The sequence below is a fragment of the Sulfitobacter sp. S190 genome (genome assembly GCF_025141935.1).
Lineage (GTDB): Bacteria > Pseudomonadota > Alphaproteobacteria > Rhodobacterales > Rhodobacteraceae > Sulfitobacter.
Map to the genome: position 1 here is coordinate 2,647,378 of NZ_CP081120.1, position 113,665 is coordinate 2,761,042.

117 protein-coding genes (2 of these 117 running past the window's edge) are annotated in these 113,665 nt (G+C 63.0%); 55 read left to right on the forward strand and 62 right to left on the reverse strand.

The window, feature by feature from the left end:
• The 4 genes in view from K3756_RS13250 to mdoH are tightly spaced (at most 35 nt apart) and all read left to right on the forward strand, a layout consistent with a single transcriptional unit that may run on beyond the window.
• Positions 1-78: the final stretch of a tetratricopeptide repeat protein gene (locus tag K3756_RS13250; RefSeq protein WP_259988119.1), read on the forward strand. The gene continues 1,275 nt to the left of window position 1, outside the view; only the last 78 of its 1,353 coding nucleotides appear in the window; its start codon lies off the left edge, out of view; the stop codon is at positions 76-78.
• Between the two features lie 35 nt (positions 79-113).
• Positions 114-1,367: an OpgC family protein gene (locus tag K3756_RS13255; RefSeq protein WP_259988121.1), complete on the forward strand. Its 1,254-nt coding sequence runs from the start codon at positions 114-116 to the stop codon at positions 1,365-1,367.
• A complete protein-coding gene (locus K3756_RS13260) occupies positions 1,367-2,902 on the forward strand; it encodes a glucan biosynthesis protein (RefSeq protein ID WP_409202443.1) in 1,536 nt (511 codons plus the stop codon). Before K3756_RS13255 ends, K3756_RS13260 begins: the two co-directional genes overlap by 1 nt.
• Complete coding sequence (gene mdoH, locus K3756_RS13265) at positions 2,899-4,794, forward strand: glucans biosynthesis glucosyltransferase MdoH (RefSeq protein WP_259988125.1); 1,896 nt, start codon at positions 2,899-2,901, stop codon at positions 4,792-4,794. Before K3756_RS13260 ends, mdoH begins: the two co-directional genes overlap by 4 nt.
• 53 nt (positions 4,795-4,847) lie before the next feature.
• Here the strand turns inward: mdoH and K3756_RS13270 are convergent, their stop codons facing one another.
• Complete coding sequence (locus K3756_RS13270) at positions 4,848-6,521, reverse strand: capsule biosynthesis protein (protein WP_259988127.1); 1,674 nt, start codon at positions 6,519-6,521, stop codon at positions 4,848-4,850.
• A complete protein-coding gene (locus K3756_RS13275) occupies positions 6,499-7,158 on the reverse strand; it encodes an ABC transporter ATP-binding protein (RefSeq protein WP_259988129.1) in 660 nt (219 codons plus the stop codon). Before K3756_RS13275 ends, K3756_RS13270 begins: the two co-directional genes overlap by 23 nt.
• 226 nt (positions 7,159-7,384) lie before the next feature.
• On the opposite strand from K3756_RS13275, the gene K3756_RS13280 reads away from it, so the two are divergent.
• The 8 genes from K3756_RS13280 (at position 7,385) to trhA (ending at position 12,870) form a co-directional block, all read left to right on the forward strand.
• Positions 7,385-7,969: a uracil-DNA glycosylase family protein gene (locus K3756_RS13280; protein ID WP_259993561.1), complete on the forward strand. Its 585-nt coding sequence runs from the start codon at positions 7,385-7,387 to the stop codon at positions 7,967-7,969.
• Positions 7,966-8,751: an SseB family protein gene (locus tag K3756_RS13285; protein WP_259988131.1), complete on the forward strand. Its 786-nt coding sequence runs from the start codon at positions 7,966-7,968 to the stop codon at positions 8,749-8,751. Before K3756_RS13280 ends, K3756_RS13285 begins: the two co-directional genes overlap by 4 nt.
• 140 nt (positions 8,752-8,891) lie before the next feature.
• On the forward strand, positions 8,892-9,416 hold the full coding sequence (locus K3756_RS13290; protein ID WP_259988133.1) for a YHS domain-containing (seleno)protein: 525 nt from the start codon (positions 8,892-8,894) through the stop codon (positions 9,414-9,416).
• A 4-nt stretch (positions 9,417-9,420) separates the two neighbouring features.
• Positions 9,421-9,903 carry a rhodanese-like domain-containing protein gene (locus K3756_RS13295; RefSeq protein ID WP_259988135.1) on the forward strand — a complete coding sequence of 161 codons (483 nt, stop codon included), beginning with the start codon at positions 9,421-9,423 and terminating at the stop codon, positions 9,901-9,903.
• A gap of 44 nt (positions 9,904-9,947) precedes the next feature.
• Positions 9,948-11,318, forward strand: coding sequence for a 30S ribosomal protein S12 methylthiotransferase RimO (gene rimO / locus K3756_RS13300; protein WP_259988137.1), 1,371 nt, complete (start codon positions 9,948-9,950; stop codon positions 11,316-11,318).
• Between the two features lie 146 nt (positions 11,319-11,464).
• Positions 11,465-11,791 carry a hypothetical protein gene (locus tag K3756_RS13305; protein ID WP_259988139.1) on the forward strand — a complete coding sequence of 109 codons (327 nt, stop codon included), beginning with the start codon at positions 11,465-11,467 and terminating at the stop codon, positions 11,789-11,791.
• A 38-nt stretch (positions 11,792-11,829) separates the two neighbouring features.
• Positions 11,830-12,201 (forward strand): thiol-disulfide oxidoreductase DCC family protein, encoded by a 372-nt coding sequence (locus tag K3756_RS13310; RefSeq protein ID WP_259988141.1) that lies wholly within the window; start codon positions 11,830-11,832, stop codon positions 12,199-12,201.
• Between the two features lie 48 nt (positions 12,202-12,249).
• On the forward strand, positions 12,250-12,870 hold the full coding sequence (gene trhA, locus K3756_RS13315) for a PAQR family membrane homeostasis protein TrhA (protein ID WP_259988142.1): 621 nt from the start codon (positions 12,250-12,252) through the stop codon (positions 12,868-12,870).
• Here the strand turns inward: trhA and K3756_RS13320 are convergent.
• Positions 12,857-13,222 (reverse strand): YigZ family protein, encoded by a 366-nt coding sequence (locus K3756_RS13320; protein WP_259988144.1) that lies wholly within the window; start codon positions 13,220-13,222, stop codon positions 12,857-12,859. The two genes, trhA and K3756_RS13320, sit on opposite strands and share 14 nt — an antisense overlap.
• Before the next feature lie 129 nt (positions 13,223-13,351).
• Here K3756_RS13320 and K3756_RS13325 point away from each other — a divergent pair, with 129 nt between their 5' ends.
• Positions 13,352-13,624 (forward strand): CBU_0592 family membrane protein, encoded by a 273-nt coding sequence (locus K3756_RS13325; protein WP_259988146.1) that lies wholly within the window; start codon positions 13,352-13,354, stop codon positions 13,622-13,624.
• Positions 13,625-13,647: 23 nt separating this feature from the next.
• Here K3756_RS13325 and K3756_RS13330 read toward each other — a convergent pair whose 3' ends face one another.
• Entirely contained in the window at positions 13,648-14,367 is a 720-nt protein-coding gene (locus K3756_RS13330; RefSeq protein WP_259993563.1) for a M48 family metallopeptidase, read from the reverse strand.
• A 127-nt stretch (positions 14,368-14,494) separates the two neighbouring features.
• On the opposite strand from K3756_RS13330, the gene K3756_RS13335 reads away from it, so the two are divergent.
• The 12 genes from K3756_RS13335 to K3756_RS13390 all read left to right on the forward strand — a co-directional run bounded on the left by K3756_RS13335 (position 14,495) and on the right by K3756_RS13390 (position 24,613).
• Complete coding sequence (locus K3756_RS13335; RefSeq protein ID WP_259988148.1) at positions 14,495-14,725, forward strand: hypothetical protein; 231 nt, start codon at positions 14,495-14,497, stop codon at positions 14,723-14,725.
• A 27-nt stretch (positions 14,726-14,752) separates the two neighbouring features.
• A complete protein-coding gene (locus tag K3756_RS13340; RefSeq protein ID WP_259988150.1) occupies positions 14,753-15,631 on the forward strand; it encodes a branched-chain amino acid aminotransferase in 879 nt (292 codons plus the stop codon).
• A gap of 92 nt (positions 15,632-15,723) precedes the next feature.
• Complete coding sequence (locus K3756_RS13345; RefSeq protein ID WP_259988152.1) at positions 15,724-16,179, forward strand: universal stress protein; 456 nt, start codon at positions 15,724-15,726, stop codon at positions 16,177-16,179.
• A 96-nt stretch (positions 16,180-16,275) separates the two neighbouring features.
• Positions 16,276-16,836 (forward strand): NifU family protein, encoded by a 561-nt coding sequence (locus tag K3756_RS13350; RefSeq protein WP_259988154.1) that lies wholly within the window; start codon positions 16,276-16,278, stop codon positions 16,834-16,836.
• Complete coding sequence (gene tsaB / locus K3756_RS13355) at positions 16,829-17,443, forward strand: tRNA (adenosine(37)-N6)-threonylcarbamoyltransferase complex dimerization subunit type 1 TsaB (RefSeq protein ID WP_259988156.1); 615 nt, start codon at positions 16,829-16,831, stop codon at positions 17,441-17,443. The genes K3756_RS13350 and tsaB overlap by 8 nt, the downstream gene beginning before the upstream one ends.
• Positions 17,440-17,856: a GNAT family N-acetyltransferase gene (locus K3756_RS13360; protein WP_259988158.1), complete on the forward strand. Its 417-nt coding sequence runs from the start codon at positions 17,440-17,442 to the stop codon at positions 17,854-17,856. Before tsaB ends, K3756_RS13360 begins: the two co-directional genes overlap by 4 nt.
• A gap of 153 nt (positions 17,857-18,009) precedes the next feature.
• The gene (locus K3756_RS13365; protein WP_259988160.1) at positions 18,010-19,005 is read left to right on the forward strand and encodes a BMP family protein; all 996 of its coding nucleotides are present in this window, start codon (positions 18,010-18,012) and stop codon (positions 19,003-19,005) included.
• A gap of 155 nt (positions 19,006-19,160) precedes the next feature.
• A complete protein-coding gene (locus tag K3756_RS13370) occupies positions 19,161-20,756 on the forward strand; it encodes an ABC transporter ATP-binding protein (protein ID WP_259988162.1) in 1,596 nt (531 codons plus the stop codon).
• A 3-nt stretch (positions 20,757-20,759) separates the two neighbouring features.
• Positions 20,760-21,866: an ABC transporter permease gene (locus tag K3756_RS13375; protein WP_259988164.1), complete on the forward strand. Its 1,107-nt coding sequence runs from the start codon at positions 20,760-20,762 to the stop codon at positions 21,864-21,866.
• Positions 21,867-21,869: 3 nt separating this feature from the next.
• On the forward strand, positions 21,870-22,841 hold the full coding sequence (locus tag K3756_RS13380) for an ABC transporter permease (protein WP_259988166.1): 972 nt from the start codon (positions 21,870-21,872) through the stop codon (positions 22,839-22,841).
• Positions 22,842-22,934: 93 nt separating this feature from the next.
• Positions 22,935-23,849 carry a sulfite exporter TauE/SafE family protein gene (locus K3756_RS13385; protein ID WP_259988168.1) on the forward strand — a complete coding sequence of 305 codons (915 nt, stop codon included), beginning with the start codon at positions 22,935-22,937 and terminating at the stop codon, positions 23,847-23,849.
• Positions 23,849-24,613 (forward strand): TIGR02186 family protein, encoded by a 765-nt coding sequence (locus K3756_RS13390; protein WP_259988170.1) that lies wholly within the window; start codon positions 23,849-23,851, stop codon positions 24,611-24,613. The genes K3756_RS13385 and K3756_RS13390 overlap by 1 nt, the downstream gene beginning before the upstream one ends.
• On the opposite strand, the gene K3756_RS13395 is transcribed toward K3756_RS13390, so the two are convergent.
• The 7 genes from K3756_RS13395 to K3756_RS13425 all read right to left on the reverse strand — a co-directional run bounded on the left by K3756_RS13395 (position 24,610) and on the right by K3756_RS13425 (position 31,537).
• Positions 24,610-25,308 (reverse strand): SDR family oxidoreductase, encoded by a 699-nt coding sequence (locus K3756_RS13395; RefSeq protein WP_259988172.1) that lies wholly within the window; start codon positions 25,306-25,308, stop codon positions 24,610-24,612. The two genes, K3756_RS13390 and K3756_RS13395, sit on opposite strands and share 4 nt — an antisense overlap.
• A complete protein-coding gene (locus K3756_RS13400; RefSeq protein ID WP_259988174.1) occupies positions 25,308-26,843 on the reverse strand; it encodes an ATP-dependent RecD-like DNA helicase in 1,536 nt (511 codons plus the stop codon). Before K3756_RS13400 ends, K3756_RS13395 begins: the two co-directional genes overlap by 1 nt.
• 42 nt (positions 26,844-26,885) lie before the next feature.
• Entirely contained in the window at positions 26,886-27,521 is a 636-nt protein-coding gene (locus K3756_RS13405; protein WP_259988176.1) for an acyl-homoserine-lactone synthase, read from the reverse strand.
• 106 nt (positions 27,522-27,627) lie between these two features.
• Positions 27,628-28,347, reverse strand: coding sequence for an autoinducer binding domain-containing protein (locus tag K3756_RS13410; RefSeq protein ID WP_259988179.1), 720 nt, complete (start codon positions 28,345-28,347; stop codon positions 27,628-27,630).
• On the reverse strand, positions 28,286-28,501 hold the full coding sequence (locus K3756_RS13415; protein ID WP_259988181.1) for a hypothetical protein: 216 nt from the start codon (positions 28,499-28,501) through the stop codon (positions 28,286-28,288). The genes K3756_RS13410 and K3756_RS13415 overlap by 62 nt, the downstream gene beginning before the upstream one ends.
• A 229-nt stretch (positions 28,502-28,730) precedes the next feature.
• On the reverse strand, positions 28,731-30,011 hold the full coding sequence (ccrA, locus tag K3756_RS13420) for a crotonyl-CoA carboxylase/reductase (protein ID WP_259988183.1): 1,281 nt from the start codon (positions 30,009-30,011) through the stop codon (positions 28,731-28,733).
• 113 nt (positions 30,012-30,124) lie between these two features.
• Entirely contained in the window at positions 30,125-31,537 is a 1,413-nt protein-coding gene (locus K3756_RS13425) for a 1-acyl-sn-glycerol-3-phosphate acyltransferase (RefSeq protein WP_259988185.1), read from the reverse strand.
• A 152-nt stretch (positions 31,538-31,689) separates the two neighbouring features.
• Between K3756_RS13425 and K3756_RS13430 the strand changes: the two genes are divergently transcribed.
• Positions 31,690-33,660: a protein meaA gene (locus tag K3756_RS13430; RefSeq protein WP_259988187.1), complete on the forward strand. Its 1,971-nt coding sequence runs from the start codon at positions 31,690-31,692 to the stop codon at positions 33,658-33,660.
• A 73-nt stretch (positions 33,661-33,733) separates the two neighbouring features.
• Positions 33,734-34,075: an H-NS histone family protein gene (locus tag K3756_RS13435; protein WP_259988189.1), complete on the forward strand. Its 342-nt coding sequence runs from the start codon at positions 33,734-33,736 to the stop codon at positions 34,073-34,075.
• A 59-nt stretch (positions 34,076-34,134) separates the two neighbouring features.
• Here K3756_RS13435 and K3756_RS13440 read toward each other — a convergent pair whose 3' ends face one another.
• Positions 34,135-34,488, reverse strand: coding sequence for a hypothetical protein (locus tag K3756_RS13440; protein ID WP_259988191.1), 354 nt, complete (start codon positions 34,486-34,488; stop codon positions 34,135-34,137).
• A gap of 139 nt (positions 34,489-34,627) precedes the next feature.
• Between K3756_RS13440 and deoD the strand changes: the two genes are divergently transcribed.
• Positions 34,628-35,332, forward strand: coding sequence for a purine-nucleoside phosphorylase (gene deoD / locus K3756_RS13445; protein WP_259988192.1), 705 nt, complete (start codon positions 34,628-34,630; stop codon positions 35,330-35,332).
• 66 nt (positions 35,333-35,398) lie between these two features.
• On the opposite strand, the gene K3756_RS13450 is transcribed toward deoD, so the two are convergent.
• From K3756_RS13450 to K3756_RS13505, 12 genes are all read right to left on the reverse strand, one after another.
• Entirely contained in the window at positions 35,399-36,241 is an 843-nt protein-coding gene (locus tag K3756_RS13450; protein WP_259988193.1) for a DUF1989 domain-containing protein, read from the reverse strand.
• Positions 36,238-37,884, reverse strand: a complete 1,647-nt coding sequence (locus K3756_RS13455) for an FAD-binding dehydrogenase (RefSeq protein WP_259988195.1) — start codon at positions 37,882-37,884, stop codon at positions 36,238-36,240. Before K3756_RS13455 ends, K3756_RS13450 begins: the two co-directional genes overlap by 4 nt.
• A 69-nt stretch (positions 37,885-37,953) precedes the next feature.
• Positions 37,954-38,172 (reverse strand): hypothetical protein, encoded by a 219-nt coding sequence (locus K3756_RS13460; protein WP_259988197.1) that lies wholly within the window; start codon positions 38,170-38,172, stop codon positions 37,954-37,956.
• Positions 38,173-38,238: 66 nt separating this feature from the next.
• Positions 38,239-39,018 (reverse strand): succinate dehydrogenase iron-sulfur subunit, encoded by a 780-nt coding sequence (locus K3756_RS13465; RefSeq protein ID WP_259988200.1) that lies wholly within the window; start codon positions 39,016-39,018, stop codon positions 38,239-38,241.
• Between the two features lie 42 nt (positions 39,019-39,060).
• Complete coding sequence (locus K3756_RS13470; RefSeq protein WP_259988202.1) at positions 39,061-39,384, reverse strand: hypothetical protein; 324 nt, start codon at positions 39,382-39,384, stop codon at positions 39,061-39,063.
• Entirely contained in the window at positions 39,381-40,277 is an 897-nt protein-coding gene (locus K3756_RS13475) for a hypothetical protein (protein WP_259988204.1), read from the reverse strand. The genes K3756_RS13470 and K3756_RS13475 overlap by 4 nt, the downstream gene beginning before the upstream one ends.
• A gap of 2 nt (positions 40,278-40,279) precedes the next feature.
• Positions 40,280-42,085, reverse strand: a complete 1,806-nt coding sequence (gene sdhA / locus K3756_RS13480; protein ID WP_259988206.1) for a succinate dehydrogenase flavoprotein subunit — start codon at positions 42,083-42,085, stop codon at positions 40,280-40,282.
• A gap of 206 nt (positions 42,086-42,291) precedes the next feature.
• The gene (gene sdhD / locus K3756_RS13485; RefSeq protein ID WP_259988208.1) at positions 42,292-42,663 is read right to left on the reverse strand and encodes a succinate dehydrogenase, hydrophobic membrane anchor protein; all 372 of its coding nucleotides are present in this window, start codon (positions 42,661-42,663) and stop codon (positions 42,292-42,294) included.
• A 13-nt stretch (positions 42,664-42,676) separates the two neighbouring features.
• Positions 42,677-43,060: a succinate dehydrogenase, cytochrome b556 subunit gene (gene sdhC / locus K3756_RS13490; RefSeq protein WP_259988210.1), complete on the reverse strand. Its 384-nt coding sequence runs from the start codon at positions 43,058-43,060 to the stop codon at positions 42,677-42,679.
• A 163-nt stretch (positions 43,061-43,223) separates the two neighbouring features.
• Positions 43,224-43,886 (reverse strand): DUF1194 domain-containing protein, encoded by a 663-nt coding sequence (locus tag K3756_RS13495; RefSeq protein WP_259988213.1) that lies wholly within the window; start codon positions 43,884-43,886, stop codon positions 43,224-43,226.
• A gap of 113 nt (positions 43,887-43,999) precedes the next feature.
• Entirely contained in the window at positions 44,000-44,962 is a 963-nt protein-coding gene (gene mdh / locus K3756_RS13500) for a malate dehydrogenase (protein ID WP_259988214.1), read from the reverse strand.
• A gap of 94 nt (positions 44,963-45,056) precedes the next feature.
• Positions 45,057-45,794, reverse strand: coding sequence for a PRC-barrel domain-containing protein (locus tag K3756_RS13505; RefSeq protein ID WP_259988216.1), 738 nt, complete (start codon positions 45,792-45,794; stop codon positions 45,057-45,059).
• 107 nt (positions 45,795-45,901) lie between these two features.
• On the opposite strand from K3756_RS13505, the gene K3756_RS13510 reads away from it, so the two are divergent.
• The gene (locus K3756_RS13510) at positions 45,902-46,657 is read left to right on the forward strand and encodes a sulfite exporter TauE/SafE family protein (RefSeq protein ID WP_259988218.1); all 756 of its coding nucleotides are present in this window, start codon (positions 45,902-45,904) and stop codon (positions 46,655-46,657) included.
• A gap of 119 nt (positions 46,658-46,776) precedes the next feature.
• Here K3756_RS13510 and K3756_RS13515 read toward each other — a convergent pair whose 3' ends face one another.
• Positions 46,777-47,097, reverse strand: a complete 321-nt coding sequence (locus tag K3756_RS13515; protein WP_259988220.1) for a hypothetical protein — start codon at positions 47,095-47,097, stop codon at positions 46,777-46,779.
• 323 nt (positions 47,098-47,420) lie between these two features.
• On the opposite strand from K3756_RS13515, the gene K3756_RS13520 reads away from it, so the two are divergent.
• The 16 genes from K3756_RS13520 (at position 47,421) to lpdA (ending at position 62,212) form a co-directional block, all read left to right on the forward strand.
• Positions 47,421-48,278 carry a CoA ester lyase gene (locus K3756_RS13520; RefSeq protein WP_259988222.1) on the forward strand — a complete coding sequence of 286 codons (858 nt, stop codon included), beginning with the start codon at positions 47,421-47,423 and terminating at the stop codon, positions 48,276-48,278.
• Between the two features lie 16 nt (positions 48,279-48,294).
• Complete coding sequence (locus K3756_RS13525; protein WP_259988224.1) at positions 48,295-48,849, forward strand: NnrU family protein; 555 nt, start codon at positions 48,295-48,297, stop codon at positions 48,847-48,849.
• 15 nt (positions 48,850-48,864) lie between these two features.
• Complete coding sequence (locus K3756_RS13530) at positions 48,865-49,068, forward strand: DUF1737 domain-containing protein (protein WP_259988226.1); 204 nt, start codon at positions 48,865-48,867, stop codon at positions 49,066-49,068.
• A gap of 1 nt (position 49,069) precedes the next feature.
• Entirely contained in the window at positions 49,070-50,104 is a 1,035-nt protein-coding gene (locus tag K3756_RS13535) for a MaoC family dehydratase (RefSeq protein ID WP_259988228.1), read from the forward strand.
• Complete coding sequence (locus K3756_RS13540; RefSeq protein ID WP_259988229.1) at positions 50,101-50,814, forward strand: DUF4344 domain-containing metallopeptidase; 714 nt, start codon at positions 50,101-50,103, stop codon at positions 50,812-50,814. Before K3756_RS13535 ends, K3756_RS13540 begins: the two co-directional genes overlap by 4 nt.
• 194 nt (positions 50,815-51,008) lie before the next feature.
• Positions 51,009-52,202, forward strand: coding sequence for an ADP-forming succinate--CoA ligase subunit beta (gene sucC / locus K3756_RS13545; protein WP_259988231.1), 1,194 nt, complete (start codon positions 51,009-51,011; stop codon positions 52,200-52,202).
• 107 nt (positions 52,203-52,309) lie between these two features.
• The gene (locus K3756_RS13550) at positions 52,310-52,795 is read left to right on the forward strand and encodes a succinyl-CoA synthetase subunit beta (protein ID WP_259988232.1); all 486 of its coding nucleotides are present in this window, start codon (positions 52,310-52,312) and stop codon (positions 52,793-52,795) included.
• Positions 52,792-53,457 carry a hypothetical protein gene (locus K3756_RS13555; protein ID WP_259988234.1) on the forward strand — a complete coding sequence of 222 codons (666 nt, stop codon included), beginning with the start codon at positions 52,792-52,794 and terminating at the stop codon, positions 53,455-53,457. Before K3756_RS13550 ends, K3756_RS13555 begins: the two co-directional genes overlap by 4 nt.
• 1 nt (position 53,458) lies before the next feature.
• Entirely contained in the window at positions 53,459-53,887 is a 429-nt protein-coding gene (locus K3756_RS13560) for a hypothetical protein (protein WP_259988236.1), read from the forward strand.
• Positions 53,888-53,954: 67 nt separating this feature from the next.
• On the forward strand, positions 53,955-54,842 hold the full coding sequence (gene sucD, locus K3756_RS13565; protein WP_259988239.1) for a succinate--CoA ligase subunit alpha: 888 nt from the start codon (positions 53,955-53,957) through the stop codon (positions 54,840-54,842).
• Positions 54,843-55,136: 294 nt separating this feature from the next.
• Entirely contained in the window at positions 55,137-58,091 is a 2,955-nt protein-coding gene (locus K3756_RS13570) for a 2-oxoglutarate dehydrogenase E1 component (protein ID WP_259988240.1), read from the forward strand.
• Between the two features lie 4 nt (positions 58,092-58,095).
• Complete coding sequence (odhB, locus tag K3756_RS13575; RefSeq protein WP_259988242.1) at positions 58,096-59,643, forward strand: 2-oxoglutarate dehydrogenase complex dihydrolipoyllysine-residue succinyltransferase; 1,548 nt, start codon at positions 58,096-58,098, stop codon at positions 59,641-59,643.
• Positions 59,644-59,697: 54 nt separating this feature from the next.
• Entirely contained in the window at positions 59,698-60,081 is a 384-nt protein-coding gene (locus K3756_RS13580) for an MAPEG family protein (RefSeq protein ID WP_259988244.1), read from the forward strand.
• A gap of 12 nt (positions 60,082-60,093) precedes the next feature.
• The gene (locus tag K3756_RS13585; RefSeq protein WP_259988246.1) at positions 60,094-60,357 is read left to right on the forward strand and encodes a hypothetical protein; all 264 of its coding nucleotides are present in this window, start codon (positions 60,094-60,096) and stop codon (positions 60,355-60,357) included.
• Positions 60,357-60,752 (forward strand): MAPEG family protein, encoded by a 396-nt coding sequence (locus K3756_RS13590; RefSeq protein ID WP_259988248.1) that lies wholly within the window; start codon positions 60,357-60,359, stop codon positions 60,750-60,752. The genes K3756_RS13585 and K3756_RS13590 overlap by 1 nt, the downstream gene beginning before the upstream one ends.
• Positions 60,753-60,823: 71 nt before the next feature.
• Positions 60,824-62,212 carry a dihydrolipoyl dehydrogenase gene (lpdA, locus tag K3756_RS13595; RefSeq protein ID WP_259988250.1) on the forward strand — a complete coding sequence of 463 codons (1,389 nt, stop codon included), beginning with the start codon at positions 60,824-60,826 and terminating at the stop codon, positions 62,210-62,212.
• A 55-nt stretch (positions 62,213-62,267) separates the two neighbouring features.
• On the opposite strand, the gene K3756_RS13600 is transcribed toward lpdA, so the two are convergent.
• The 5 genes from K3756_RS13600 to K3756_RS13620 form a co-directional block, all read right to left on the reverse strand.
• On the reverse strand, positions 62,268-63,332 hold the full coding sequence (locus K3756_RS13600) for a sterol desaturase family protein (protein WP_259988252.1): 1,065 nt from the start codon (positions 63,330-63,332) through the stop codon (positions 62,268-62,270).
• A gap of 69 nt (positions 63,333-63,401) precedes the next feature.
• Positions 63,402-64,007, reverse strand: a complete 606-nt coding sequence (locus K3756_RS13605) for a pyridoxamine 5'-phosphate oxidase family protein (RefSeq protein WP_259993564.1) — start codon at positions 64,005-64,007, stop codon at positions 63,402-63,404.
• Positions 63,994-64,734 (reverse strand): 1-acyl-sn-glycerol-3-phosphate acyltransferase, encoded by a 741-nt coding sequence (locus tag K3756_RS13610; protein ID WP_259988254.1) that lies wholly within the window; start codon positions 64,732-64,734, stop codon positions 63,994-63,996. Before K3756_RS13610 ends, K3756_RS13605 begins: the two co-directional genes overlap by 14 nt.
• Entirely contained in the window at positions 64,731-65,639 is a 909-nt protein-coding gene (locus K3756_RS13615; RefSeq protein ID WP_259988256.1) for an ABC transporter permease, read from the reverse strand. Before K3756_RS13615 ends, K3756_RS13610 begins: the two co-directional genes overlap by 4 nt.
• Entirely contained in the window at positions 65,636-66,313 is a 678-nt protein-coding gene (locus tag K3756_RS13620) for a cell division ATP-binding protein FtsE (RefSeq protein WP_259988258.1), read from the reverse strand. The genes K3756_RS13615 and K3756_RS13620 overlap by 4 nt, the downstream gene beginning before the upstream one ends.
• 168 nt (positions 66,314-66,481) lie before the next feature.
• Between K3756_RS13620 and K3756_RS13625 the strand changes: the two genes are divergently transcribed.
• Positions 66,482-67,342, forward strand: a complete 861-nt coding sequence (locus K3756_RS13625; protein ID WP_259988261.1) for a zinc-ribbon domain-containing protein — start codon at positions 66,482-66,484, stop codon at positions 67,340-67,342.
• Positions 67,343-67,366: 24 nt separating this feature from the next.
• Here the strand turns inward: K3756_RS13625 and K3756_RS13630 are convergent, their stop codons facing one another.
• From K3756_RS13630 to argH, 5 genes are all read right to left on the reverse strand, one after another.
• Positions 67,367-69,997, reverse strand: a complete 2,631-nt coding sequence (locus tag K3756_RS13630) for a TIGR02302 family protein (RefSeq protein ID WP_259988263.1) — start codon at positions 69,995-69,997, stop codon at positions 67,367-67,369.
• 42 nt (positions 69,998-70,039) lie between these two features.
• Entirely contained in the window at positions 70,040-71,305 is a 1,266-nt protein-coding gene (gene lysA / locus K3756_RS13635; protein WP_259988265.1) for a diaminopimelate decarboxylase, read from the reverse strand.
• Between the two features lie 31 nt (positions 71,306-71,336).
• Entirely contained in the window at positions 71,337-71,654 is a 318-nt protein-coding gene (locus tag K3756_RS13640) for a DUF2834 domain-containing protein (protein WP_259988267.1), read from the reverse strand.
• Positions 71,655-71,798: 144 nt separating this feature from the next.
• Positions 71,799-71,972 carry a hypothetical protein gene (locus tag K3756_RS13645; RefSeq protein ID WP_259988269.1) on the reverse strand — a complete coding sequence of 58 codons (174 nt, stop codon included), beginning with the start codon at positions 71,970-71,972 and terminating at the stop codon, positions 71,799-71,801.
• Positions 71,969-73,360: an argininosuccinate lyase gene (argH, locus tag K3756_RS13650; RefSeq protein WP_259988271.1), complete on the reverse strand. Its 1,392-nt coding sequence runs from the start codon at positions 73,358-73,360 to the stop codon at positions 71,969-71,971. The genes K3756_RS13645 and argH overlap by 4 nt, the downstream gene beginning before the upstream one ends.
• Before the next feature lie 23 nt (positions 73,361-73,383).
• Between argH and K3756_RS13655 the strand changes: the two genes are divergently transcribed.
• The gene (locus K3756_RS13655) at positions 73,384-73,959 is read left to right on the forward strand and encodes a TlpA disulfide reductase family protein (protein ID WP_259988273.1); all 576 of its coding nucleotides are present in this window, start codon (positions 73,384-73,386) and stop codon (positions 73,957-73,959) included.
• Positions 73,960-73,985: 26 nt separating this feature from the next.
• Here K3756_RS13655 and K3756_RS13660 read toward each other — a convergent pair whose 3' ends face one another.
• Positions 73,986-75,059 carry a Hint domain-containing protein gene (locus K3756_RS13660; RefSeq protein WP_259988275.1) on the reverse strand — a complete coding sequence of 358 codons (1,074 nt, stop codon included), beginning with the start codon at positions 75,057-75,059 and terminating at the stop codon, positions 73,986-73,988.
• A gap of 130 nt (positions 75,060-75,189) precedes the next feature.
• Positions 75,190-76,119, reverse strand: coding sequence for a lipid A deacylase LpxR family protein (locus K3756_RS13665; RefSeq protein WP_259988277.1), 930 nt, complete (start codon positions 76,117-76,119; stop codon positions 75,190-75,192).
• 191 nt (positions 76,120-76,310) lie between these two features.
• On the opposite strand from K3756_RS13665, the gene K3756_RS13670 reads away from it, so the two are divergent.
• On the forward strand, positions 76,311-77,951 hold the full coding sequence (locus tag K3756_RS13670; RefSeq protein WP_259988279.1) for a sulfatase-like hydrolase/transferase: 1,641 nt from the start codon (positions 76,311-76,313) through the stop codon (positions 77,949-77,951).
• A gap of 141 nt (positions 77,952-78,092) precedes the next feature.
• Positions 78,093-79,043 (forward strand): pirin family protein, encoded by a 951-nt coding sequence (locus K3756_RS13675; RefSeq protein WP_259988281.1) that lies wholly within the window; start codon positions 78,093-78,095, stop codon positions 79,041-79,043.
• On the opposite strand, the gene K3756_RS13680 is transcribed toward K3756_RS13675, so the two are convergent.
• Complete coding sequence (locus K3756_RS13680) at positions 79,040-79,939, reverse strand: LysR family transcriptional regulator (protein ID WP_259988283.1); 900 nt, start codon at positions 79,937-79,939, stop codon at positions 79,040-79,042. The two genes, K3756_RS13675 and K3756_RS13680, sit on opposite strands and share 4 nt — an antisense overlap.
• A 124-nt stretch (positions 79,940-80,063) precedes the next feature.
• Here K3756_RS13680 and K3756_RS13685 point away from each other — a divergent pair, with 124 nt between their 5' ends.
• Both K3756_RS13685 and K3756_RS13690 read left to right on the forward strand, forming a co-directional pair.
• Positions 80,064-80,696, forward strand: a complete 633-nt coding sequence (locus tag K3756_RS13685; protein WP_259988286.1) for a glutathione S-transferase family protein — start codon at positions 80,064-80,066, stop codon at positions 80,694-80,696.
• Positions 80,697-80,755: 59 nt separating this feature from the next.
• On the forward strand, positions 80,756-82,378 hold the full coding sequence (locus tag K3756_RS13690; RefSeq protein ID WP_259988288.1) for a pyridoxamine 5'-phosphate oxidase family protein: 1,623 nt from the start codon (positions 80,756-80,758) through the stop codon (positions 82,376-82,378).
• On the opposite strand, the gene K3756_RS13695 is transcribed toward K3756_RS13690, so the two are convergent.
• On the reverse strand, positions 82,375-83,304 hold the full coding sequence (locus K3756_RS13695) for a LysR family transcriptional regulator (protein ID WP_259988290.1): 930 nt from the start codon (positions 83,302-83,304) through the stop codon (positions 82,375-82,377). The two genes, K3756_RS13690 and K3756_RS13695, sit on opposite strands and share 4 nt — an antisense overlap.
• Before the next feature lie 102 nt (positions 83,305-83,406).
• Here K3756_RS13695 and K3756_RS13700 point away from each other — a divergent pair, with 102 nt between their 5' ends.
• Positions 83,407-84,390, forward strand: coding sequence for a sterol desaturase family protein (locus tag K3756_RS13700; protein ID WP_259988292.1), 984 nt, complete (start codon positions 83,407-83,409; stop codon positions 84,388-84,390).
• Between the two features lie 204 nt (positions 84,391-84,594).
• Positions 84,595-85,830 (forward strand): aminopeptidase P family protein, encoded by a 1,236-nt coding sequence (locus K3756_RS13705; protein WP_259988294.1) that lies wholly within the window; start codon positions 84,595-84,597, stop codon positions 85,828-85,830.
• A 37-nt stretch (positions 85,831-85,867) separates the two neighbouring features.
• Here K3756_RS13705 and K3756_RS13710 read toward each other — a convergent pair whose 3' ends face one another.
• From K3756_RS13710 to K3756_RS13735, 6 genes are all read right to left on the reverse strand, one after another.
• A complete protein-coding gene (locus K3756_RS13710; RefSeq protein WP_259988296.1) occupies positions 85,868-89,443 on the reverse strand; it encodes a hydantoinase B/oxoprolinase family protein in 3,576 nt (1,191 codons plus the stop codon).
• A gap of 66 nt (positions 89,444-89,509) precedes the next feature.
• On the reverse strand, positions 89,510-90,793 hold the full coding sequence (locus K3756_RS13715) for a TRAP transporter large permease (RefSeq protein ID WP_259988298.1): 1,284 nt from the start codon (positions 90,791-90,793) through the stop codon (positions 89,510-89,512).
• A gap of 1 nt (position 90,794) precedes the next feature.
• The gene (locus tag K3756_RS13720) at positions 90,795-91,358 is read right to left on the reverse strand and encodes a TRAP transporter small permease subunit (protein ID WP_259988300.1); all 564 of its coding nucleotides are present in this window, start codon (positions 91,356-91,358) and stop codon (positions 90,795-90,797) included.
• Between the two features lie 67 nt (positions 91,359-91,425).
• Positions 91,426-92,463 carry a TRAP transporter substrate-binding protein gene (locus K3756_RS13725; RefSeq protein ID WP_259988303.1) on the reverse strand — a complete coding sequence of 346 codons (1,038 nt, stop codon included), beginning with the start codon at positions 92,461-92,463 and terminating at the stop codon, positions 91,426-91,428.
• Between the two features lie 22 nt (positions 92,464-92,485).
• On the reverse strand, positions 92,486-93,298 hold the full coding sequence (locus tag K3756_RS13730) for a putative hydro-lyase (protein ID WP_259988305.1): 813 nt from the start codon (positions 93,296-93,298) through the stop codon (positions 92,486-92,488).
• An 89-nt stretch (positions 93,299-93,387) separates the two neighbouring features.
• Positions 93,388-94,269 carry a LysR family transcriptional regulator gene (locus tag K3756_RS13735; protein ID WP_259988307.1) on the reverse strand — a complete coding sequence of 294 codons (882 nt, stop codon included), beginning with the start codon at positions 94,267-94,269 and terminating at the stop codon, positions 93,388-93,390.
• Positions 94,270-94,384: 115 nt separating this feature from the next.
• Between K3756_RS13735 and K3756_RS13740 the strand changes: the two genes are divergently transcribed.
• A complete protein-coding gene (locus K3756_RS13740; RefSeq protein WP_259988309.1) occupies positions 94,385-94,993 on the forward strand; it encodes a TetR/AcrR family transcriptional regulator in 609 nt (202 codons plus the stop codon).
• Here the strand turns inward: K3756_RS13740 and urtE are convergent.
• The 16 genes from urtE to K3756_RS13820 form a co-directional block, all read right to left on the reverse strand.
• Positions 94,990-95,685 carry an urea ABC transporter ATP-binding subunit UrtE gene (gene urtE / locus K3756_RS13745; protein ID WP_259988311.1) on the reverse strand — a complete coding sequence of 232 codons (696 nt, stop codon included), beginning with the start codon at positions 95,683-95,685 and terminating at the stop codon, positions 94,990-94,992. The two genes, K3756_RS13740 and urtE, sit on opposite strands and share 4 nt — an antisense overlap.
• Positions 95,678-96,427, reverse strand: coding sequence for an urea ABC transporter ATP-binding protein UrtD (gene urtD, locus K3756_RS13750; RefSeq protein WP_259988313.1), 750 nt, complete (start codon positions 96,425-96,427; stop codon positions 95,678-95,680). Before urtD ends, urtE begins: the two co-directional genes overlap by 8 nt.
• Positions 96,424-97,590 (reverse strand): urea ABC transporter permease subunit UrtC, encoded by a 1,167-nt coding sequence (urtC, locus tag K3756_RS13755; RefSeq protein WP_259988315.1) that lies wholly within the window; start codon positions 97,588-97,590, stop codon positions 96,424-96,426. Before urtC ends, urtD begins: the two co-directional genes overlap by 4 nt.
• Before the next feature lie 3 nt (positions 97,591-97,593).
• Positions 97,594-99,534, reverse strand: a complete 1,941-nt coding sequence (gene urtB, locus K3756_RS13760) for an urea ABC transporter permease subunit UrtB (protein ID WP_259988317.1) — start codon at positions 99,532-99,534, stop codon at positions 97,594-97,596.
• A gap of 76 nt (positions 99,535-99,610) precedes the next feature.
• Positions 99,611-100,891: an urea ABC transporter substrate-binding protein gene (urtA, locus tag K3756_RS13765; RefSeq protein WP_259988319.1), complete on the reverse strand. Its 1,281-nt coding sequence runs from the start codon at positions 100,889-100,891 to the stop codon at positions 99,611-99,613.
• Between the two features lie 389 nt (positions 100,892-101,280).
• On the reverse strand, positions 101,281-103,488 hold the full coding sequence (locus K3756_RS13770) for a xanthine dehydrogenase family protein molybdopterin-binding subunit (RefSeq protein ID WP_259988321.1): 2,208 nt from the start codon (positions 103,486-103,488) through the stop codon (positions 101,281-101,283).
• Complete coding sequence (locus tag K3756_RS13775; protein WP_259988323.1) at positions 103,485-104,468, reverse strand: xanthine dehydrogenase family protein subunit M; 984 nt, start codon at positions 104,466-104,468, stop codon at positions 103,485-103,487. The genes K3756_RS13770 and K3756_RS13775 overlap by 4 nt, the downstream gene beginning before the upstream one ends.
• Positions 104,465-104,980 carry a 2Fe-2S iron-sulfur cluster-binding protein gene (locus K3756_RS13780; protein ID WP_259988325.1) on the reverse strand — a complete coding sequence of 172 codons (516 nt, stop codon included), beginning with the start codon at positions 104,978-104,980 and terminating at the stop codon, positions 104,465-104,467. The genes K3756_RS13775 and K3756_RS13780 overlap by 4 nt, the downstream gene beginning before the upstream one ends.
• 140 nt (positions 104,981-105,120) lie before the next feature.
• Positions 105,121-106,065, reverse strand: a complete 945-nt coding sequence (locus tag K3756_RS13785) for a YihY/virulence factor BrkB family protein (RefSeq protein WP_259988328.1) — start codon at positions 106,063-106,065, stop codon at positions 105,121-105,123.
• A gap of 66 nt (positions 106,066-106,131) precedes the next feature.
• On the reverse strand, positions 106,132-107,442 hold the full coding sequence (locus tag K3756_RS13790) for a DUF3618 domain-containing protein (RefSeq protein WP_259988330.1): 1,311 nt from the start codon (positions 107,440-107,442) through the stop codon (positions 106,132-106,134).
• Positions 107,435-107,830, reverse strand: a complete 396-nt coding sequence (locus tag K3756_RS13795; protein WP_259988332.1) for a phage holin family protein — start codon at positions 107,828-107,830, stop codon at positions 107,435-107,437. The genes K3756_RS13790 and K3756_RS13795 overlap by 8 nt, the downstream gene beginning before the upstream one ends.
• Positions 107,823-108,335, reverse strand: coding sequence for a hypothetical protein (locus K3756_RS13800; RefSeq protein ID WP_259988334.1), 513 nt, complete (start codon positions 108,333-108,335; stop codon positions 107,823-107,825). Before K3756_RS13800 ends, K3756_RS13795 begins: the two co-directional genes overlap by 8 nt.
• Positions 108,336-108,748: 413 nt before the next feature.
• A complete protein-coding gene (locus K3756_RS13805; RefSeq protein ID WP_259988336.1) occupies positions 108,749-109,294 on the reverse strand; it encodes an SRPBCC family protein in 546 nt (181 codons plus the stop codon).
• Positions 109,295-109,549: 255 nt separating this feature from the next.
• The gene (locus K3756_RS13810; RefSeq protein ID WP_259988338.1) at positions 109,550-111,103 is read right to left on the reverse strand and encodes a GTPase family protein; all 1,554 of its coding nucleotides are present in this window, start codon (positions 111,101-111,103) and stop codon (positions 109,550-109,552) included.
• Positions 111,090-112,160, reverse strand: a complete 1,071-nt coding sequence (locus tag K3756_RS13815) for a YcjF family protein (RefSeq protein ID WP_259988340.1) — start codon at positions 112,158-112,160, stop codon at positions 111,090-111,092. The genes K3756_RS13810 and K3756_RS13815 overlap by 14 nt, the downstream gene beginning before the upstream one ends.
• Before the next feature lie 89 nt (positions 112,161-112,249).
• Positions 112,250-113,077, reverse strand: coding sequence for an alpha/beta fold hydrolase (locus K3756_RS13820; protein ID WP_259988342.1), 828 nt, complete (start codon positions 113,075-113,077; stop codon positions 112,250-112,252).
• A 48-nt stretch (positions 113,078-113,125) separates the two neighbouring features.
• Between K3756_RS13820 and K3756_RS13825 the strand changes: the two genes are divergently transcribed.
• Positions 113,126-113,437 (forward strand): helix-turn-helix transcriptional regulator, encoded by a 312-nt coding sequence (locus K3756_RS13825; RefSeq protein WP_259988344.1) that lies wholly within the window; start codon positions 113,126-113,128, stop codon positions 113,435-113,437.
• 29 nt (positions 113,438-113,466) lie between these two features.
• Here K3756_RS13825 and K3756_RS13830 read toward each other — a convergent pair whose 3' ends face one another.
• Positions 113,467-113,665, reverse strand: the final stretch of a protein-coding gene (locus K3756_RS13830) for a hypothetical protein (RefSeq protein ID WP_259988346.1). It continues 1,538 nt past the right edge of the window; only the last 199 of its 1,737 coding nucleotides appear in the window; its start codon lies beyond the right edge, outside the window; its stop codon occupies positions 113,467-113,469.

A 113,665-nucleotide genomic window follows, 5' to 3' on the forward strand; every position in this document is an offset into this window, starting at 1 on the left:
CGCGGCGGCAACTACGACCGTTTCGCAACGACACGGTTCGATCAGCTTCACCGCGCGCGCCGTATTCCCGCCCAATAAGCTTTCCCTGACACAGACGAAGATCCACAATACCCATGACGCTCGCCGCCACCGATACGCCCCCGTTGTCCGCTGCCGCCTCCGCCTCTGCGGCGGCCACCCCGAAGGCGCGCGTGCGCGACCTGCGGCTCGATTTCTTTCGCGGCATCGCGATGTTCATCATCCTGATGGCCCACACTCCCGGCAATTTCCTGACGTCGTGGATACCCGCCCGCTGGGGCTTTTCCGACGCGACGGAGATTTTTGTCTTCTGCTCCGGCATGGCCTCGGCCATCGCCTTCGGCGGCGCATTCCAGCGGTCAGGCTGGCTGCTTGGCACCTCGCGGGTCGCCTTTCGGATCTGGCAGGTCTACTGGGCTCATATCGGCCTGTTCATTGCCGTCGCGGCCCTGCTTGCGGGCATCGATTTTTACGGAAATTTCGACAAGCAGTATATCGGCAGCCTGAACCTGTGGAAATTCTTCGCCGATCCGGCGGTCCCGCTGGTCGGGCTGGTCACGCTCAGCTACGTGCCGAACTACTTCGACATCCTGCCGATGTATATGGTCGTGCTGGCCATGATGCCCATCGTGATGGCGCTGGCGCGGGTGCATACCGGTCTGGTGTTTCTGTTTATGGGGATCGTGTGGCTGGGCGCGCAGGAATCGCTTTGGGGTGCTGCGCATCTGTCGTTTCCCGCTGAACCGTGGTCGGACCGCCGGTGGTTCTTCAACCCCTTCGGCTGGCAGCTGATTTTCTTTACCGGTTTTGCCTTCATGCGCGGCTGGTTGCCCAAACCGCCCGTAAGCCAGGTGCTGATCGCCATCGCCGCCTTCGTTGTCATCGCCAACATCCCGCTGAGCAATATCGGTGTGCGTGCCATCGCGCGGGACTGGTTTTTCGTGACCGAAACCGGCAATTCGGTCATCGACGCGCGCGTCGCGCTCAAACCGCTGATCGACAAAAGCGACTTCGGCCTGCTGCGCTATGTCCATTTCCTCGCCCTTGCCTACCTGGCTTGGGTCATCGCAGGCGACCGGGGCGATAACCTGCTGGCGCGGGGCAGCTCGCTCGGCGCTCGGATCTGGGACCGTATCGTGCAGATCATCCTCAAGGTCGGCCAGCAATCGCTCGCGGTTTTCATCGTGTCGATGTTCACGGCGCGCGTGATGGGTTTCGTGATGGACATGATCGGGCGTGAAACCGGCACAACGCTGCTTGTCAATCTGGCGGGCGCACTGGTGCTTGTGGCAACAGCCTATGGGGCGGGATGGTTCAAATCCCAGCCTTGGAAAAGGAAGACCACCTGATGCTGCGCCGCGAGGTTCTCCAATCACTGGCCGCGCTGGCCGCGTCTGCTGCGGCACCCGGTGCCGCATTCGCGCGGTCGGATGCGCCGCTGACCACCGGTGCCGCCGCCCCTTTCAACGCGCAAACGGTGCTGACCCGCGCCCGCGCGCTCGCAGCCACCGACTATGTCCCCCGCCCCGCCATTCCGCAGGACTGGCAGAACCTCAGCTATGACGATTACCGCAAGCTGTTCTTTGACGTGCGCAACGCCTACTGGAACGGCACTGACGTGCCCCAACGGCTCGATGTATTTGCCCCGGGGCTGTATTTTCCGCGGGCGGTCGAAATCAACATCGTCGCGGACGGTCAGGCCGCGCCCCTGATTTTCGATCTCGATGTCTTCCAGCAGCGCGGCACCTTCCCCGATCTGCCGCAGAACGATCACATGGGGTATTCGGGCCTGCGTCTTCGGGCGGACCTGCTCGATAACGGAAAGATGACGGAATACGCCGTTTTTCAGGGCGCGAGCTACTTCCGCGCGATCGGCACCGGCGAAACCTACGGGCTGTCGGCACGCGGCCTCGCGCTCGGCACCGGTGAGCCCGAGGGCGAGGAGTTTCCCGACTTCACCGCCTTCTGGGTCGAAACCCCGACACAAGGCGATGACACCGTGACGGTCCACGCCCTGATGGACAGTCCCAGTTGCTCGGGTGCGTTTCGTTTTGACATCACCCATGGGACCGAATTGACGATGGAGGTCGATGCCACGCTGTTTGCGCGCACCGATCTGACCAAAGTGGGCATCGCGCCGCTGACCTCGATGTTCCTGTTCGATGCCAAGATGCGCGACCGCTTCTCCGATTTCCGGCCCGCCGTACACGACAGCGACGGCCTGCTGATCCACAACGGCGCCGGGGAACAGATCTGGCGCCCGCTCAGCAATCACACCACCCTGCAGGTCAGCTATTTCGGCGATCAGAACCCCAAAGGCTTCGGCCTGATGCAGCGCAAACGGGAATTTAGCGATTTCGCCGATCTCGAAGCGCTCTACCACAACCGCCCCTCGGTCTGGATCACGCCCCACGGCGATTGGGGCGCGGGGCACGTGATGCTGGTGGAAATTCCCGCTGATCTGGAAATCTACGACAACATCGTGTCTTTCTGGCGCCCGTCCACGCCCATTGCGGCCGGATCGGAACACCAGATGCGCTATAACCTGACGTGGGCGGCCGATCCGGCCCCGCGGGACGGCGATCTGCTGCGTGTGCTCAACACCGCCATTGGCGCGCGGATGGAGGGCGGGCTGGTCATGGTCATCGACTTCGAAGACGGCCCGACCATGCCGTTCGATCTCGAAGATGTCGAAATACTGGTCCGCGGCAGCCACGGCAAGACGACGCCCGGTATCCTGCAGCGCAATCCTGAAACCAACGGGCCCCGACTGGCGTTTACCTTCCAGCCCGAAGATGCCCGCTATGCCGAATTCCGTGTGCAATTGCGGCTGGGGGGCAAACCGCTCAGCGAAGTGTGGCTTTACAGATGGACCCTTGCATGACCCACGACCCCAAGGTTTCCCTTACCGATATGCCCCCCGCCGCTCCGCTGCGGGTATCGGTGCAGGCCCTCGATGCCCAGCCTGCCGCGCAGTGCGACACCGGCGCTGATGGTGGCCGTAATCTGCTGTGGCGTGTCGCGACCTTTTTGCCCGCGCTTATCGGAACCGGTTTTCTGATCTATGGCATGTACGGCTGGCTTGCCCGTGACGGGATGACCGGGCTGGAATGGATGCTGCTGAGCATGATCGGCATGACCTTCATCTGGGTGACCCTGTCGGTCAGCACCGTCGGTGTGGCGATAGCCGGTCTGCTGGCGGGGACGCGCACCGATACCCCCCTCTCGGCGGCCGGTAAGGGCATCGACGTGGCCCTTTTGGTGCCAATCTACAACGAAGTGCCCCAGAACGTGTTCGGCAATGCCGCCGCGATGCTGGCGGATCTCTCTGCCCGCAAGGGCGCACACCGGTACACGCTTTTCATCCTGTCCGACACGCGCGACGAGGACATCGCCTTGATGGAAAGACGCGCGTTCGAGGATTTGCGCCGCTCGGCCCCTGCCGACATGACCGTGCACTACCGCCGCCGCACAAAAAATACCGACAAGAAGGTCGGCAATCTGAGCGATTGGATCAAGGGGTGGGGCGCCGCGCACGAAGCCATGGTCGTGCTCGACGCCGACAGCCTTATGACGGGCCGCGCGATAGAACGGCTCGCCTCCGAGATGGCACAGGACGAAACAGCCGGATTGATCCAGACCTTCCCGATGCTCATCGGTGCCGAGACGGTCTTTGCCCGCATCCAGCAGTTCTCCAACATCGCCTACGGGTGGTTGCTGGCCGAAGGGCTGGCGCAATGGGCGCGCTCCGAAGGAAACTACTGGGGCCATAATGCGATCATCCGCACCCGCGCCTTTGCCGAATGCGCGATGCTGCCCCACCTGCGGGGCCGCCGTGGCAAGGACGAGCTAATCCTCAGCCACGATTTTGTCGAAGCCGGCCTGCTGCGCCGTGCGGGCTGGCGCGTGCGGTTCCTGCCGCGTGTTACCGGCAGCTTCGAGGAAACACCCGCCACGCTGGTGGACTACGTGATCCGCGATCGGCGCTGGTGCCGTGGCAACCTGCAGCACCTGCGGCTTCTGGGCACGGCGGGTCTGCATCCGGTGTCGCGCTTTCATCTGTTCCACGGGGCGGTTGCCTATCTGCTGTCGCCCGCGTGGTTCATCCTGCTGGTGGTCTGGGCGCTTCTGGGCAAGGATTCCGAGACAAATGTCATCCGGTACTTCAACGAGGCCAATCCGCTCTTTCCCGATTGGCCCCCCGCCATGAGCCATATCGACAGCGCCGTCTTTCTCGTCATCATGTACGCGCTTCTGCTGACGCCCAAAATGGCCGGTGCAGGGATCATTGCCGCCACCCCCAAAGCGGCCCGCGTCTTTGGCGGCAAACCGGCGTTTCTGGGCGCGTTTCTGGTCGAGGTGGCGCTTTCCATTGCCTATGCCCCGATCCTGATGATCCAGCAGACCAAGGCGGTGATGCGGGCCGCCACCGGCGCGCCCGAGGCGTGGGCACCGCAATCACGCGACGCGCGGCGTCACGGTTGGACGGCCCTTGCCAAGTTCCATTGGGTCGAAACGGCCTTGGGTCTGGTGCTGTTGTCGGGGCTGCTGGCAGGTCTGGTATCGCTCTGGCTTGTGCCGATCGTGGCCAGCCTTGTGCTCGCGGTGCCGCTCTCTGCGCTGTCAGGTGTGACGATCCCGCGTAGCGCCCCGGCCACGCTGCGGCTCGACAGCCCCTACACGCTGCGCGAGCCCGCGATTGTGCGCAGTGCCATGAAGGAACGCGCCAGACTGGGCGCGATGCTGAACGGCCCGCAGAACATCCCCGCCGAATAGGCCGTGAACACTGACTTGGAAAGCCGCCGGTTACCGGCGGCTTTTCTCCGGGTCTAGGATGTGACCTGTTCGCGCAGGATCGACGCGGTGAGCGACAACATCAGATAGATGCCCGCAAAGACGAGAAACGCCAGAATGGTATTCTCGAACTTGCGCGGATAGCTTGGCTCCTCGCTGGCCACCGGGCGCACCGCAACGGTGAGATAGCGCACTTGGCGGCTGGCCTCCGTCCGTGCGGCATCCAGACCGGTTTGCGCCAACTGCTGGTTTGCGTCCGCATTGACCAGATCGGCCTGCGCCAGCTGCAGCGTCACCGCCTGCCGCGCGAGCGAATTCTCGCCCTCGGTCGCCTCGGTCATCTTGCGGCGCAACGCCGCCAGCTGCGCCTCAAGCCGCCGCACATCGCCCTGCGCGCCTTCCACCTTGGCCCTGTTGGGGCGGGCGTTGTCCATCAGGGCCGCGAGCTCGAGCTGCTTTTCAATGGTGAGCGTTTCGAGATTGGTAATCTGGCCACGGATCGCGGCAATGACCGCCTCGGGATCCACGCCATTGGCGACCTGCAATTCGATGAGACGCTGCTGCGCTTCGCGGCGCTTTTCGGATGCCTTGTCGAAAGACTGCTGCGCATCGCGCATCCCGTCCTCGCGCTTGGCCTGGCTAAGATTGTTGACCCGCTCCTCGGCGTAGTCGATCAACCGCTCGGAATAGACCTTCGCGGTATCGGGATCGGCCGCAATCACCTCCAGCCGGATCACACCCTCGGTCGGGTCATACCCGATCTTGATGTTCTTCTTATAGAGCTTGTAGGCCTCTTCGTTTGTTGGATCCTCGGTCAGACGCTGGATCGCATCGATGTCACCATCGGTGAAATGGGACTTGAACCCGGCGTCCTCGTCCAGCCGCAACATCGCGTCTTTCGATTGTAGATAGCTTTGTACCGCGATGCTGTCGGCAGAGGTCGCAAATTGCGTGGGCAACAGCCCGCCCAGCGCGGATGCACCGCCCGTGCCTTCGTTCTGAATAATCAGAAACTGGCTTTCGGTCGCGTACATCGGCGTGGCGATCTTGTAGAAATAGTAGCCCGCCAAAAAGGTCGGGATCAGCACGAAAAACGCCAGCCGGACCATGAGCAGGCCCATTTTCTTGCGGCGTCGCAAGGTAATGTCGCGCTGGATTTCCGATATCTCGCGCATCCGGCGTTCCATCGGGTTGAGCTTTTCTGTCGACGGCAGATTGGCACCGCCTGCGGGTACAGTCTGGGGCAGTTGTACGCGGCCCTTTTCGCCGTCCTGCGGCACGGCCTCTGCGTCATCGGCGTTCTGCGGTACGACCAGTTCGAGCATGTTGGACCGCTGGAAGGGATCGATGCCATTTTGCCGCAACAGGCGCACTGCATCGAAATCCGATGTGGCGGGCAACCCGTGCTTTTGGGCCACGCGCCGCGCCATGCGCAGCTGGCGACCGGTCAGACCTTCGCGGCGGATTGCGTCCATGTCCTGCTCTGTGTCGACCTGTGCGGACGACGCAACCTCGCCCGCCCGCGCGGGTGTTGCCTTCGCGGGCGTGTCGGGGGCCACAGCCGCAGCCGGTGCGGCCGCCTGCCGGGCGCGCAGGGCGACCGGGTCCGCATCTTCGGTGGGGGCGGCCTGCGGCTGCGGCGACGCAGTATCGCCGGGGGCCGCCGTGCGCTTGATCCGGAACTTTCTAGCTTTGGGTTTGGTAGTCATAGAGCTGTTTCGCTTCTTCCAAGCTATCGAATTGGTGCAGTTGCCCGTTCATCAGGACGGCGGCCGACCGCGCAAATTTTTCAAGGGTTTGCGGCTGGTGCGACACGATCACGATCGTGGTGGTCCGCAGCCGTTCTTGCAGGATTTCGCCCGCTTTACGATTGAATTCGACATCCGTGGTGCCCGGCATGCCTTCGTCGATCAGGTACATGTCAAAATCCAGCGCCAGCATCAGCGCAAAGGAAAACCGCGACCGCATTCCCGACGAATAGGTCCCCAGCGGCTGATCGAAATATTCGCCAAGACCGCACAGCCAGCGACAGAAACTTTCGACGTAATCAGGATCGAGCCGGTAGAGCCGTGCGATATAGCGGGCGTTTTCCATGGCCGATACTTTCGACACGACCCCGCCCATAAAGCCGAGCGGGAAAGAGATGTTGCAATCGCGCACAATCTCGCCCTCGTCAGGCTTTTCGAGCCCCGCCATCATATTGATCAGCGTTGTCTTTCCGGTGCCGTTGGGCGCGAGGATTCCCATCGAGCGACCCAGTTCCACGCGAAAAGACACCCGGTCCAGAATGACCTTATGCTGCGTGCCCGTCCAAAAGGACTTGGATACATCTCGAAATTCCAGCATCGCGCGCCTGCTCCGCTCCGGCTTTGCGTTTACATCGGACCTCTCTGTCGGAGGTTCATCGGTCTATTAGCCGCCGATCTTGGCCACATTATGTCCGTTTCGGAAACAAATGTACATTGCCAGTTATGGGGAAACAGGACGGTCGGCGCCCCGAATGCCCGCCCGCGCGGGCGGTGAATTGCGCCGTGCACCTTGGCAACGCGTGCGGCCCGCTTACCTCTGGGCGATGACCGATATCCGATCCGACCTGCGTGGCTGTACCCTGTGCGCCGACCGCTTTGCCGCCACGGCCACCGGGCACCGCCCCAACCCCGTTGTGTGGTTTCAGCCCGGCGCCCGCCTGCTCATCGCAAGCCAAGCCCCCGGCATGAAGGTTCACAAGGCCAATACCCCCTTTTGGGACGCTTCTGGCGTGCGCCTGCGCGACTGGTTGGGACTGGACGAAGACCGGTTCTATGACCGCTCCAAGGTGGCGATCATACCGATGGCATTCTGCTTTCCCGGCTACGACGCCAAAGGCAGCGATCTGCCCCCACCGCCGATCTGCGCGCGCACATGGCGCGCGGGCGCCTTGGCCACGGTGCCCGATATCCGGCTGACCGTTCTGATCGGGGGCCACGCGATGAAATACCACCTGCCCAATTTCAAGACGGTCACCCAAGCGGTTCGGGAGTGGGACAGCCATCGGCCCGGCGTCTTTGCCTTGCCGCATCCGTCGTGGCGCAATACAGGATGGCTCAAGAAAAATCCGTGGTTCGAGGTGGAGGTCCTGCCCCGCCTGCGCGCCGCCGTTGCAAAGGTACTCGCATGACCGATACGCCGCTCGATACAGCCCATGCGGCCATGATGGCCGACGACTGCAACGATGCCGCGCGCCTGCGGTTCTACGAACGCATGGCCGACGCCGAATTGTATCTGCTTCTCGAAGCAGAGCCCGAAGGCGACCAGATATCGCCCCGCGTACTGGAGCACGACGACCAGAGCTACCTGCTGGCCTTCGATCGCGCGCAACGGCTCGCCTCCTACGCGGGCGACGCGGCTGCCTACGTGGCGCTTTCGGGGCGCAACGTGGCGGCGATGCTCGAAGACCAGCCGCTGGGCATCGCCCTCAATCTCGATGTGGCAAGCTCGTCGATCCTGTTGCCGCCCGAAGCGGTGACATGGCTGCGCCAGACGCTTGACCACCGTGCGGGCGAAGTGGAGGCGCATATCGAAAGCGTTATGCCGCCGAAGGGTCTGCCCGAAAACCTGATCGAAGCCATTGATGCCAAACTGGCGACAGCCACGGGTATGGCGGCAAACGCGTGGCTTGTGGGTATTGCGTACAAAGGCGGTGGCCGCGGGCATCTTCTGGCGTTTATCGACGCGATCCCCCGCGCGCAGGACGCGCTGGTGCGTGCCGCCTCCGAGGCGCTGACATTTTCGGGGATCGAAGCAGGGGCCATGGACGTGGGCTTTTTCAACCACACGGATCCGGTGGTCGGGAAATTGATGAAGGTCGGCCTGCGGTTCGACCTGCCACAGATGGAAACGTTACAAAACACCCCGCGCATGCCGGGCAGCGACCCCGACGCGCCCCCCATCCTGAAATAAAGACGGCCCGTGCGGGTGCGAAACTCACATCCTTCTCACAAGCCTGAGAGGTCACACAAATGCGAGATGCAACTTCGCCCGCACCCTTCTACCTTGACCGCAGACGGGGCGAGATGCCCTGCGCACCCAAGGAGACACCCATGAACCGCTTTGCCCTCACCATCGCAGCCGCCGCCACCGCCATCGGTATGGCCACCACCGCCTTTGCCGGTGACCAGTATATCGACGACACCGGCTATGCCGCATCCGGCTATGACGTTGTTGCCTATTTCTCGCTGCCGCAAAATCCGGTCGGCCAATCGCAACCCGCCCCCGTCGAAGGCAACAAGGCCATTACAGCCGAGTACAACGGCGCGACCTTCGCCTTTTCATCCGAAGAGAACCGCGACACGTTTCTGGCCGATCCTGCAAAATACGCCCCCCAATACGACGGCCACTGCGCTTACGGCGTGGCCAAGGGTGGCAAGGTCCCCGGCAATCCGACCCTTTGGCGGATCGTGGACGACAAGCTGTATTTGAACATCACCAAGAATGTCGTCGGTTTCTGGGAAGAGGACATTCCGGGCAATCTGGAGACCTCGGAAGGCAACTGGCCGAGCCTTGATCCACAACCTGCCTCCGATCGCGCGATCCCGCAGTGGTCGTCGCAAGCGCCGCAAGGCTGATTCGGTGGCCTCGGGATCACCCTCTCCCGGGGCTGAAGGCCCCCGCAGGGTTCTGACCCGGCGGGGCGCTCTTGCGCTAGGGCTTGTCGCCGCGGGGACCGTCGCCGCGTGGCAATGGTTCAATATCGGGGCCAGCACCGATGAAGGGCTCAGCGTGCAGGCCGCCCATGCCGCCGCCGTGGCAGGTGACATCACGCTGATAGACATCCGCCGCCCCGACGAATGGAGCCGCACAGGCATTGGCGAAGGCGCAGTGCCGCTCGATATGCGCCGCGACGACTTTACCGAAACGCTCCTGTCACGGGTGTCGGGCCGGATGGACGCACCTGTCGCCCTCATCTGCGCACGCGGCGTGCGCTCGCGGGGGCTGACAGCGAAACTGACCGCGGCAGGGTTCACGCGGATCATCGATGTGCCCGAAGGCATGTTGGGATCGGGTGCCGGTCCCGGCTGGATCAAGGCCGGATTGCCGGTGCGCGACATCTAGGCGCGTGTGTTGCCCCGACAGCGGCAGTGGCCTATAGCCATCGCATGAGCACAAATCCTCCCGATCTTCGACCCGATCTCGCCCCCCGGGCGCGCATTTCGGATGCCCCGCGCGACGGCCAGCCCACCATCGGCATGGTCAGTCTCGGCTGCCCCAAGGCGCTGGTCGACAGCGAACGCATCCTGACGCGCCTGCGGGCCGAAGGCTACGCCATTTCGCCCGACTACAGCGGCGCGGACGCGGTCATCGTCAACACCTGCGGGTTTCTCGACAGCGCCAAGGCCGAAAGCCTCGACGCCATTGGCGAGGCGCTGACCGAAAACGGCCGCGTCATCGTGACCGGCTGTCTGGGGGCGGAGCCCGAGTATATCACCGGCGCGCACCCCAAGGTGCTGGCAGTGACGGGACCGCACCAATACGAGCAGGTGCTCGATGCCGTGCACACGGCCGTGCCGCCCAGCCCCGATCCGTTTATCGATCTGCTGCCGGCGTCGGGCGTATCGCTCACCCCGCGGCATTTCAGCTATCTGAAGATATCCGAAGGCTGCAACCACAAGTGCAAATTCTGCATCATCCCCGACATGCGCGGCCGCCTTCAAAGTCGCCCCGCCCATGCCGTCATCCGCGAGGCTGAAAAGCTGGTGGAAAGCGGCGTCAAGGAACTGCTGGTCATCAGTCAGGATACGTCGGCCTATGGTGTCGACATCAAACATAAGGAAGACCGCGGGCACCGCGCGCACATCACCGATCTGGCGCGCGATCTGGGGTCTTTGGGGGCATGGGTGCGGCTGCACTATGTCTACCCCTATCCGCACGTGCGCCAGCTGATCCCGCTGATGGCCGAGGGTCTGGTGCTGCCGTATCTCGACATCCCGTTCCAGCACGCGCATCCCGATACACTCAAACGCATGGCCCGTCCGGCGGCTGCGTCTCGCACGCTCGACGAGATTGCCGCCTGGCGTGCGGTCTGTCCCGACATCACCCTGCGCTCGACCTTCATTGTGGGGTATCCCGGCGAGACGGAAGCGGAATTCCAGACCCTGCTCGACTGGATGGACGAGGCACAGCTCGACCGGGTGGGATGTTTCCAGTACGAAAACGTAGCCGGTGCGCGGTCCAATGACCTGCCCGATCATGTACCCGCCGACGTCAAACAGGACCGCTGGGACCGCTTCATGCAAAAGGCGCAGGCGATTTCGGAAGCCAAGCTCGCGGCGAAGGTCGGCACGCGGATGCAGGTCATCGTGGACGAGATCGACGCGGAGGCCGCCACCTGCCGCACCAAGGCCGACGCCCCCGAAATTGACGGCAATCTGTTTATCGACGAAGGGTTCGAGGGCCTGTCGGTGGGCGATCTGGTCGAGGTCGATGTGGATGAGGCAGGCGCGTATGACTTGTGGGGCCAATTGGTCTGAACTCTGATGATGCCGCCCGGTGCGCGGTCGGAATTTGAGTTTAGGGGCAAGATGAATTTCTTGCGACCCGCGACCCCACTGGCGTTCCCCTTGAAATGTTCCCTTAATGTTCTATTTACTTATGGTAAGCAGAACGGAGGAACAGCATGTCCTTTCAACCAAGTTTTCCCGGGCTTTTTTCTGCCGCGCCGGTGCGCGCGCCGGCATCCGAGAAGCAGGTGGCGTATGCGCGGGCACTGGCCGCGCGCACAAACGACCCCCTGCCCGAAGGTATCGAGAAGGATCGGGCCCGTCTGTCGAGTTGGATCGATGCCCACAAGCCGCGCCCGAGTGCATTTGACGCCTATCCATCGTCGAGGCAGGTCGGGTTCGCCGAGCGGATTGCCCGTTTGAAACGCACGTCTGTGCCGCGCGAATGTTTCCGGGACCGCGCGCTCATGTCGCGGTGGATCGACAGCAACAAGCCCCGCTGAGGGGTGTCAGCCCCACGGTCGCGACCTAGGTTTAGGGGATGAGCGAGAAAACCGAAATTCTGTATAACGCCTCCTGTCCGATCTGTAGCTCGGAGGTGGATCAATATGCGAAAATGTCCGAGCGGCAAGCGCTGCCCATCCGGTACGACGATCTTTCCGATCCGGAGGTGCTTGCCGATTGGGGAATATCGCGCGACGACGCAGCACGGCGGTTCCATGTGCGCAAGAACGGCCAGACCTACGGCGGCATCCCTGCGTTTGTCGTGCTCTGGCGCGATTTGCCGCAGATGCGGTGGCTCGCGCGGATCGTATCGCTGCCGGTGATCTACCAGCTTGCCTGTGTCGTGTATGATTACGCTGCCGCGCCTCTGTTGTACTGGCTGCACAAACGCCGCGAGCGGCGCGGATGACGTTAAGTCATGCAAGCCTGAGCGGTCCTGCGCTGCTAGGATTTGCGCATGGCCTATCCCCATTCGAAACCTGAAACCATCGCCGACGGCGCCGTTCACGTCGCGGGGCTTCTTTTCTCGCTGCCTGCGACGGCCATTCTGATGATGATGGCGAACGGATGGCTGACCACGATGGCCGTTGCGGTTTATGGCATCTGCATGATCGCCGCCTTCGGGGCATCGGCGCTTTATCATCTGTCGCCGGTCGACCGGACGCGCCCCTTGCTCAACCGGATCGACCATGCTGCGATTTACTTCAAGATTGCAGGCACTTACACGCCGCTGGTCGTGGTGATCGGATCGGGTTTTGCCTACGGTATCCTCGGCGTGGTCTGGGCGCTTGCCCTGATCGGTGCGGTGGCAAAATTGCGCGGCTGGAGCACGCACGCACGCGGCTCGCTCGCGCTTTATCTGCTGATGGGATGGCTGTCTGTGCTGCTGGTGAAGCCCATGTGGCAGACCCTGTCGGGCACCGCCATCGAACTGATCGTAGCCGGCGGGCTGATCTACTCCTTTGGCACCGTGATCTATGCGCGCGAGCGGCTCCGCTTCCAGAACGCCATCTGGCACGGTTTTGTGCTGGTGGCGTCGGTGTGTTTCTTCGCCGCCATCGCGATCAGTCTGGGCTGAGGTCACACGCGTCGAGGTAGGCGCGCACACATGTCTGCACATGGCGGAACCGGTCGCCGCCCAGATGTTTGCCCCCGTACCAGCGCGTGACGACAATGACGTGATCATATAATTGCGCCCGCTCGAGCATGCGCACAATCACCATGCCCGCGCCCTGCTCGCCGTCATCATTCTTGAGCGCGCCACCCTGCGACAGAACCACGGCCCATGTGTTGTGGGTGGCCTTCGCATAGGGCTTTTCACGGCGCAGCGCGCCAACCAACGCGTCAACTTGCGCACGGTCCGTGGCGGGCGCTCCAGACACTGCGTATTTGCTGCCCCGGTCGGTCAGGATCTGGTCAAGTTTACGCATGGTCAGGAAAACCCCACTTTTCGAAAATTGCGCGTGACGGTAGGTTCAAAGACATTAACGAACACCAGTCTTTTACATCGATACCACAGGTCGCAGCCCCTTTTTGCGGCCCCCATTTGGATACCTGCAATGATTTTTACATTTGATTTCACGACGATTGCGCTGGCGTTGGGATTGTTGGGATTTTGCGTATACGTGATGACCTACGCCATGCTCACCTTGCAGATCATCTCGGGCAATTCGGTGATCTATTTCACCCTCAACCTGACGGCATCAACGCTGGTGCTGATCGGATTGACGGTCAACTTCAACCTCGCCGCAATGCTGATCCAGCTGTTCTGGATCACCATGTCCATCATCGGCATATCGATGCGCCTGTTCCGGCGTCCGGCGCTGGCCTGATCGGGCCAGCGCCATCCGGCCGATCAAAGGCCGGCGGCCGTGCGGCGCACCGTCTCGATACGGGCCTTGTTGGGCGGATGGGTGCCCAAGAATTTATCGCCGGGATCGGGAATACGGGTGAAGAATTCAGCGCCCCGCAGCGGATTGTACCCTGCCCGTGCCGTGATGATCGTGCCCAACGCATCGGCCTCAAGCTCGAAATCCTTGGAATAGCTGCGCGCGCCCACGGTGGCGCCCAGACGTTGCGCATCCCGCACAGTGGTGGCATTGCCTCCGCCCAGCGTCGCCAGACCGGCAAAGATCACCGCCCCTGCCACGGCGTTTTGCTGTTGGCGGGCGATGTGGCCCGCGATGTGGTGGGCGGCCTCGTGGCCCAGCACAAACGCCAGCTCATCCGCGTTGCGCGCATCGGCAATCAGCCCCAGCGTAAAGGCAATGATCGGCCGCCCGTTACGATCAAGCGTCTGATAGGCATTGGCGGGCTGGTTGGGCCGGTCATCCACCACGATACGGAAATCGCAATTGACGTTCTGCGTGCGGGCGCGGCATTCGCGTTCGGCCACGGGTTCAACCGTGCGTACAACCTGCACAAAGCTGCGTGCGGCGGCCTGTGTCGATCCACGCGGCTGCGGCTTTGATTGCGACGCGGTCGGGCTGGTGGGGGCCTGCGGCCCCGATACGGTGGTGACTTCGCACGCGGCCAGCACACCGGCGGCCAGCATCGCGATCAATGCACGCAACATCATTCATCTGTTCCTTTCACATTCGACCCCCGGCACGGTATCACACCACCGCGCGGGCGCCAGTCGGATTGCGCCCCTGACAGAGCGACGGCTTTGCACCGCCGATCCAATCGGATAGGCTGCCGCCATGTTTACGATAGAGCACGAATTCGACGCGTCCATCATCACACTTGTCGATGAAGGGTCAACACCCCTTCAGGAAGACGTGACCGTCAACGCATTCGACAGCCAGATCACCTTCGAGCAATGGGATCCCAACACCAATGCCGTGGCCAAGATCACGCTATCGCCGGAACAGCTGCGCGATCTGGCAGCCGCACTCAACCTGCCCGAAGGCATTTACCGCAGCGCGCCCTGACCCGCGCGCCGCACAAAAGGACACCCCATGGCGACTGGCACCAATATCCGCACCTACTTCGAAGGCACCTGGCACAACGGTGACCTGAGCGTCATGAAAGCCGCCGACCACGGATCGTGGCTTGGCACGACCGTTTTCGATGGCGCGCGCCTGTTCGACGGTCTGTCGCCCGATCTGGCGGCGCATTGTGCGCGGGTGAACCGCTCGGCCAAGGCGCTGATGATCACACCGACCGTCAGCGCGGAAGACATGGTGGCGATCGTGCGCGAGGGCCTTGCCGCCTATCCGCGCGATGCCGCCGTCTATATCCGGCCGATGTACTGGGCGCTGGCGGGCGATGAGTTGGGCATCGTGCCGCGCGAAGGCCAGACCGGCTTTGCCATCTCGCTCGAAGAAATACCGATGGCTGCGCCCGACGCGGCCAGCAGCCTGACCCGCACACGGTTTCGCCGCCCTACGCTGGATGACAACGTCGTCAACGCCAAGGCTGGCTGCCTTTATCCCAACAACGCGCGCATGCTGGTCGAAGCGCGTGCCAAGGGGTTCGGCAATGCGCTGGTCGCCGACGCGATGGGCAACGTAGCCGAAACCGCCACCGCCAACGTCTTCATGGTGCGGGACGGCGAAGTGTTCACGCCCATCCCGAACGGGACGTTCCTGGCCGGCATCACACGGGCCCGGCACATCAAGAACATGCAGGCCGATGGAATCAAGGTGCACGAAAAGGTATTGGGCTTTGACGATTTCCATGCCGCCGACGAAGTCTTCCTGAGCGGCAACATGATGAAAGTCACCCCGATCAAGGCGTTCGACGACACGCAGTACACCGTGGGCGGCAACGGCAACCCCGTAACACAGCGCGTGCGCGAGATGTACTGGGACTGGGCCGCCTCCGACCGGGACTGACCGCAATCCGCCCAGCCGACCGGCCCCGTCAAAAGCCAATTGCAACGCAGCGCCGCAGCCGCCATGATCCCGACGCTGACAGGGAGAATATCATGCGCAAGTTTCTGGTCGTCCTCGACGATAGCCGCGAATGCCTCAATGCGATGCGGTTCGCCGCAATGCGGGCATCCAAAACCGGCGGCGGCGTGGAAGTTCTGGCCGTCATTCCGCCCGAAGAGTTCAATCACTGGATCGGTGTCGGCGACATCATGCGCCAGGAGGCGCGCGAGCGCATCGAGGTCCACTACGAGGTGTTTGCAAAATGGATGCGGGACCGGCAGGGGGTCGACCCCGAACTGGTCATCCGCGAAGGACAGGCCGTGGACGAGATCATCGCGCAAATCGCCGATGATCCGGACATCGGGATTCTCGTGCTGGGCGCGGGCACCGACGGCAAGGGCCCCGGCCCGCTGGTGACGCAACTCAGCCGCAGCTCCGGAACGCTGCCTGTGCCCATCACCATCGTTCCGGGCGACATGAGCAAAGAACGGCTCGAAGCGATCACTTGATCCGCGACGCGCGACAGTTTAGAATCATTCCAAACCTCTTGACACGGCACACGCGGGTTCGCATATCTTCAGGAGCCCCTGACACGGAGACAGACCATGTTCATCCAGACCGAATCCACGCCCAACCCCGCCACGCTGAAATTCCTGCCGGGTCAAACCGTGCTGGACATGGGTACCGCCGACTTCCCGTCACCCGACGCGGCGGGCAGCTCGCCGTTGGCGACACGGCTCTTTGCCGTCGACGGGGTGACAGGGGTCTTCTTCGGCAATGACTTCGTGACGATCACGAAGGCCGACGCGGTCGAATGGGACCACCTGAAGCCCAGCCTGCTGGGTGCGATCATGGAACATTTCCAGTCGGGCGAGCCTGTCATGGGCGCCGATCACCAACCGGCGTCGGGTCACGCCGAACACACCGGTGAAGACGGCGAAGTGGTGGGCCAGATCAAGGAACTGCTCGATAGCCGCGTGCGCCCCGCAGTCGCGCAGGACGGCGGCGACATCACGTTCCACGGTTTTGAACGCGGTGTTGTCTATCTTCACATGCAAGGCGCCTGCGCGGGCTGCCCGTCGTCGACGCTGACGTTGAAAATGGGCATAGAAAACCTGCTGCGCCACTACATCCCCGAAGTGACCGAGGTTCGCCCGGTTGCCTGATGACGGCCCTTTGATACTGGCTTTCGACACATCGGCCGCGCATTGCGCGGCCGCTTTGGTGTCGGGTGATACTGTTCTGGCACAGGCCTGCGAAGAAATGGCCAAGGGTCAGGCAGAGCGGCTTCTTGCGCTTTGTAGCGACCTGCTGGCGCAGTGCGGCCGCACAACCGCCGATCTGGATGCCATCGGGGTTGGCACAGGCCCGGGCAACTTTACCGGTATCCGCATCTCGGTGTCTGCGGCCCGCGGTTTGGCCCTGGGGCTGGGCATACCGGCCATTGGCGTCAACAGCTTTGAGGCTCTGGCCCTCGGCGCGCAGACCCCCTGCCTTGCCACTGTCGATGCGCGGCGCGATCAGGTCTTTGTGCAGGGCTTCGGTGCTACACCCTTCGCGGCGCCCGGTATTGTCCCTGCCACCGATGTCGCCGCCGCAAATATCCCGATTGTTGGCGTCGGCGGCCGCACTCCGCTCTATCCGCTGGCCGAAGCGATAGCGCGCATAACGGCTACCCGCATCGCGCAGGATCATCCCCGCCCCAGCCCGCTCTACCTGCGGGCGGCGGATGCTGCCCCCGCGCGCGACGCTCCACCGACCATCATCCCGTGACACCGCACCAACTGGCCGAAATACACGCTGCCGCCTTTACGCAATCGCGTGCGTGGTCGGCGGCAGAACTGGCCGATCTTCTGGCCGGACCCTACGTGCAGGCGTGGACCGCGGCGCAAGGGTTTGCCCTGACCCGGACCCTCGCGGGAGAATCGGAGCTGCTGACGCTGGCCGTCCATCCCGATGCCCGCAGACGCGGTATCGCGCGCGGCCTGCTTCAGGATTGGCTGGATACGCTCGAAGGGAACGCGGATACCGCATTTCTTGACGTGGCCGCCGACAATACCGCCGCCATCGCGCTCTACGAAACGCTGCAATTCGAGCGCGCGGGCCTGCGGCGTGGCTACTATGCGCGGCAGGGCGGCAGATCGGTCGATGCACTGCTGATGAAGCGGGCAATTACGCAGGGTTAGCACCGCGTTTCACCGGCCCGTCGGCACGAATCTGGTTGACCCCACCGGTCTGCCACCGCACTTTTAGCGCAGCGTTGCGCCTTTCGGGGCGCGCGACACGGCAAAACCGCATCAAAGCGGTCCCTGCCCCAATGACAACCTGGGAGAAACCAAATGACCCTGATGACCAAATTTCTTGGTGCCGCCGCTGGCGTCGCACTGAGCGCCGGCGCACTGGCCGCCGAACCCGCCCTGATTTTCGATCTGGGGGGCAAGTTCGACAAATCCTTCAACGAAGCCGCCTTTACCGGCGCACAGCGTTGGGCTGAAGAAACCGGCGAAACCTTCCGCGAAATCGAGCTGCAGTCCGAAGCACAGCGTGAGCAGGCCCTGCGCCGGTTCGCCGAAGCGGGCGCCAACCCAATCGTCATGGCCGGCTTTGCCTTTGGCGATGCGCTGGGTCAGGTTGCGGCCGATTACCCCGACACCAAATTCGCGATCATCGACATGGTCGTTGACCAACCCAACGTCCGCTCGGTCGTGTTCAACGAGCACGAAGGCTCCTACCTCGTGGGCATGATGGCCGCGATGGCCTCCGAATCCGGCACCGTGTCCTTCATCGGTGGCATGGACATCCCGCTGATCCGCAAATTCGCCTGCGGCTACGCCCAGGGCGCCAAGGCCGTGAACGCTGACGTCAACGTCATCGCGAACATGACCGGCACCACACCCGCCGCATGGAACGATCCCGTCAAAGGCTCCGAGCTGACCAAAGCGCAAATCAGCCAGGGCTCCGATGTGGTCTATGCCGCCGCGGGCGGCACCGGCGTGGGCGTTCTGCAAACCGCGGCCGACGAAGACATCCTGTCGATCGGTGTGGACAGCAACCAGAACTACCTGCACCCCGGCAAGGTTCTGACCTCCATGCTCAAGCGTGTCGACAACGCTGTGTATCAGGCGTTCACCGATGGCACCGACATGGAAACCGGTTTCAACGTGATGGGCATCGCCAACGGTGGCGTCGGTTATGCGATCGACGACAACAACGCGCCACTGGTCTCGGACGAGATGCAGGCAGCCGTTGATGACGCCGCGGCGAAAATCTCTTCCGGTGAACTGCAGGTCCACGACTACATGTCCGACGACAGCTGCCCGGCGCTGAGCTTTTAACCAAACGGTCAAAGAATAAAGGGGGGCTGCGTTGACATTCAGCGCAGCCCCTTTTCTATAGTCGTCTTTACTTTGCCACTCGCTGCGCTGACAGCCCCTCAAAAGGACCCGGTCATGCTCCATTTGCGCCCATTCGTATCGACAGGTAGCCACCCATGACCATCGCTCCCGCCATTGAATTGAAAGGGATTTCCAAGGCCTTCGGCCCCGTTCAGGCGAACAAGGACATCTCGATCCGGGTCATGCCGGGAACCATCCACGGCATTATCGGCGAAAACGGCGCGGGAAAATCCACGCTCATGTCGATTCTCTACGGCTTTTACAAAGCGGACGCGGGCGAGATTTACATCAGCGGCCAGCGCGCCAACATCACCGACAGCCAGGCGGCCATCGCGGCGGGCATCGGCATGGTGTTCCAGCATTTCAAACTGGTCGAAAATTTCACGGTTCTCGAAAACATCATTCTGGGCGCCGAAGACGGAAAATTCCTCAAACCCTCCATCGCCAATGCACGGCGCACGCTGGTCGAACTTGCCGATGACTACGGGCTGAACGTCGATCCCGACGCGCTCATCTCGGACATCGGTGTCGGCATGCAGCAGCGTGTCGAGATCCTCAAGGCGCTCTACCGGCAGGCCGATATCCTGATTCTAGACGAGCCCACCGGCGTGTTGACCCCCGCCGAGGCCGATCAGCTTTTCCGCATTCTTGGCCGTTTGCGCGAAGAAGGCAAAACCATCATCCTCATCACCCACAAACTGCGCGAAATCATGGACATCACCGATACCGTGTCGGTCATGCGGCGCGGCGAAATGACGGCAACGGTGAAAACAACCGACACCTCTCCGGCAGAGCTGGCAGAGTTGATGGTGGGCCGCAAGGTGCTGCTGCGGGTGGACAAGACACCCGCAACGCCGGGCAAGGTCATCCTCGACGTGCAAAACCTGCGCGTGGTGGACGACAGCGGCGTTGAGCGTTTGCGCGGCATTGATCTGCAGGTACGGGCGGGCGAAGTGCTCGGTCTGGCCGGCGTGGCAGGCAACGGGCAGTCGGAACTGCTTGAAGTGCTGGGCGGCTACGCAGACGGCACCGGCAAAATCACCATGAACGGCACTGAAATCGATCTGAGCGGCAAGCACTCCGACGGCCAGTCCCGCCGCGCCCGTGGCATCGCGCACGTGCCCGAGGACCGTCAGCGCGAAGGCCTCATCATGGACTTTCAGGCGTGGGAAAATACCGCCTTCGGCTATCACCACGACCCCGCCTACCGCAAAGGCGTGCTGATGGACAACGCCGCGATCAAGGCCGACACCGAGGCCAAGATGGAACGCTTTGACGTGCGCCCGCCCGATCCGAAACTCGCGGCCAAGAATTTCTCGGGCGGCAACCAACAGAAAATCGTGCTCGCCCGCGAAATCGAGCGGAACCCCGATCTGCTGCTCATCGGACAACCCACCCGCGGTGTCGACATCGGCGCCATCGAATTCATCCACCAGCAAATCATCGCCCTGCGCGACAAGGGCAAGGCGATCCTGCTGGTCAGTGTGGAACTCGACGAGATCATGGCGCTGAGCGACCGGATCGCGGTGATGTTCGACGGCCAGATCATGGGCGAACGCACCCCCGCCGAAACGGACGAAAAAGAACTCGGTCTGCTGATGGCGGGCATCACCGATACCAACACACCGCACGGCATCGACGAGGTTCAGGAAAACCTCGGGCATGTGCACGCCGCCGAAAAGGGGATCTGAGCCATGGACGTGATGCCAAAATGGGCCGAAATCATTCTCGTGCCGCTCATCTCGCTGTTGCTGGCCGCGATCCTGTCGGCGCTGGTGATCCTTGCCATCGGCGAAGATCCTGTCGCCGCCGTTAAACTCATGGTCACCGGCGCGCTCGGGTCAACCTATGGCTGGGGCTACACGCTCTACTATGCCACCAATTTCATGTTTACCGGACTGGCGGTTTCCATCGCGTTCCACGCGCGGCTTTTCAACATCGGCGGCGAAGGCCAGGCGATGCTGGGGGGATTGGGCGTGGCGCTGGCGTGCCTGTTTATCCCGTGGCCACACTGGACGCTTGCGTTGCTGGGTGCGGCCGTGGCGGGGGGGCTTTTCGGTGCGACATGGGCCGCCATCCCCGCCTATCTGCAGGCCAAGCGGGGCAGCCATATCGTCATCACCACCATCATGTTCAACTTCATCGCTGCGGCGGTTCTGAACTACGTGCTGGTCAACCTGCTGCGGCCTGCGGGCTCCATGGATCCGGCCACGCGGCGCTTTGACGAAGTCACGCATCTGCCGACCCTGCACGAAATCCTTGCCCCCTTCGGGATCGAGTTTTCAAAGGCCGCGCCCGCCAACATCACCCTCCTGCTGGCAATCGCGGCCTGTGTGTTTCTGTGGCTGCTGATCTGGCGCACGCGTCTGGGCTACGAAATCCGGTCTTTCGGCAATTCGGAATCCGCGGCCCGCTACGCCGGTATGCCGCCGGTGCGCATCATCATGGTGACGATGCTGATCTCGGGCGCGCTGGCGGGCATGATGGCCACGAACAACGTCATGGGAGAGGCCGAACGGCTGGTGCTGAACTCCGTCGAAGGCGCGGGCTTTATCGGGATCGCGGTGGCACTGATGGGGCGGTCGCATCCCTTCGGCGTGTTCCTCGCCGCGATCCTTTTCGGGTTCCTTTATCAGGGCGGCGCCGAACTGGCGCTCTGGACGACAATTCCGCGCGAATTGATCGTGGTCATTCAGGCGCTGGTGATCCTGTTTACCGGCGCGCTCGACAACATGGTGCGCATGCCGCTGGAACGGGTGTTCCTGGCGCTGCAAACCTCTGCCAAACGCAAGGAGGGCTGAGCCATGGACGCCTATCTCACGCTGATCCAGCTGCTGGATTCCACCGTCCGCCTTGCCACCCCCCTGCTGCTGGCCTGCCTTGCGGGTCTCTACTCCGAACGCGCCGGCATTTTCGACATCGGGCTGGAGGGCAAGATGCTGGCCGCCGCCTTCTTCTCGGCGGCACTCGCGGCGCTGACGGGCTCTGTTTGGGTCGGTCTGCTGGCGGGCATCGGCGCGTCCATGGTGCTCAGCGCGATCCACGGGGTCGCCTCGATCACCTTCCGCGGCAACCAGCTGATCTCGGGCGTTGCCATCAACTTTCTGGCCGCAGGTATGACCGTTCTGGTGGCGCAAGCGTGGTTTCGGCAAGGCGGGCGCACCCCGTCGCTGATCGGCAATGGCCGGTTCGAGCCGATCACCCTGCCCTTCGCCGAACAACTGCGCGACGTGCCTGTTTTCGGCCCGTTCTACCACGAGCTTCTGTCGGGCCATTCCATTCTGGTCTATATGGCCTTTGCCGCGGTCCCGCTCACTTGGTGGCTGCTTTACCGGACCCGTTTTGGTCTGCGCCTGCGGGCCGTAGGTGAAAACCCCGCCGCCGTCGACACCGCGGGCGTGTCCGTGGTGGGTCTGCGCTTCGCCGCCGTGGCGATCTGCGGCGTGTTGTGTGGCATTGCCGGGGCCTATCTGTCGACCGCGTTGCAGGCCGGTTTCGTCAAGGACATGGCCGCAGGGCGCGGCTTTATCGCGCTGGCCGCGCTGATCTTCGCCAAATGGCGGCCGTGGCACGCGCTGGGTGCGACATTGCTGTTCGGTCTGTTTGGCGCCCTCGAAACACGGCCCGACGTGATCGAGGCGGTCATCGGAATGAAAGTCCAGAGCCAGCTGCTCGGGGCCCTGCCCTACGTCATGACGGTCATCATCCTGGCGGGCTTCGTCGGCACGGCCACACCGCCACGGGCGGGCGGCGAACCCTATGTCAAGGAACGCTGAGAATAAGACCAGATCGGGCGAAAGTTTAAGTCCTCTGCCCCCCGACACAGCATCCACGATTGATTTTGGGGGCCGCGGGGCCTAGGGAAAGTCATGCAGATCTATCTCCCCATCGCCGAAGTGTCGGTCAATGCGTTTCTCCTGTTGGGGTTGGGCGGCATTGTGGGCATCCTGTCGGGGATGTTCGGGGTCGGTGGCGGCTTCCTGATGACGCCTCTGTTGTTCTTCATCGGCATTCCGCCCGCCGTGGCCGTGGCGACCGAAGCCAACCAGATCGTCGCGTCCTCCTTTTCCGGCGTGCTTGCACATCTCAAACGCAAAACGGTCGATTTGCGCATGGGAACGGTGCTGTTGATCGGCGGCCTGATCGGTGCGGCCTTGGGCGTGATGGTGTTCAACTATCTCAAGGCGCAGGGCCAGGTCGATCTGCTGGTCAAGCTTTGCTACGTGGTGTTTCTGGGCGTCATCGGCGGATTGATGTTCTTTGAATCCCTGCGTGCCATCCGCAACACCAAATCGGGCAAGGCGCCCAAGCGCAAGAAACACAACTGGATCCACGGCCTGCCGCTGAAAATGCGGTTCCGCGTGTCGGGGCTCTATATTTCGGTGATCCCGCCCCTGATCGTGGGGGTGGCCGTTGGCATTCTCGCCGCGATCATGGGGGTCGGCGGCGGCTTTATCATGGTTCCGGCGATGATCTACCTGCTGGGCATGCCGACCAAGGTGGTTGTGGGCACATCCCTGTTCCAGATCATTTTCGTGACCGCCTTTACCACCATGCTGCACGCCACGACCAACTATACCGTCGACATCGTGCTGGCGGTGCTGCTGCTGGTCGGGGGCGTGATCGGCGCGCAGATCGGCACGCGCATCGGGGTCAAGATGAAGGCCGAGCAGCTGCGCATCCTTCTGGCCATCATGGTCTTGGCGGTCTGTGGCAAACTGGGTCTGGAGTTGCTGTTGCAACCCGCCGAGCTCTACACCCTTGGCGCGGCGGGGGGCCATTGATGCGCCGTCTGCTTGCCGCCATCCTCTGCCTTTCGCTGGCGCACGTGGCCCACGCCGCCGAAGAAGTCGTGCTGGGGCTGAGCAACAACAAGGTATCGATCACCACCAATTTCGACGGCTCCGAGATCCTCGTGTTCGGGGCCGTCAAACGCGAAACCGCGATACCCGATGGCCCCCCCGTCGAAGTCATCGTGACCGTTGCAGGCCCGTCCGCCCCGGTTCTGGTGCGGCGCAAGGAAAAGCGTTTCGGCATTTGGGTCAACACGGACGCGATCGAGGTGGACCGCGCGCCGAGCTTTTACGCCATCAGCACCAGCGGCCCCCTGCAAGACATCCTGACGCGCACCGAAGACCAGCGTCACAAGATCTCCATCCCGCAGGCGATCCGCTCTGTCGGGGCGCCCGCGTCAATCACCGACGCGGCCAGCTTTACCGAGGCGCTGATCCGCATCCGCATGAAGTCCGACCTCTACCAGCTCAACGAAGGAGACGTGACCATCGAGGAACAGACGCTCTTTCGCACCTCCGTCGCCCTGCCCGCGGCGCTGACCGAGGGCGGATACGACACGCGCATCTTCCTGACCCGTGGCGGCGCGGTGGTGGCCGAATACGAAACCATCATCGACGTGCGCAAGGTGGGGCTGGAACGCTGGCTCTTTACGCTGTCGCGCGAACAGGCGTTTCTCTACGGGCTGATGTCGCTGGCCATCGCCATTGCGGCGGGCTGGGGGGCTTCGGCGGCGTTCGGGCTGCTGCGCCGCTAACCGCGCCCGATATAGGGCATCTTGGTCGCCATCACTGTCATGAACGGCACATTTGCTGACAGCGGCAGCCGCGCCATATGCAAAACCGATTGCGCTGCATGGGCGACGTCCATCGTATCCATCTGCGGATTGGCCGCTTTCAATCCCGCCACGATCTCGCTTTCGGCGTTGCCGATGTCGATCTGGCCTGCGGTGATATCATGGGGCCGCCCGTCGAGGATCAGCGATTTGGTCAATCCGGTGATGGCATGTTTGCTTACCGTATAGCACACGGAATTTTCCCGCGGGGTATGGGCCGAAATTGACCCGTTGTTGATGATGCGCCCGCCCCGTCCCGCCGTGCGCATCGCCGCGAAAGCCAGCCTTGCGGCGATGAACATACCGCCCACATTGACCTCCAGCACCCGCTGCCAGTCCGCCAGATCAACCGCATCAATCGCGGCGGACGGGCCGAACATGCCCGCATTGTTGAACAGAACGTCCAGCGCGCCGAACGCTTGAAACGCATCCTGCATCGCGGCGGCATCGGTCACATCGCACGGCAGCGGCACCGCGCCGTCATACCTGTCCGCCAGATCCTCCAGCCGCTCTGCCCGGCGCGCGATCAATCCCACACGCCAGCCTTCGTCCAGAAACGCCTCGGCGGTGGCGCGGCCGATGCCGCTGCTGGCCCCCGTGATCATGATTGCAGGCATCACTCTTCCTCCGCTTGCGCGTTCAGCGTCAGTGTGGGTGCCGCCGCCGCGCGCAGGTCATCGACCCGCAACGCTTCGCTGGGCTTGGCCAACCGGTTGCGCACCACCCAGATCAGACGCTCCTGCGCGCGGGTGATCGCGACATAGGCCAGTCTCTTCCACAACGGCTGACCCGCCTCCATCCGGCCCATGCGGGCGGCGGCAAACAGATCGGGCGCGAACACCTGCACGGTGTCCCACTGGCTGCCTTGGGCCTTGTGGATCGTCACCGCCGCGCCGTGCAGGAACGTGGCCCCCATACGGGCGGCAAAGGGGATGAACGGCTCTTCCTCGTCGGGCTTTTCGATCTTCACGATGGACGCGGCACTCACCTGCGGGTCCTCCGCCCCCATCACGTGCAACCGACTGAACCCCGGTTTGCGCCCCGCGCCAAGATACACGACCTGTGCGCCCTTGATCAGACCGCGCGCCTCAAGGTCCAACCGCTTCTTGCGGTGCTTCAGCGGCAACTCGATACCGTCGCAGATCAGCGGCTCCCCCTCCAAAAGCGCATCTTCGGGGGCACCGTGGACATTGCGAAACGCATTGATCAGCCGGATGCGCGTGGCATTGCGCCAGACCAGAACCGGCGACCGCGCCATCAGATCCACTTCGACCCGCTGGCCCCAGACGACCCGCTCATCGCGCTTGGCCGCCTCTTCGATCATCCGCTCGAAATCCTCGAACCCCAACTGCGGATCGGCCAGCGCGTGCGCCAGATCAAGGATCGGGTTGTCCGCTTCCTGACGGAAAATACGATCCAGATGGATCACCCGCTTTTCGGGCAGCTTTTCGAACACCATGGTGCCGGACTGGCCCACGGGGGCCAACTGCGCCGGATCACCGAACAACAACAGCGTGGGGAAAATCTCTTTTAGGTCGTCGAACTGCTTGTCGTCCAGCATGCTGCTTTCGTCGACAAATCCGATATCGAGCGGCTCTTCACGGCGCTTCCATCCGGTGATGAAATCGCTGCCCCGCAACCCCGCCGCGGCCAGCGCACCGGGGATCGACTTGTTGGTCTCGTAAAACGCCTGCGCACGGTCCAGCGCCACATCGCTCAGCCCCTCGATTTCGGGGCGCTCGCCGTTGCCCGCCAGCCATTCGGCAATGCGCTCGTATTCCGGGTCATAGACCGGCGTGTACAGGATACGGTGGATCGTCGTCGCAGGCACCCCGCGCAGCCGCAACACGCTGGCCGCCTTGTTCGTCGGCGCAAGGATCGCCAGCGTGCGGCGGTCCTTTTTCTTGCGCGATTCGTAGTCACCCGACACGATATCGACGCCCGCGCTTTCCAGCGCCTTGTACAATTCCGCCAGCAACAGCGTCTTGCCCGACCCCGCCTTGCCCGTCACGGCCATCACCTCCGATGTGGTGCCCTTGGGCGGCATCAGCAGGCTGTCGTCCAGATTTACGCCCGCACGTTGCAGCATCTGCGTCACCGCATCGAAGGCGGTCGCCTGATCATCGGAATATGTCACGGAAGGAAGGGTCATGGCGCGACCCTAAGCCTTCCGTGAAACAGGGGCCAGAGCGGTCTAGGCGCTCGCGGCCAATTTCGCGGGATAGTCGCCGCCGAAGGCCCGCTCGAACCACATGCGCGACAACGCCGGATCAATCCCCGCGCGGGCCGCGACCTTGTGCTGGTCGTCAGGGTCGAATTCCCACAGACCGACGCTGATCGCATCGCGGCCCTCACCTTGAGTGCCCAGAACCTCGGGCGACGATCCCACGCGGCTGTAGATCCGCACCATGCGGGCGTCGAACACGCCGACAAAATGGCGGACACCAAAGCCGTTCATGATTTCGCCACCGCCCAGCATCAGCGCTGCGGCCACATTCGGCCCCTGGCCGCGGGCCATGCAGAACCGCGTACACTCCCAAATGAGTGGACTGGTGATCGCGCCGCTCGTCAGATGGCTGAAGTGATCGTTAACCATAACCGGGCCGGTCGTGGGCAAGAAACGCATCGATCCGCCGTGGCGGCCCTCGGGCGTTTCCCAGATCACGTAAAGCGGGTTGAGGTCGTCGTATTCGTCGCGTTCATATCCACGCGCATCAACATTTACGTCCCACCCAAGCCTGCTGGCAAACTGGTCCGCACGATCGCGGAACATGGTGTCTGCAAGGGTTGGAAAATTGGTTAACTGGTCTGCGTAAATATAACGAAGCATATATGGGTCCCCCTAAAGTTTATCGAAATGATAAGCAGGAGAACATCTTAACATTATTAATAAGATTCTACTATTCCGTGCGCACTTCTAGCGAAACGGGCAACACCTAAACGACGATGAGCCCCCGGCTCAGCGCCCGCGCAACCGCATGTGTGGTGTTCATCGCGCCCAGCTTGAAGCGGGCGCTTTCGATATAGACGCGCAGGGTATGCTCCGAAATCGACAGCGTATCGGCGACCTGCGCACGGTTATACCCGATCGCCAGCAGGGTCATCGCATCCACTTCCCGCGGCGACAGGGGCTGGGCGTTTTCGGGTTTGCGATCCGGTTCGAATTCTAGCGCCTTTTCGTTGAAATAATGCGCCATCAGGATCAGCGCGCGGCGGTTGTCTTCAGTAAACAGCGACCAAGTCTCGTCGTCACAGCTGTGGTTGCAGGTAAACAGGGCAAACTGGCCATTGGGGCCACGGATCGGGACGGAAAACCCCTGATTGCCGACGCCATGCGCCTGTGCGTCTTTCAGAAACCCGCGCGCGGCCTTGCTGCTCCAGTCGAGCCGCTTCCAATCGACCGGGTGAAAGCGCTGGTAGCACCCCTGAATGACCGGATCGACCCGCAGATAGTTCATATCCAGATAGCGTTGCTGCCACGCGGGATCGTAGGTGCCGCAGCCGTATTGATCGCCCGCTGAATCTACCCAGTGATAAACGATGTGATCGATCTGGTAGCTGTCGCGCAGCCGCACAGATACATCCTGGATGCCCTCAAGCGAATCCGCCCGTTCCAAGGTCTCTAAGACCTGATCCAACCTGTGCCGTATCCCCATGCGTCCGCTCCATTGGACGTTCACCAAGAGACGCAATTTCCGCAGTTGCAATCAGAGCGGTATCATCCAACTGCTCGGCTAATGCGGGTAGTCCATTCGCATTGGCAAAAGTGCGTAAATCGGCAAGAACATCTAGTATCCAATCACTCTTCATAGATAGCTTCCTTCTGAATTCGTTAACAATAGGTTAACTGGAGTCTAGCACGGTTTAATTTTACCAATATATTCGCATATTCCTCCTCCCCCAAAATAGGGGGGCAAGGATTCTCAACCCCTTGATCGCACTAAACTAGTTTCCGAAATGTAAAAGTCCCGCGATCGGCCTATGCGATTCGCGGGACTGATAATGTGATGGTGCCGCAACCCTGCGTTGCAGCCCTGTTTTACTTGCGGGCGTCCAGACAATCCTCAAGCGTGCGCAAACCCGTTGTCGGGGCCTGAACCAGCACCGACATGTTGCCGGGTTTATGCTCGTTACGCTTCATTTTCATGTGCGCCTCGGGCAGGTCGTTCCACGCAAATACTTCGGACATGCACGGATCCAGTCGCCGCTCCAGCATCAGCTTGTTGGCCGCGGACGCCTGCGCCAGATGGGCAAAGTGGCTGCCCTGCAAACGCTTCTGATGCATCCACATATAGCGCACGTCAAAGGTCAGGTTGAAACCGGACGTGCCCGCGCAGATCACGACCATACCGCCCTTTTTCACCACGAATGTGGACACGGGGAAGGTCGCCTCGCCGGGGTGCTCGAACACCATGTCGACGTTGTTGCCCTTGCCGGTGATTTCCCAGATCGCAGCGCCGAATTTGCGCGCTTCCTTGAACCACGCCGCGTATTCGGGCGTATTGACCGTGGGCAGCTGGCCCCAGCAGTCGAAATCCTTGCGGTTCAGCACGCCTTTCGCGCCCAACCCCATGACAAACTCGCGTTTGCTTTCGTCGCTGATGACACCGATCGCATTGGCCCCTGCCGTGTTGATCAACTGGATCGCATAAGAGCCCAGACCGCCCGACGCGCCCCAGACCAAGACGTTCTGGCCGGGCTTGAGGTCATGCGGCTCGTGCCCGAACAGCATCCGGTACGCCGTCGCCAGCGTCAGCGTATAGCAAGCCGCCTCTTCCCACGTCAGGTGCTTGGGCCGCGGCATCAGCTGCTGGGCCTGCACATTCGTGAACTGCGCAAACGATCCGTCCGGTGTCTCGTAGCCCCAGATGCGCTGGCTGGACGAATACATCGGATCGCCGCCGTTGCAGTGCTCGTCGTCGCCGTCGTCCTGATTGCAGTGGATCACCACCTCATCGCCGACTTTCCAGCGTTTGACCTTGTCGCCCACGGCCCACACGATGCCCGACGCATCGGAACCCGCGATGTGGAAGGGCTGGCCGTGGCCGTCAAAGGGTGAAATCGGCTGGCCGAGCGACGCCCAGACGCCGTTGTAGTTCACACCCGCCGCCATCACCAGCACCAGCACCTCGTGGCTGTCGAGCGTTGGCACATCGACGACCTCGAGCTGCATCGCCGTATCCGGATCGCCGTGGCGTTCGCGGCGGATGGCCCACGCGTACATCTGCTTTGGCACATGGCCCATCGGGGGCATTTCGCCCACCTCATAGAGATCTTTCTCAGGCGCCTCGTAATGCGCGATTGTCGTGTCCAGTGCCATAACACCCTCCTGCGGTATCGTTTCTTGTGCCGCAGTGCAGAATCGCGGCGTCTAAAGATGAAATACGCAGCGGTGCGAAATATTGCAACACCAAGAGGGGCTATTTTGTAATTTTATGACCCAGCAGGCGCAGAAATTTCCTTCGCATCCGCAGCATCATCAGGCGGATCGGCAGCCGCAGGCAGGAAATGGGCAATCGAATTTGCATAGAACTGCACCGCGTCCTGCTGCCCGTCGATCACCTGCCACGCGCCGTCCCGCTCCTCGATCAGCCCGTGCTGGTGCATATGGCGGCACGCGCGTGCGACTTCCTTGCCAAGGTTTTCCGTATCGACGGCAAGGTTCTGTTCGGGCAGGTGCGCCATCACCGCAGCGACCGCCGCCTCCAGCTTCATGACCGGCAACGCGCCTTGCTGTTGCAGAACCGTCGCAACCAGCGGCACGCCCAGCACCGGCATCACCCGCTCGATCCGGCCCATCAGGTTGCGCGACAGATCGTCAACGTCCTCGACCACCCCATGCCCGCGCAGCGATACCGGATCGCCAAAGGCCACCGCCGCCGTGCCGAACCGCGTGTCGTGACCGCGGATGCGTTCCCAGAACTTGCGCGCGATAAAGCCCAGAACCACGGTGATCTTTGCCCCGAACCGGCGGTCCCCCCGCTTGTGCGCGGCGATCAGCACACGGTCCTCCAGCACGCGGTCATAGTTGATGGCGACCGGCACAAAAACAATGTCGCGCTCGCTCTCGGGGTCGAACCCGTCGACGATATAACTCAGCAATCCGACCTTCGGCGGCTGCAACGCGCCTGTCAGGCTCAACCCGCCTTCGGGGAAAAACGCCTGATTGTCGCCGCCCTGTGTCGCCAGCTGCACATAGCGCGACAGCACCTTACGATACAGCGCCCCGCGCGACCGGCGGCGAATGAAATAGGCCCCCCACAGCCGGATCAGCGACGACAGCGGCCACACCCGCGCCCATTCCCCCACCGCGTAGGACAGCGTCGCCGTCTGCGCCACCAGATAGGTCACCAGCACATAATCCATGTTGCTGCGGTGGTTCATCACAAACACCACGGTCGCCTCGTCGGGTACTGTGCCAAACACCGCTTCGTTCGCGTCTGCCGTGCGGATTCTGTAGATCGAGCGGGCGAATGTCTTGGCAAAGCGGATGCCAAAGCTGAAATAGGCGAACGCCGAAAAGCTGGGCACGATCTCGCGGGCGTATTCCTGCGCCTTCTGGAAGGCCACGTTTTCGGGCACACCGTTCTCGCGCGCGTAGATCGCGATTTCCCGCGAAACGTCCGGATCGTAAATCAGCCGCTGGATCATGTCGTAACGCCGCGCCAGCTTGAAGGGCTGAATCGGCCGCTTGAGACGGGTATTGAGCCGCGTCACCGCCCGCTCCAACCGCCGCCGGAAGAACCAACGCACCGAAGGCAGCAGAAAATGACTAAGCGCAGTCACCGCCGCAAACAGGAGGATGAGGATAAAAAGCCAAAGCGGAAGCTGCACAGTCTGGGTCATTGCGCATCACATCTAGCCTGATTTGCGCCCGTCCACAAAAGAAACCGCTCCGACCCGCAAATGCCGCGATGCAGCGAATTGACACTTGCAAAATGTTTCGTATATCTGGTGTAACGCGCAACTTTATTGCCCACTGACTGACGAGGCCCCGCATGTCCGACGCCCCCCGCAAAGACCGCCCCTGGCTCATCCGCACCTACGCGGGCCATTCCACCGCCAAAGCGTCCAACGCGCTATATCGTGGCAACCTCGCCAAAGGTCAGACCGGGCTGTCGGTCGCCTTCGATCTGCCCACGCAAACCGGCTACGACAGTGACCACGTCCTGTCGCGCGGTGAGGTCGGCAAGGTCGGTGTGCCGGTCGGGCATCTGGGCGACATGCGCGCACTTTTCGACCAGATCCCGTTGGAGCAGATGAACACCTCCATGACGATCAACGCCACCGCACCTTGGCTCCTGTCGCTCTATATCGCCGTGGCCGAAGAACAGGGCGCCGATGTGACGAAGCTGCAAGGCACCGTGCAGAATGACCTGATCAAGGAATACCTCAGCCGCGGCACCTACATCTGCCCGCCCGCACCGTCGCTCAAGATGATCGCGGATGTGGCCGAATACTGCTACACGTCGGTACCCAAATGGAACCCGATGAACGTCTGTTCCTACCACCTGCAAGAGGCTGGTGCGACGCCCGAACAGGAGCTGGCGTTTGCGCTCGCCACCGCAACGGCCGTGCTCGATCAGCTGAAACCGCGCGTCGATCCTGCGGATTTCCCCGCGCTCGTGGGCCGCATTTCGTTTTTCGTGAATGCGGGCATCCGCTTTGTCACCGAGATGTGCAAGATGCGGGCCTTTGTGGATCTGTGGGACGAAATCTGCGCCGAACGCTACGGCGTCGAGGATCCCAAGTACCGCCGCTTCCGCTACGGGGTACAGGTCAACAGCCTCGGGCTGACTGAACAGCAACCCGAAAACAACGTCTACCGCATCCTCATCGAAATGCTCGCCGTGACCCTGTCGAAAAAGGCCCGTGCGCGCGCCGTGCAGCTGCCCGCGTGGAACGAAGCCCTCGGCCTGCCCCGCCCGTGGGACCAGCAATGGTCGATGCGCATGCAACAGATCATGGCCTATGAAACGGACCTGCTGGAATTCGACGATCTGTTTGACGGCAATCCGGCGGTCGATGCCAAGGTCGAGGCGCTCAAGGAAGGCGCGCGCGCCGAACTGGCGCATCTCGACGGTATGGGCGGCGCGATCGACGCGATCGACTATATGAAGGCGCGGCTGGTCGACAGTAACGCTGACCGGCTGGGCCGGATCGAGGCGGGCGAAACCGTCGTGGTAGGCGTGAACAAATGGCAACAGGGTGAACCCTCGCCGCTGATGACAGGGGACGGCGGCATCATGGTTGTCGATCCCGCGGTCGAGGCCGAACAGATCGACCGGCTCAATGACTGGCGCGCGTCGCGCAACGACGGCGAAGTGCAGGCCGCGCTGCGCGATCTGCGTCTGGCAGCCAGCGAAGGGCGCAACATCATGCCTGCCTCCATCGTCGCGGCCAAGGCGGGTGTGACCACAGGCGAATGGGCCGCCGAAATGCGCGCCGTACACGGTGAATACCGTGGGCCCACCGGGGTCGGCACCGGCCGGTCCAACAAAACCGAAGGGCTCGACGATCTGCGCGATGCCGTGGACGCGGTCAGCGACCGTCTGGGGCGCAGGCTCAAGTTTCTGGTGGGTAAACCCGGGCTCGACGGGCATTCCAACGGGGCCGAACAGATCGCCGTGCGGGCCCGCGACTGCGGTATGGACATCTCCTACGAAGGCATCCGTCTGACGCCCGCCGAAATCGTCGCCGCCGCACAGCAGGACGCGGCCCACGTGGTTGGCCTGTCAATCCTGTCCGGCTCGCACATTCCGCTGGTCGAAGACCTCATGACGCAGATGCGCGCGGCAGGGCTCGGCCACGTGCCCGTCATCGTGGGGGGCATCATCCCCGACGACGATGCGCAGCGCCTGTTGTCGATGGGTGTGGCGCGTGTCTATACGCCAAAGGATTTCGAGCTGAACACCATCATGGGCGATATCGTAACCCTCGCCGACCCCGCCGCGGTGGCTGCCGAGTAAAGCAATCCGTAATAGGTGCAAATAGATGTAAAATAGGGTATCAAAGCCTGACTTTCATTTCAGGAGCCTATTCATGTCAAACGACCTTAAATCCATGTCTCGCAAGGAACTGGAGAAACTATTAGCTGACGTGAAGAAGGCGCTTGTGGCAGCACAGGCACGCGACAGGCGCGCCGCCCAAAAAGCCGCCGAGAAAGCTGCGGCTGAATTCGGATTTACACTCAATGACTTGAGTGAAACCGCCCCGAAAACCAGAAAGTCCCCGACGGCGAAAAAGAAACCCGCAAAGCCGTCGAAACCGAAATACGCAAACCCGGCCGACGCCTCACAAACCTGGACCGGCAAAGGCCGCCAGCCGAATTGGTTTCGCGCTGAAATAGAAAAGGGCACTACCCCTGAGGGAATGGAAATCTGATTTGATTCGGATATCCCCCGGCACCGCCGTGATAACTCGCGGCGGCGCCGGGCCGGAAATCAACGCACCAACAGCGCGCCCTGTCCGAAAATGAATTTCCAGCGGCTGCCATCGCGCATCGTAATCTCACCGCCCCCCGAGCGCGGGCTGTCGTAGGTCGCCTTGCCGATGCCCGTCATGCCATTGCTGCACGATACGGGGAATGTCACCATGCCGCTGTCCTGACCCGGGCTGTAGCGTCCCTGACAGCTGGTGCTGCCATTCGTCGCCTGAAAATATCCGCCGTCGAGAAAGCTGGCCGTTGCCGTCCCGCGAAATACCGTATTGTCCGGGCCGACCACCGCCACGGGATGGGCCACATCGCAGGCCGCCAGCGTCAGCGCCGCCGCCACACCACATATCAAAGCACGCATAACAATTCCTCCACTTGTTGTTGCACCGCTATATTTGAACGTTGTTCACGGATGCGCCAGTAAGGTATTCCCCACTTGGCCCTTGTCGCTGTCGGGCAGGTTGGGCAAATTGGCGGTCTGACAGACACGGGAGAACAGCATGACCGTCCATATCGGTGCAGAAATCGGGGATATCGCGCAGACGGTGCTGATGCCCGGCGACCCCTACCGCGCCAAATGGGCGGCGGAGACGTTTCTGGAAGATGCCAAACTGGTCAACGAAGTCCGCGGCATGCTTGGCTATACCGGGACATGGAAGGGAAACCGCGTCACGATACAGGGTTCGGGCATGGGCATGCCGTCCCTGTCAATCTACGCCAACGAGCTGATCAGCACCTATGACGCCCAAACCCTGATCCGCATCGGATCGTGCGGCGGGATGCAGCCCCATGTCAAAATCCGCGATGTCATCATCGCGATGACCGCCAGCACGATCACATCGCCCTCCTCGGGCATCTTTCGCGAAGTGAACTATGCCCCCTGTGCAGATTGGGGCCTGCTGGAGAATGCCGTTACTGCCGCGCGCGCCATGGGGGCCGCGCCACATGTGGGCGGCATTTATTCGTCGGATGTCTTTTACGCGGAACGCCCCGATCTGGACGAACAAATGGTCCGGCACGGCATTCTGGGTGTCGAGATGGAAGCCGCCGAGCTTTATACGCTCGCCGCCCGCCACGGGCGACGTGCGCTCGCGGTTCTGACCGTGTCCGACCATCTGCAAACCGGCGAAGCCCTTCCATCGGAAGACCGTGAGCGTTCGTTCGGCGATATGGTCCAGATTGCGCTGGATGCCGCATTCGCCTGAGCGGTGCGGGTGCGGGTGCGGCACCGATCCGCAATGAGTTTAAAGGCAAGATGAAGTTCGGGAAGATCACTCCCCGTGCGTGCCATCGTATCCGTTGAGAGGCGGTGCCTTGTGCGTCCTGAGAAAACTGTCGGACGGTTTGTAGATTTCGATCTGCAGCGGGTAGCACGCGGCCGTGTCCGAAGAGTGTACAGTGCTGCAATCGCCGCCCGGACAGGCGCTCAATGCGCCGAGCAGGTCGATTTCGGCCATGAATTCGAGATAGTCGCCCGGCCTCACCGGGCTTGCCTTCATGAAATACTGGCCGGTGTCGCGGGTAAAGCCGGTACACATAAACACGTTGAGCACATCGTGTATCAGGGGTTCGGCCTCTGCCCGGCTGAGGCCCAGATGCTCGGCCACTGCGCGCGTGAGGTTCGAATGACAGCAGTGGTGGTAGTGCCCGCCCGACAGCAGGTTGTGCGTATAGGGGTCGCAGCGCGTGCCGATCACGTCATGGACCGATCCTCCGAAGCGGTCGATGCCGTACCAGCCAAGCGTATCATGCGTCAGTGTCGCCATCGGGCGCAGATGGGGGAAGTTGCTCCACAGTTGCTGTCCCGTGGTCACATGTGTGCCGTGCAGCGCCCGCGTCTTGCCCGAATAGAACCGTTCCGCCAAATCATTGGCGTGCCACAGGTTGAGATCGCCGACTTGTGGACCTTCGATGCTGGTGATCCGGCAAAAATGGCCTGCGGGCACCGTGAATGTCGCGGCTTGTCTTGCCGGGGCAATGATCCTGTCGATTTCGGTCAGGCTCGATCGCGCCTCGTTGAGGCGTTGCATATCGGGGCCGGGCAAGGTGTCCACCGGGTAGCAGATGACCGGAGCGACAGCGCGGCGTGCGTCCGCGTCATGGGGCGCGCTCATGCGTTTTGCCCCGCAATACGGCCCGAAAACAGGCACCCGCCGAGAAACGTCCCTTCGAGCGCGTTGTATCCGTGGTATCCACCACCGCCGAAACCGGCCACTTCCCCCGCTGCATACAGCCCCGGCAGAGTCTCGCCCCGCGGCGTGAGGACACGGGCGTCCGGATCGGTGTGCAGACCGCCCAGCGATTTGCGGGTGATCACGTTCAGCCGCACAGCGATCAGCGGGCCATTGTCACGGTCGAGAATGGCATGGGGCTTGGCGGTGCGGATGAGTTTGTCGCCCTTGTAGTTGCGCGCGCCCCAAATGGCGGTGATCTGTGCGTCCTTGCAGAACATGTTGTCCAGTTGCAGATCACGGGCCCGGATCTGGCGGCGGATATGGTCGGTTTCGACAGGCCGGTCGGGGGTCAGCGCGTTCATGCGTGCGACCAGGGTGTCAAGATCGTCGGCCACCACGAAATCCGCGCCCTTTTGCTTGAACGCCTCGACCGCAGGTGTCGCGCCTTTGCCCAGTCGGGCCTGAAGCACCTCGCGCCAGCCGCCATCCGTCAGATCGGGGTTCTGTTCTGATCCGGACAGCGCGAATTCCTTTTCGATGATCTTCTGCGTCAGGATGAACCAGCTGTGCTCGCCCACGCTGAGGATGCGCTTGAGCGTGCCAAGCGTATCGAACCCCGGCAAACAGGGTGCCTCCATCCGGTCGCCCGCCGCATCAAACCACATCGACGATGGCCCCGGCAAAACCCGAATGCCGTGGTTGGGCCAGATCGGATCCCAGTTTTCCAGCCCCTCGCAATAGTGCCACATCCGGTCCTCGTTGATCAGCCCCGCGCCCGCCGCACGCGCGATGCCATGCATGCGCCCGTCGACATAATCGGGCACACCCGCCACCATCCGCGATGGCGCAGGACCCAGCCGGTCCGTGGGCCAGTGGCTGCGCACCAGCTCGTGATTGCCACCGATCCCGCCGGTGGTCAGGATCACGCTTTCGGCGCGATGTTCAAACTGTCCGGTGATCCGGCGCGACGTAGACCGGCCCCGCGCCTCGGTACTGTCCTCGAGAATATCGCCGGACACCCCTTTGACCGCACCGGCCTCGACAATCAGTTGCGTCGCCGAATGGCGGAACGCGATGCGCAGGTGTCCGTCTGCCGCATGGCGCGTCATAAGATCGGCAAACGGCTTCACCACGCCGGTGCCCGTGCCCCAGGTGATGTGAAACCGCGGCACCGAATTTCCGTGCCCGCCAGCGCCCGCGCCGCCCCGCTCGGCCCAGCCCACCACCGGAAACCAGCGCATGCCAAGCCCGTGCAACCAGCCGCGCATGTCGCCTGCGGCGAACTCCACAAACCGCTCGGCCCAAAGCCGCGGGTTGGCGTCCTCCTCGCGGTCGAATTGCGCAGACCCCTGCCAGTCGCTCCACGCCAGTTCGGCGCTGTCCTTGATGCCGAGCCTGCGCTGTTCGGGGCTGTCGACCATGAACAGCCCCCCCAAAGACCAATACGCCTGCCCACCCAGCGATTGCGGCGCCTCCTGGTCCAGCATCAATACACGCCGGCCGCGCAGCACGGCCTCATGCGCCGCGGTCATTCCGGCCAGACCGGCACCCACCACGATGACATCGGGGGAAAAGTCGCTCATCTCGTGCTTCCTTCGCTTTGGTCAAAGCCTAGGCAGCGATGCGGCCCCTGTCGACACCCAATGCGGGGGTCACAGACCGCCCTTGCCCACCGATTTCTTGCAGTTCTGCGGCGGGCCGGAAGTGGCCGTGAACGCTTCGGCCCCGCAAAACGCGCAGCGGTACATCCGCAGGCTGCCGCGGTCGCCACTGCGGTCTGCCCGCCAGCGGCACTGCCGCATGCCGCGGTTCTTGCGGGCGTAAAACGCGACGATGACAAAGGCGACGATCAGCCCGATGACCATGAACATGCAGACGGTATCCTTGAACGCAAAAGGCCCGCCAGCGATGGCGGGCCCCTATCGGATGCAAAGTTATCAGACGGTCCGCTCGACCATCAGCTTCTTGATCTGCGCAATCGCCAGCGCCGGGTTCAAACCCTTGGGGCATGTCTTGGCGCAGTTCATGATCGTGTGGCAGCGGTACAGTTTGAACGGGTCCTCAAGATCGTCCAACCGCTCGCCCGTGCCTTCGTCACGGCTGTCGATGATCCAGCGGTAGGCATGGAGCAACGCCGCGGGTCCGAGATAGCGATCACCGTTCCACCAGTAGCTGGGGCAAGAGGTAGAACAGCACGCGCACATGATGCACTCATACAGCCCGTCGAGTTTTTCGCGGTCCTCGACCGACTGCTTCCATTCCTTTGCGGGCTCGGGCGTTTCGGTTTCCAGCCACGGCTTGATCGACGCGTGCTGGGCGTAGAAATGCGTCAGATCGGGTATCAGGTCCTTGACCACCGGCATGTGCGGCAGCGGGTACACTTTGACCACGCCCTGCACCTCGTCCATGCCATAGGTGCACGCCAGCGTGTTGATCCCGTCGATGTTCATCGCGCAGGATCCGCAGATGCCTTCGCGGCACGACCGGCGGAAGGTCAGCGTGGGGTCGATCTCGTTCTTGATCTTGATCAGCGCGTCCAACATCATCGGACCGCAGGTATCGAGATCGACGAAATAGGTGTCGACGCGCGGGTTCTCACCGTCGTCGGGGTTCCAGCGATAGATGTGGAATTCCTTGAGGTTCGTGGCGCCTTCGGGCTTGGGCCACGTCTTGCCGCTGGTCATGCGGGAATTCTTGGGGAGCGTCAGTTGTACCATGATGCTGTTCCTTTTTCGAAATCGGGGCGGCGGGGCGCCGCGCTAAAGCGTGAGTGTCGCGTTGGAGCGGATGCAGGATTGCGTGGCGGGGCGGGCCAGAATGGCGCGCACGACCTCGATCGTCAGATCGTCCGGCCCCACGACAGAGGCCTTGGCCAGTTCGCGCACTTCGATCGCCTGCGCGTTGTCGACCACGCATTTGACAAAGGGCTCGATCAGCTCTTTGGGGACTTGCGGGAAGTTGATCGCGATCACCTCGGTCACGGCCTTGGTCGCGGCTTGCCTGCCGGTGCGGTCCACGGCGGTTTCGACCTCGGTGCAGGCCGACAGCGCCAGGACAAGGCAAAGGGCAATGGGTCGGATCATGTTTGGGCCTCGCGCGGGGGAAGGGTGATGGACAGGGATGCGGTTTCGGCCAGCGTCACCAACCGCTCCGCATCCTGTGGGAAATGCGGCATCAGATGCTCGACGAAATCGCGGTCATGCGCGGCGGTCCACAGCACCAGCTGGTATTCGGGATCGTCCGCCAGCGCCATGTCGCGGCTGGTGGTCTGCAACTCGCTGACCTTGGCCTTCTTGCCTTGAAACGATGATCCACCGCCAAAATGTTGCACCTCACCGCGCGACAGATCGCGGGCCGGCAGGTCCAACCGGCGCAACACCCGCGCGCGATAATCTTCCGACAGCATCCAGTCGTCATAGCAGATGGGCACCAGCGCATCGTTCTCGGTCAGCCTTTTCAGACCGTCGCGGTACGTCGCCATCGCCACCATCAAAACCCGCATCCGCGTGGCGGACCCGTAATCGGGGTTGCGCTTGATCTTCGCCAGCAATGACGCCGACCAGTTCAGGAAACTGCGGAAAACCACGACGCGGTGGTCGAAATCCCGGTCGTCAAATCCGCGTGACGCCTTCTGCGGCCCCTTGGCCACGGGCATCCGGTCTTCGTAGGACACCACCGTCATCGGCGCCTGCCCCGCCTCGGCCCAGCGTTGGGCGTGGGGGCGGCTCAAGGGCGGGATAACGCGGCGGTCCGCGTCGTAGACATCCAGTGATGCGTGGCCGCCCACAGGGTTCGCGCCGACCTTGCAGTTGTTGAAAAACACGCCCCCCGTCGCGGCCTCCGGCGCATTGCGCATCAGCCAGTCGATGATGGCGTGGTTGCCTGACCTGCGCATGCCGAACACCTGCAACGCGCAGACGGGGGTCATCCCCGCCGCCTGCGACCAGCCGGTGTTAATCTGCGCTGTCACGCTCATGCTTAGTAAACCCGCGCCTTCGGTGCGATCTTCTTGAGATCGATGCCACCCTCGTTGTGGCTGGTCAGCGGGTTCACATGCACGCCCCGGAAGCCCAGGGACGCCTTGTTGCCCTCGAACCAGATCAGGCTGTGCTTGCGCCAGTTCTCGTCGTCGCGGTCGGGGTAATCCTCGTGGGCGTGTGCGCCACGGCTTTCCTTGCGGGCGGCGGCGGCGGTGATGGTGGCCACCGCGTTCGGCATCAGGTTGGTCAGCTCCAGCGTTTCCATCAGGTCGGAATTCCACACCAGCGAGGTGTCTGTGACCTTGATGTCGCTCAGCTTGCCTGCGACGCCTTTCATCTTTTCCTCGCCCTCGGCCAGCGTCTTGTCGGTGCGGAACACGGCGGCGTCGGCCTGCATCGTCTGCTGCATCTCGAGCCGCAGATCGGCCGTCGGCACGTGCCCCTTGGTATAGCGCAGACCGTCGAACCGGCTGAACGCCGCCTCGATCGCGCGCTTGCTTGGCGTCGGCACCGGCGCTTCTGCGTCCACAACCTCCTTGGCGCGGATCGCGGCGGCGCGGCCAAAGACAACGAGGTCGATCAGGCTGTTGGAGCCCAGACGGTTCGCACCGTGCACCGATGCGCATCCCGCTTCGCCCACGGCCATCAGACCGGGCGACACGTTGTCGGGGCTGTCCTTCGTCGGGGCGAGCACTTCACCCCAATAGTTCGTCGGAATGCCACCCATGTTGTAGTGCACCGTCGGCAGAACCGGAATCGGCTCCTTGTTGACGTCGACACCGGCAAAGATGCGCGCGCTTTCGGAAATGCCGGGCAAACGCAGGTCCAGCGTTTCGGGCGGCAGGTGGTTGAGGTGCAGGTGGATGTGGTCGGCGTTGTCGCCCACACCGCGCCCTTCGCGGATCTCCATCGTCATGCAGCGGCTCACCACGTCACGCGACGCCAGATCCTTGTAGGTCGGGGCATAGCGCTCCATGAACCGCTCGCCCTCGGAGTTGGTCAGATACCCGCCTTCGCCGCGCGCGCCCTCGGTGATCAGACAGCCTGCGCCGTAGATGCCGGTGGGGTGGAACTGCACGAACTCCATGTCCTGCAGCGGCAGGCCCGCACGGGCCGTCATACCCCCACCGTCACCGGTGCAGGTGTGCGCCGATGTAGCACTGAAATAGGCGCGGCCGTAGCCGCCGGTGGCCAGAACGACCATCTTGGCGGAGAAGACGTGCATCGTGCCGTCGTCCAGCTTCCAGCACAGAACACCCTGACACACGCCGTCCTCGCTCATCAGCAGGTCGATGGCGAAATACTCGATGTAGAATTCGGCGTTGTTCTTGAGCGACTGGCCGTAAAGCGTGTGCAAAATGGCGTGGCCGGTGCGGTCGGCGGCAGCACAGGTACGCTGCACCGGGGGGCCTTCGCCGAACTCGGTGGTGTGGCCGCCAAAGGGACGCTGGTAGATTTTGCCCTCTTCGGTCCGCGAAAACGGCACACCGTAGTGCTCCAGCTCGTAAACCGCCTTGGGCGCCTCGCGGGCCAGATACTCCATCGCGTCCGTATCACCCAGCCAATCCGATCCCTTGACCGTGTCGTACATGTGCCACTGCCAGTTGTCGGGGCCCATGTTGCTCAGCGATGCGGCGATGCCACCCTGTGCCGCCACCGTGTGGGAGCGCGTGGGGAAAACCTTCGAAATACACGCGGTGCGCAAGCCTTGCTCGGCCATGCCCAGCGTGGCGCGCAGACCCGCACCGCCCGCCCCTACGACAACAACGTCATATTCGTGGGTTTCATAATCATAAGCAGCCATATCGTGCCCTTCTCAGCTTGCGGGGTGGCGCGCGCGGCACCCGGACCCCTGTCTATTGTGCGGGCCAGCGGCCCAACCGACGCGGCAACGCGCCTTTCAATGTGATTTCCCTACTGGCAGAGCGACCCGCCGTCGGGATGTATCATAGCACGCGCGGCACTCCTTCACAGGGGGCGCCGCCACGCCTTTTGTCGCAGGACCGCGCCCTAGAGCGCCAGCTTCGCGATGGCGAAGATCGCGACCGCTGCCGCGCCGTAGCTGACGCAGGTCATCACGATGATCGCCACCTTCTGGGACGCGCCATGCACGTAATCCTCGATCAGGGTCTGCACCCCGTCGTTGAAATGCTTGAACCCGACCGCCAGCGTCAACGCCGCGATGATCGCGGGAAACGGGCGGCTGTAATAGGCCAGAATGTCCTCGTAAGTGCCGCCCAGTGCGGCGCCGAACGTAAAGACGAACAGCGGGATCAGGATCAGCAAAGCCACCGAGCTGACTTTCATCGCCCAGAAATGGGCCGTTCCTGTTTTCGCCGAGCCGAGCCCCTGCGCGCGTTTGCGGTCTGTCATGAATGCCATAATCAGCGCCCCCTTATACGACGACTACAGTGATAAGCGTCAGCACAACCGATCCGGCAATGCACGCCCAGCCCAGCTTTTCGGCCGTGGGAATATCCATCGCGATGGCATTGTCCCAGATCAGGTGCCGGATGCCGGCAAGCGTATGATACCACAAACCCAGCACGCTGAAAAACATCACCAGATCGCCGAACCAGCTGGTCAGGAAACCGTTGGCCGTGGCAAAGCTGTCGGCGCCGGTCGCGGCGGCCAGAAACCACCACACGATCAACAGGCTCGCCACCAGCATGGCGTTGCCGGTAATACGGGTCAGGATCGATGTCATCGAGGTCAGCTGCGGGCGATAAATCGTCAAATGCGGTGACAAGGGACGATTGCCGCGATTCACGTCGGCCATGGGTTGGCTCCTTCTGGGCTACTTGGCCCTACTGATAGCGTATTTTTCGCAGCTGTCACGCGGACAGGCGGGGTTTCGCGGGTTTGTTAGCGGTAATATTGCGCAAATTGCGGGAAATATGGTCGCACGTCCGGTTTTGTGATCACATGAAAGGCGCGTGTGATCACTGCGCCAGACGACCGACCTGACGTGTGATCTCGCGTTGCAGCTTGCGGCGGATCTGCGCGGGATAGTCCTCGAACCCGTTGGCCGTGATCACAAAAGCGCCCGGCCCGTGGATCACGTTTTCGTAAAACCACCCCGTAAGGTCCGCATCGTCCGTTTCGATGGCCAGCGCGTTCACCGTCACCCCCGCCGCCGTCAGCGCAGGGCGCAAGGTCGCGGGCAGCAGGCCTTCGTTGGACACCCCGTCCCCCGACACATCGATCACCTTGCGACGGCACAGGGCGACCTGCGCAAAACTCTCCAGCGACAGTTGCACCGCCTCGCCCACCGCAGTTGAGAAGTTGCGCCACACACGGGCGTCGTCGCGCACGCGGTCAGCGAATGTCGCCACCTGCGCCGCGTCTGTCATCGCGGTCCACGGAATCGTCTGGCGCTGGCGGGTGCTGCCGGACCACTGCACCAGCGACACCCGCGCCTGCGCATCCACCAGTGCCTGCGCCACCGTGCCATCGCGCAGCCCCGCCGCCAGCCCGTCCATCTGCGTGCGGTACTCGTCGCGGTCCACGGACCCCGACACATCCACCGCCAGCACCAGCGCCAGATCACAGGCCGCCCCCGTCACCGGCCACATCGCCACGACCATTGCCCAAATCAGTCTCATCCCCGCAGCCTAGGCCAAACCTGCCGCGGCACGGGTCACAAAAAGGTGGGGCGCACGAAAAAAGCGCGCCCCGTCGCCGGAACGCGCTTTCATCATCTGGTGTTTAATGGGGCTCAGCCCAGCGAGCTGTCGATGCCTTTGCACGCCTCGACCAGACCTTTCACAGCCTTGACCGAGCTGTCGAACATGCCCTGCTCTTCCTTGTTCATCGAAATCTCGACGACCTTCTCGATGCCACCGGCACCGATCACCGTGGGCACGCCCACATAGAAACCCTTCAGACCATAGGCGCCGTCAACGTAGGCCGCACAGGGCAGCACGCGCTTTTGGTCCTTGAGATAGGCCTCGGCCATCTCGATCGCCGATGTCGCGGGCGCATAGAAGGCAGAACCGGTTTTCAGCAGGCCAACGATCTCGGCGCCGCCGTCGCGGGTCCGCTGCACGATGGCGTCCAGCTTGTCCTGCGTGGTCCAGCCCATCTTCACCATGTCGGGCAGCGGAATGCCCGCAACGGTGGAATAGCGCGTCAGCGGCACCATCGTGTCGCCGTGCCCGCCCAGAACAAAGGCCGTGACATCGCGCATCGACACGTTGAATTCCTCGGCGAGGAAGTGACGGAAGCGCGCGGAATCGAGGACGCCCGCCATGCCGCAGACTTTCTCGTGCGGCAGACCGGAGAATTCACGCAGCGCCCAGACCATCGCGTCCAGCGGGTTGGTGATGCAGATGACAAAGGCATTCGGTGCATGCTGGGCAATGCCCTCGCCGACCGATTTCATGACCTTGAGGTTGATGCCCAACAGATCGTCACGGCTCATCCCGGGCTTGCGGGCGACACCGGCGGTCACGATGCACACGTCCGCGCCTGCGATATCGGCATAGTCCTGCGTGCCGGACATGGCGGCGTCAAAGCCCTCGGACGGGCCGGATTCAGCGATATCAAGCGCCTTGCCCTCGGGTGTGCCTTCCGCGATGTCGAACATCACGACGTCACCAAGTTCCTTGATTGCGGCGAGGTGGGCCAGCGTGCCCCCGATTTGACCAGCGCCGATCAGGGCGATTTTGGGTCGAGCCATGTGCATTACTCCAGTTGGATTTGCGTTGGGCGCGGGCTTAAACCCTCAGGCCCGCGCTTGCAAGCTGCACATTGGCGCGCCGCCCAACCGGCGGTCAGTCGCGCGGTTCGTCCGGAATGCCCACTTCGGCCTCTTCCTTCTCGGTACCGACATCGGAAAACTGCGCGTCGCGCGGGCGTCCGTCCACGGTTGCTGGGTTTTCGGCGGCATCAAGCGACGTGCCATTGGGTGCCGTGTCGCCCTCCATCTCGTCTGCGGGCTTGGCCTTTTTGATCAGCGCATCGGGGTCCTGTCCCACGATGTCGACGGCGGCCTTGGCCTCGGCCACCAGAACATGGGTCGCATCGGGCAGGAACGCCGAATCGCCGCTGTCATCGGCCATGTCGTCGGCCCCGTCCCGCACATCGAACTTGTTGAAACGCGGGGCCGCGTCCAGCGCGTCCTCGTCGGTAAAGATCACGTAATACCGGTCACCGCGCACGTCGGTCACCACGGTGACACCCTCCATCGGTGCGGCCACCTCGCGGTCGGCCAGCCCCCAGATGCCGCCAACGCTCATCACGATCGCCTCGACGGCGCCTTCGGAGTTGATCACCAGATCCTTGATCGACGCGATCCGGTCGAACCGTTTCGCCCCGTCAAGCGGCATCGGCGTGTCGGTCATCGGACGGCCACGGAAATTGTAGACCGGTGCGCCGATCATCTCGCCCACGATCAGGCTGTCGGGCGACATGGTAAAGCTTCCCACGGCGGTCTGTTGCGACGTGGACTGCGCGGCGGCGGGAACGGACAGGGCGACAATCACGGCGGTCGAGGCAAAAAGGCGTTTCATCGAAATTTCCTTTCGGGACAGGCAAAAAACACAGTTGGGAAATGAACGGTTGGCGGCGCGTTCGGTTCCTGCCAAAGGTAAAACGTCTGCGGAGGGGTCAAGACGCGATGCTCGTTCTCGATTGGTGGTTTTTCGCGGTGGCGGGTCCGGCCGTTGTTTTTGCTGGCATTTCCAAGGGCGGCTTCGGCTCGGGCGCTGCATTTGCCGCAGCCTCGATGCTGGCGCTTGTGGTCGAACCCGGTCTCGCGCTCGGGGTCATGCTGCCGCTCTTGATGCTGATCGATCTGAGCACCCTGCGGCCCTACTGGGGCAAATGGGGCCTGCGCGAAGCGATGCTTCTGATCCTTGGCGGATTGCCCGGCGTGGTGCTGGGGGCGCTGCTCTACCGCGTGGCCTCGCCCGATCTGTTCCGGCTGCTCATCGGCGGTGTGTCCATCGGTTTCGTGATCTGGCAGGTATCGCTGGCGCGCGGCTGGATCGCCGTGGGGCGCAAGCCGATGTCGGACCGCGTGGGTCTCGTGGCGGGGGTCGCATCGGGCTTTACCAGCTTCATCAGCCACGCCGGCGGCCCGCCCTCTGCGGTGTTCCTGCTCGGGCGGGGGCTCGACAAAACCCGGTTTCAAGCGACCACGGTTCTGGTGTTCTGGATCATCAACATCGCGAAATTCGTACCCTACGCCTATCTGGGCATGTTCACGCTGGAAACGGCCAAGGCCAATCTGGTGCTGGCGCCCTTTGCGCTTCTGGGTGCGTGGCTGGGCGTGCGGGCGCATGCCGCGGTGCCCGAACGCCTGTTTTTCGGGATCACTTACGTGGCGCTCACGCTCACGGGGATCAAACTTATCTGGGATGGCCTGACCTGACGCGCGGGGCGGCACGGCAGCACCGCCGCCGCCCCGCCCCGTTCCGGCATCCTCTTCCTGTCCCGGCGGACCGGTGTGCGGGCACGTTTGCCGTGCTCCGGTTGTGGGGGGGGGTGGCCTTACGCGTCCTCGCCCTTCGCGGGCAGCGCCTCGGTCACCGTCTCAAACGCCTGGCCCGACGCCACCAGACAGGTCAGCCCGCTGGGCATGGTCACCGTGATCGTCCATGTGCCCGTTTCGGAGGACGCGAACGTCTCGACCATCGCGCTGTTGGCGCCCAGCCCGACAGACTGGCGCGATTCGCCGTAGCGTTCCGCGAGGCTTTCGACCACGCTCGCCCGCGGGCCACATTGACGGCCGTTTTGCGCCAGTGCAGGCGCCGTGAGCGCGATAAAGCCGCCCAGCGCGGCCAGATGGATCAAAAATGCTGTTTTCTTCATTTCAGTGCCTTTCCGTTTTGCTGCAAAGGCGGCTGCGACAGGTCTCCGGCCGATCCGGCTGGTGCCGGCGAAACCCGGGCGCCCCCGGTGGTGAACGTGCAACCCGATCCTTGTGCCGGCGTCCGGCGGCCCTGCCGGTGCGGCCCTCCCAAAGATGAGCGACCTGCAAACCATGCGTCCGCACCCTTGAAAACGAGGTTAACGCAGCGTCCGGCGGGTGTTGCGCGGCACAAACTTGCTGCACTGCGGCGCAATTGCTCTTGAAGTTTTCGTCCAGCAATGCCCCTCTGCGCGCAACAATATTTCACAGCCAAGGTCACGCCATGCCCGCCACATCCCGCCCGCTCCGCTCCGTCCTCTATATTCCCGGCTCCAAACCGCGGGCGCTGGACAAGGCCCGCGGCCTGCCTGCCGATGCCATCATCTTCGATCTCGAAGACGCGGTCATACCGGATGAAAAGACCGCCGCGCGCGACACGCTGGCCGACGCACTCGCCACGGGCGGTTACGGCGCGCGCATGAAGATCGTGCGCATCAACGGGCTCGATACGGCATGGGGTGCGGATGACGCACGTGCCGCTGCGGCCATGGGCGCCGACGCGGTGCTGCTGCCCAAGGTCAACAGCCCCGATGATCTCGACGCGCTGGCGGACATCACCGGCGACACGCCCCTCTGGGCGATGATGGAAACGCCGCGGGGCATGTTGAACGCGGCCGCCATCGCCGCGCACCCGCTGCTGTCGGGTATGGTCATGGGGACCAATGATCTGGCCAAGGATCTGCAAACGCGGTTCCGCGCCGACCGGCAACCGTTGATGGCGGGGCTGGGGCTGTGTGTGCTGGCGGGCAAGGCGCATGGCGCGGCGCTGATCGACGGGGTCTATAACGCGTTCAAGGACGAAGACGGCCTGCGCGCCGAGTGCGAACAGGGCCGCGACATGGGCTTTGACGGCAAAACGCTCATCCACCCCGCGCAACTGGACATCGCCAATGCGGCCTTCTCCCCCTCGGCCGATGAAATCGATCTGGCCCGCCGCCAGATCGCCGCATTCGACGCCGCCGAAGCCACCGGTCAGGGCGTTGCCGTCGTCGATGGCAAGATCGTCGAAAACCTGCATGTTGCCACCGCCCGTGAAACATTGGCAAAGTCGGAAGCAATCGACGCCATGCAGGCGGAGTGAAACAAGGGACTTACCCATGCTGCTTTTGATCCTCGGGCTCCTGTTGTGGGTGGCCGCACATTATTTCAAACGGCTGATGCCGGAAAAACGGGCCGCTCTGGGCGATCCGGGCAAAGGTCTGGTGGCGGTGGCGATCGTGCTGTCGCTGGTCCTGATGATTCTGGGCTACCGCGGGGCCGACTTTGTCCATGTCTGGGCGCCGCCCGCCTTTCTCACCCACATCAACAACCTCGCGATGGTGCTGGCGCTGTGGGTCTACGGATCGAGCGCGGCCAAGGGGGCCAAGGCGTGGCCTGCCTACAAAATCCGCCACCCGCAGCTTACCGCGGTCAAGATCTGGGCCGCCGCGCACCTGCTGGTCAACGGCGATCTGGCCTCCATCGTGCTTTTTGGCGGGCTGCTGGCGTGGGCCGTGGGCTCTGTCATCCTGATCAACCGGGCCGAGCCTGACTGGACCCCGCCCGCCCCTGCTGGGCGCGCCACTTACATCCGGCTTGCCATCATCACAGCGGTGATGCTGGTGGTCATCACCCTCATCCACACATTGCTGGGCGTCTCGCCCTTTGGCTAACACATTGGAACTGAAATGAAACTCTACCGCTTCCTGTCGGAAGAAGACACATCCGCCTTCTGCCACAAAGTCACCGATGCCCTGAACAAGGGCTGGGAGCTTTACGGCACCCCAACCCAAACCTGGGACCACGCGGCAGGCGTGATGCGCTGCGGTCAGGCCGTCGTCAAAGACGCCCCCGGCACCTATACCCCCGACACCAAACTGGGCGCACACTGACATGGCAACCAAAACCAACGCTGGCCGCTTTTTCGAAGACTACCGCATCGGCGAAGTGATCCGCCACGCCGTGCCGCGCACGGTCAAGATGGGCGAACGCGCGCTCTACCACATGCTCTATCCCGCGCGCCACGCGCTCTATTCCTCCGACCAGTTCGCACAGGGCTGCGGCCTGCCGTTCAGCCCGCTCGAAGATCTGATCGGCTTTCACGTGGTGTTCGGCAAGACCGTGCCCGACGTGTCGCTGAATGCGGTGGCAAATCTGGGCTACGCCGAAGGCCGCTGGATCACACCGGTCTGGCCCGGCGACACGCTGCGCTCGGAATCCGAAGTGATCGGCCTGAAACAGAACTCCAACGGCAAGACGGGCGTGGTTTACGTGCGCACCCGCGGGCTGAATCAGCACGACGAAACGGTGATGGAATATGTCCGCTGGGTCATGGTGCGCAAACGCGATGGCGACGCGCCCGCGCCGGATACCGTGGTGCCTGACCTGCAAAAAACCATCGCGGCTTCCGATCTGGTGATCCCGCGCGGCCTCGATTTCACCAACTATGATTTCACGCTCGCCGGTGAGCCGCACCGCTGGGGCGACTACGACGTCGGCGAAAAAATCGACCACGTCGATGGCGTCACCGTCGAAGAGGCCGAGCACATGATGGCGACCCGCCTGTGGCAAAACACGGCCAAGGTCCACTTCGACACCTCCGCCCGCCCCGACGGCAGCCGCCTCATCTACGGCGGTCACGTCATTTCGATGGCGCGGGCGCTGTCGTTCAACGGGCTGGCCAACGCACAGATGATCGTGGGTCTCAACGGCGGCGCACATGCCAACCCCTGCCTTGCGGGCGATACCATCCGCGCCTGGTCCGAAGTGCTCGACAAGGCCGAAACCGATGCACCGGGCGTTGGCGCCATCCGTCTGCGGCTGGTCGCGACCAAGGGCGGCACGCCGTTCGATCTGCGCGGTGCGGACGGCAAATACCTGCCCGATGTCCTGCTCGATCTCGACATCTGGGCCCTGATGCCCACATGAGCCGCCCCGCGCTGGTCCTTGCGCTGGCTCTCGCGGCGGCCCCCGCGCGCGCCGAAGATGCGCGGGACGCCTATGTCGCATCCAACCTGCTCGCGGTCCTCTATCACGAACTGGGCCATGCCCTGATCGACACCGGCGACCTGCCCGTTTTCGGACAGGAAGAAGACGCCGCCGACACGCTGTCCATCCTGATGATCGACACGCTTTTCGACGACGATACCGCCCGCACCATCGCCTATGACACCGCTGACGGTTTTGCCGCCGACGCGCGGCTGGCCGCTGACGATATCGCGTGGTGGGACACCCACGGCCCCGACGCCCAGCGGTACTACAACCTCGTCTGCCTGTTCTACGGGGCGGACCCAGACACCCGCGATGATTTCGCGGCGGACATGGGTCTGCCCGACGACCGCGCCGACACCTGCCCCGAAGAATACGACCTCGCCATCGACAGCTGGGGGCCGGTGCTCGACGAGCTGATGGCGCAGGGTGGCACCGCGGGGCTGATCTACACCGGGACCGGCACCTCGCTGACCCACCGCACGATCAAGGACGAAGTCCGCGCGCTCAACGCTGTCATGACCATGCCCGCGCCGCTGCGCGTGTCCGTTGCCCCCTGCGGAGAGCCCAACGCCTTCTACGATCCGCAGGACATCTCGATCACGATCTGCACCGAATTCGAAGATTATTTGCGCAAGAATTCACCATAATTCTAGGCAAATCGGGCGATTCTACCCGCCCGGCGTGCGTCAGCCATGCATTTGTGATCACACGCAAAAACCTGTGATCACAAATGTCGCTTTTCGCTGGTCAAAGCACCCATCCTCGGAAAAGTTACTCGGCAAGATTCATGTTTCAGGCGTATACCGCGTACTGAACACCACTAAAATGGGACCGTTTCGATATGAACATCCACGAATACCAGGCCAAAGCCCTCCTGCGCAGCTACGGCGCGCCAGTGTCCGACGGGCGTGTTGTCCTCAAGGCCGAAGACGCCAAGAACGCGGCCGGAGAACTCGACGGCCCGTTGTGGGTGGTCAAGGCACAGATCCACGCAGGCGGACGCGGCAAGGGCAAGTTCAAGGAAGCGGATGCAGGCGACGCAGGCGGCGTGCGCCTGACGAAATCGGTCGAGGAAGCGGCGGAACAGGCCAAGAAGATGCTGGGCCGCACCCTCGTCACCCACCAGACCGGCCCCGCGGGCAAACAGGTCAACCGCATCTATATCGAAGACGGCTCCGGCATCGAAACAGAGCTGTACCTCGCGCTGCTCGTGGACCGCGAAACCAGCCGCGTGGGCTTTGTCTGCTCCACCGAAGGCGGCATGGACATCGAAGAGGTCGCGGCCAACACGCCCGAAAAGATCATCAATTTCTCCGTCGATCCCGCCACCGGCTTCCAGCCCTTCCACGGCCGCCGCATCGCGTTCGCGCTGGGTCTTGAGGGCAAGGCGGTCAAGCAGTGCGTCGGCCTGATGGGCACGCTCTACAAGGCGTTCGTCGAAAAAGACATGGAGATGCTGGAAATCAACCCGCTCATCGTCACCGACAGCGGCGATCTCAAGGTGCTCGACGCCAAGGTCAGCTTTGACGGCAACGCCATCTACCGCCACGGCGACATCGCCGAGCTGCGCGACACCACCGAAGAAGACCCCAAAGAGCTCGAGGCCTCCAAATACGACCTCAACTATATCGCGCTCGACGGTGAAATCGGCTGCATGGTCAACGGCGCGGGCCTCGCGATGGCGACCATGGACATCATCAAGCTCTACGGCGCCGAGCCTGCCAACTTCCTCGACGTGGGCGGCGGTGCGACCAAGGAAAAGGTGACCGAAGCCTTCAAGATCATCACCTCGGATGACAACGTCAAAGGCATCCTCGTCAACATCTTCGGCGGCATCATGCGCTGCGACGTCATCGCCGAAGGCGTGGTCGCCGCGGTCAAGGAGGTCGGCCTCAAAGTGCCACTGGTCGTGCGTCTCGAAGGCACCAAGGTCGAAGAGGGCAAGGCCATCATCAACAACTCCGGCCTCGACGTCATCGCGGCGGACGACCTCAAGGATGGTGCCGAAAAGATCGTCAAAGCGGTCAAGGGCTGAACCATGCGCGCGGGGATCGGCATTGCACTGGTCTGCGGTCCGGCCCATGGTGCTTGGGCCATTGGCATCGGGGCTCTGTGCTGATGCAGACCTGCGGCAACATATTGGTGAGTTGCACACTCGCGATCGGTGCGCCGGTTGTGGCCTGCGCCGATCCGCAAGCTGCCGCGCGCGCCTTCGCCGATCACTGTTTTTCACCCTTCCTGACGGCGGCCACAGCGGCCGACCGGCTGGCCCCTGCCCGCGTCGATTTTTACGACACGCGGCCCTTTTCCTCCGCCGATCCCTCGCCCGCAACGGGCCGCGCTGCCACGCCCGGCACCGACCGGCGCTGCGAGGTCGCCTTTGACGGCGCGCATATCCAGACCGGCATCGAGGGCGTCACCACCGGGCTCGCGCAGGAAGGTATCGACACCCCCGCCGACGTGCCCGCCGATTTCGCGGCCCAACCCGGGACCACTTTCATCGCCGCCCGGCAGCTGAACCCCACGCGCATCGCGGTGGTGCAGGTCGGCACGCGGCCCGGCCCCGATGGTGTTGAAACCTATCTCAACGTCGAACGGCTCGACCCGCTGGCGGAGCCTGTGCAATGACCGCCGCGACCACCCATGCCCCCCGCACCGGCGGGCGTCTGGTGCTCTGGAGCGCCGTGGCGGTTTTTGCCGTGATGGCCATGATTGCCGCCCTGCCGCTGGCCACGCAGAAAACATTGCTGACCGAAGGCGGCCCGGTCGAGACGCTGTCGGTCATCGGCTACGCCATCTGCATCGCGTTGCTCTTCGTGCTTTGGCCCCTGGCCGAGGTCGCACGGCGTTGGTATTTCGTGGTGCTGCTGGCGCTGTTTGCGGGGCGCGAGCTTGATCTCGACAAGGCCCCCTTTACCGAAGGACTGCTCAAGGCCCGCCAATACACCGGCGACACCGTCGGCCCTGTCGAACTGGTGATCTCCGCCGCGATCCTGCTGGCGATCATCCTGACCTGCCTGATCCTGCTGCGCCGCGAAACCGGGCGGTTCATCCGCGGGTTGGCCGCCCGCAGCCCCGCCGCCGCGGCCACCCTTCTGGGCGTGCTCTTCATCGGCGTCTACAAGGCCATCGACGGTCTGGCCCGCAAACTCGAACCCTTCGGCATCACGGTGAGCGAAGACCTCAACAACCTGATTTCCGTGATCGAGGAAGTGGGCGAGCTGGGCATCCCGCTGATGTTCGCGGTGGCCATCATCCTTTCGGCACGCTCAGCCGCAGGAGGAGCGTGACATGATCAACCGCCTTCTTCTGTGCCTGCCCGCCCTCGCGCTCGCCGCCTGTGGCCCGACCGATCTCGAGGTGCGCAAGGGGCCGCAAGCGGTGCACCCCTCCGCGGCCGCGAAACCCCTGACGCAACCGGTACCTGCCGCTGCCGCCGGTGACCCCGTGGCAATCGCCAAGCCCTATTTCGAGGAATTCTGCGTCACGCCCCCCGACACCGCCGCACGCCGTGCCGCGATCGCGGCATCCGGCCGTTTCGGCATGCCACAAACCTACAAGACCAGCTTTTCCACCTACACCTCCTACCCCATCCTCGGCGTCGACCGGGCGAGCATCACGCTCGTCCAGGGGGCCGGCACCGGCCTGATCTGCAGCGTCGGCGTCCGAAACAAGGGCCCGTCGCTTTTCGACGATGGCAGAATAACCATCTCCTCCTGACGGGGGACAAAACAACGCACGGCGGCGCCATCCCAGCCCGCCCCGAAGACAACAAAAAGGAAGACCAATGGCCGTACTCGTAGATGAAAACACCAAAGTGATCTGTCAGGGCCTCACCGGCTCGCAGGGCACGTTCCACACCGAACAGGCCATCGCCTATGGCACCAAGATGGTCGGCGGCGTGACACCGGGCAAAGGCGGGCAAACCCATCTGGATCTGCCGGTCTTCAACTCCGTGCACGAAGCCATGCACGTGACCGAAGCGAATGCTTCCGTCATCTACGTGCCGCCCCCCTTTGCGGCGGATTCGATCCTCGAAGCGATCGATGCGGAAATGGAGCTGATCGTGTGCATCACCGAAGGCATTCCGGTGCTTGACATGATGCGCGTCCAGCGCGCCCTCGAAGGGTCGAAATCGCGGCTCATCGGGCCAAACTGCCCCGGTGTCATCACGCCCGATGCCTGCAAAATCGGCATCATGCCCGGCCACATCCACAAACGCGGCACCTGCGGGGTTGTCTCGCGCTCGGGCACGCTTACTTACGAGGCCGTGAAACAGACCACCGATCTCGGCTACGGCCAATCGTCGGCCGTGGGCATCGGCGGCGACCCCATCAAGGGGACCGAACACATTGACGTGCTGGAAATGTTCCTTGCCGATGACGAGACCCAGAGCATCATCATGATCGGTGAAATCGGCGGCACCGCCGAAGAAGAAGCGGCACAATTCCTCGCCGACGAGAAGAAAGCAGGCCGCTGGAAGCCCACCGCGGGCTTCATCGCGGGCCGCACCGCCCCTCCCGGCCGCCGCATGGGCCACGCGGGCGCCATCGTCGCGGGCGGCAAGGGCGACGCCGAAAGCAAGATCGAAGCCATGCGCGAAGCAGGCATCGTCGTCGCCGACAGCCCCGCCACGCTGGGCGAGGCCGTGAAAGAGGCGATCGAGAAGGGTTAGTCGTGACGCTGCGCTCGGATATTGCCACGAAGGGCATTCCCCGACCGAGGGTGGGGAAGAATTCCCCGCCCATGGGGGCGGTCGGGGAATGCCCGGCCTTCGTCCGGGCGAACAGCGTCAAGAGATGGCCCGTCTTGCACTTGGACACGGGCGTAAGTCTCTCCGCGTCTGAAGCCGACGCAGCTAAAGACCTGAATTTTGCCTCAGCGTCCGCAACCGCCCGATCCGGCATAGATCTCGCCGGATCGGGCAACTCGTTGATCAACTGCCGCTAAACTCCCACTGGAGAATGCCATGACCGACCACCCAGCCAACGACCAGTTCCACGCCTCTTCCTTCATGCAGGGGCACAACGCGGAATACCTCGAACAGATGTACGCCCGCTACGCCAACGATCCTTCGGCGGTCGACGAAAGCTGGCAGGAATTCTTCCGCCAGCTGGGTGACGAGGAAAAACAGGTCAAGGCCGAGGCCGATGGCCCGAGCTGGGCGCGGTCCGACTGGCCCCCCGTTCCGGGCGATGACCTGACGGCGGCGCTGACCGGGGAATGGCCGGTCGAGGCAAAGGCCGCGGGCGGCAAGATCGCCGAGAAAGCCAAGACGCAAGGCGTCGAGGTCAGTGACGACCAGATCAAACGCGCCGTGCTGGACAGCATCCGCGCGCTGATGATCATCCGCGCCTACCGCATCCGCGGGCATCTTGCGGCCGACCTCGACCCGCTGGGCATGCGCGAAATGCAGACCCACGCCGAACTTGACCCGAAAACCTACGGCTTTGCCGAAGCGGACATGGACCGCCCCATCTTCATCGACAACGTGCTGGGGCTCGAAATCGCGACGATGCGCCAGATCTTGGGCATCCTGAAATCGACCTACTGCGGGACCTTCGCGCTGCAATACATGCACATCTCCAACCCCGAAGAGGCCGGCTGGCTCAAGGAACGGATCGAAGGCTACGGCAAGGAAATCCAGTTCACGAAACAGGGCCGCAAGGCGATCCTGAACAAGCTGGTCGAGGCCGAAGGTTTCGAGAAATTCCTGCACGTCAAATACATGGGCACCAAACGCTTCGGGCTCGACGGCGGCGAGTCGCTGATCCCCGCGATGGAGCAGATCATCAAGCGTGGCGGCACGCTGGGCCTGCGCGATATCGTCATCGGCATGCCGCACCGCGGTCGCCTGTCTGTGCTCGCCAACGTGATGCAGAAACCCTACAAGGCGATTTTCAACGAATTCCAGGGCGGCAGCTTCAAACCCGAAGATGTCGACGGATCGGGTGATGTCAAATACCACCTCGGGGCCTCCTCGGACCGCGATTTTGACGGCAACACGGTGCACCTCAGCCTCACGGCCAACCCCTCCCACCTCGAAGCGGTGAACCCCGTGGTGCTGGGCAAGGCGCGCGCCAAGCAGGACCAGCTGGGCGACAGCGACCGCACCGCGGTCATGCCGCTGTTGCTGCACGGTGATGCGGCCTTTGCGGGTCAGGGCGTCGTGGCGGAATGTTTCGCGCTTTCGGGGCTGCGCGGTCACAAGACCGGCGGCACGATGCACATCGTCGTCAACAACCAGATCGGCTTTACCACCGCACCGCATTTCTCGCGCTCCTCGCCCTATCCCACCGACAACGCGCTGGTGGTCGAAGCGCCGATCTTCCACGTCAACGGCGACGATCCGGAGGCGGTCGTGCACGCCGCCAAAGTGGCGACCGAATTCCGCCAGAAGTTCCACAAGGACGTGGTGATCGACCTGATCTGCTACCGCCGCTTCGGGCACAACGAAGGCGACGAGCCGATGTTCACCAACCCGGTGATGTACAAGAAGATCAAGAAACAGAAGACCACCCTGACGCTCTATACCGATCGTCTGGTCAAGGACGGGCTGATCCCCGAGGGCGAAATCGAGGACATGAAGGCCCAGTTCCAGGCCCGCATGAACGATGAATTCGAGGCCGGTAAGGACTACAAACCCAACAAGGCCGACTGGCTGGATGGCAAGTGGTCGCATCTGGACAAAAACGGCGACCAGTACCAGCGCGGTGCCACCGCCATCAAACCCGAAACCATGACCGAAGTGGGCAACGCCCTCAGCAAGGTCCCCGAAGGCTATCCGATCCACAAAACCGTGGGCCGCCTGATGGACGCCAAGGCCAAGATGTTCGAAAGCGGCACAGGGTTCGACTGGGCCACCGCCGAGGCGCTGGCCTTCGGCTCGCTGCTAACCGAAGGGTACAAGGTCCGCCTGTCAGGGCAGGACAGCACCCGCGGCACGTTCAGCCAACGCCATTCCGCGCTGATCAATCAGGAAACCGAGGAACGCTACTACCCGCTCAACAACATCCGCGCGGGTCAGGCCGAATACGAAGTCATCGACAGCATGCTGTCGGAATACGCGGTTTTGGGTTTCGAATACGGCTATTCGCTGGCGGAGCCCAACGCGCTGACCCTGTGGGAAGCCCAGTTCGGCGATTTCGCCAACGGCGCGCAGATCATGTTCGACCAGTTCATTTCCTCGGGCGAAAGCAAATGGCTGCGCATGTCGGGGCTCGTGTGCCTGATGCCGCACGGCTACGAAGGTCAGGGGCCCGAGCACTCCTCCGCACGGCTCGAACGCTTCCTGACCATGTGCGGCGGCGACAACTGGATCGTGGCCAACTGCACCACACCGGCCAACTACTTCCACATCCTGCGCCGCCAGCTGCACCGCGACTACCGCAAACCGCTGATGCTGATGACGCCCAAATCGCTGCTGCGCCACAAACTCGCCGTGTCCACGGCCGAGGAATTCCAGACCGGCAGCAGCTTCCACCGGGTGCTGTGGGACGACGCGCAGCAGGGCAACTCCGACACCAAGCTCGTGGCCGACGACAAGATCAAGCGCGTGGTCATGTGTTCGGGCAAGGTCTATTACGATCTGCTCGAGGAACGCGACGAGCGCGGCATCGACGATGTCTACCTGATGCGGTTCGAACAGTTCTATCCCTTCCCCGCCCAATCCGCGGTCAAGGAGCTGGAGCGGTTCAAGAACGCCGAGATGGTCTGGTGCCAGGAAGAACCGAAAAACCAGGGCGCGTGGAATTTCATCGAGCCCAACATCGAATGGGTGCTGGGCCGTATCGGCGCCAAACACACCCGCCCCGACTATGCAGGCCGCGCCACGGCCGCCTCGCCCGCCACGGGCCTGGCATCGCAGCACAAAGCACAACAAGCCGCGCTCGTGAATGACGCGCTCACAATCAAAGGATCCTGACCCCATGAGTAGCGAAGTCCGCGTGCCCACACTGGGCGAATCCGTCACCGAAGCCACGGTGGCCACATGGTTCAAACAACCCGGCGACAGCGTTGCCGTCGACGAAATGCTCTGCGAGCTGGAAACCGACAAGGTCACCGTCGAAGTGCCCAGCCCCGTGGCAGGCACCCTGCAGGATATCGTCGCCGCCGAAGGCGAAACCGTCGGCGTCGATGCGCTGCTGGCCACCGTGTCCGAAAGCGCCTCCGGCTCTGACGATGCACCCAAACCGGCCAAGCAGGCCAAGGAAGACAAGAAAGAGGCCCCCGCCGCCGACACCTCCGGCGACACGGGCGGCGGTGCGTCCGTTGACGTGATGGTTCCCACCTTGGGCGAAAGCGTCACCGAAGCGACCGTCAGCACGTGGTTCAAGAAGGTCGGCGATACCGTCGCGCAGGACGAAATGCTGTGCGAGCTTGAAACAGACAAGGTCTCCGTCGAAGTGCCCGCGCCCGCCGCAGGCACGCTCACGGAAATCCTCGCCGAGGAAGGCAGCACCGTGGAGGCCTCCGCCAAACTCGCCGTGATCGCATCGGGGTCCGGCGCTGCCGCCTCCGCCCCCGCCAGCGAAGAGGCCCCCGCCCCCGCCGCCGCGGCATCTGACAGCGCGGGCAAGGACGTCGAAGACGCGCCGTCCGCCAAAAAAGCCATGGCCGAAGCCGGCATCAGCCGCGATCAGGTGACCGGCTCGGGCCGCGATGGCCGGGTCATGAAAGAGGACGTGGCAAAGGCGCTCGAAGCGGGCAAATCCGCCCCCGCCGCCGCGTCGCAACCGGTCAGCGCACCGCGCGCGCCCGTCACCGCCGATGACGCCAGCCGCGAAGAACGGGTCAAGATGACGCGCCTGCGCCAGACCATCGCCAAGCGCCTCAAGGACAGCCAGAACACCGCCGCGATGCTCACCACCTACAACGAGGTCGACATGACCGAGGTGATGGCCCTGCGCAACGAATACAAAGACCTGTTCCTGAAAAAGCATGGCGTGAAACTGGGCTTCATGTCCTTCTTCACCAAGGCCTGCTGCCACGCCCTGCGCGAAGTGCCCGAGGTCAACGCCGAAATCGACGGCACCGACATCGTGTACAAGAACTTCGTGCACATGGGGATCGCCGCGGGCACGCCCACGGGTCTCGTGGTGCCGGTCATCCGTGACGCGGATTCCATGTCCTTTGCCGATATCGAAAAGGCGATCGCCGAAAAAGGCGCCAAGGCGCGCGACGGCAAACTGTCGATGGCCGAAATGCAGGGCGGTACCTTCACCATCTCCAACGGTGGTGTCTACGGCTCGCTCATGTCCTCGCCCATCCTCAACCCGCCGCAGTCGGGCATCCTCGGTATGCACAAGATCCAGGACCGGCCCATGGCCATCGGCGGCGAAGTCGTCATCCGCCCGATGATGTACCTCGCGCTCAGCTACGATCACCGCATCGTCGACGGCAAAGGCGCCGTGACCTTCCTCGTGCGCGTGAAAGAAGCCCTCGAAGATCCCCGCCGTCTGCTGATGGACCTGTAATATCACCGGGGCGGGGGCACCCCCCCGCGCCCCGCTTTCCAAAAGGCACTGCCCATGACCGAACCCCAAGCTCTCATCGCCTACGCGCTTCTGGTGCTGCTGACCATCGTCTGGCAGGCCACCGGTGCGCTGGGGCAATTCGGCATCACCTACCTGATGTCCGCCCGCGACGAAGGGCGCGTGGCCACCGGCGTATCGGGCCGTGTGGAACGCGCAATGGGCAATTCGATCACCGCGATGGTGCTCTTTGCCCCCGCCGTGCTGCTGATCGTGGCGCTGGATGCCTCGACCCCCGCAAGCCGCCTCGCCGCCATCGCGTTCCTGATCGCGCGCATCGTCTATCTGCCCGCCTACGCGTTTGGCATCAAAGGGCTGCGCTCGCTGGCGTGGACGGTCGGTTTCGTGGCGACGGTCTCGCTCTACCTCGTCGCGCTTTGAAAGGGATAGCCCATGCAACTGATCTGCCATTTCACCGTTTCGGACTTTGACCGCTGGCGCAGCGCGTGGGACGCCGATCACGAAGCCCGCACGCAAGCTGGGCTGACGGTGCTGCAACTGTGGCGCGGGCCCGATGACGGCACCCGCGCGCATGCGCTGCTGTCGGTGAACAACCGCGCCCACGCACAGGCCTGGATCGATCGCTCCGACGCGCTCAGCGGCGATGACGCGGGCACCGTGTCAGACAGCAGCTACCATTTCGTGACCACCGCCTGATGACCCCGGAACTCACCGCGCTGGCACTGGCTGCCTTGCTGCAATATGCGCAATTCGTGGCCTACGCCGTCCCCGCCAACCGCGATCTGGGGCCGGGCTACACGTCGTCGGCGCGCGACCGCCCCCCCTCGCGTGACATGGCGCCGGTCACCGCCCGTCTGGGCCGCGCCTTCGACAACCACTTCGAAGCGCTGATCCTGTTTGCCATCGCCGTCGGTGTGATCCAGATGTCGGGCCAGAACAGCGCGCTCACCGCCGCCTGCGCCTGGGTCTATCTGGCTGCGCGGCTGTGCTACATCCCCGCCTACGCCTACGGTCTGCGCCCCTGGCGGTCGCTGATCTGGATGGTAGGTTTTGGCGCCACACTGATTATATTGGTGTCGGCGCTGTTATGACGACGCCGTGCACGGGCTGTGTACAGGTTGTGCACAGTGTGTGACACGCGAATTTGCCCAAGGAGACTTCCATGTCGAGCTATGATGTCATCGTTATCGGATCCGGCCCCGGCGGCTATGTATCCGCCATCCGCTGTGCCCAGCTGGGCCTGAAAACCGCCTGCGTCGAAGGGCGCGACACGCTCGGCGGCACCTGCCTCAACGTGGGCTGTATCCCCTCCAAGGCACTGCTGCACGCCAGCCATATGCTGCACGAGGCCGAACATAATTTTGCGGAAATGGGTCTCAAGGGCAAAAGCCCCTCGGTCGACTGGCCGCAGATGCAGAAATACAAGCAGTCCACCATCGACACAAACACCAAGGGCATCGAATTTCTTTTCAAAAAGAACAAGATAGACTGGATCAAGGGCTGGGCCACCATCCCGGAGGCAGGCCGCGTGAAGGTCGGCGATGACGTGCATGAGGCCAAGAACATCATCATCGCGACGGGCTCCGAACCCGCGTCCTTGCCCGGTGTCGAGGTCGACGAGAAAACGGTGGTCAGCTCCACCGGCGCGCTTGAACTCAACAAGGTGCCCAAGAAAATGGTCGTCATCGGCGCGGGCGTCATCGGGCTCGAGCTTGGCTCCGTCTATGCCCGTCTCGGCGCCGAGGTGACGGTCGTTGAATTCCTCGACCACATCACCCCCGGCATGGACGCCGAAGTTTCCAAGACCTTCCAGAAAATGCTAAAGAAACAGGGTCTTACATTCGTCATGGGCGCTGCGGTGCAAAAGACCGAAACCGCACGCGGCAAGGCCAAGATCACCTACAAACTGCGCAAAGACGACAGCGAACACGTGCTGGACGCCGACGCGGTGTTGCTCGCGACGGGGCGCAAACCCTTTGTGGACGGACTGGGCGTTAACGATTTGGGCATGCAAATGACCGATCGTGGCCAGATACAGGTCAACGACAAATGGCAGACCTCGGTGCCCGGCATCTACGCCATCGGCGACGTGATCGAGGGGCCGATGCTGGCCCACAAGGCCGAAGACGAAGGCATGGCCGCCGCCGAACAGATCGCGGGCCAGCACGGGCATGTGAATTACGGCGTCATTCCGGGTGTGATTTATACCCACCCGGAGGTCGCCAATGTCGGTGCCACCGAAGACAGCCTCAAAGCCGAGGGCCGCGCCTACAAGGTGGGCAAGTTTAGCTTTATGGGCAACGCGCGGGCCAAGGCGAATTTCGCGGGCGACGGCTTTGTCAAAATCCTCGCGGACAAGGAAACCGACCGCATTCTGGGGTGTCACATCATCGGCCCCGCTGCGGGCGATCTGATCCACGAGGTCTGCGTCGCGATGGAATTCGGCGCCTCCGCGCAGGATCTGGCCATGACCTGCCACGCGCATCCGACCTACTCCGAAGCCGTGCGCGAAGCCGCACTGGCCTGTGGGGACGGTCCGATCCACATGTGATCCGCAAGCGCGGTAAAGAAGTGCAAAGCGGGGGGCCTGTCCCCCCGTTTTTGCTTTATTCTGCAGGGGTTACCGCGGTTTGGTCGGGTGTTTCCGGCGCTGCCGCATCGCCCTTCGTGCGGGTGCCATTGGTCCAGTCGTATTTGCCTTGCAGATGCAGCCACGCGTCACGGAACGGCACAGCATAAAGCTCCCAAACCGTATTCAACTCGCCCTCGTTCTCGCCCCCGATGCCGAATTTCACGTCACGGTCGTCTTCGGGCATGTGGTAGGTGCCAAACAGCACATCCCAGAACGGGAACATGAAGGCGAAATTCTTGTCGATATGATCGGGGTGGCAGCTGTGATGCACATGGTGGTGCGCGGGCGACGGAAAGATCGCCGACCACCGGCCCGGCCAGCGCAGCCAGACATGACTGTGGCGCAGATTGTACCCCGACACGTTGAACAAGAAATTCATCAGCGGCACCCCCAGCAGGGTCGGCATGCTGGGCGTGAACCCGAACAGCCACGTGGCCCCGCCCATGACCGCCCCGTAGCCAAAGCTGATCACCACGATATAGACCAGATTGTCGATCGGATGCTCGCGGAAATTGGACACCGGGTGCATGACTTCGGCACTGTGGTGGACCTTGTGGAACTGCCACAACAGCGGTGACTTATGCTGCAGATAATGCAGGAAAAAACCCAGAAAATCCGCCACCAGCGCTGCCACGAGCATGAATGCGACAGCGGCACCCAGATCGGCCAGTGGCGGAATGGGATTGTCCAGCGCCGATACCATCAGCGACGTGCCCGTGATCCAGCGGTAGGACAGCGTTGTCGCCCAGGTGCCCAGCCCCAACAGCACGAAATGCCCCGTCATCCGGTGGAAAAAGAAATACCGCAGATCCAGCCAGGCCGAAGACTTGCTCCACACGCGTCTGGGAAAAAGGAAGCGCAAGAATGACCCGTCACGGTCCTCGCCGCGGCGCCTGAGCGCCAGATAGACCCCCAACGCAATCAACGCCGATGTCACCAGATACAGCGAAAATATCCGCATTTTGGGATCAAACGGCGCGGTCGCGACGACCTTGGCCTGCGCGCCCATTGCCATCAGGAAATCTGCAATCTGCTCCATGCTTGCACCTTCTGTTCTGCTTCATTGTTTCCATAACAGAAAAAGATGGCGAAATTCAGGCGGATTGACCTACCACATCGTCTTTGATGCGCGCGCGCCCCACGCCGCGTCATAGTCTGCGCCGCCTTCCGCACCAGCGCTGACCTCTGCGAGGATCTGGCCCACCGTCGGCAGATCAAGGGGCGCGGGGTCTCCGCTCCACGTGCCCGCCCGCATGAGGGCACGCGCACACTGGCTGTAAACCTCGTCAATCTCGATGATCGCCACGGTCGCGGGCTGTCGGCCCTTCTTTTCGAACCGCGCGCGCAATTCGGCGTCATCGGTCAGCCACGCGCGGCCATTAATCCGCACCACATTGTTGGACCCCGGCACGATGAACATCAGCGACACGCGCCCGTCCGCCACAATGTTGCGCAGGGTATCGAGCCGTTGATTGCCCCGCCAATCGGGCAGCGCCAGCGTTTTCGGGTCAAGCTCAAGTACCACAGGGCCATCGTCCCCGCGGGGGCTGCCGTCCGTGCCCTCGGGGCCGACGGTGCTCAGGACACACAGCCGCGATGCCATGATCCACTTGCGGTAAAGCGGCGTCAGATGATCCGCAACTTTCTCCAGCGATGCCGCCCCCGGCGTGCCGTAGAGCGCCTCCAGCGCCGCGATATCGTCAATCCTGCGCATATTCATCTGCAACACCGGTTTCTTCCAGCAGAGCGGTGGAGGCGGTTTCCACCTCGCGCTCCAGCCGCTCCATGAAGTCGGCTCGCGGTACACCCGGCGCAATGGGGTCGAGAAATTCCACGACCGCCACACCGGGCCTGCGGTAAAGCCCGCGGCGGGGCCAGAAGACGCCTGCGTTGGTGGCCACCGGATAACACGGCTGGTCGAGCTGTTCGTACAACACCGCAGTGCCAACCTTGTAGGGCGCGCTCAACCCCGGCCGCACCCGTGTCCCCTGGCTATAGATAACCAGCTGCCCCGGCTCGCGACGACCGGCCTCGACCTCGTCGACCATCTGCTGGATCGCCGCGCCCCGCTTGCCGCGGTCAACAAAGATCATTTCCATCTTGCGCACGTATTGGCCGAGAACAGGCGCCCAGCGCAGTTGGTTCTTCATGATGAATTTGGCCGCCGGCAGCGCGTTGTAGATCATCATGATGTCCAGAAACGACTGGTGCTTGGCGGCGACAAGCGCCTCCGTGGTGGGGGGCGTGCCCCGCACTTCGCAGCGCAGCCCGATCATCCAGCGTGCGCACCAGATCACGTAAGTCGCATAGGCCCGGCACCCCGCGTATGCCCCGCGTTTGGACACCATCGCCCAAGGCGCGTAGGCCAGTCCGATAATCGGCATCGCCAGGGTCGCATTGGTCGAAAACAGGATCGACCGGATCCATTGCAGGATATTCATGTCAGTTCTCCCAAGGTGCGGCGCGCGGCGGTACGGGTGGCGGCAAAGGCGACCAATGCCGCCAGCGGCGGCAGAACCAGTGGCAGCAGCCAGTGCCAGCCCTGAAACCCCAGACCGGTCAGAAAACTTGCCGCTTCATCGCCGCCACGCGGCAGCAACGTGACGGCAACCATGCCCAGCACCATGCCGATCGCCGCTCCGATCAGCGCGCGAATGGTAAAACGCCGGATGAAGGCCTGCGCGATATAATCGTCCGTCGCCCCCACGAGCCGCAGCACCGCGATGACCTGCGCGTTGGCGGAAAGTGCCGCGTTGGCCGCCAGCGTCACCATCACCGCCGTCACCGCCCCGATCAGCACGATCGCGACCCACCCCAACATCCGCAACCGCGAGGCCGCGCGCACCAGCGGCGCACGCCAGCGGCTGTGATCATCCAACACCGCGCCGGGGACTTCGGCCGCCAACCGCAGCCGCAGACCCGCTGTATCCATGCCGTCCGCAGTCTCGATCACCTCGATCAACTGGGGCACCGGCAAACTGTCGAGCGCGAGTTGCGCACCGAACCACGGGGCCAGCAACGCCTGTTGTTCCTCGTCGCTCAGGGCGCGGGCCGTGGCCACCCCGCCGGTGGTCTGCAAGATGCGCAGCGCAGCATCGGTCTGTGCCTGCTGCTGGTCTTCGGGTGCGGTGATGCGGATCGTGGCAGAACGGGCAAGCTCATCGCCCCACCGTTGCGCCAAACGCCCCGATGCCAGCGACAGCGCCAATGCAAACACCGCCAGAAACGCCATCGCACCTGCCGCAAAAAGCGTCAGCTGCGCCGTAAACCCCGAGGGCGGAACGACCCTGTCTGCCTGTCCGTCATGGGCAAGAAGACGGCGCAGGCTGTGGCGCACCCCCTTCACAGGTCCGCTCCGGCCAATTGGATGCGCCTGTTGGCAATGCGCAGAACCCGCGCCTGTACATGTGATTTCGTGGCACGGATCAGGCTCAGGTCATGCGTGGCCACAAGGACCGTCTTGCCCATGCGGTTCAGCTCGACCAGAAGCCGCAGCAACCGTTGCGACATGTCCCAATCGACGTTGCCAGTTGGTTCGTCCGCCAACACCACATCGGGCGACATGATGACAGCGCGGGCCAGCGCCGCGCGTTGCCGCTCGCCCCCCGAGAGTTCCGGCGGGGTGGCATTGGCCCGGTCGGTCAGACCGACCCAGTGCATCAGATCCTGCAGATCCTCGCCCAACGCTTCGCTGCTGCGCCCCGACACATGCAGCGGCAACGCGATGTTCTCGGCGACGGGCAAGTGATCCAGAAACCGGCAATCCTGATGCACGACGCCGACACGCCGCCGCACCATCGCCACGTCGTCTCGGTCCAGCGCACGCACGTCATTGCCAAACAACCGCACCTGCCCCGCGGTGGGCAACAACGCCCCGTAGCACAATTTCATCAGGGTGGTCTTGCCCGACCCAGACGGCCCTGTCAGAAAATGGAACGATCCCGCCGCCAGCTTGAGCGAGATATCCGACAGCAATTCTCCGCCGCCGTAACTATAGGCCACATTGTCCAGATCGATCACGCGCCGCCCCGTCCCCTTGTTTGGCCTGTTGTGCCTGAGCCGCGCTTGGGTTTCAATCCGCTACACAAACGCATTGGGCGCAGTTTGCACTTTTCGGGACGTGTCCTAGTACATATGCTATTCGTTAACGATCAAAGCGGGGGTTAATCCGATGGGGCTGGGTAGAAAATGAGGCTGATCTGTCCGAACTGCGACGCGCAGTACGAGGTGCCTGACGAAGTCATGCCCGATACCGGCCGGGATGTGCAGTGCTCGAACTGTGGCAAGACATGGTTCCAGCATCATCCCGATCATGACCCCGAGGAAGACGACACAGACGTGATGGCCCCGCCTCCGCCGCCCGAGGAGGACGAAGAGGTCGCCCCGCCGCCACCGCCACCCGCACCGCCACAGGCACCCGAACGCAAGCAGCTGGACCCCGCCGTGGCCGATATCCTGCGACAGGAGGCCGAGGCCGAGCAGGAAGCCCGTCGCCGCGCGCGCGAGGCCGAAAGCGGGCTGGAGACGCAAACCGAACTGGGTCTCGACCCGCAGGAACCCGAGGACGAAGCCGACCGCCGGGCGCGCGAAGCCCGCGAGCGTATGGCCCGGATGCGCGGTCAGGACCCGGCCGTTGATGCACAGGCCGAAGCCGCGGCAAGCGCGGCCGCACTCGGCTCGCGCCGTGATCTCCTGCCCGACATCGAGGAAATCAATTCATCGCTCAGCAGCGGTGCGGGCCGCACGGGCCCCAATGCCGACGAAATCCCGATCGAAGCACCGACCCGCCAGCGCAAGCGCCGTGGCTTTCGCACGGGGTTCATGACCGTGCTGCTTGTCGCGATCGTGCTGACCATTCTGTATATGCTTGCGCCGCGGCTGGCAGAGGCGGTGCCCGCACTGGCCCCCGTTCTCGACAGCTACGTCGAGACGGTCAACGCCGGGCGTCTGTGGCTGGATGAGCGGGTGCGCGGCGTGTTGCAATCGCTCGACGGCATGGCCGAACGCAGCGCGCCCAACGGCGATACCGCCCCGGACGCCACCGAATAGGCGGCCTTGCCGGGCGCCGGTGTCCTAGAAACGATCAAGCAACCGGTTCAGGTAGTCCCGTTCGACTTCGGGACGGGCCTGTTCACCCGAGCGGCGGCGGATCTCGTCCAGCAATTCGCGCGCGCGCCCGTAGGCATCATCGTTCAGCTCCACCTCGGCATCGCTGCCGGTCGACCCGTTCGTACCCTGTTCACGGCCCAGCGGATCGCGGTTGTCGGCACGCCGGTCGCTTTGCTGGGTGCCCTGACCCGGCTGCTGGTTCTGCTGCTGCTCCTGCGCCATTGCCTCACCCAGTGACCGCATGCCTTCACGCAGTGCTTCCATCGCCTGCGACTGGTTGTCGATGGCTTCGGGCAGATCGCCCTCCCGCAGGGATTGTTCGGCTTCGTCCATCGCGTCGCCCGCGCGGTCGAGCGCATCCCGCGCGGCATCCCCTTCGGCAGTCCCCTGACCGGGCAGCCGGCCTTCCTGTCGGCGCAGCTCGTCGCGCAACGCCTGCTGGCGATCGGCAAGCCCCTGCTCCGTGCCCTGCTGTCCGTCGCCGGGGCGCTGTTCACCGCCGCCGCCTTCGCGGCCCTGCTGTTCGCTGTCCTGTCCCTCGCCCTGACCTTGCTGGCCCTCATGGCTCTGGCCGCGGCCCTGCCCGCCATTGCGGCCTTCGTTGCCTTCGTTCTCGCCTGCCTGCGCGCCGGGATTGAATTGTTCCTGAAGGTCGCGGAAGGCCTGATCGCTCAGGCCCTGCTGTTCGCGCAGGGTCTCGGCGAGCCCCTCCATCGCCTGTTCCCCTTCGGACTGGCCACCCTGGCCCTGCTGGCCCTCGGTGACCTGCATGTTCTCCATCATTTCCTGCAATTCGCGCAGCGCCTGTTCGGCCTCGGCCATGCGGCCCTCTTCCATCAGCTCCTGTATCCGGTCCATCATGCGTTGCAGATCGTCCTGCGTCATCTGCATGCTTTCGCCCTGCTGTTGCTGACCCTGTTGCTGCTGGCCGTCCTGCTGCTCTGCCTGCTCGCGCTGGAGCTGCTGCATGTATTCTTCGGTGGCGCGGCGCAATTCCTGCATCAGCTCGGCGATCTCTTCGTCGGTCGCGCCGTTCTTCATCGCCTCGTTCAGACGCTCCTGCGCACGGCGCATCCGGTCGCGGGCATCGTCAAGATCACCGATTTCAAGCTCCAGCGCGAAATCCCAAAGCTCTTGCGCCAGTTCGTCCTGCACCTCTTCGTCGATCCCGAACCGGGCGCGGGTCTCCAACCGCTCGATCAGCGCCCGCAAGCGCAGGGCCGACGTTTCCGAGCGGAATGCATCTTCGGGGATATAGCTGACCGCACGCAAGACCTGCGCGATGCGCTGCGCATTCTGACGGCTCCACAACAGGTCACGGCGCATCTCGATCACGGCGGCCGCCGTCGGATCGAAAAACCTCCGGCCCGGCAAAACCATCTGCATCGGCGCCGTCTGTGCGACCTGTTCGGCCGCATCCAGCGCGGTCATCGACACTGTCACCGGCAGGTTCGCCCAAGGATGCTGGGAAAAATCATCGATCAGGTTTTCTTCGAAAGCGGCGCGGTCACCAGCAATAGGCATCGGCAACGGCACGGTCACATCCGCACGCGGTTCCGGATCGACCGCAAGCCCGTAGCGCCGATCGACTGACGCAAGATCAAGCGAAATCCGCGCCTCGCCCGCCTCCACGCCATAGTCGTCAGAGGCCGCGAACGGCAGCCGCATCTCGCCGATGGCCGCGACTTCGGGTGCGCCGATTATGGTGATCTGCGGTGCCTCATCGGCAATCACCGAGATGTCCCATGCCCGCCCGCCGGGGCCGTCAACCGCAATGGCACCATCGCGCCCGACCTTGAAATCAAACGTGGTCTGGGGGGGGGCGTCCGCTTGGGTCTCGACCTCGCGGCCCGAAACCGTTTCGCGCACACCAAGGGCGCCGACCTCGCCATAAAGTCGCAGGGTGATCAGCGTTCCGAAAGGAAGCTGCAAATCTCCGGCAGCCAGATCATTGAGGTACAGCGTCGGCTTGCCCGTATACCGCGGCGGCTCTGCCCATCCTTCCCAGACCGGACCACTCGCCAGCGGCCCGGTGGATCCGCCCGCCATTTCGGCCACTGTGCCGACGCGCCAGATCGACCCGAACAGCAACGCCATGCCAAAGGCCAGCACCGCGACATAGCGCAAGGCATAGGGATCGCGCCGCGCAACCCGCAAATCGCCCGGCACCGCAGTGGCCCGCGCCGCACGCTCTGCCATACGCCGCTTGTGCGCGCGCCACACCGCCATCGATGCGTCATCGCCGGCACCGATCGCCTGATCGTCCATCAGGGCCGTGATCGGACGGCCGGGCAAACTCGCGTCCAGCCGCGTCAGTGCGTCAACCTGCCGCGGCATGCGGAACCTGCGGGCGGCATAGAAAAGCGTTCCCAACACCGCGGCGCAGGTCAGGCCACCCAAGGCCCAGAGCACCTCGACCGGCACAGATTCGTGCACCCCCATCATCGCCGCCGCCAGTGCCAGCAACAGCACCGTCAAGAGCGGCCAGAACGCCTGTACAGCGTGCTCTGCTACCATCCCAAGCCATGTCCAACGCCGCGGCCACCGCAGGTCGGACATCGTGCGGGAAAGATCATTGGGAGTGAACTGGACCATCTGCGCTGCCTCATGGGGACGGCGCCGAACGCACAATCGCGTTCAGAGCCACTCAGGGATGGTATCGCGATTTATCATTTCGTCAAAGGTGGGGCGTGGGCGGATAACCGCGAATTGATCTTCGTGAACCAGCACTTCGGGGATCAAGGGTCGCGAATTATATTCCGACGACATGACCGCCCCGTACGCGCCCGAACTGCGAAACGCCACCATGTCACCCGCGGCCAGCGGCGGCATCAGCCGTTGCCTTGCAAAGGTATCGCCGGATTCGCATACAGGCCCGACAATATCATAGGGCTGCTTTTCAATGCCCGGTGCAGGTTCTTTCACCGCCACAATATCATGATGCGCCTCGTACATGGCGGGGCGGATCAGATCGTTCATCGCCCCGTCGAGGATCAGGAATTCACGGTCTTCACCGGACTTGACGTAAATGACCTTGCTGACCATCAAACCCGCGTTGCCCGCAATCAATCGGCCCGGTTCAATCTCGATCTCGCAACCCAGATGACCAAGCGTGCGCTGCACCATGGCGCCGTAATCACTGGGCAACGGCGGTGCCTGATTGCCGGTCTCGTACGGGATGCCCAGACCGCCACCCAGATCGAGCCGGGTGATCTCGTGACCGTCCTCGCGCAGTTGTGCCGTCAACTCCGCCACCTTTTCGTAGGCCAGCTCGAACGGGGCCAGATCGGTCAACTGCGACCCGATATGCACGTCGATACCGATCACCTTGAGGCCCGGCATCGCCGCCGCCATTGCGTAAACCTCGCGCGCCCGCGCGATCGGTATGCCGAACTTATTCTCGGATTTGCCCGTGGCGATCTTGGCGTGGGTCTTGGCATCGACATCGGGATTGACCCGCACGGTGATGGGCGCAACCGCACCCAATTCGACCGCAACCGCGTTCAGCACTTCCATCTCGGGCTCGGATTCGACATTGAACTGGCGAATACCGCCCGTCAGCGCGGTGCGTATTTCCTGCGCCGTCTTGCCCACGCCGGAAAACACGATCTTGTCACCGGGCACCCCGGCGGCCTTGGCGCGCAAATACTCGCCCTCGCTGACCACATCCATACCGGCCCCCGCCTGCGCCAATGTGCGTAAAACGGCCTGGTTCGAATTGGCCTTCATCGCATAACAGACCAGGTGGTCCATCCCCGCCAAAGCTTCATCGAAAGCGCGGAAATGACGCAATAATGTTGCGGTGGAATAAACGTAGAAAGGCGTACCGACCTGGGCTGCGATATCCGAAATTGCGACGTCCTCGGCATAAAGCGCGCCGTCACGGTACAGGAAATGGTCCATGCTTCATCTTGCCTCTAAACTCAATTCCGCCCTACTTCACGGGCGCTGAGCGCAGGAAAAGGTAGAGCGGCAAACCACAGCTCACTCCAATACAGAAGGTGGCCGGAATAGCAATCAGGGCAATCCAATTTCTCCGGGTGGCAACTTCGGCGATAATCCAGACGCTCAGCGCGATCGCCGCAATCGTCAGATCCCACACCAACCCGCTGGTCGCGTCATTGACGTGCCAGGCATCAACCATCGCCATCAGATCCCAGCCGTTGGCCTGAAACCAGCTGACAAAATAGTACATCGGATGGATGGCACCCCAAATGGCCAGCGCCAGAAACACAATCCTCAAGGCGGACATATCAAAACCCTCTTACGACGACGCCCACCCGCGCCTCGCCCGTCACCACCACGCCGGGCGGCGTTGTAGAGGGCGCGGGCTCGCGCGGGGCGGGACGCTCACATGCACCCAGCGACATAAGCGCCAGCGCGGCAAAGGCCAGTCTCAAAAGCCGACGCCAAGCGTGACCGGACCACGGCTCAGCCCGACACCGCCGCCGATGTGGGATCCGGAATTGGTCAATACCACCGTCACGCCCCCGCTGGGCTGCACAGGTTCACCATCCACACCGCAGGCCGCCAGACCGGCAAGGGACACCGCATAAATCAGCTTTTTCATGCCAAACGCTCCTTCCAGCGGTCGATCTGCGCGCGCACCTGCGCGGGCGCCGTACCGCCATAAGACATGCGCGAGTTTACAGAGTTTTCGACACCAAGCACTGAAAATACGTCATCGGTGATCCCCGCGTGCGCCGATTGCATCTGCGCCAGCGTCAGATCGGGCAAATCGCAGCCCTGCTTTTCGGCCATCGCAACCAGCGATCCGGTCACGTGGTGGGCATCGCGGAAAGGCAGCCCCAGCACCCGCACCAGCCAATCGGCCAGATCGGTCGCGGTGGAGAAACCGGCACCCGCCGCCGCCGCGAGATTGTGGCGGTTGCCGGTCATGTCGCGCACCATGCCTTCCATCGCGGCAAGCGCCAGCATCAGGTTGTCGGCGGCATCAAAGACCTGTTCCTTGTCTTCCTGCATGTCCTTGGAATAGGTCAGCGGCAGCCCTTTCATCACCATCATCAGCGCGACATTGGCCCCGAAAATGCGGCCTACCTTGGCGCGGATCAACTCGGCCGCGTCGGGGTTCTTCTTTTGCGGCATGATGCTCGATCCGGTGGAAAACCGGTCCGACAGGGTCACAAAGCGGAATTGCGCGGAGGACCAGATCACCAGCTCCTCGGCAAAACGGCTCAGGTGCATGGCGCAAATGCTTGCGGCGCCAAGAAACTCCAGTGCGAAGTCACGGTCGCTGACCGCATCGAGGCTGTTGGCGGCGGGGCGGTCAAACCCCAGCGCTTCGGCTGTGGCGTCCCGGTTGATGGGAAAGGACGTGCCCGCCAGTGCCGCAGCACCGAGCGGGCTTTCGTTCATACGTGCGCGGGCATCGCGCACACGGCCCAGATCACGGCCGAACATTTCGACATAGGCCATCATGTGGTGGCCCCATGTGACGGGCTGTGCGGTTTGCAGATGGGTAAAGCCGGGCATCACCCAATCGGCCCCTGCTTCTGCCTGTGTCAAAAGCGCACGGATCAGCGCCAGCAAACCGCTTTCTGCGGCATCAAGCTGGTCACGCACCCAGAGTTTGAAATCGGTGGCGACCTGATCATTGCGCGACCGGCCCGTGTGCAACCGGCCTGCGGGCTCTCCGATGACCTCCTTGAGGCGCGCCTCGACGTTCATGTGAATGTCCTCGAGCGCGGTCGAATAGGCAAACGTGCCCGCCTCGATTTCTGACAAGACCGTGAGCAGCCCTTCCCGTATGGCGTCCGCATCGTTACGCTCTATAATGCCTTGGGCTGCCAACATGGCTGCATGGGCACGAGAGCCTTCGATATCCTGGGCCGCCATGCGCTTGTCAAAGCTGATCGAGGCATTAATTGCCTCCATGATCGCATCAGGACCGGCGGCAAAACGGCCGCCCCACATCTTGTTGGAGCTTTTGTCAGTCATATGTCTATCCCCCGGAGGGACCCATGAAGAAACGTTTGATTGCTGCCATCTACACGGCCCTTGCTTTGGGGGCCAGCCCAAGCTTTGCGGCAGACGCCGAAACCATACTGCCGCTGCGGTCGGGCGACATGAAAAAGCTGGCGGTCCACGACACGCCCAAGGCGACCTCATCCGCCGCCTTCAATCTGGCCGATGACGCCGGCCGCGCGACGCTGGCCGACTACGAAGGCAAGTACGTTCTGGTGAATTTCTGGGCGACATGGTGCGCACCGTGCCGCAAGGAGATGCCGCATCTGTCGGAACTGCAGGCCGAATTCGGCGGCGACAATTTCGAGGTGCTGACCATCGCAACGGGCCGAAATTCACCGCAGGGCATACAGAAATTCTTTGCCGAAACCGGCATTACCAACCTGCCCCGGCATCAGGATCCGAAACAGGAACTCGCCAGCCAGATGGGCATTTTCGGCCTGCCCATCACCGTGCTTATCGACCCCGAGGGGCGCGAGATCGCGCGTCTGCGCGGCGATGCGGACTGGGCCTCCGACAGCGCGAAGTCCATCATCAAGACCCTGATCGACAGTATGGATACCGCCAGCTGAGCTTTATCCGGTCACGCGCGGCATGATCAGGCCGCGTGCGCGAGAATGGCCGCCTCAGACGCGGAAAGCGTGCGCCGCGCAAAGCTGCCGTAGGTGTGGGGATCGAATTCGAGATCGGGATATTCGCCCAGCAAACGCGCCCTGTCCGACGCATCGAGCGTTTCAAGGGCGGCAGATGCGGGATGAAAGCTCTCCGTTTCGACGCCGTTTGCCCACAGGATCTGGTGCTGTTCGAGCAGGACGTGGATATACGTCACCTCGCGCGATTGCGTATCGACCGTGATGGTCGTGCCGTTGATCAGGTCCTTTGCGGATACGAGCACCTCGGGCGTGTTGAACAGGCTGCGGGCCACGTCACCTTTGACCAGCATGCGGTGCTCGGGCGAGACCAGCAAATCGTGATCGGGCACGTCATTTCCCAATGCACGCGCGGAAAACCGGACCGGACGCAAGCGCGGCATCGCAAAAAGGCGCGCCCCTGTCATCCGGCGATGGCCCATCCATTGCAAAGGCTGGGCGCCATTGTCGCGTGTCTGTACCAGATCGCCAACCCGCAAATCCTCGATCGGGCAATGCCCCTGCGGTGTCTGGATCAGCGTGCCGGGGGTAAAGCAGATGACACCGCTCTGGCTGGGTTGCGCGCGTGCGTCGGCACCCGCGCCCAGCGTGTGGTGCACGATCCAAAGATCACAGTTGCGTGGCGGCATTTCGTTGAGAAACATCAGTAGCGGCTGGCTGCCGCGCCCGACATGGATCAGTGTCACGCTATAGCTTTTGCCGCCGTCGGTGACGACAAAACTGTTGTCCATGAGCGGCGCTTGCGCGTCATCGGACTCGAACTGCCGGGTTTGCGTGGGATCGCGTTCCAACGCCGCCCCCACCAACCGGTGTACCATCCGTGCCGCGCGCCTGCGCAATTGTTCTGCCCCGTCCGCTTCGTCCAGCCGCAATATGTCCGACGGGCCATCCACTCGGATAGCGTCTCCGCGCCATGCCCAGGCAGCCCCTACGTTGAGGTTCTGCACCGGTGCTGCGTCCAGACCGTCGATTTCCGTTTGCGACCAGGAGATAACGAACGTGCCACGAAAGCCCGTTCCCATACCTGTTACGCCTGCCTCAGTATTCTTTTTTATTATGCAAAACCGTAGCAGCGGAATTTCGTTCAGGGAAGCACCGAATGAACAACGCGTTCCAAACTGTTGCAAATACAACAGAGTTCGACACAGCGTGTTAGAAACTCAGATTGATCCGGATGGACCCTACAACCTGCCCTTCGCGCTGCGCCTCGAATTCTTCGCCCAGATACGTCACGCCATAGAACGCCGATGCGCTGTCGCCTTGCCAGTGCACGCCCAGACGCGCCCGCTCGCGGCTTTCAACCAGATCGAAACCGTCCTCTTCGGGCAGCAGGTAGCTGTCGGTCACATGTGCGATGTCGGCCCCTGCAACCAGCGCGAAGCCTTTGTATTCATTGTTTTGTATCACGCGGTAGCGGTGGCCGGTCACGCTTTCGCGCACCCAAAGCTCGGCTTGGCCCATCTGGCCCAAGGTCACGTCGAAACCGGCGCGCACCATGGTTTCGGCCCCCGCCCGTCCTTCGACGAAAGGCCGCAGCCGCATGTTCTGTCCCAGCGCCAGTTCGCGCCCCAATTCGCCCACGACGCTGGGCCGGATATCACTGATCTGCGCATCCAGCGTTTCATCTGACGGCACGCGGATGCCCAGCAGCTCGTGTGTCTCGCGCTGGAAGGTTCCAAGGCCCGTCGCCGATCCTGCCGCGACCAAATCCCCCCCGAGGGCGGCCTCCATACCCTGCCAGCGGAAATGCGTATGCACCCCGGCCGACAGTTGCCCCGCATAGGGCCGGTCGCCCACGGCGGGTGTGTTGATGTCCTGCGGCGCGATGATTTCGGCGCTCAGCCTCAATTCGACGAGTGCCCCGAAGCGGTCCGGCAGCTGCCCTTCCCATGCCGGTCCCCATACTCGTGAAGACGTCCACGACCCCGTGCGCCAGCGGTCGTTGCCGTCGCCGATGTAGTCATTCGTCATCAAACGGCCGTGGCCCAGTCTGGTCCGCTCGCCCGCATCCGCACCGGTGTATGTGGTGCCAAGAAATGCCGTGGCCAAGGCCAGCAAGGGCGCTCCAAAGAATCGAAACATGCGTGTTCCCTGTTAATCCGCCCCCCAGCGGCCTTCTGCCTACCGCGCCCGACGCACCGCCACCAGTTCGAACCGGACCGCCCCTGCCCGATGCGCGTCAGGTGCGGCTTTGGGGTCACGCCGCTTTTGCTGGTCAGGCACCGAATGCTGCGCCATGGTGCGCCCGACACGACCACATGCGGAGCCCTGCCATGAACATCCTCTTCATCATGTACGACCAGCTGCGGTTCGATTATCTCGGTTGCGCGGGCCATCCCCATCTTAAGACACCGAATTTCGACCGTGTCGCAGCGCAAGGCGTGCGCTTTACCAACGCCTATGTGCAGTCGCCCATCTGCGGATCAAGCCGCATGTGCACCTACACGGGCCGCTATGCGAGCAGCCACGGCGCGCATTGGAACGGCTTTCCCCTGCGGGTGGGTGAACAGACGCTGGGTGACCATTTGCGCCGCGAAGGCATGGCGTGCTGGCTGATCGGCAAGACCCACATGCAGGCGGATGCCGACGGGATGGCGCGGCTTGGGCTCAGCGCCGACAGCATCATCGGGGCCCGGCAGGCGGAATGCGGTTTTGACATCTGGGCCCGCGACGATGGGCTTTGGGCCTACGGGCCGGACGGCTATTACGACGACAACCGCTCGCCCTATAACGAATACCTCAAGTGCAAGGGCTACGACGGCGAAAACCCCTGGGCCGATTACGCCAACGCAGGGCTCTCGGACGACCAGATTGCATCGGGCTGGATGTTCCGGCACGCCGACAAACCCGCCAACATCCGCGAAGAGGATTCCGAAACGCCGTGGCTGACCACGCAGGCGATTGACTTCATCGACCGCGCAACGGGGCCGTGGTGCGCCCACGTCAGTTATATCAAACCGCATTGGCCCTATATCGTGCCTGCTCCCTACCACGATATGTACGGCCCCGCGCATGTGCCCCCTGCCCGCCGCGGCGCGGTCGAGCTCGAGAACCCGCATCCGTTGCTGGCGTGCTACCAGTCAGGCAAGGTCGGTCAGGCCTTCCAGCGCGACGATGTGCGCGAAAAGGTCATCCCCGCCTACATGGGTCTGATCAAGCAATGCGACGACCAACTGGGCCGCCTGCTCGACCACCTCGAAGCGACCGGGGCGATGGACGACACGATGATCGTGCTGACATCGGACCACGGCGATTACCTTGGCGATCACTGGATGGGCGAAAAAGAGCTTTTTCACGAACAATCCGTCAAGGTGCCGCTCATCATCCGCGACCCCCGCCAGACGGCCGATGCCACGCGCGGCACCACCTGTGACGCTTTGGTCGAAAGCATCGACCTGACGGCCACCTTCATCGAAGCCGCAGGCGGCGCGGTGCCCGACCACATCGTCGAAGGCCGCTCGCTGCTGCCGTGGCTTGCGGGCGAAAACCCCGACTGGCGCAGCTATGTCATCTCGGAATACGACTATTCGGGGACAGCCCATTGCGCCGCTTTGGGGATGACGCCCCGCGACGCACGGCTTTTCATGGTGTACGACGGGCGCTACAAACTCATCCACGCCGAAGGCGGGCTGCGCCCGATCCTGTTCGATCTGCAAAACGATCCCGATGAATTCATTGACCTGTGCAAGGGCGATCCCCCCGCAGAGGTGATGACACGCCTTTACGACATGCTGGCGGCATGGGGGCGGCGCATGTCGCAACGGGTCACGCGCTCGGATGCGCAGATCATCGCAGGGCGCGGAGCCTCGCTGCGCAAGGGCATCCTGCCCTTTCTGGTCGATGGCAGCGAAGTCCCCGATGCGCTGACCGAACGCTACCGCGGCCCCGCCCGACAGCGCCACACCGACGATTGATCGCACGGCGCACGCGTGCAAGAACGCGAAAGACACAACCGCGCGGAACGCGCATCAATGCAATTGGCGCATTGCGCCTTCTCAAGGTGACAGCACGCGACCGTAGCGCGACACTGGCACAAAAACCCACAGGAGCCCGAGATGAGCTGGAACCCGACCCAATCGCCAGAATGCCCCGAAGCAGGGGCCGACGCGCTGGAAACGCTGATCATTCCGCGGGCGCGTGATCTGGGCGGTTTCGAGGTCCGGCGCGCGCTGCCCTCGCCCAAGCGCCAGATGGTCGGGCCGTTCATCTTCTTTGACCAGATGGGGCCGGCCGAGTTCATCACCGATGGCGGCATCGACGTGCGTCCCCACCCCCATATCGGGCTGGGCACCGTGACCTATCTGTATCAGGGCGAATTCGAACATCGCGACAGCCTTGGCACCCACCAGATGATCTATCCCGGTGAGGTCAACTGGATGGTCGCGGGGCGCGGCGTGACCCATTCGGAGCGCACCAGCGCCGACACCCGTGCCACGCGCCACAACCTGTTTGGCATCCAGACATGGATCGCCCTGCCCGAAGACAGCGAGGAAATGGCGCCTGACTTCGAACACCACAAGGAAGATGCGCTGCCCGTGATCACCGATACCGGCGTGGAGGCGCGGCTCATTCTGGGCGAAGCCTACGGGCATCAAAGCCCCGTCACGATGCAATCCGAAACCTTCTATGTCGATGTGCAGCTGGCCCCCGGCGCGTCCTTTCCGCTGCCCGACAACCACGAAGACCGCGGCATCTATGTCACCCAAGGCAGCATCACCGTTGCGGGCGATAATTTTGACGAAGGCCGGTTGATGATCTTCCGCCCCGGCGACAGGATCAGCGCGTCCGCAGGGCCAAAAGGCGCCCGCCTGATGCTACTGGGCGGCGCCACCATGAACGAAAGCCGCTACATCTGGTGGAATTTCGTGTCCTCGCGCAAGGACCGGATCGAAGAAGCGAAAGAGGCGTGGATCAAGGCCGACTGGGAAAACGGCCCGTTCAAGCTGCCCCCCGGGGACGACGCCGAGTTCATTCCGCTCGAAGACGACAAGCCGAAACGGGGTTAGCTCCACGCGGGTTCGATCAAACGGTCGGATGCCAGATGGTCAAGCAGGCTGCGCACCCGCGTCGTCAGCATCCGGTTGGGCGGATAGAGTGCTGCGACGGTGTAGGGGGGCGCGCGGTAGGGCTTGAACAGCTCGACCAGTTCGCCCGCCTCCAGCGCTTCCCAGACGGCATAGGCGGGGCACATCGCGATTGCGGCCCCGGCCATCGCGATGCGCACGGACGCGGCCGGTGCGTTGGACCGCAGCCGCCCGCCGACCCTGACGGTCACGTCCTCCTCCTCGATGCGGAAGTGCCAGTTGGCAGGATCGGAGGTATTGCCATCGCGCACACAGGCATGGGTGGCCAGCGCGTGCGGATGCGCAGGCGTGCCCGCCCGCGCCAGATAGGCGGGCGCCGCACAGCAAATCAGGGGCATGCCCCCCAATCGCCGCGCCACCAGTGTGCTGTCGCGCAATGGCCCGATCCGCACCGCCAGATCAATCGCTTCGTCGATGATCGACACCCGCCTGTCGGACAGTTGCAGATCAATGTCGACCTCGGGGTGCAGTTGCGAAAACGTGGCCAGCGACGGCGCAACCCGCAGCGCGCCGAACCCCGTGGGCGCCGCAATCCGGATCTGGCCCTTCAATGCCGTCTGTGCGGTACGAACGGTTTCTTCCAGCTCGTCGAACCCGTCGAGCAACGGCAGACATTGCGCCAGATAGGTCGCCCCCACATCGGTCAACGACACGCTGCGGGTGGTCCGGTGCAAGAGCTGCACACCCAGCGACGCTTCGAGATCGGCGACGTATTTGCTGATCAGGCGGGTGGATTTGTTCAGCCGCTTGCCCGCGCCGGTAAACGATGCCTCTCGCGCCACCGCCGCAAAGGCGCGCATCCGGTCGATCTTGTCCATGCCTCATTAAGCCCTTTCAGTTCACAAAGTTGGCTCGATAAGGCGTATTATCATTTATCCAGTTTCAATGCATCTCTTATGGACCAGCCGTTTTCCCCCGCTGGCCCCATACTGGAGACTTCAAATGCCAAATCAGATCCGCATCCACCACTTTCCGAAATCCGGTCACGCCCACCGCGCGTTGGTCTTTGCCAAACTCGCCGGCATCGCCCATGACGCGGTGCACGTCGATCTGGCCGCAGGCGCGCACAAGACGCCCGAATTTCTCGCTTTCAACCCCAATGGTCAGGTTCCGGTGCTCGAGGACGGCGATACTGTCATCACCGATTCCAACGCCATTCTGGTGTATCTCGCCCGCAAATATGCACCCGACTGGATGCCCACCGACCCCGAAGGCGAAGCAACCGTGCAACGGTGGTTGACCCTGGCGGCGGGCGAAGTCGCCTTCGGATCTGCCGCCGCGCGGCTGATCACGGTTTTCGGCGCGCCGCTCGATGCAGAGTTTTGCGCCAGCGTCGCCAACCGCGCCATGGCCAAGATCGAAGCCGGTCTGGCCAATGATCCGTGGCTTGCCGGGGCACAGCCCACGGTGGCGGATGTCGCGATTTATTCCTACACCGCGCACGCGCCCGAGGGGAACGTATCGCTCGCGCCCTACCCCCGTGTGCGCGCGTGGATCGACCGGTTTGAAGCGCTCGACGGGTTTGAACCGATGCCCGCCACGTCCGTTGGCCTGCGCGCCGACACTGCCGCCTGAATGTCCCCGCCGCTGCGCCACGGGGCAGCGGCACCCCACCCCCATCCGGAGGACCGACCATGCAAGATATTGATACCCCCTTTCACGCAGGCGAAATCGAAGCGCAAAAACGCGCGGGCGCGGGCGATGTCGCGTCATGGGCCGCCGGGTTCATCCGCGATGCCATGCCCGACCAGCACCGCGCGTTTTTCAGCAATATGCCGTTCCTCGTCACATCAGGCGAGGATAGCGCCGGTTTCATCTGGACGACCCTCATCGAAGGACGCGACGGGTTTATCGAATCTCCTGATCCACGCCGGCTCACACTCGACACAGCCATCGATGCGCGCGATCCGCTGGCTGCGGCCTTCAACGCGGGGGCTGACATCGGCGTATTGGGGATCGAACTGGCCAGCCGCAGACGCAATCGCATGTCGGGCACCATCCGCCCCGAGAACGGCAGCTATGTCATCGATGTTCGACAGAGTTTTGGCAATTGTCCGCAGTACATCCACGAACGCACATGGCGGCGCGTGACCGATCATACTCCCGCCGACGCGCTGAGCGGCGATCATCTTACGCCTTCCCAGAGTGCGCTGGTGCGGGGGGCCGATACGCTTTTTATCGGCAGTGGTCACACCGGGCGCGGGGATGCCGCGTCTGACGGTTTCGATGCCTCGCACCGCGGAGGCGCGCCGGGGTTCGTCGAGGTGGCGGCCCCTGACCGCCTGCGCATTCCCGATTATGCGGGCAACAACTTTTTCAACACCATCGGCAATCTGATGACCGATCCACGGATCGGGCTGGTATTTGTCGATTTCGCCACGGGCGGTCTGCTGCACGTCAGCGGGCGCGCACGGGTGGACTGGGCCCCGTCGGGGATGGACAATCCCGCCATCCGCCGCATGATCGACGTGACGGTGGAGCGTGTGATCGAGCGGCCCGCAGCGCTCTCGCTACGCTGGGCCGCCGATGACGCGGACCTGCGCACGCTGATCGTCCAGCGGAAGGTGGTCGAGGCCGACGGTCTGACATCTTTCTATCTTGCCGCAGCCGATGGCGACGCGCTTGCCCCGTTCGAGCCGGGACAGCATCTGCCCGTCGAACTGGCGGTTCCGGGCGCGGCTGAACCGGTACGGCGCAGCTATTCGCTTTCAGGCCCTGCAGATGCAAAAACCTATCGCCTGACGATCAAACGCGAGGACAAAGGCACCGCATCGCGCTTTTTGCACGACAACATTGCGCAGGGCGACACCATCGCCGCGCGGCGGCCCTCGGGGGATTTCGTGGTTCCCTGCAGCACCTGCCCGCTGGTGCTGGTAAGTGTCGGCGTCGGGCTGACGCCGATGCTCTCGATCCTGCACAGCGTCGCGTCGGAGCAGACAGACAGGCCAGCATGGTACGTCCATGGTGCGCGGGACGGTGCGCAGCACGCCCTTGGTGACGAGGTCACTCAACTGGCCGCGATGCGCGACAACATACACGTGCACACCGCCTACAGCCGCCCGCGCGACACCGATCTGACCCACGATCAAACCGGCCGGATCACCGCACAATCGCTGCTGTCGCTGGGTGCGGGCCCTGACGCGCAGTACATGCTTTGCGGGCCTGCGGCCTTTCTGTCGGACATCCGCACAGGCCTTGAGGACGCAGGAGTGCCTGCCGGTAACATCCACTTCGAAACCTTCGGGCCCACCGGCTAGGCCTGCGGGGGCGGCACCACGGTCGCAAGGCCAGCGCCCCCCGTGCCGAAATGGGCACGACAGGCCGCGGCGAAATCCGCCACCACGCGACGCGGGCGGCTTTTGTCATATCCGACCGACAGGGTCAGCGGCGGCAGCGGATCGGCAATCGGAACGGCCACAACCCTATCCGCCGCATAGGTTTCGGTACTCAGGGGGTGCATGTTCAGGATGGCACAGCCACGGCCCGCCCCCACAAGGCTGCGCACCATTTCGGTCGAATTGGCATAGGCCGCGATTTCGAGGTCGTGCGCGTCCAACAGGCTTTGGTAGTAGCCCGATACAACAGGGCGGTTGAGGACAATCATCGGCTCACGCGCGATCTGCGCCAGCGATACGGCCTCCAGCTGCGCCAACGGATGTGACAGGGGCAGCAGACAGTAGGGCGGCGCCTGCACCAACGGATCAAAGGCCACCGCAGGCTGCGCGACATCGCTGACGAAAAGGATCGCGTCATACGTCCCGTCCAGAAGACCGCTTTGGGCGGCATCATTGTCGCATGCGTCCAGATGAAGATGCAGGCCGGACCCGTCGGCGGTGATCTGATCCAGAATGCGGGGCAGAAAGGCGGGGGCGATCGGCGCGTAATACCCGATGCGCAGCGTACCGCCTGCCCCATGTCGCAAATCAGCGCCCTGAACCATGACCGCGCGGTATTCCTCCAGCAGCCGGTCAATCTTGGCGGCGACGACACGCCCGCTGGCTGTGGGCTGTATCCCGCGGGCGCGCTGCCGTGTGACCAGCGTCAGGTCAAACGCGGCCTCCACCTGATCGATGGCTGCCGATACGGCCGATGCAGCGATATTCAGCTCGGCCGCCGCGCGGGCGATATTGCCGTGGCGCAAGGCGGCCGTGAAATAGGTCATCGCCTTGAACGACAGGGACATCATAACCTCTGATTTTCAGATGAAGCTGGACGATAAAAACTGTTTTTCACAGACAGGCCAACCTGTCAAACTGGGCTCGACCACGCACAGAAAGGCTTGGCAATGGAAGATGCACCACTCAAGGGCTGGAACCACACGCCCGCTGTCCCGATCAAGGTATCGCCGTTTTTCTCATGGCCGCCGCAACCGCGCGAGATGGCAGCATGGGTGTGGAATTCGTGGTTCCTCATCACCGAAAAGCTGATCATCGTGGGCATTGCGCTGGTGTCCTTCCACTGGTTCCAGCCCCCGCTCGAGCAGACGCGCACGCTCTCGATCGACTGGATCGCGCAGATGTATCTGCGAAATCTGGTGTTGATGACTGCCGTTGCAGGCGGCCTGCACCTCTATTTCTACAGCTTCACGCGGCAGGGCAAACATCTGCGCTACGATCCGCGCCCGCTGATGAAAAACGGAAAACAGTTCAGCCTCGGCGGCCAGATCCGTGACAACATGTTCTGGACACTGGCCAGCGGCGTGACGGTGTGGACGGCCTATGAGGTGCTGATGTTCTGGGCGATGGCCAACGGCTATGCCCCGATGCTGACATGGGCCGCGCATCCCGTGTGGTTCATCGCGTTGTTTTTCCTGATCCCGATCTGGGAGAGTTTCTATTTCTACTGGATCCACCGTTTGCTGCATGTGCCGTTTCTATACCGCCACGTCCACGCGCTGCATCACCGCAACATCAACGTCGGGCCTTGGTCGGGGCTGTCCATGCACCCGGTCGAACACGTCATTTTCCTCGGATCGGTGTTGATCCACTGGGTCGTGGCCGCGCATCCGGTGCATATCCTCTTCCATCTGCAATACTATGCCCTGACAGCCGCCACCACGCACACCGGCTTCGAAGGGCTGGTGGTCAAGGACAAGAACCGCCTCGCACTGGGCACCTTCCACCACCAGATGCACCACCGCTATTTCGAGTGTAACTACGGATCGCTCGAAATTCCGTGGGACAAGCTCTTTGGATCGTTCCACGATGGGACACAGGCCGCCGATGCGATGATCCGCGAGCGGCGGCGCCGGATGAACACACCCACCTGAGCCGCCGCGCACAAAAAGCTTGATTGCTGCGATATCTTGCGCCTAAGAAGTGCGCAGGGAGCGGCGATGGCGTCGCCTCCGGCAATGCGCCGGACAAGCTCCCCACCCCATCCTGAACGCCGGGATCTTGCTTTGCCGTTGCACACGGCGGGGAAGGTCAAAGCCCTTCCTGTTCGTGTCGCATGGCCTGAACAGGAGCTTACGATGGACGGAAATTCCACCCTTCGCACAGATACTTCCAACCGCCCGACCCAGTACCGGTTTCACCAGGGCGACAAACAACTGCCCTTTGCCGATACCGAATATGAGGCCCGGCTTGCCGGATTGCGCCGGATCATGGCCCGCGACGGTATCGACGCCTGTGTGCTCACCTCGATGCACAACATCGCGTATTATTCCGGGTTTCTTTATTGCGCCTTCGGGCGGCCCTATGCGCAAGTGGTCACGGCAACCCAGACGGTCACCATCAGCGCGGGCATCGACGCGGCACAGCCGTGGCGGCGCGGCTACGGCGACAACATCACCTACACCGACTGGCAGCGGAACAACTACTGGCGCGCCATCGAGACGGTGACGGGAAAGCAACGCGTGATCGGCTATGAAGGCGACCATCTTGCCACGACGCAAATGGGACTTCTGACCGAGTTCTTGAACCCTGCGCGCACGATTGACATTGCCCCTGCGACGATGACCCAGCGGTGCCACAAATCGGCAGCTGAAATCGCGTTGATCCGGGCCGGTGCGGCGACTGCGGATGTGGGCGGGTACGCCATCCGCGATGCAATCCGCGCAGGCGCCCGCGAAATCGACGTGGCAATGGCAGGGCGCGATGCGATGGAGCTCGAGATTGCCCGCCGCTTTCCCGACGCGGAATACCGCGACACATGGGTCTGGTTCCAGTCCGGCATCAACACCGACGGTGCCCATAACCCCGTCACCAGCCGCGCCCTGATGTCCGGCGACATTCTGAGCCTCAACACCTTCCCGATGATTTCGGGCTATTATACCGCATTGGAGCGGACGCTTTTCGTCGACAGCGTTGACCCCGCGTCGCTGGCCATCTGGGAGGCGAACGTCGCCGCGCACGAACTGGGGATCAGCCTGCTTAAACCCGGCATGTCCTGTGCGCAGGTCACCCACCGGATCAACGCCTTTTTCGAAGAACGTGACCTGCTGCAATACCGCAGCTTTGGCTACGGCCATTCGTTCGGCGTGCTGAGCCACTACTACGGCCGCGAGGCCGGGCTCGAACTGCGCGAAGACGTCGATACGGTTCTGGAACCCGGCATGGTGATTTCGATGGAACCGATGTTGACGATCCCCGAAGGGATGGCCGGTGCAGGCGGATACCGCGAACACGATATCCTGATCATCACTGAGGACGGCAACGAAAACATCACCGGCTTCCCTTACGGACCCGAACACAACGTCGTCGGATAGGGCACGCGCACCCGAAAGACCGGGCGCGCACGATCGCCTATTGGGCGCGCCCGAACCCGCCACCGCCGGGGGTGTGCATGACAAAGACATCCTGCGCGTCCAGCTCGGCCGCATCGTTGCCCTGCAAGGCTTCGGTGCGTCCGTCAGCGCGGGCAATCGCATTGATGCCCACCTGACCGGGTGCACCACCCGCACAGCCTTGCGGCGCACAGACGCGGTGCGATGACAGCACGGTCACGGTCATCGGCTCCAGAAACCGCAGGCGTCTGACAATGCCATCACCGCCGTGGTGTTTGCCCGCCCCGCCCGAGCCGTGTCTGATGGAAAACTCCTCGACCCGCACCGGAAACCGCGTCTCGAGCACTTCGGGATCGGTCATCCGCGTGTTGGTCATATGGCTGTGGACCGCGCTGGTGCCGTCGAAGTCGGGACCAGCCCCCGTGCCTCCGCAGATGGTCTCATAGTTCTGCATCTCTGCGTTGCCATAGACGAAATTGTTCATCGTTCCCTGACTGCCCGCAATGACGCCCAATGCCCCGTAAAGCGCATCGGCGATTGCCTGGCTGACCTCGGTGTTGCCCGAAATGACCGCCGCCGGTGCCTCGGGGTTGATCATCGACCCCTGCGGCACGATCAGCGACAACGGTTTCATGCAGCCTTCGTTCATGGGGATGTCACTGCCCACAAGCGTGCGGAAGACGTAGAGCACCACCGCGCGGCAAATGGCGAGCGGCGCATTGTAGTTCAGCGGGGATTGCGCCGATGTGCCGGTGAAATCAATCGTGGCACTGCGCGCCGTGCGGTCAACGGTGATCGCCACACAGATCTGCGCGCCCCCGTCCAGCGGATAGGTGAATGCGCAGTCGTGCAGCACATCGAGCACCCGCCGCACGCTTTCCTCGGCGTTGTCCTGCACATGACCCATATAGGCGTGCACCCCGTCGATGCCGAATTGGGCGGTGATCTTGCGCAATTCCGCGGCCCCCGTTTCGTTCGCCGCGATCTGGGCGGCCAGATCGGCCATGTTCTGATCTACGTTGCGGCAGGGATAGGGGCCGGAGCCCAGCAATTCACGCGCGGCGGCGTCTTGCAACACGCCTTGGGAGACCAGCTTGAAGTTGTCGATCAACACGCCCTCTTCGGTGATGCTGCGGCTGTCGGGCGGGGCGGAACCGGGTGTCTTGCCGCCGATATCCGCATGGTGCCCCCGCGAGGCGACCGTATAGATGATCCGCGTGCCGGTATCGTCAAAGACCGGCGTGATCACCGTGACGTCGGGCAAATGGGTGCCCCCGTTGAAGGGGTTGTTCATCATGAACACGTCGCCCGGGCGCACGGTGCCCGCGTTCTGCGCCAGAATCGTACGCACGCTTTGCGACATGGAGCCCAGATGCACCGGCACGTGCGGCGCGTTCGCCACAAGATCACCGTTCTGGTCAAAAATCGCGCAGGAGAAATCGTAGCGTTCCTTGATGTTCACCGAATAGGCCGTGTTGGCCAGCGTTGCCCCCATCTGCTCGGCGATGGACATGAACAGGTTGTTGAACACCTCGAGCATCACCGGATCGACCTGCGTGCCAATCGCCTCTGCGCGGGACAGCGGCACGGTGCGGCGCAGCATCAGGTTGCCGCCCGCTTCGCAGGTGGCCTCCCACCCCTCCTCGATCACATTGGTCCCGGTCGGTTCGGTCACGATGGCCGGTCCGCTGACCTTTTGGCCAACGCCCATACCGGCGCGGTCCACCAACGGCACCTCGCGCCATGTCTGACCGGTGTAAAGCGTCGCCCGCGCGGGGGTGGCACCGTCCGCGACGGGATCGGGCAGGGAAACGGTCTCGCCGGTCTTGCCCGCAGCCTCCACCACCAGCATATCGATGATCAGCTGGTCCGTGCGCGGCAAAAACCCGAACCTTTGGCGGTGCGCCTCCATGAAGGCGTCCTGCATCACCTGTGGTGTGTCAAAGGCGACAGCAAGGCTGCGTTGAGCATCGGCCGGGCGAATATGCACGGTGCGTGTGGTGTCAATATCGGCCCTGTCGACGCCCTGCTCCGCCACTTCTTGCACAGCCGCGGCCTCCATTTCCGCCAGCGCATCGGTCACACCTGCATCTTGCAGATCGCCTTCGAACTGGCGCTCCCGCATGGCGCTTATATCCGCAAGCCCCATGCCAAATGCCGACAGCACGCCCGCATAGGGGTGGATGAATATCTGCTCCATACCCAAAGCGTCGGCCACCAGACAGGCGTGCTGCCCGCCTGCCCCGCCAAAACAGTTCATCGTGTACCGCGTCACGTCATAGCCACGCTGAACGCTGATCTGCTTGATTGCGTTGGCCATGTTTTCAACCGCGATGCGCAAGAACCCTTCGGCCAGTTCCTCGACCGGCTTGGCGCTGCCCATTTCGGCGGCCAAGGCTTCGAACCCCGCGCGAACGGCCTCGACGTCCAGCGGCTCGTTCCCGTTCGGGCCGAAAACGCTGGGAAACTGGTCCGGTTGCAGCTTGCCCAGAAGCACGTTGCAATCCGTCACGGTCAGCGGCCCGCCCCTGCGGTAGGCGGCAGGCCCGGGGTTCGCCCCCGCACTTTCGGGGCCGACCTGCATCCGGCCATCCCGAAAGCTCAGGATCGATCCGCCGCCTGCGGCAACGGTGTGGATCGACATCATCGGCGCACGCATCCGCACGCCCGCGACTTCGGTATCGAATGACCGCTCAAAGCGGCCTGCGTAATGGCACACATCGGTCGAGGTACCGCCCATATCGAACCCAATCAGCTTCTCGAGGCCCAGATCGGCGGCGGTGCGCACCATGCCCACAACCCCGCCCGCAGGCCCCGACAGGATCGCATCGCGCCCGTGAAACATCCGCGCGTCGGTCAGGCCGCCATTGGACTGCATGAACATCAACCGCTCGCAGCCCCCCGCCCCGGTGCCCAGCGCGGCAGAGACCTGATCGACATACCGGCGCAGGATCGGCGACAGATAGGCATCGACCACCGCCGTGTCGCCGCGGCCCACCAGCTTGATCAACGGGCTGACCTCATGGCTCAGCGAAATCTGCGTAAATCCCACGTCACGGGCCAGCGCACCGATGCGTTGCTCGTGCGCCGGGTTGAGATAGCTGTGCATCAATGCCACCGCGACAGAACGGTACCCCGCATCGAAGCGCGCCTGCAGCGCGGCCCGCGCCGCGTCACCGTCCAGCGGGCGCACAGTGGTGCCATCCGCGGCCAGCCGTTCGTCGACCTCAACGGCGTCATCGTACAACAATTCGGGCAGCTCGATATTCAGATCGAACAGGCGCGGCCGGTTCTGGTATCCGATCCGCAGAAGATCGCGCAGCCCATTGGTGATGAACAGCGCCGTACGGGTGCCTTTGCGCTCCAGCAACGCGTTGGTTGCGACGGTCGTGCCCATCTTCACGGCTGCAATGGCGCCGCGCGGAATGTCCTGCTGCGCCTCGAGCCCCATCAGCTCACGCACCCCCTGCACCGCTGCATCGGCATAGCGTTCGGGGTTCTCGGACAGGAGCTTGTGCGTGCGCAATGACCCTTCGGGGGTGCGCGCCACGATATCGGTAAAGGTGCCACCGCGGTCGACCCAAAACTGCCACATGATAGAGTTCCTCTGTTTGCCGGCGGCGCCGACATTAATTGTGTAATGGATTGCCGGAATTTCCCGTCAGTAAAAGAGCGACGGCAGCCAAAGCGCAAGTTGCGGGAAAACCAGCAACAGCCCCAGCATCACGAACATCGTGACCACAAAGGGCAGCGCGCCCCGGATCACGTCGATCATCGGCCCGGCCTTTCGGATGCCCTGAACGACATAGAGGTTGATACCGATGGGCGGGGTAATCAGCGCGGTCTCCAGCAGGACCATCAGCAAAATCCCGAACCACACCGGATCAAAACCCAGCGCCACCACGATGGGCGTGATCAGCGGCGCCATCGTCAGCAGCATCGAGAGGGTCTCCATAAAGCATCCGATCAGGATCAGCACCGCCACGATCATCAGCATCGTCTGCATCGGCGTCCAGCCGAGCCCGGTGACAAAATCCGTCAGAGCCTGCGTCAGACCGATGATGGACAGGACAAAGTTGAGAAAGACAGCCGCAATGATGATCAGCATGATCATCGCGGTGGTGCGCATCGTGCCCTCGATCGCCATCCGCATCATGCTGATGGACATTTTCCCGTTGAGCGTGGCCAGCAGCATCGAGGCGACCACACCCAGCGCTGCCGCTTCCGTCGGCGTGGCCCAGCCCGCATAGATCGAGCCCACGACCACCAGAAAGATCCCCAGCGGCGGGATCAGTGACGGCAGCGCGCGCAGCCGCTCCCCCCATGTATAGAGCAGCTTTTCACCGCCCCAGCCGGGCTTGATCAGGCAGGCCACCACAACCGTGGCCATGAACAGGGCGGCCAGCAGGAAACCGGGGATAAAGCCGGCAAGGTAGAGTTCCGGCACCGAGGTGTTGGTCAGCAGCCCGTAGAGGATCAGGTTGATCGACGGCGGGATCAGGATGCCCAATGTGCCCCCCGCGGCAACCGTGCCGAGAAACAGGCTTTCGTTATAGCCGCGCTTTTCGATCTGTGGCACGGCCACGGTGCCGATGGTGGCGGCGGTGGCCACGGAGGACCCGGATGTCGCGGCAAACAGCGCGGAGGATCCGATGTTGGAGTGCATCAGGCCACCGGGCAACCAGCCCAGCCATTTGACGATACCGTCGTACATCCGCTCGGTGATGCCCGCCCGCAGCAGGATTTCACCCATCATCACGAACATCGGGATCGCCACCAGCAGGAAATCGGTGCTGGTCTGCCAAGCCATGTCGGAAATGGCGCGGTGCAGCGGCATGGGGCTGTCGGTCCATTGCAGGATCAGGCCCAGCCAGCCAAGCGCGGCGGCGATGGGGACGGCCAGCCCGATCAGGGCCAGCAGGATCAAAAGCGTCTTGATAAGCATTTTATACCGTCTCGTCCTGAATTTGCTCGTCGAGCGATTTGACACCGATGAGTTCCTGCACCCCCTGCACGTCACCGCGCAGGAATTGGCGGATGGCCACCGCCCCGATCAGAACGCCCGAAAAGACAAAGAACATCCAACCGATCAGCCACGGCACCTGCGGGATCGCCAGCGGCACCCGCATCGGCGTGATAGACCGCGACCCGTTGTCGAGTGTGTCTCCGACCATGCCCCAGACCATCACGACCACGACCAGCGCAAAGCCGATCAGCAGCACGAGACCCAGAAAGTTGATGATCGGGCGCAGCACCGCAGGGATCACCCCCAGCAGGGCATCCACCCGGATATGGGCGCGCTCGAACAGGGCATAGGAAAAGCCCAGCGTCGTCGCCACGCCAAAGGCATATCCCGAAATCTCGTCCGCACCGCCCAGCGACACGTTGAACAATTTGCGCAACAGCACTTCGAGCGTGACAAGAAAGGCGGACAGCACAATTAATGTCCCCCCCAGCCAGGTAAGCCACAGGCTCGCCTTGCGGGTGCCGTTCAGAATCCGGTCTAGCATGTCTGGAAATCCAATCCTTGGAAGCCGCGGGGCCACACAACTATGTGCAGCCCCGCGCGGGCACCGCCTATTTAGCGGTTGCGGTCATGCCCAGAATGGGGCCTACGGTCTCGTTCCAGTTTGCTGCACATTCCGCGCCGCATCTGTCGGCCCAGCGGGCAAGGATCACGTCGTTGGCGATGGTATCGCGCAGCGCAAGATCTTCGGCTGACGGCTCTACCAGCGTCATGGAGCCTGCCTCTCCGATGTCACAGCTGCCGCCGGTGATGCACGAAATGGCGATGTCGTCCTCGGTCGCCGTTTCGGCCCACATCGCGTCATCAAGGGTCGCAATTTCGGTGGTGAGCAGGGCTTGCTGCTCGGCGCTCAGGCTGTTCCACTTGTCCATGTTCATCGCACCGAAGGCGAGCCCCCAGCCCACGCGCAGGGTGTAGGCATGCGTTGCGACCTGGTTCCAGTTCGCCGAATAGGCGGACATCGTGCCGGTGATGGCGCAATCGACGACACCCTTTTCAAGCGCAGGGATCACCTCGGAGAAGGCCACCGTGACGGACGTGCCGCCCACACCTTCGACAAAATCACCCAGCGTCGTGGAATAGACGCGGATTTTCTTGCCCTCAAGATCGGCGATCCCGTTCACTTCGCCGTTGCACCACAAGGTCTGGCTGGGAAAGGGATACAGCATCAGAAGCTTGGCATTATAGATGTCCGCGAACGCCGTCTCCAGCGTCTCGAAATACGCCTGCGACACCTTGCGCTGCGTTTCAATGTCCTGTGTCAGGGTCGACAGGTCGGCCCCTTCGAAAATCGCGTTCTCCGCGGCCACGTAGCCCGGCAGGCCAAAGGCGAAATCAAAGACGCCGTTCTTGACCAAACGCATGATCTCGAACCCCTTCAGCCCCAGACCCGATTGCGACTGGATCTTGCCGACAATCTGGCCGTCGGACGCCTCGGCCAGACGGGTGTTGAAAAACGGCTCTTCGTGCTTTTGGTAGTTGGTCAGGCTCGACCATGTGCCCACGGCGTTGAGAACCACGGGATTGTCGGCCATTGCCGCCGTAGCCGCCAGCGTCAAGGCGCCCAGCGTAGTTGTCAGTGCTTTCATCGGTTCGTCTCCTGTTGGTTTATTATGGTCTCAGAATTGTTGTTTCCGCGTCATCGGCCACATCGGTGATCAACATCGCGCCGGGTTTGTGCGTGATGCAGATGGGCAGACCCGCCCGCATGATCGCGACCTGCGGGGTCACCCCGCAGGCCCAGAACACGGGCGTTGTCCCCTCGGGCACGGGGGCGCGGTCCCCCCAGTCGGGGCGGTCCAGATCCGCAATGCCGATCTGCGCGGGGTCGCCGACATGCAGCGGCCCGCCGTGCGCCATTGGAAAGCGGTTCGAAATTTCGATGGTTTCGGCAACCTGATGATCGGGGATCGCCCGCATGCTGACCACTGTTGCCCCACCGAACGGCCCGGCGCTCACGGTGGGGATGTTGGATGCAAACATCGGCACGGTGGTGTTGTTGGCGATGTGCCACAGCTTGATGCCTGCGCGCTCCAGCGCATGCTCGAATGTGAATGAACAACCCAGCGCAAAAGCGACGAAATCATCCTGCCACAAATCGGTGATGTCCTGCGGCGCGTCCACCAACACGCCGTCGCGGTAGACGTAATAGGCAGGCAGATCCGTGCGGATATCGATATCGCGCCCCAGTGTCGTCATCTGCGGCACGCCCGTATCCGACACGCCGACCAGCGGGCATGGTTTGGGATTGCGCTGGCAAAACCGCATGAAATCCAGCGCATGCGCGGCAGGCAGAATGGCCAGATTGGCCTGCAAATTGTCTTTGCCCAATCCGGCCGTGTGTCCGGCATACGCGCAGGCACGGATTTGCGCACGCACCTGGCGTGTGCTTTGCGATTTGAGCTCTTCGAATTGCTGGTTCACGTCCGAATCCCTTTTCCCTCTGCTCAAGGGTCCGGTCGATCCGATATAAAATCAAATAGTATAAATTTGGGTTCTGATATAGAAATTTTCTATATCGCTTTTCCCGCAATCTCTTCGGCCATTTTCGCCGCCGTTTCAATCAGATGGCTGCGCGGCTCACCAAGGTAAGACGCTGAAAACCTGAGCGGTTTCGGGGTCCATCCCGGATCGAAGCGCACCAGTTTGCCATCGCGTTCCATAGGCGCCCCGAGCGATATCGGCAATGCGCCCACGGCAAGACCGGCCTCGACCATGCGAAAACATGACGACAGCGACGACGACGGGAACATCGAGACATCGGGGCCGAACCGTTCAAACAGGGCCGCGCGCAGTTCGCGGTAGGGGCGCGTGTTGCGGGCATAGGTGGCAATCGGAACCGACGACAGATCGACCGCATCCTGCGGTGATCCGCCGGGCGCTCGAAACCACGCAAGCGCCACATCCGGCAGGATGACGTTGTCGATTGTATAATCCGAAATCGGCCCCAACAGGACCGCCAGATCGATCTCGTGCCCCAAAAGCTGTTCGCGCAAATTGCTCGAAATATCGACGCTGATCTCGATCTTGAGCTGTGGAAATGCCTTGTGCAATGCACCCACAAAATCCGGCAGCCAGCTCTGCGCCACGGTCTCTGACACGCCGAGCCGGATCAACCGGTCCACCCCGCTCGCGTCGACCACATGCGCATCCACCAGTTCGGACAGATGTTGAAACTGCTCGGCGTAGTGCAGCAACATGTCACCGCGTTTGGTCAGCCGCATACCGGCGGCGGTGCGCTCGAATATGTCGGTCCCCAGCGCCTCTTCCAGCGCCTTGATCCGCGAGGTGACGGCCGGCTGCGTCAGGTTCAGCGCCTCGGACGCACGGTTGATGCTTTTGAAACGCACCACGGCCAGAAAAGTCCGCAATTGCTCCAGCTTGAGATTGGACACAGCATTCTCCGCCCCGAATAGCCACGCCGAAACCAGTACCGCGCTCGGGTGCGCATTGTCGAGCCGGTTGCGCCAGTCCGATGGACTTCAACCGACCGGGCGGTATTGTTGCGCCATGAAAGCTGATTCCACCAAAGCCCAAATCCTCGACGCGGCGATCGATCTGTTCTGGAAGGACGGATACCACGCCACCAACATGAACGCGCTCAGCGATGCGGCGGGCATGAACAAGGCGACCGTCTACCAGCATTTCCGCTCCAAGGAAGCGATTGCAATCGCCGCCGTCGGCCGCGCACTTGAGCGCACGGAAGGATATGTTTTCACCGACAGCTTTGCGCAACAGGTTGATCCGCTGGACCGGCTCGCCGCGATCTATCAGCGCATCTACGAAAGCCACACCGCGCTTTACCGCACCGAAGGCATGCTGCGCGGATGTCCGTTCGTGAACATCGGGCTGGAACTGTCGCTCTCCAGCGATGGTGTGCGCGGGGCCGTGCAACATGCCTTTGCGGTGTTCGAAGACTACTACCGTACCATCGTGACCGATCTGGCCGATGACGGTCGGCTGCTGCACGACCTGCCCGCGACCGAACTTGCCCGCGATCTGCAGGACAACATGAACGCCACGCTGACCGCCTCCAAGATCCTGCAGGACCCGGAGGCGATTGCCCGTGGGGCCGCACGCGCACGCCGGTATCTCGTGGGCGGCGAAACGCCCCGCTAGAGCGCCAAATCAGCCATCAGCGCGTCCTTGGCATAGCTGTCCCTGCCCGCCTCGCGCTTGACCCGCCCCCGTTCGATCACCACGAAATCATCCGCCAATCGGTACGCGAAATCGGCGTTCTGTTCGACCAGCACGATCGCCATCTCCCCCGCATCCCGCAATGCCTCGAGCGCGTCGCCGATCTGCTGGATGACATTGGGCTGAATACCCTCGGTCGGCTCGTCCAGCAGCAGGACACGCGGCCGTGTCACCAGCGCCCGCGCAATCGCTAACTGCTGTTGCTGCCCGCCCGACAGATCGCCGCCGCGCCGCGATTGCATATCGCGCAAGACCGGGAACAGTTCGAACAAGTGATCCGGCACGCGGCGCTGCGATTTCGGCAAGCAGGCAAATCCGGTCTGGAGGTTTTCCCAAACGCTCATCATCGCGAACACCTCACGCCCCTGCGGCACATAGGCGATCCCCGCCCGCGCCGCGTGGAATGCCGACCCCAGATGCACGCGCGCGCCATCAATCGCGACCTGCCCCCCGCTTACCGGATGCCGCCCTGACACCGCCTTGAGCAGACTCGTTTTGCCGACACCGTTGTTGCCCATCACGGCCGTGATACGCCCCGGCGCAGCGCGCAGCGACACGTCATAGAGGATCTGGCTTTGCCCGTATTTCAGGTCGATATGGCTGACTTCAAGCATGCGCGCGCCCCAGATAGACGTCGATCACCGTCTGGTTCGATGTCACATGGTCCAGACTGCCTTCGGCCAGCACCGATCCTTCGTGCAGCACTGTCACTTTGCAATCGAGCCGTCGGACAAACTCCATGTCATGCTCCACCACCACCACGGCACGGGTCCGTGCCGCAGCCTTCAGGATATCGGTGGTCTTCTCGCGCTCCTCGGGGGTCATGCCAGCGGCAGGTTCATCGACCAGCATCAGCCGCGGCTCCTGCGCCAGCAGCATTCCGATCTCCAGCCATTGCTTCTGTCCGTGGCTCAACTCTCCGGCGATCCGGCCCAGACTGTGTGCAAGACCCACGTCTTCGGCAACCGCATCGATGCGCGCCGCATTCGCAGCGGTTTTGCGGTGGCGCAGCACGGCCAGGGGCCCGCGCGGGTTTTTCAGCGCCATGGCAAGGTTCTGTCGCACGGTCTGTGCTTCGAACACCGTGGGTTTCTGGAATTTGCGTCCAATGCCTTCGCGCGCTATGCGGCTTTCGGACATGCCCAGCAAGGACACATTGCGCGCGCCCCAGATCACCCGCCCCGTGTCGGGCCTTGTCTTGCCGGTCACGATGTCCATGAACGTCGTCTTGCCGGCACCATTCGGGCCAATGATGGCGCGCAGTTCGGTCGGTGCGAAATTGATCGACAGATTGTTGATGGCGCGAAACCCGTCGAATGACACCGACACGCCGTCGACCTCCAAAAGCATGCTCATGGCTGTTTCCTCACCAGCAGATCAAACAGGCCACCGATGCCTTTGGGAAAAAATAGGGTGACCGCCACAAACGACACGCCCAGAAGGACAAGCCACCAGTCGGTCCATTGCACCGTGTAGAACCCCAGCGCGATATCCGGCGCGCCGCCGCCGGTGAACCAGCTCGACAAGAGCGATACAAACCCCGCCCCGATCACCGCCCCATAGAGCCGACCGCGCCCGCCGATCGCGACCCAAACCGCGAGATAGATCGACGCGATGGGCGCGATCTCACCGGGGTTCACGATGCCCGCCTGTGGATAGTAAAGCGCACCCGCAATCCCCGCGACGACCGCCGTGGTGGTAAACACGAACAGCTTGTAGCTCTCCACATGGTAGCCCAGAAACCGCACGCGGGCTTCGTTGTCGCGGATGCCCTTGATCACGCTGCCCATCTTGCCCGAGACGATCCACGCGAAAAACACGTAACCCGCGGCCAGCGCAAGCGCAGACGCCACGAAGAAGACCACCGATATCGTGGCTTGGCTCGTGGCCTCGAAACCGGGAATGTTCTGCAAGCCCGACAGGCCGTTATTGCCGCGCAAACCGCTGTCGTTCTGAAACAGATAAAGCGCCAGCGCCAGCGTCATCGCCTGTGTGAGGATCGACAGGTAAACCCCTGTCACGCGGCTCCGAAACGCCAGCCAGCCAAAGACGAGGGCCAAAAGGCCCGGCACCAGAACGACCATCGCCAACTGCAACAAAAGCGTATCGGCATATGCCCAGATCAGCGGAAATTCCGAGCTGCCCACCACGCCAAAAATCTGGTTGCCAATGGCGTCTGAAATCTCTGCCGGTGTGGGCGGGATGGGCTGGCCTGCAAGGCTGTCGAGCACGATCCCTTCGGTGCGCGCATACATCAGCCACATGCCGATGGCATAGCCGCCGATGCCGAAAAACGCAAAATGACCGAGCGACAGGATCCCGCAATAGCCCCACACCACGTCCATCGCGATCGCCACCAGACACAGGCACAGCGTTTTGCCCAGCGTTTTGACGAAAGAGGTCGAGATGAGGCCGACGCCCGTCACTTCGGACAGAAGCGTCACGCCGACGGTAAAGCCCGTAAGGATCACGAGGAACCACAGGACAGAAGGGTTCTGGAGAAAGAAGGAACGGTGCATCGTTTAATCCGCCGCTGCACGGCCCTTGAGCGCGACAATGCCCTTGGGCCGGAATTGAATGAACAGGATGATGAACAGGATCATGTAGGTCTGGGCCGCCAGCGTGTTCGACGGGTTGAACCACTCGATCCCCTTTTGCAAAAAGCCGATCATCGACGCACCGGCCAGTGTTCCCCACACATTGCCGACGCCGCCCACGACCACCGTCATGAAACTCTGGACGATGTAGTCGGCCCCCATTTCTGAGGTGACCTTGGCGTAAAGGCCGATCGCCACGCCCGCGATCCCCGCGATGCCGGAGCCGAACCCGAACGTCAGCATGTTGATGCGGTCGGGATTGATGCCCATCGACGCAGCCATGCCGGGGTTTTGTGTGACCGCACGCACCTCGAGCCCCAGCCGCGTGCGTTTGAGCACAAACAGGATCAGACCGAGAAACACCAACGCCAGCACAAAGATCGCGATGCGGATATAGCTGATGGCGATCACGTCGTTGAATACCAACGCCCCGTCGAGCCACTGTGGCGACGTCAGCGGACGCGCCTGTGTGCCAAAGATATTCTTCGCCAGCTGCTGCAGGGCGATCGAAATCCCGAATGTCGCCAGCAGCGTCTCCAGCGGGCGATGGTACAGGTGCCGGATGATCAACCGCTCCATCGCCACCCCAGCGCCAAAGGTGATCGCAAACGCCAGCGGCAGCGCGATGATCAGGGATACGGTATAATCCGGCACCACCTGCTGCACCACAAATCCGGTATAGGCGCCCATCATGATGAATTCGCCATGCGCCATGTTGATGACCCCCATCGCCCCGAACGTGATCGCCAATCCGATGGCCGCGAGAAAATAGATCGACGCAAGCGACAGCGCATCGAGGCCCAGATCGACCGTCTGGTTGACTGCGACGCGCGTCTCGATCTGGATCAGTGCATGGGCGGCGGCATCCGTGACCGCGCGGTCCGGCTCGTCGTAGGCCAGAAAGAACACATGCGCATCAACGGCGGATTGCTGTTGAGCGGCACTGACGCGCTGCGGCACCACGCCCTGCGCGGCTAGCGCGTCATAGGCGCGCAAACGGGCCGCGTCGGTGCCCAGCGCAGATACGGGCACGTCGGCCACGCGGTCTGCGTCAATGTTGGCGATCAGCGCCGCGCGAATGGCGTCCGCCTCCACCAACGGCGGGGCGAGCTCGGCCGCCACCAGTTGGGCGTAGGCCTGCGCGGGTGTGATCTGCGCGCCCGGCTCCAGCAATTGTGCGATATTGGCATCCTGCGGCACCGTTTGCGCCACGCCTGCGCGCGTCGACAGCACCCGGTTTAATACGGCCCGCACATCCACCGACAGATCATCGGCCAGTGCCTCAATCGATGCGATACGCACATCGGAATTTTCGCCGAACAGCGCGCCCAGCATCCCCGCAAGCCGTGCCTTCGTTGCTTGCAAAGCCGCATCCGGTTCCTCCGCGATCGAGGCCTGCAGCGGGGCCAATTGGCTGGCGTCCATGCTGCGGGCAATGGCCGCGACAGCGGCGCGGCGCTTGCCGATATCGGGATCGGACAGCTGGAACTGAACCAGCGCGTTCGAGATCGCGCGCCGTACGCCCCCGTTTGGTCGCGTTTGCGTCACGTCGTCCGGGTCGGCCTCTTGACGCGCACCTGTGTCCAAATCGTACAGGACGTATATATCGCCATCCTGCCTCTCGCGGAAGAACAGCCCGTCGCTGTCACGACGCACAATTGCGCGGTCGCGCCAGGCCTCGAGAAACGGGATCGCCTGCGGCAATCCGCTGGCCGCCAGATCGTCAAGCACGGTCCCGACACTGCGGCGGCCGGGCTTGATCACCTCTTCGGCGTGGACTTGCAAAATGTCCTGCAAACCTTGCGCGTGGGTTGCAGGGGACAGGACCAGCCACAGCGGCAGGACCAGAAAAAACAGTCGCAGCATGTATTTCAGCCCGCTGGTTGGGGGAATTGACCGGCCGCGCGCACGATGCACCACACCGTGCGCGCAGCCGGAGCGTTCAGTAGTTGGAGGTCAGCTGCACGCACGTCTGGGTTTGCGTGTTGAACATGCCGCAGCCCAGTTCTTTCCAGTCGGACGTCAGCACCGCGGAGTCGGGCAGATAGTCCGTCCACGCATCGCCCGGCACCTCTGCGGTCTGGCTGATGATGTCGAATTGCCCGTCGGCCGTGATCTCACCGATCAGCACCGGTTTCGCCAGATGATGGTTCGGCAGCATCACCGCTGTCCCGCCCGTCAGATTTGGAAACTCCTGCCCGTACATGGCATCCCGCACGGCATCGACATCGGTCGTGCCGGCATCATTCACCGCGTTCACCCACATGTTGAACCCGATGTAATGGGCCTCCATCGGGTCGTTGGTCACGCGGCTTTCGCCCATCTTTTCCTTCCACGCGGCCACCCAGGCGTCATTGGCCTCGGATTCGGCGGACTGAAAGTAGTTCCACGCCGCCAGATGCCCCACCAGATCGGAGGTATCGAGCCCCGAAAGCTCCTCTTCACCGACCGAGAACGCGACCACCGGAATATCATCCGCCGACACGCCCGCCGCGGCGAGCTCCTTGTAGAAACCGATGTTTGCATCACCGTTGATCGTGGAAATCACGCCGACCTGTTTGCCGTCCGCCCCCAAGGCCACCACATCGGCCACGATGGTCGCCCAATCGGAATGTCCGAAGGGCGTGTAATTGACGAAAATATCCTCCGCCGCGATGCCGTTGTCCTTCAGGTACGCTTCAAGGATATTGTTGGTCGTGCGCGGGTAGACATAGTCGGTGCCCAAAAGCGCGAATTTCTCGACACCCAGTTCCTCGAGAAAATAGTCAGTGGCGGGAATGGCCTGCTGGTTCGGCGCGGCACCGGTGTAGAATACATTGCGCGAGCTTTCCTCGCCCTCGTATTGCACCGGATAGAACATCAGGCCGTTCAGCTCTTCCAGCACCGGCAGCGCGGATTTGCGGCTCACCGATGTCCAGCTGCCAAAAATCACGTCGACCTCGTTCACGGTCAGCAGTTCACGCGCCTTTTCGGCAAAAAGCGGCCAGTCGGACGCCGGGTCCACCACGACCGCTTCGATCTGGCAGCCCAGCAATCCGCCCGCGGCATTCTGGTTTTCGATCAGCAGTTCCATCGTGTCTTTCAACGTGGTCTCGGAAATCGCCATCGTGCCGGACAGCGAATGCAGCACACCCACCTTGATCGGATCGGCACATTCAGCCACCCCCGCAGACGCGGTTCCCAAAACGGCTGCGACGGCAATTGCGGAAATCTTCGAATTCATAGGTCATACGCCCCCAAATATCGCTGCGGGACGTCCGATCGGGGTGCATACCCCTTACAAACCGCGAACCGACCATTTAGGTTAGCCCCGCAACAGTGATGTTGTAGTCGCGCGGGGGGATCAATCTGCCAGGATGGGCCCCTTGCGCGACGCTCACGCTCTTTCGAACGCCGTCACGTTCGCGTCGGGGGCGGTCTCAAAGCCAGTTAATTCATCGTTGTGGGGTCAGACCGGGCAAAACTGCCTGTAAATTCCACAGGTGTGCTGTCAACTGCCTAAAATTTCGACCGTTCCGGCAAGGATCGCAGCCAAGCTGCGCCGATACGGTCAGTCACTTCGCACCAAGGCACGAATGCCTTGGCCACGTGTTTTACGGTCAACGGGGCGGATCAGCCGTCCATTTCGGGCAGGTCCGGCAGGATTTTATCCAGCGTCGCAGGATAGTCGCGCACGCGCACACCCGTTGCATTGAAGATCGCGTTGGTGATCGCAGCCCCTGCGCCCGAAATGCCCAATTCACCCACGCCCTTGGACTGGATCGGATTGGCCCAGGCGTCACGCTCTTGCAGGAACATAACATCAAGCTGCGGGACATCCAAATTGACCGGCACATGGTATTCCGCCAGATCATGATTGACCACGTGGCCGTCGCGCGGATCATGCACCAACTCTTCGGTCAGCGCCGCGCCAATGCCAAAGATCATGCCCCCGTGGCATTGCGACCGCGCGGTCTGTTCGTTCAGGATACGGCCCGCCGAAAAGACGCCGAGCATCCGGCGCACGCGTGTTTCGCCGGTGACAGCATTCACGCCAACCTCTGCAAAATGCGCGCCGAAACCGGCTTGCTGCACGGTCTCGCTGCTCTCGCCCGGCTCGATATGGCCCACTGCCGCAATGTCCTGCTCAAGCGTGTCGGACAGGCTGCGCTGCACATTCGCAGTCGTGACGGTGCCGTCCTTCAGCGTCAGATCCGAAGGCACTGCATCCAGCGTCGCCGCAATATCGGCCCGCAGCTTCTGGCAGGCCAGAAAAACGGCAGATCCGACCGATCCTGCCCCCCATGACCCGCCCGAACCCGACCCCGATGGGAAATCGCTATCGCCGAGTTTGACCGTGATGCTTTCCACCGGCAGGCCCAGCATTTCACCGGCGATCTGCGCCAGAATGGTATAGGTGCCGGTGCCGATATCGGTCATGTCGGTCTCGACCGTCGCGGTCGCATCGCGGTGCAGCGTGACGCGGGCCCTCGCCTCCATCAGGATGTTGCCGCGCGCGGCGGATGCCATGCCATACCCGATCAGCCATTCTCCTTCGCGGCGGCTGCCGGGCGTTGTGGGGCGTGCGCTCCAGCCGAACCGCTCGGCCCCTTGGCTCAGACACTCCGCAAACCGCCGCGAAGAAAACTCCTTGCCGTTTTCGGGGTGCGTGTCGGGGATATTGCGCAGGCGCAAGTCCACGGGGTCAATGCCCGCCTTGTGGGCCAATTCGTCCATCGCATTTTCCAACGCCAACATGCCCACCGCTTCGCCCGGCGCACGCATGGAGCCTGCGCAGGTCCGGTTGACCCGCGCGATATTGTGCCGGTAGGCGCGGTTCTTGCCTGCATAAAGAAAATGCGTGGCCAGTGCCACAGGCTCGCTGAACGTCTCGCCCGGCAGGTTCGACACGGTGGCGTCATGCCCCACGGCGGTCAAATCCCCGTCCGCGGTGGCGGCCAAACGCACCCGCTGCAAGGTCGAGCTGCGCCGCATCGTCGCCTCGAACACCTGCTGGCGGGTCAACACCACACGCACGGGCCGATCCAACTCCCTGGCGGCGATCGCCGCGGCTACAGCCTCAGGCGCGAGCCCCAGTTTCGAGCCAAATCCGCCCCCGACGTAAGGGGCCAGCACACGGACGTTTTCGGGCTTCACGCCCAGCGAATCCGCCAATTCGTTGCGGTTGTAGTTTAACATCTGCAGGGATCCCCACAGGGTCAGCTGCTCACCGTCCCACTTGGCAACAGACGCATGCGGCTCCATTGCGGCGCTGTTTTGCGACGGCGTGGTAAAGCTGGCGTCCACGGTGAAGGCGGCATCGCGCATTGCCGCGTCGATGTCGCCTTGATCGATCTGTTTGGCGTCCGGGCGATCGATATGCGCGGCCCCGTCCAACGGATCTGTCACCGCGTCGCCTGCCTCATCGTAGGTCACGGCGATGTTTTGGGCCGCAAAGCGCGCGTTCTCAAACGTATCCGCCACGACCAGTGCGATGGGCTGGCCGAAATAGGCCACATCGCGCGGGCCCTGCACGGGCGCTTCGTTTGCTGTGCCTTGCGCGGGATTGCGCAACAGCCGCTCATCGGTGATGACCGCCAGAACACCGGCCATCGCACGCGCCGCCGCTTCGTCGATGCTGCGCACGCGGCCCTTGGTGATCGTCGCGCGGACAAGGACGCCCACCGCTTCGGACCCGTCACCGAATTCGGCGGCATAGGGCGCCTGTCCGGTTACCTTCAGAGGCCCGTCGCGGCGCGGCGTCTGCGTGCCAATCACATTTTGCGCCATATCGTCCAGCACATTGTCCTGCTGGCCGTCCATTTTCAGATGAGCGTTCATTGATCTGTCTCCGTCGCGGTGCGCAACACGGCCTTCAGCGTGCGGCGGGCCAGCGGTATCTTGAAATCATTGCTGCCGTATCCCTTGGCATCGGCCAGCAGAATATCGGCGGCGCGGTCGAACACCTCCTCCGACGGGGCCTGCCCTTGCAGCGCCTCTTCCACCGCGCGGTTGCGCCACGGCTTTGTGCCCAATCCGCCAAACGCCAGCGCGACATGGGCGATCTTGCCCGCGTCCATCCGCAGCGTCGCCGCAACGGATACCAGCGCAAACGCATAGGAGGCGCGGTCGCGCACCTTGCGGTAGATATGGGTCGCAGGCACCGGAGCCGGCAAGACGACCGCCGTGATCAGATCACCGGGTTGCAGGACCGTCTCCACATCGGGCGTTTCGGCGGGCAGGACATACAGATCGTCCAGATCGATCTGGCGCTGGGTGCCGTCCGCGGCCTCTACCTCGACCACCGCGTCCAACACCATCATCGCAACCGCCATGTCGGAGGGATGCGTGGCGATGCAGTGGGGGCTCGTGCCCAGCACCGCAAGGATGCGGTTGAACCCGCCCTGCGCCTGACAGCCCGTGCCGGGCGCACGTTTGTTGCATGGCATCGCCGTATCATAAAAATAGCCACAGCGCGTGCGTTGCAGCAGGTTGCCGCCCGTCGTCGCCTTGTTGCGCAGCTGGCCCGATGCCCCGGCGAGCAAAGCGCGCGACAACACTTCGTAATCGCGCCGCACGGTTGCATCGGCCGCAAGATCGCTGTTGGTGACCAAGGCGCCGATCCGCAAACCGCCCGCGTCGGTGGCGGTGATGGCGTGCAGGTCCAACCGGTTGATGTCGACCACCGCGTCGGGCGTCATGACCTCCAGCTTCATCAGGTCCAGCAGGTTCGTGCCGCCCGCAATGATCGTGCCACCCGCGCGTGCGCGCGACGTGGCATCGGCGGGGGCGGCGGCACGGGCGTATTCGAACTGTCTCATTGGGCCTCTCCCGTTGCGGCGTCACGGATCGCCTTGACGATACCGGGATAGGCAGAACACCGGCACAGGTTGCCGCTCATCCGCTCCGCGATCTCCTCTTCGCTCAGCGGCATATCCCCGGTCAGCGCATCGGACACATTCGACGGCCAGCCGTCTTTCATCTCGTCCAGCATCGCGGTCGCCGAACAGATTTGCCCCGCGGTGCAGTACCCGCATTGAAACCCGTCGTGCTTTACGAAAGCGGCCTGCATTGCCGAAAGGTCGTCGGGCGTGCCCAAACCCTCGATTGTCGTGATCTCGTCGCCGTCATGCATGCACGCAAGCGTCAGGCAGGCGTTGATGCGGCGGCCGTTCACAATCACCGTGCAGGCGCCACACTGGCCGTGGTCGCACCCCTTCTTGGTGCCGGTCAGGTCCAGATGATGGCGCAGCGCGTCGAGCAGGCTGGTGCGCGCATCAGCCTCGAGCGTATGGGTATCGCCGTTGATTTTAAGGTCTGTCTTGAGGGTCATGGGATACCTTCGGGTTGGGATGGGATTATGCACGGCACAAGCGTCGGGGGCTGCACCGCAACGGATCTTCGAAAAATGCGGAACAGGTCAGCTTGTGAGCGGGCGGCACCACAGCGCATCCGCGCGGCGGATGGGCCGCCTCACACGGTCGCCTCGCCCAGATTGTCTGCCTTTACGGCGTCGCGCTCGCCCATCGGCTCTTCGCCTCCGACGGTCGTGTCGTGGCGGGTCTGCGCTTCCATTTCCGCGTTCAACTCTGCCCCCAACATGATGATGAAGGCCGACAACCACATCCACATCAGCAGCACGATCACACCGGCCAGTGCGCCGAACGTCTCGTTATAGGTACCGAAATTCGCGACATAAAACGCAAAGCCCGCCGATCCTGCCGCCCAGACGACACAGGCCGCGACCGCACCGGGGGTCAGCCAGCGCCACTCCGCGTCATCGCGCGACGGGCCATAGCGGTAGAACAACGACAGCGCCAGCAACGTCAGCGCCGCAACCAGCACCAGCGCCACGGCACCTAGCGCCCAGTCCATCACAACGCTCGTCTCTTCCAGTCCGATGACCGTCGGCAACCCGCCGATGGCAATCAATCCGATGATTGCGCAGACAATCGCCAGCACCGTCAGCGCCAGCTTGACCGCATTCAGCGTGAAAAAGCCGCGCGTTTCTTCTTCGTCATAGGCGACATTCATGCCTTCCATCAGGCTGCCAACCCCTTTTGACGCGGAATAGATCGCAAGCAGAATGCCAAAGACCACGGTCAGGCCCAAACCGCCTTCACGCGACCCGGCCACTTCCTCGGCCTGCTTGGTGATGATGTTGAGCACCTCCGCAGGGACGACACCCTCCAGCTGCTGCATCATCGATACGATCTGCGGCGGCTGCACCAGCAGCCCGCCGAGAGCCATAACGGCAGTGATTGCGGGAAACAGCGCCAGCAGCCCGTAGAACGCAACACCGGCGGCGATCAGGCTCACGTGATCCGCCGCGATTTCGTCCTTTACGCGCCATGCGATATCCTTCCATCCCTTCATCGGGATTTCGGACGGTGTCTCGGCAGTGCGACCTCGCGCCATGGGCTGTCTCCTGTCTTGCATGCAAAAAGGGCCACCCGTTTGTCCGGATGACCCCGTGTTTCAGGCTCAGCTGGCCTTGATCGACTTGCCCAGATCCTTGTCCTCGGCTTCGGACTTTGTCTTGTCGGCGATCTTGCCTGCGGCATCCTTGGCGCGGTCGGCAACGGTCTCGACGGCGGCTTTGCCACGTGCGTCGATCTCTTCCTTTGCGTCCTGCGCCATCGCCTTGGCCTCATCGGCCACGGATGACGCAATCTCGCGCGCCTTTTGATGCTCTTCGTCCAGAACACGCTGGGCGCGGCGGACCAAACGGTCGCTTTGCTTGCCGAATGCCGCGTCTTCTTGCTGGGTGCGTGGCAATGTTGCCGCCGCGGCCGCCCCGATGGCAAAGGCAAGCGCCCCGAAGGCCAGCGGCTGGCGCCCATAGGCTTCCGATGTCTGATCGGCAGCGGCACGCGCGCCGTCATTCGCCGCCTCCTTGGCCCGCACGGCAGCCATGCGCGCGCGGATCACACGGTCACGGGCTTCTTCGGACAGGGTTTCCGTCCCCTGAGCGAGACGCGCCCGCATACGCTCGGCCCGCACGCGGGCCTGTTCGGCGGCCGATGACGCCGAGGCACCCACCGATGATGCCGCTCCGGCCACACTGTCGCGCACTGATCCGGCAGCACCGGCTACACCGTCACGTACCGATCCGGCCCCGGAAGCGACACCGTCGCGTGCAGAGGCCGCAGCCCCGGCAACGCCACCGGCAGCTTTGGAAGCGCCGTCTTTGACAGATCCCGCAGCGCCGACAGCACCGTCTTTGGCAGACCCTGCAGCACCGACAACGCCATCTTTCGCGCGGCCTGCGGCGTCTGCGGCGCCGGACAAACCGGACCCGACTGCACCCGCGGCCGACGATGCCGCCCCTTTGGCGCTCTCCCAGTATGACCCGTCATCGACGTCGAGATCGTCGTCATAAAGCCAATCCATTTTCGGATCGTCATCGTCGTAATACGCTGCCCGCAGATGCTGCGGCGCAGGACGCGGCGTGCTGAAATCGCTCGGCGCCTCAGACGCGCGGCGCGGCGCGCGGTCGTACCCGTCATCGCCCGACCGCGAACCCGCGGCCTTGGCCACCGGATCGGCACCCTTGCCAAACATCAGCCACGCCAGACCGGCACCCACAAGCGCCACACCCAGCGGGTTCTGCTTTACGGTCGCGCTGACATTGCGGGCGATTTCGCCACCGTTGTCACGCAGGTGTTCGGATACTTGCTGAACGACGCCATCCACGGAAAAGCGGTCCTGAAGGGTGTCGATCGTGCCCGCCATCTCCTGGCGCTCACGTTCGATCTCGCGTTCGATTTCATCAGGGGAACGTGTATCAGACATTATAGCTTTCCTTTACGGCTTCGGCGTCGCGCTTGATGTTCTTGGCGGTGCGCGTCGGGGCCAGACTGTTGAGTTTGAGATCATTGGTGCCTTTCGCCATCATGCCAAAGGCAATCAGACCCAGCGCACCCCCCACGATGATCGCGGCCCAGCCAGCGGCGATCCCTGCCTCGGCCAGAGCGGCGATCAGGGCTGCGGCAAGCACGTTGAGGGCGACAAGGGCCACCACAACCGCACCGACAAGCAGACCAACCGCCACGGCGGCACGGGAAATGTTCTCGTCGATCTCTGCACGGGCAAGATCGACTTCCTTGCGGACAAGCGAGCTGACGCTTTGCATCAGGTCTCCGACAAGGGCGGATGCGGGTTTGCTTGATTGATCAGCCATTGTCGGTCTCCATGGTCGGGATATTGGGGTTGTAAGCGGTCGAATGGGCCGAGCCGCGCGGCGATTGCATCGCGGTGCCGGACGCGCTGTGGCCGCCGTGTTGTGGCGCCTCGGACGCCTTGGCAAAGCGCGACACTGCAAAACCCAGAAGGGCTGCACCGCCGAGGAAAGCCACCGGGTTCTTGCGGGCGAAGTTGCTCGCTACGCTGGCGATGTCGGACACATTCTGGCCCTGAACGCTGTCGGCCATATCGGCCAGGCCGTTGGCCAACATGCTGAAGGTGCTGCCTTGGGGGGAGCCGTCGCGCACTTCATCCGCGGCGCGGCGCAACGCGGCGGCAGTGTCGTGCATTTCGCTGGCCAGCCCGTCCTTGGCGGCCTCGGATTTCGCGGCGACTTTCGCTTTCGCGGTGCCTGCGGCGTCCTTTGCCATGTTCGATACGGTATCTACCGCGTCCTCGGCATGTCCCTTCAGCTCTTCGGCTGTCTTTGATTGCGATGACATCGTTATCTCCTTGTTTTCGGGGTGCTTCCGGCGGACCGGTGCGCAAATTCTTGAAGGTGCGGATGGCGTTTTGCCGGTGGTGCCTATTTGCAGGGAAACCCGTCCGTTCAACCTATGGAATCACGAAGCCAACGGATGACACGTCAAAATAGTTCCCCCCGCTGCGCAGAAATCTGGACCACCTGGTGAAAACGGCACGGGACACTTTGAATACGGCGGGCAAACACGCAAAAACCGCACCATTCCACGGTGCGGTTTCTGGTAAGGCCGCCAAAGGCGCGACGAGGGGACCGCCCGTCTGCGCTACCACGCCAAGGTCCGCCGGGTGTGGCACGGCAAAGCTGCTCAGGCCTGCTCACACGTCGGTCCGCGGCCGGATCACATAAGTGTGGTTGATCTAAGCCTTCGGGCCGTCAGACCCGGGTGATGCGCCCGCCCTCGCCGCCCAGATCCTTGGCCAGCGTCGCCATACCCTTGTTCATCATGCCCAGCATCATGGTCGGGAACATGTGGCGCATCGCGATGCCTTTGAGGTTGAAATACTGGTGCCACGTCATCAACACGCCGCCGCGCCCGTTTGGCGTAATTGCCATCAGCGCAAGGTGGTCGGTGATCGGCATCATGAAATTCTTCACCTCGTAGGTATAGGCATTGGGCGCATCCCAGTAATGGATCGTCTCGTAAAGCGTGCCCATGCCATTGGTATAGCACTGGCGCTTTGATCCTTCGCCCCAGTCGCCCGCATCCTGCGATGTGGCGTGATCCAGTTTACCGCCCTTGAGCAGCGGAAACCAAGCCGCCATCTGCGCGGGCTCCGAAATGCGCGGGAAAAGCACCTCCGCCGGAACCGCGAAATCGAACGTCCCCGCCATCCGCAGCGGCGCCTGAGTGATCCGCCGGACCTCGTTGCGTTCCAGCTCTTTGACGGTGGATCCCGTCGGATTGGACATGATGTTCATCGCTTGTCTCCTTATCTATCTAACCAGTTGGTTTCTATGAGCCGATACCGCACCGCCCGCGGTACCTTCTGCGAAAACACCCGAGTTATCTGCACGGGCATCGCTCGCACTCAGACGACATTAACCAACTGGTTAGTTAGAGTCTAGATATTCCTCAGGCCTTTCATTCCGCCACCCCTCCGTCATCAAACATGCGACTGCGCAAGCGCAGGGCGCCATCCCTGGCGCCGCGGCGACAAAAGACCGATGTTTGGCCTATTCTTCGCTGTCCGGTTTGCGCCTGTCGCCAAAGATCGACAGCCCCGCCGCAAGCCCTTTTTTCGCCCGTGCCGCCTCCGACCGGATTGTGCTTTTGGCGGATGTGTGGCGCAGGCGGTTGCGCTGTGCCATCAGCGCATCGGCAGACCGCCCGACGATGCGTGCGCGCAACCGCTCGACGTTCCATTCCGGCGATGTCAGCACCACGGGCAGGGTCAACTCACCGTCCACCCCGATATCGTTGGAAACCGCCACCACAATGTCGTGCACCTTCTGCATCGCATGATCGGTCAGGAAGTTTTCCGCAAAGGGCCATCCCTCCAGCAGCGCGTCGATAAACGGGATGACCACAACCAGCGGCGGCATCCGGCGCTCGGGGTGCGCGGCGAAAAATGCCCGCAACGCGTCAATGGCCGCGCGGTCAATCTCGCGCGCGGGGCGATTGGCCCGCACCGTCCACAGAATCATGTCCGCGCGCAACAATTCGTCCTGCACCGCCTGTGCGACACGCGCCGACCCATCAAGCCCCGGCATATCCAGCAGCACAACCGGCAACCCGTCCAGCGAGGTCTCATATGTCTGCGGCTTGTCCGTGGTCGGCAAAATATCCGTCTCCGCGACCTCGGTATTGAGGACCGCGTTGATGAGGCTCGATTTGCCGGAACTGATCTGCCCCGCCACCGCCAGCCGCAACGGAGCGTCGGGCGTGGCAAGCCGCCCACGGTCCTCGGCCCCCGCCGCCTGCCGCATCTGCAACAGCTCCGCATCCGAAAATCGCAGCCGACCGGAATACAGATCGACCGCGGCCACCGCGACCTCCTCCAGAATAAGTGTCTGGACCACCGCAACACCCTCGTTGCTGACGAAAGACGCGTGGCCTTCCGCAATCACGCCCTCGATCTCGCGCAGGATCGCAACCGGCAACGATTTGACGAGCCGGAACACGCGCCACGCCTGCATGCCGTGGCGTTGCACTCGGCGCACCTGTTCGCGGTGTTGCCACAGCCAGTACAGCGTGCCGATCGAAATGCTGTCGGCGAATGGCATCCGGTCGCGCAGATCGCTGCGCAGCCGGTCGGACACGCGCGCGACCAGCAACAGCGCCTCCGGGCCGCTGAAATCCAGCACATCCTTGCCCTTGCGCCCCGATGCCCGTGCCACCCGGCGGATCACCTCCAGCGCGAGCGGCTGCATATCGGGCCACGGCACCGGCGCTGCAGTGGCCTCTTCGATAAACCCGCGCGTATCCTCGAAAACCTTGCGCTCTGTCGCGGTCCAGTCCGGATCGACACGGGCGCGGATGCGCGTAGGGGGCGCATTGTCGCTCTGGGGGGCCTGTCGCCGCCGCCACCAGCCGACGGTCAGCCGCGACAAGGCGACACATGCGCCAAACCCGATGGAGATACCGATAAACGGGATCAGCAGATCGCGCTCGACCAGCCAGATAAACCCGAATACGCAGGAAAAAACCAACGGCAACACAATCGCCAGCACCGGAAGCAACCGGTCCCACCGCAGCAGGAACGGGCGCAGGCGATCAATCAGTCGCATCCGACGAAACCCTGAAGGCGCGTGCGTAAATATCTCTCAGGCCCTGCTCATCCACGCCGCGCCCTTTCGACTTCCAGTAAAGATAGTAGGCCGCGGCCCGGCCCAACGCATAGGTCGTCGCGAAACTGATGGAACCCGACGCCGCCGCCCCCACGGTTTGACCGTAGACGGGAATGAATTTCGCAAGCTGGCGCACCCCGAAGCTTGCCGCAAAGCGGGCGCCGACGCCTGCGCCCATCGCGCCCAGAAATGCAGCCGTCGTCGCGCGGTCCCACGCCACGCCATAGCGTTTGCCCAACTCGCGCAGCATGGCCAGCTGCAACGTCGGCACCGACACCGCCCCGATCAGCGGGGCGATATCGCTCGAGGCTGCCGCGCCGGCATAAAACAACACCCTGCGCCGCGCGTCCTGAAAGGCCTTTCCCTCTTGGTCGCTGACCTTCTGGCGCTCCAGCAACAGACCCGCCGCAGGCAGCGCATCCAGAAGATGCGCGCGCAGCTTGTCCAAACCCGCCTCGTCCGGATCGGCTGCGGGGGCGAGCACCACCTCGGCCACCGGCAAGTCTCCTTTCACCGCCGCGCCCATCGTGTCCTGCACCCTGCGGGCCGCGCGGCGCCGGTCTTCCGGCAGCGGGACGAGATCACCCCCCGTCAGTACCAGAATGGCCCGCAACCCGCGGTCCTTTTTCGCGATGAACGCCAACGCATCGGCCACCACCCCCTGCACCGGATCATCCAGACGGCACACCACCAAAACGACGTGACTGCGCCCCAGACAGACGGCCAGATCCTCGGACGGGTCATACCCCGCCTCCCCCAGACCGCGTGTATCGAGAAACCGCAGCAACGGTGCGTCGGGCGGAAAATCATAGCTCTGGGCGGTGCGGGTGCAGGGCTTGAACCCGTCGCCGACGTCGGCGTCGGTCTGACCGGTAAGCGCCCGCACAAGCGACGATTTGCCCGCCCCCGTCTTTCCCAGCAGCCACACCACCGGCACCGCCTCGGGCGGCAGGGTCTCCGGCGCATCCGCTTCCTTGTCTTTCCAACGACCGATCATGCCAGCAGGCTCCGGCGGAACGCACCCAAGTGCAAGCACTATCTACATAAAGCGGGTCAACGGGCGGTCCTGCACGCGGGCGCGCGGGATCAGGCCGCGTCGCCGGTCGCGATCTGGTCAAGAACGGCTGCCACAATCGCCTCTGGCCTGTCTTCCTGCACCAAATGCCCCGCGCCCGGAACGTGGCTGCAATCCGCACCCGAAATCAGGGACGCCAACGCTTCCCCCTGCGCCGCAGGAATCCACGTATCCTGCTGTCCCCACAACACCCGCACGGGGCATCCCATCGGGCCCAACAGGGGCGCAATCTCGTCGGTATAGGCCTGATCCATCTGGGCAATCTGGCGGTAAAACGCGGGCTGACCGATCTCACCGGTCCACGGCGCGCAATAGATCTCGAGCGTTTGCGCTGGCAGCGTTCCATACGCCGCCGTCTGCAGATAGGCCTCCAGCAATGCGCGGTGCATATAGGCGGGCATGCCCGCAAACGCCGCTTCATGCTGGCGGACATGCTGCACGAAAGGCGAGCCCCAGGGCGCCAGCGCGACCGCATCGAAGATCGTCAACGACGCATACTGCAACCCATCCAGAAAATGACCGCGCAGCACCGTCGCCCCGCCAAAATCATGCGCAACGACGTCAGGCCGGTCGAGCCCCCATTCCCCGAACAATGCGGCCAAAACCCTGTTCTGCACGCCGAGGGATACATCCTGCCCCGCCTTCATTTCGGACTGCCCGTAGCCCAACAAATCATAGAAATACACGGTCCGCCTGTCGGTCAGATGCGGCACGATCCGTCGCCAGACCTGCGATGAGAAGGGCGTTCCGTGAACGCACACCAGCGGCGGGCCCCTGCCCAGCCGACCCCACCGGACCGCGTTGCCTTCGAAATCAAACGTATGTGGGAGTGCAAGCATTTCGGGAATCACATTGTCATTTAGCTAATTGACGATATGATTAAAGCCATGGACAGATCAACACAAATCAAAGCGATGTCGAGCGCGGTGCGCCTGCGCGTGCTCAGCCTGCTGGCCGAGCCGCAAAAGCATTTCGGCCATCAGTGGTCCGCCGATGCGGTCGAATTCGGCGTATGCATGACGATGATCGCCGACGCGCTCGGCGTGGCACAGCCCACGGCCAGCAGACACCTGGAAATCCTCAGGCAGGCGGGTTTCATTACCGTGCGCAAGCACCAGAAATGGTCCTATTGCAAGCGCGACACCGCAGCGATCGACGCCTACCTCGGCTGGCTTCGCAACGAATTGCTGTTGGAATAAAGCCTCTGCCCGCTCCGACTGCGCCGCGATCAGCGACAGCCGTTCTCCGGGTCAACCGCACAGGCCACACGGCGCAGCCGGTCGGCAAAACGCCTGTCGCGGCGAAAGCCCTCCCGCCCCCGGTCGTATTCCCGCGCCAGTATGATGCACCCGTTGCCCACGCCCTCCAGACAGGCCCGCAGGTTCGCCAATCCGTATATCGAAGGATCGCGCGTGTTGTAGCCGACA

Coding starts and splice junctions, on each gene's coding strand:
- lysA (WP_259988265.1), bottom strand. CDS start 71,305: ATGGACCATTTCCTGTACCGTGACGGCGCGCTTTATGCCGAGGACGTC.
- K3756_RS13805 (WP_259988336.1), bottom strand. CDS start 109,294: ATGAACATCATGTCCAATCCGACGGGATCCACCGTCAAAGAGCTGGAA.
- K3756_RS13375 (WP_259988164.1), top strand. CDS start 20,760: ATGGACGTGATGCCAAAATGGGCCGAAATCATTCTCGTGCCGCTCATC.
- K3756_RS13810 (WP_259988338.1), bottom strand. CDS start 111,103: ATGCGACTGATTGATCGCCTGCGCCCGTTCCTGCTGCGGTGGGACCGG.
- K3756_RS13715 (WP_259988298.1), bottom strand. CDS start 90,793: ATGCTTATCAAGACGCTTTTGATCCTGCTGGCCCTGATCGGGCTGGCC.
- K3756_RS13690 (WP_259988288.1), top strand. CDS start 80,756: ATGCAAGATATTGATACCCCCTTTCACGCAGGCGAAATCGAAGCGCAA.
- K3756_RS13695 (WP_259988290.1), bottom strand. CDS start 83,304: ATGTCCCTGTCGTTCAAGGCGATGACCTATTTCACGGCCGCCTTGCGC.
- K3756_RS13465 (WP_259988200.1), bottom strand. CDS start 39,018: ATGGTACAACTGACGCTCCCCAAGAATTCCCGCATGACCAGCGGCAAG.
- K3756_RS13470 (WP_259988202.1), bottom strand. CDS start 39,384: ATGATCCGACCCATTGCCCTTTGCCTTGTCCTGGCGCTGTCGGCCTGC.
- K3756_RS13535 (WP_259988228.1), top strand. CDS start 49,070: ATGGCAACCAAAACCAACGCTGGCCGCTTTTTCGAAGACTACCGCATC.
- K3756_RS13510 (WP_259988218.1), top strand. CDS start 45,902: ATGCTCGTTCTCGATTGGTGGTTTTTCGCGGTGGCGGGTCCGGCCGTT.
- K3756_RS13495 (WP_259988213.1), bottom strand. CDS start 43,886: ATGAGACTGATTTGGGCAATGGTCGTGGCGATGTGGCCGGTGACGGGG.
- K3756_RS13425 (WP_259988185.1), bottom strand. CDS start 31,537: ATGACCCAGACTGTGCAGCTTCCGCTTTGGCTTTTTATCCTCATCCTC.
- K3756_RS13520 (WP_259988222.1), top strand. CDS start 47,421: ATGCCCGCCACATCCCGCCCGCTCCGCTCCGTCCTCTATATTCCCGGC.
- K3756_RS13820 (WP_259988342.1), bottom strand. CDS start 113,077: ATGCTTGCACTCCCACATACGTTTGATTTCGAAGGCAACGCGGTCCGG.
- K3756_RS13740 (WP_259988309.1), top strand. CDS start 94,385: ATGAAAGCTGATTCCACCAAAGCCCAAATCCTCGACGCGGCGATCGAT.
- K3756_RS13670 (WP_259988279.1), top strand. CDS start 76,311: ATGAACATCCTCTTCATCATGTACGACCAGCTGCGGTTCGATTATCTC.
- K3756_RS13680 (WP_259988283.1), bottom strand. CDS start 79,939: ATGGACAAGATCGACCGGATGCGCGCCTTTGCGGCGGTGGCGCGAGAG.
- K3756_RS13340 (WP_259988150.1), top strand. CDS start 14,753: ATGGCGACTGGCACCAATATCCGCACCTACTTCGAAGGCACCTGGCAC.
- K3756_RS13450 (WP_259988193.1), bottom strand. CDS start 36,241: ATGAGCGCGCCCCATGACGCGGACGCACGCCGCGCTGTCGCTCCGGTC.
- K3756_RS13625 (WP_259988261.1), top strand. CDS start 66,482: ATGAGGCTGATCTGTCCGAACTGCGACGCGCAGTACGAGGTGCCTGAC.
- K3756_RS13530 (WP_259988226.1), top strand. CDS start 48,865: ATGAAACTCTACCGCTTCCTGTCGGAAGAAGACACATCCGCCTTCTGC.
- K3756_RS13405 (WP_259988176.1), bottom strand. CDS start 27,521: ATGCTTCGTTATATTTACGCAGACCAGTTAACCAATTTTCCAACCCTT.
- argH (WP_259988271.1), bottom strand. CDS start 73,360: ATGACTGACAAAAGCTCCAACAAGATGTGGGGCGGCCGTTTTGCCGCC.
- K3756_RS13720 (WP_259988300.1), bottom strand. CDS start 91,358: ATGCTAGACCGGATTCTGAACGGCACCCGCAAGGCGAGCCTGTGGCTT.
- K3756_RS13330 (WP_259993563.1), bottom strand. CDS start 14,367: ATGTTGCGTGCATTGATCGCGATGCTGGCCGCCGGTGTGCTGGCCGCG.
- K3756_RS13795 (WP_259988332.1), bottom strand. CDS start 107,830: ATGGCTGATCAATCAAGCAAACCCGCATCCGCCCTTGTCGGAGACCTG.
- K3756_RS13515 (WP_259988220.1), bottom strand. CDS start 47,097: ATGAAGAAAACAGCATTTTTGATCCATCTGGCCGCGCTGGGCGGCTTT.
- K3756_RS13280 (WP_259993561.1), top strand. CDS start 7,385: ATGACCGATATCCGATCCGACCTGCGTGGCTGTACCCTGTGCGCCGAC.
- K3756_RS13365 (WP_259988160.1), top strand. CDS start 18,010: ATGACCCTGATGACCAAATTTCTTGGTGCCGCCGCTGGCGTCGCACTG.
- sdhC (WP_259988210.1), bottom strand. CDS start 43,060: ATGGCCGACGTGAATCGCGGCAATCGTCCCTTGTCACCGCATTTGACG.
- K3756_RS13560 (WP_259988236.1), top strand. CDS start 53,459: ATGATCAACCGCCTTCTTCTGTGCCTGCCCGCCCTCGCGCTCGCCGCC.
- K3756_RS13410 (WP_259988179.1), bottom strand. CDS start 28,347: ATGGGGATACGGCACAGGTTGGATCAGGTCTTAGAGACCTTGGAACGG.
- K3756_RS13780 (WP_259988325.1), bottom strand. CDS start 104,980: ATGACCCTCAAGACAGACCTTAAAATCAACGGCGATACCCATACGCTC.
- K3756_RS13785 (WP_259988328.1), bottom strand. CDS start 106,065: ATGGCGCGAGGTCGCACTGCCGAGACACCGTCCGAAATCCCGATGAAG.
- K3756_RS13525 (WP_259988224.1), top strand. CDS start 48,295: ATGCTGCTTTTGATCCTCGGGCTCCTGTTGTGGGTGGCCGCACATTAT.
- sucD (WP_259988239.1), top strand. CDS start 53,955: ATGGCCGTACTCGTAGATGAAAACACCAAAGTGATCTGTCAGGGCCTC.
- K3756_RS13345 (WP_259988152.1), top strand. CDS start 15,724: ATGCGCAAGTTTCTGGTCGTCCTCGACGATAGCCGCGAATGCCTCAAT.
- K3756_RS13660 (WP_259988275.1), bottom strand. CDS start 75,059: ATGGGAACGGGCTTTCGTGGCACGTTCGTTATCTCCTGGTCGCAAACG.
- K3756_RS13270 (WP_259988127.1), bottom strand. CDS start 6,521: ATGACTACCAAACCCAAAGCTAGAAAGTTCCGGATCAAGCGCACGGCG.
- sdhA (WP_259988206.1), bottom strand. CDS start 42,085: ATGGCTGCTTATGATTATGAAACCCACGAATATGACGTTGTTGTCGTA.
- K3756_RS13435 (WP_259988189.1), top strand. CDS start 33,734: ATGTCAAACGACCTTAAATCCATGTCTCGCAAGGAACTGGAGAAACTA.
- urtA (WP_259988319.1), bottom strand. CDS start 100,891: ATGAATTCGAAGATTTCCGCAATTGCCGTCGCAGCCGTTTTGGGAACC.
- K3756_RS13710 (WP_259988296.1), bottom strand. CDS start 89,443: ATGTGGCAGTTTTGGGTCGACCGCGGTGGCACCTTTACCGATATCGTG.
- K3756_RS13285 (WP_259988131.1), top strand. CDS start 7,966: ATGACCGATACGCCGCTCGATACAGCCCATGCGGCCATGATGGCCGAC.
- K3756_RS13415 (WP_259988181.1), bottom strand. CDS start 28,501: ATGAAGAGTGATTGGATACTAGATGTTCTTGCCGATTTACGCACTTTT.
- K3756_RS13380 (WP_259988166.1), top strand. CDS start 21,870: ATGGACGCCTATCTCACGCTGATCCAGCTGCTGGATTCCACCGTCCGC.
- K3756_RS13790 (WP_259988330.1), bottom strand. CDS start 107,442: ATGTCTGATACACGTTCCCCTGATGAAATCGAACGCGAGATCGAACGT.
- urtE (WP_259988311.1), bottom strand. CDS start 95,685: ATGCTTGAAGTCAGCCATATCGACCTGAAATACGGGCAAAGCCAGATC.
- urtB (WP_259988317.1), bottom strand. CDS start 99,534: ATGCTGCGACTGTTTTTTCTGGTCCTGCCGCTGTGGCTGGTCCTGTCC.
- mdoH (WP_259988125.1), top strand. CDS start 2,899: ATGACCCACGACCCCAAGGTTTCCCTTACCGATATGCCCCCCGCCGCT.
- K3756_RS13705 (WP_259988294.1), top strand. CDS start 84,595: ATGGACGGAAATTCCACCCTTCGCACAGATACTTCCAACCGCCCGACC.
- K3756_RS13440 (WP_259988191.1), bottom strand. CDS start 34,488: ATGCGTGCTTTGATATGTGGTGTGGCGGCGGCGCTGACGCTGGCGGCC.
- K3756_RS13630 (WP_259988263.1), bottom strand. CDS start 69,997: ATGGTCCAGTTCACTCCCAATGATCTTTCCCGCACGATGTCCGACCTG.
- K3756_RS13815 (WP_259988340.1), bottom strand. CDS start 112,160: ATGATCGGTCGTTGGAAAGACAAGGAAGCGGATGCGCCGGAGACCCTG.
- K3756_RS13590 (WP_259988248.1), top strand. CDS start 60,357: ATGACCCCGGAACTCACCGCGCTGGCACTGGCTGCCTTGCTGCAATAT.
- odhB (WP_259988242.1), top strand. CDS start 58,096: ATGAGTAGCGAAGTCCGCGTGCCCACACTGGGCGAATCCGTCACCGAA.
- K3756_RS13370 (WP_259988162.1), top strand. CDS start 19,161: ATGACCATCGCTCCCGCCATTGAATTGAAAGGGATTTCCAAGGCCTTC.
- ccrA (WP_259988183.1), bottom strand. CDS start 30,011: ATGGCACTGGACACGACAATCGCGCATTACGAGGCGCCTGAGAAAGAT.
- K3756_RS13800 (WP_259988334.1), bottom strand. CDS start 108,335: ATGTCATCGCAATCAAAGACAGCCGAAGAGCTGAAGGGACATGCCGAG.
- K3756_RS13585 (WP_259988246.1), top strand. CDS start 60,094: ATGCAACTGATCTGCCATTTCACCGTTTCGGACTTTGACCGCTGGCGC.
- K3756_RS13430 (WP_259988187.1), top strand. CDS start 31,690: ATGTCCGACGCCCCCCGCAAAGACCGCCCCTGGCTCATCCGCACCTAC.
- urtC (WP_259988315.1), bottom strand. CDS start 97,590: ATGCACCGTTCCTTCTTTCTCCAGAACCCTTCTGTCCTGTGGTTCCTC.
- K3756_RS13640 (WP_259988267.1), bottom strand. CDS start 71,654: ATGTCCGCCTTGAGGATTGTGTTTCTGGCGCTGGCCATTTGGGGTGCC.
- K3756_RS13570 (WP_259988240.1), top strand. CDS start 55,137: ATGACCGACCACCCAGCCAACGACCAGTTCCACGCCTCTTCCTTCATG.
- urtD (WP_259988313.1), bottom strand. CDS start 96,427: ATGAGCATGCTTTTGGAGGTCGACGGCGTGTCGGTGTCATTCGACGGG.
- K3756_RS13460 (WP_259988197.1), bottom strand. CDS start 38,172: ATGTTCATGGTCATCGGGCTGATCGTCGCCTTTGTCATCGTCGCGTTT.
- K3756_RS13385 (WP_259988168.1), top strand. CDS start 22,935: ATGCAGATCTATCTCCCCATCGCCGAAGTGTCGGTCAATGCGTTTCTC.
- K3756_RS13310 (WP_259988141.1), top strand. CDS start 11,830: ATGAGCGAGAAAACCGAAATTCTGTATAACGCCTCCTGTCCGATCTGT.
- K3756_RS13390 (WP_259988170.1), top strand. CDS start 23,849: ATGCGCCGTCTGCTTGCCGCCATCCTCTGCCTTTCGCTGGCGCACGTG.
- K3756_RS13455 (WP_259988195.1), bottom strand. CDS start 37,884: ATGAGCGACTTTTCCCCCGATGTCATCGTGGTGGGTGCCGGTCTGGCC.
- rimO (WP_259988137.1), top strand. CDS start 9,948: ATGAGCACAAATCCTCCCGATCTTCGACCCGATCTCGCCCCCCGGGCG.
- K3756_RS13505 (WP_259988216.1), bottom strand. CDS start 45,794: ATGAAACGCCTTTTTGCCTCGACCGCCGTGATTGTCGCCCTGTCCGTT.
- K3756_RS13725 (WP_259988303.1), bottom strand. CDS start 92,463: ATGAAAGCACTGACAACTACGCTGGGCGCCTTGACGCTGGCGGCTACG.
- K3756_RS13580 (WP_259988244.1), top strand. CDS start 59,698: ATGACCGAACCCCAAGCTCTCATCGCCTACGCGCTTCTGGTGCTGCTG.
- K3756_RS13540 (WP_259988229.1), top strand. CDS start 50,101: ATGAGCCGCCCCGCGCTGGTCCTTGCGCTGGCTCTCGCGGCGGCCCCC.
- K3756_RS13600 (WP_259988252.1), bottom strand. CDS start 63,332: ATGGAGCAGATTGCAGATTTCCTGATGGCAATGGGCGCGCAGGCCAAG.
- K3756_RS13605 (WP_259993564.1), bottom strand. CDS start 64,007: ATGCGCAGGATTGACGATATCGCGGCGCTGGAGGCGCTCTACGGCACG.
- K3756_RS13555 (WP_259988234.1), top strand. CDS start 52,792: ATGACCGCCGCGACCACCCATGCCCCCCGCACCGGCGGGCGTCTGGTG.
- K3756_RS13255 (WP_259988121.1), top strand. CDS start 114: ATGACGCTCGCCGCCACCGATACGCCCCCGTTGTCCGCTGCCGCCTCC.
- trhA (WP_259988142.1), top strand. CDS start 12,250: ATGGCCTATCCCCATTCGAAACCTGAAACCATCGCCGACGGCGCCGTT.
- K3756_RS13825 (WP_259988344.1), top strand. CDS start 113,126: ATGGACAGATCAACACAAATCAAAGCGATGTCGAGCGCGGTGCGCCTG.
- sdhD (WP_259988208.1), bottom strand. CDS start 42,663: ATGGCATTCATGACAGACCGCAAACGCGCGCAGGGGCTCGGCTCGGCG.
- K3756_RS13700 (WP_259988292.1), top strand. CDS start 83,407: ATGGAAGATGCACCACTCAAGGGCTGGAACCACACGCCCGCTGTCCCG.
- K3756_RS13770 (WP_259988321.1), bottom strand. CDS start 103,488: ATGAACGCTCATCTGAAAATGGACGGCCAGCAGGACAATGTGCTGGAC.
- sucC (WP_259988231.1), top strand. CDS start 51,009: ATGAACATCCACGAATACCAGGCCAAAGCCCTCCTGCGCAGCTACGGC.
- K3756_RS13665 (WP_259988277.1), bottom strand. CDS start 76,119: ATGTTTCGATTCTTTGGAGCGCCCTTGCTGGCCTTGGCCACGGCATTT.
- K3756_RS13320 (WP_259988144.1), bottom strand. CDS start 13,222: ATGCGTAAACTTGACCAGATCCTGACCGACCGGGGCAGCAAATACGCA.
- K3756_RS13275 (WP_259988129.1), bottom strand. CDS start 7,158: ATGCTGGAATTTCGAGATGTATCCAAGTCCTTTTGGACGGGCACGCAG.
- K3756_RS13645 (WP_259988269.1), bottom strand. CDS start 71,972: ATGAAAAAGCTGATTTATGCGGTGTCCCTTGCCGGTCTGGCGGCCTGC.
- K3756_RS13325 (WP_259988146.1), top strand. CDS start 13,352: ATGATTTTTACATTTGATTTCACGACGATTGCGCTGGCGTTGGGATTG.
- K3756_RS13685 (WP_259988286.1), top strand. CDS start 80,064: ATGCCAAATCAGATCCGCATCCACCACTTTCCGAAATCCGGTCACGCC.
- K3756_RS13290 (WP_259988133.1), top strand. CDS start 8,892: ATGAACCGCTTTGCCCTCACCATCGCAGCCGCCGCCACCGCCATCGGT.
- K3756_RS13400 (WP_259988174.1), bottom strand. CDS start 26,843: ATGACCCTTCCTTCCGTGACATATTCCGATGATCAGGCGACCGCCTTC.
- K3756_RS13395 (WP_259988172.1), bottom strand. CDS start 25,308: ATGCCTGCAATCATGATCACGGGGGCCAGCAGCGGCATCGGCCGCGCC.
- K3756_RS13655 (WP_259988273.1), top strand. CDS start 73,384: ATGAAGAAACGTTTGATTGCTGCCATCTACACGGCCCTTGCTTTGGGG.
- mdh (WP_259988214.1), bottom strand. CDS start 44,962: ATGGCTCGACCCAAAATCGCCCTGATCGGCGCTGGTCAAATCGGGGGC.
- K3756_RS13610 (WP_259988254.1), bottom strand. CDS start 64,734: ATGAATATCCTGCAATGGATCCGGTCGATCCTGTTTTCGACCAATGCG.
- K3756_RS13260 (WP_409202443.1), top strand. CDS start 1,367: ATGCTGCGCCGCGAGGTTCTCCAATCACTGGCCGCGCTGGCCGCGTCT.
- lpdA (WP_259988250.1), top strand. CDS start 60,824: ATGTCGAGCTATGATGTCATCGTTATCGGATCCGGCCCCGGCGGCTAT.
- K3756_RS13775 (WP_259988323.1), bottom strand. CDS start 104,468: ATGAGACAGTTCGAATACGCCCGTGCCGCCGCCCCCGCCGATGCCACG.
- K3756_RS13350 (WP_259988154.1), top strand. CDS start 16,276: ATGTTCATCCAGACCGAATCCACGCCCAACCCCGCCACGCTGAAATTC.
- deoD (WP_259988192.1), top strand. CDS start 34,628: ATGACCGTCCATATCGGTGCAGAAATCGGGGATATCGCGCAGACGGTG.
- K3756_RS13475 (WP_259988204.1), bottom strand. CDS start 40,277: ATGAGCGTGACAGCGCAGATTAACACCGGCTGGTCGCAGGCGGCGGGG.
- K3756_RS13335 (WP_259988148.1), top strand. CDS start 14,495: ATGTTTACGATAGAGCACGAATTCGACGCGTCCATCATCACACTTGTC.
- K3756_RS13305 (WP_259988139.1), top strand. CDS start 11,465: ATGTCCTTTCAACCAAGTTTTCCCGGGCTTTTTTCTGCCGCGCCGGTG.
- K3756_RS13675 (WP_259988281.1), top strand. CDS start 78,093: ATGAGCTGGAACCCGACCCAATCGCCAGAATGCCCCGAAGCAGGGGCC.